Raw genomic sequence first — 112,725 nt, 5'->3', positions numbered from 1 at the left:
TCTCGACTACGGTTCGCAAGTCACCCAGCTGATCGCCCGCCGCGTCCGCGAAGCCGGCGTCTACTCCGAAGTGCACCCTGGCGACGTCGACGACGCCTTCGTGCGCGACCAGATGGCGCAAGGTCTCAAGGGCATCATCCTGTCCGGCAGCCACGCTTCCGCCTACGAAGAAGGCTCCATGCGCGTGCCGCATGCGGTGTTCGAGCTGGGCGTGCCCGTCCTCGGCATCTGTTATGGCATGCAGTCCATGGCGCAGCAACTGGGCGGCGTGGTCAGCTTTTCCGATCATCGCGAATTCGGCTACGCCGAAGTCCGCGCCCACGGCCACACCAAGCTGCTGGAAGGCCTGGAAGACTTCGCCACGGCAGAAGGCCACGGCATGCTCAAGGTCTGGATGAGCCACGGCGACAAGGTCACCGAGCTGCCCCCGGGCTTCAAGCTGATGGCGTCGACGCCGTCCTGCCCGATCGCCGGCATGGCCGACGAAGACCGCAAGTTCTACGCCGTCCAGTTCCACCCCGAAGTCACGCACACCGTCCAGGGCAAGGCCATGCTGGCCCGCTTCGTGAACGAGATCTGCGGCTGCGAAGGCGACTGGAACATGCCCGACTACGTGGCCGAAGCCGTCGCCCGCATCCGCGAGCAGGTCGGCACGGACGAAGTCATCCTGGGCCTGTCGGGCGGCGTGGATTCCTCGGTAGCCGCGGCGCTGATCCACAAGGCCATCGGCGACCAGCTCACCTGCGTGTTCGTCGACCACGGCCTCTTGCGCCTGGACGAAGGCAAGCAGGTCATGCAGACCTTCGCCGAAAACATGGGCGTGAAGATCATCCACGTCGACGCCACCGCCCAGTTCATGGGCAAACTGGCAGGCGTGGCGGATCCGGAAGCCAAGCGCAAGATCATCGGCCGCGAATTCGTCGAAGTGTTCCAGGAACAAGCCGGCAAGCAGCAAAGCGCCAAGTGGCTGGCCCAGGGCACGATCTACCCCGACGTCATCGAATCCGCGGGCGCCAAGACCGGCAAGGCCACCTCCATCAAGTCGCACCACAACGTGGGCGGCCTGCCGGACACGCTGAACCTGCAACTGCTGGAGCCGCTGCGCGAACTGTTCAAGGACGAAGTCCGCGAACTCGGCGTGGCCCTGGGCCTGCCGCCGCAGATGGTCTACCGCCACCCGTTCCCCGGCCCCGGCCTGGGCGTGCGCATCCTGGGCGAAGTGAAGCACGAATATGCCGAACTGCTGCGCCGCGCCGACGCGATCTTCATCGAAGAACTGCGCAACACCAAGGACGAGGCCAGCGGCCTGACCTGGTACGAACTGACCTCGCAAGCGTTCGCCGTGTTCCTGCCGGTGAAGTCGGTGGGGGTGATGGGCGATGGTCGTACTTATGAGTACGTCGTAGCGCTGCGTGCGGTGCAGACGTTTGACTTCATGACGGCTGATTGGGCGCCGCTGCCGCATCCGTTGCTGGCAAGGGTGTCGTCGCGCATCATCAATGAAGTGCGCGGTATCAATCGTGTTGTTTACGACGTGTCGAGCAAGCCGCCTGCGACGATTGAGTGGGAGTGATCCTGCAGTAGTCTTGCGGTGAATGAAAAAGGCGCTTCGGCGCCTTTTTCTTTTTTGGTCGGGAGCGGGTTGGGGAAATGTAGTCTGACACCAACAGGATTCCCGGCCAGCCTGAGCTGTTTTGCGGGGTTGCCGAATGCGGCCCGCATTCAGAAGGCAGCCGCCCGATAAACCTCCTGGCCGCCCACATAGGTCGCCAGCGCGGTCAGGTCTTTTACTTCGGCGGCCGGGATGTTCAGGTAGTCGGCGGAAAGCACCACGAAATCAGCTAGCTTGCCAGCCTCGATGGATCCCTTGATGGCTGCTTCGTCGGTCAGCGTGGCGTTGTTGATCGTCATCAGCCTGAGCACGGCGTCGCGTGACGATACCGCCTCATCCGCGCCATAGACGCCGTCCGAGATCGTGTCGCGCGTCAGGAAATGGTACATGGCCCAAAACGGATTGACCGGAATGACCGGGGAATCGGTGCCGCCCGCCAGCATGAAACCTTGCTCCAGGTAGGTCTTGAGCGGTGTCACGCGCGCGGCGCGTTCGGCGCCCCAGTAGCGCTTGAGCACGGGCGCGGCAAGATAGAGGTGATCCTGAACGGACAAGCGCAGATTCATGGCGCGGATGCGCGGGTACTGGTCCGGGCGGGTGATGAACGCATGTTCGATGGTCCAGCCGGCGTGGGTGAGATCATGCTCCGCGTTGGCTTTCTCGAACCCCTGGAGCGTCTGGTCGACGCCGGCATCGCCCACCGCATGGACGGCGGTACGCCAGCCGGCGCTGTTGATTGCCGCGACGTACTCGTCGAAGACCGCTTGCGGCATGGTCTGCAGGCCGTAGTAGGTGCCGCCTTTGCCCATGGCGCCTTCATACGGGCGCGTCATGCGTCCGCCCTCGAACCCCCCGTCCACGCTGATCTTGATGCCCCATACCTTGACCCATTCGTCACCTTCTCCCTGTTTGATGCCCGCCTCGACAATGCTGGAGCGGAAGTCGGCAAGGCCGGCGGGGCGGAACAGGATGCTGTAGCGCACTGTCGCCTTGCCGCTGTCGCGTAACTGCTGGAACTGCCGGTAGGCAGCGACAGTCGTGCCGGGGATGCGGATACTGGTGAGGCCGTACTCATTGAGCTTTCGTTGCTGTGCTTCCAGAGTGGCGAGGCTAATGGGTGGCGCTGGCGGCAGCGGGGCCAGCCGCTTGGCGTTGCCGGTGAGTTCGCCCGTCAGGCGGCCGGATGCGGCGCGGGGGATCGATCCCCCCGCAGGCACCGGCGTTGCCGTCGTAATGCCATATTTGGCCAGGGCGGTGTTGTTGAGGAAATAGCTGTGGCCCCCGCGCACGAGAATGATCGGAACGCCGGGGGCCGCGGTTTCCAGCTCGTCGGCGGTGGGCAGCCGCTGTTCCTTGAGTTGGGCTTCGTGCCAATCGCTGTTGGAGACCAGCACCTCGCCCGGCGTCGCGGCCTTGGCGGCTTCGGAGACCTTGCCGAGCAACTGCGCCACGGACCGCGTTGCAGACAGGTCGATTCCCGGGCCCCCGCCGACCGCATGCAGATGCGAATCGGCCAGGCCAGGAACCACCGTGCGTCCTTTGAGGTCGACGACACGGGTGGTGGGGCCCGCGTGGGACATGACGCTGTCTGTCGTGCCTACGGCGATAAACTTGCCGTCCTTGACGGCCAGGGCCTGGACCACGGAAGAGCGCGCGTCGACCGTGACCACCTTGCCGTTGATGAAGACCGAGTCGGCGGTTGCCGCAGGAGTGTGCGGGGAGCTTGCGCAGCCGGCAACCGATGCGGCCAGAATGGCTGCTCCCGCGACTTTCTTTGCACAGATTGCATGGGCCATCTTGCTCACGGGCGTCTCCATTCCTGTAGGCATCGATGGCGCAAGTTTCTTACGTCAAATATTTAAGTGTCAAATAAAAAAGTGTGACTGTGGTTGCGGCGGATGGCAAGGGCGCGGGCCAGCCGCCCTCCGGCCTGCCCAGGCTGACAAGTGTCTGCTGTGCGGATAGACGATGTGCATGGGCCGGGCCGCGAATTGCCAGTCCGGCGGCACCGGGACCAGCAAGTCATTCGCGGCAGGGAAGTCATGGCTGCCGGCGGCGCAATTGGCTGGGCGTGGCGCCGTACTTACGCAGGAAGCGGCGGCCGAAGTAGCTGGCGTCCTTGAAGCCGCAGCTGAACGCGATCTCCTGGATCGAGCGGTGACGCTGGTTAAGGTTCAGCAACTGGCATCGGGCGCGTTCCAGGCGTTCGTCTTCTATCCATTTGTGCAGCGTCGTCCCCGTGGCGGCGAATACGCGATGCAGGTAGCGGATGGAGATGCCCACCAACTCGGCGATGCGGCCCGCCGATAGATCCGGATCGGAGAGATGGGCGAGGGCCATGGTCCTGATGCGCCTGATCAGGTGGTCGTGTGATCGGCCCAACGGGACCGCGGATCCATCCTGGGTTTCCGATTCGGCGACCAGGTCGAGCAGCGCGGAGGTGAGCGAATGGCCGATAGGCGGGATCTGGTCGGGCGTCTCCGCTGCCAGGGCCTGCAGCAGGCGGGAGGCCAGCCCGCTGGTGCCGCGCGCGCCGCTGAATACGCGCCCGCACATCGCATCGATGCCGAGGCCGCGCAGCATGAACTCATGCCGGGGAACTCGCATGACCAGGCGCTTGGCCGCACTGTTGGCTTCTATCCGGTATGGCAGGGTGCTGTCCACTATCGTGAAATCGCCCTGCTGCAGCGGCATTTCGCGGTCCAGGTGCTTCATGTGTACCCGGCCGCCGAGATGAACGGCAAGCAGGAAATCAGTCTGCCGGTCGCGTGCGATGTCTGCCGGGCCGCGCTCGATGCTCGCGGAGTCGTAGTCGACGAGCGAGTACTCGAGGAACCCGGCCTTTCCCTGTTTGATCTTTGCATTGAAACCGTCTGTGGCGGCCCGGCGCACCGAAATTTCCGCGACGCGGCATACGGCGCGTTGGAACACTTCGAAGCGCCTGCCCGGCGTGAGAAGTTCGGTGTCGAGTATGGTCTGCATCTTGTTCGATCCATGGGGCCGCAGGCAGCAAGTCCCGCTCGGGTGTCGCCGCAGCGCGGGCGCGTCAGTTGCAGCAGCGGCAATGGGCACGAGCCAGATTAGCGTTTCCACATCTTGCGGTCCAGCGCGTGCAAGCACGTGCCCCTATCCGACCTTGTGCGTACGTATTGGTTCGGCAGCGCGAAATTCGGCTCCACGTGTCCAGTCGCGACGGCGAGTGCACGAAAGTCCGCGAGATCATGCACTTTCTCCAACTTTGTTCCATCCCGGCTTTGCTACCTTGTCCTGATGGGCGCATGAGCCGGCTTGATGCCGGCGCGCGGCCGCGAACCAGGGAGGAAACGGACATGAAATTGATACAGCACATCGACGATGTCGAAACATCGATGCAAGGCATCGCCCATCGGACGATCGCGTCGCATCGAGACGGCTTGACCGGCCTTTCGGTCTGGCATCAGAAGATTGCGGTGGGCATGGCGACGCCGGACCACTGGCATGAATGCTCGGAAGTGATCGTGTGCGAGCAGGGCAGGGGCCGGGTCGAGTCGGATGAGGGCACGCTGCGCTTCTCGGCGGGGATGAGCGTCGCCATTCCTGGCTGTGTGGTTCACCAGATATTCAACGATGGCCAGGACACGCTGGTGATCAGAGGCATACTCGCGGCCTCGCCGGTGGAGGTGTTTCATCCCGACGGGAAACCCTTGCCCTTGCCCTGGATCAGCTGAAGAAGAAATCCTTGGCGGCGTTTTGTTGATGCAGCATCCCGCGGCGGCGAAAGCGCGGACTGATACCGAAACAGGAGAGCAGGGTGAGGATGACATTTGGCGATCGGCTGGTCGACCTTCTACTCGAGGAAAAAGTTGAGATGATTTTTTCCCAAGGGGATCTGAGTATGGTGGAGATCCAGAAATGCGCGCAACAGAAGGGTATCCGGCTCGTTGGCCCGCGTCATGAGCAGGTGGCGGCCTTCATGGCTTCGGGCTATTACTGCATGACAGGCCGCATGCAGGTGGCTATGGGCGCCATGGGGCCGGGCGTTTCCAACATGCTCTCGTCCGCTGTCTGTGCGGCGCAGGAGAACATTCCTCTCCTGCTGATCGGTTCACGCAGGCAATCCGCCACCAATCTTGCGGTGCGCCGCAACAGGTGGCTGTATGCCCCGATGCTCGAAATGTTCCGCGTGCCCTGCAAATTCGTGGCGTCCATCGATACGCCCGGCCATCTGGACGACATCGTCAGGGAAGCATTCCGGCAGGCGTGGGCAGGCACTCCGGGGCCCGTGTATCTGGAATTCGACTATTCCATCCAGGACATGGAATGGGATTTTCCGCCCCCGGAAAGTCCGGCTCGTTATCGCGCGCAGCCTCGGGCCGCTGACGCCGCCAGCATGGATAAGGCTTGCGACCTGATACTGAGCGCTCGCAAACCCATCCTGATGGCCGGACCCGCAGTTGTCAGGAACCGCTTGCACGCCAAATTCCGCAAACTGGCCGATCTGGTCGGGGCGCCGGTGCTGACTTCGCTGGGGGGCACCGGAGCGGTTCCCGAGAGCGATGACAGGTACTTGTTCCAATTCAGCCGGGCGGGCAGAGAGGCGATAGAGAAGTCCGACCTCTTGATCGGGATTGGAACCAATTTCCCTGAAATGGACGGCTACGGGCGTCACGGGCCATTCGCCGCGGGTGCAGGTGCGGACCGCAAGATTTTGGTGCTGGAGACCGATCCCGGAATGGTGGGCGTGAACCGCTGCGCAGATCATGCGGTGGTGGGAGATCTGTCGCTGATTCTGGGGCAGCTTATCGCCGGACTGGAACGGGCAAGGCCGACGCCGGCATGGGCAGAACTATCGCGCTTGCGGGTCGAGTACGTAGCGGAGCGCGAGCGCCTGGCCGCGGCCATTCCCGAATCCGAGCAGATCCATCCGTCCCGGCTCATGCTGGAGGCTCGCAAGGCTGTTCCCGAAGACGCCGTCATCGTGTTGGACGGCGGCCTTACCATCCTGCACAAGATGGCGTTCTTCGAGCAGCGCAGCAGCGAATTTCTCTACACTTCCACTTTTTCACACCTCGGCTCCGGCCTGGGTTATGCGATCGGCGCACAGCTTGCCGCCGGCTCGCGGCGCGTCTGCCTACTGACGGGCGACGGAGCGCTGGGCTTTCATTTGGCGGAGTTCGAAACGCTGGTTCGACACCAGCTTCCCGTGGTGGTCATCGTCAACGACGATCGCGCGCTGGGCGCGGAAATGTCGTCGCACATGCAGCATGTCGGCCATGCCATCGAGGCCACGTTCAGCCCTGTCAGATACGATCAGATCGCGCGCGCCATGGGAGGGCATGGCGAGTACGTCCAGGAAGCGCAGGAGATCGTTCCGGCCGTCCAGCGCGCCTTCTCCGCCGGAAAGCCCGCGTTGGTGCAGGTCGTCACCGACCAGAAAGCCAGCTACATGGACGCTCCCCCCTACGTGGACGCCTTGGCCGGATGGCTGGGGAACGACGCCTTGTCGCCGTCCGGACTTTTCTGATCAAGGGCCCCGACCATGACCACAACCATGGAACACGAACTGTCCGAGGCGTTGGGCAGGCAGAAGAGGTCGTTCATGAACGCGGGCTATCCGGCTCTCGAGGTCCGGCTCGACCGTCTCAGGCGGCTGGCCAACGTGCTGGATCGGAACCGGAAGGAGATCGTGGAAGCGGAGGCCGCCGATTTTGGCGGACGCAGCCGGTTTTTGAGCCATTCCGCGGACATCCTGGGGGGGCTTGAGGTCATCCGCCACACGTCGAGCCAACTCGGCGATTGGATGAAGGCGCAGCCACTGGACGTCGGCGATCCGGATGTCGACGTGCAGCTCAGCTTCGCACCGCTTGGGGTGGTGGGAGCCATGACCCCTTGGAATGGACCGGTCCTCATCAGCTATCTCGCCCTGGTGGGGATACTGGCAGCGGGCAACCGCGCAATGATCAAACTGCCGGAATTGACTCCCGCGACCTCCAGCCTGCTCGCCAGGGAACTGGGCAGGGAGTTCGACGCGGCTGAAGTCCTGGCCGTACAGGGCGGAGCCGACGTCGCAGCGGCCTTCAGCCGTTTGCAGTTCGACCATCTGCTTTTCACGGGGTCGACTGAAACCGGCAGGAAAGTCATGATGGAAGCGGCGAGGAACCTGGTGCCGGTTACCTTGGAGCTGGGAGGAAAATGTCCGGTCTTCATCGGCAGGAGCGCGGACATCGACGTGACTGCCGCGCGTCTGGCGCACGGGAAATTGCTGTTTGCGGGGCAGGTATGCGTAACGCCGGACTATGTGCTGGCGCCGCGGCAGGTGGCGGAGCGCCTGGCCGAAGGGATACTTGCGCACGCACAACAGCTATATCCCTCGATTGCCGGCAATGACGACTACTCCGCCATAATCAGCGACAGGCACTACGCTCGCTTGCAGACCCTGGTGGACGATGCCGTGGCGAAAGGCGCAAGCGCGAGGCAACTGCACGGCGCGCAAGCGCGCCCGGCGGGGACGCGCCAGTTCCCGTTGACGCTGCTATTGGAGACGAGCGCCTCGATGGCGGTCATGCGCGAGGAAATCTTCGGCCCCATTCTGCCTGTCATCGGCTGCGACTCCTTCGAGGAGGCGGCCCGCTATGCCCGGTCGCTGACGCGTCCTCTCGCATCCTACTATTTTGGCGATGACCCGGAGGAAATACGCTGGCTGCGGGAGAATTTCCAGGCCGGGTCGCTCACCCTCAACGACGTCGTGTCCCAGCTTTTTCACGAGCAGATTCCGTTCGGCGGGGTCGGCGCCAGCGGTATGGGCCGATATCGTGGGGTCGCTGGATTCAGGACGTTCAGCAACCTGATGCCCGTCGTCACGCAGAATGCCGCGGAAGCCAAGCTTGAGAAGCACAGGCCGCCGTATCCCGCCGGTTGATGGTCTGGGGCGGAAAGCGGCACCGGGGAATTCGGTGAGCCGCTGCGCACCTCTGGCCCGCGTGCGCCGCCTTGCCGCAACGGTTGCGCTCAAGAAGCGTTATCGGCCTGCCACCAGCGTACGCGTGTGACGCGTCTTTCGCCCTAGATAAGGCAACAAACTGACCAATCCCAGCACAGCCAATGCGGCCCCAACCCAAAGCGGCGAACGCACGCCATAACCCGCCGCGATACCCAGTCCGCCGATCCACGCACCAGCCCCCAGCCCGATATTGATCACCGAAGTATGGACGGTATTGACCAACGCGCCAGGATGCGCAGTCTGCATGACACGCGCAATCATCGCGGGATTCATAGGCACGCCGACCAGGCCGATCACGATCAGCGCGCTCAGGCTGAGAACCTGGCTTTCAGCAAACACGGCGAACAGCGCCAAGGTTGCGCCCAGCACGACCAAGCCGCCAGCCATGATGGGCATGGCGTGTTTGTCCGCATAGCGCCCCACTACCATGTTTCCCAGCACGTTGGCCGCGCCGTAGACGCCCAGCAGCCAGGGAATTGAGGATGCGGCGAAGCCCGCCACTTCGGTCAGGATCGGAGCGAAATAGCTGAAGGCTGCAAACGTCGCGCCGATGATCAAGCCGCTGGTGGCGAAAGCCGCCCACAGGTGCCGGTTTTTGAACTCGGCCAGTTCCGCGGCCAGGCTGGCCGTTGCCGATGCCTTGGCAGACGGCACCAGGATCGTGATCACCCCTGCACACAGCACGGCCAGCGCAACCACCAGCCAAAAGCTGGCGCGCCAGCCCAGGTGCTGATCGACGACCGTGGCGATGGGAACACCCAGCACCGTCGCCAGCATCAAGCCTCCAATCACGATGGACGCCGCCCGGCCGCGCGACTGCATGGCCACGATCTCGGCGCAGATCGCCAGCGACACGCCAAAGCACGCGGAGCCTGCCACCCCCGTGGCGACCCGGGCGAACGCCATGACTTCGTAGCTGGTCGCGGATGCGGCGACCGACTGCGCGATTGCGTAGAAGCCCAGCAGCCAGAGCAGGGCCTTCTTGTTGGGTATGCGCAGCTTGATCAGGCCTACCGTGAGCAAGGGGCCGCCGACGACCATGCCGATGGCATACAGCGAGATGAGGTAGCCGATCTGCGTCACTGAAACGCCGAAGGCCTGCGTCAGCGACGCCATCATGCCCGCCACCATGAACTCGGACGTGGTCAGCGAGAAGATCGTCAATCCCAGGATGTAGACCGCTAGTGGCATGGGGAAACTCCTAAAGTTTATTGGTCAGTACAGAATTGCCCCAAAAGAACCGGCCAGGGGCCGGTGGCTATTTTTGGGGTAGTCGACGACTCGTTGGGTTCAGCAGCGGGACGATGGGAACACGACCTCGCGCGCGTGCGCTGTCATGGGGTAGGGGACTCGGCGTCAACTGTGCGGTTGAGCGGTGCAAAGGCCACCGCCTTGATCTCTACCAGCCCGCCATCGGGGTTCAAATCAGCAACTTCCAGTTCCACAGCGGCAGGATACGGAGCGAAGAAGAACTCATCGCGGACCCGTCCGATTGCGGCCAACTGGCCAGCCTTGTCCAGTTCCAGGCGGTCGCTGCCGAATACATGGAACATCTGCAGCTCGATCACATCTTCCATCTGCGCGTCGCAAGCCAGAAGCAGATGTTCGATCTGTCTGAACACGTCACGCAGTTCATCGCAAAACGCGGTTGCGCTCATTGGCTCGCTTGTTCTATTGCAAGCCACAATGCCGGACAGGTACACAAAGTCGCCTGCGCGACGCGCGGGCGCATAGTGAAACTGCGCAACGTCTGACTCCAGCGTGGCGGGAATCACGACTGCCCCCGTTTTGGTTGCTATGCGCCGGAAATCAATGCTGGAAGGGTGGTTCATACGGGCTCTTTGAGGTTAATAGTGTAATGATCGATAAACAATTGGGCAAAAAAATAGGCCGGAGCCTGCGGTCTGTGGTGATTCAAAGGGGCAATTGTTCTGTTGCTCATAGGCCTGCCAAGGTGCCCTCCAGCACGTCTTGAAGAAACGCCCGATCCGGCATGGATTGCCCCAGGATGCGCAGCCCGTAGTAGCTGGCAAGGAACGCGCGCGTCATTTCCAACGCGAGCCGGTCACCAGACAGTTCGCCATTGCGTTGGCCGACGGCGATAACGTGGCAGATTGTCGCTTCCAGCTTGTTGACATAGCTTCGGTTGATCCGGTCGATGACCGGATCTTTGCTGCTGCGCTCCATGACCGAAAAAAGCGCCATGCAACTACGGCGCCGGCTTGGATCCAGGTCGCCGTCAACGCCCCATTGCAGCAGCGCCCGCAATCTGTCCTTGGCGCTGCCAGGGCCGTTGAGGATCTCCGTTTGCGCCTGGAGTCCCAGCTCCTGATAGCGGCGCAGGGCTTGCTCATAGAGGTTCTGTTTGCTGCCGAATGCATGGTAGAGGCTGCCGCGCCCCAAGCCTGTGCGCTCGCACAGCTCTTGTGTTGAACTGGCTTCGTAGCCGTTCGTCCAGAAAACGTCCATGGCGGCGTCTATGACGACGGTGTCGTCGTACTCCTTGGGCCTTCCACTCATGATCACTGTCCTTTGCCGCTGTTCACGCGTCGGATTATAGGTATTATTTTACTGACTGGTAAACAACTATTTTTCGATGCCCTCGCGGCGAGCAGCAGCACCGCAAGTCCTTGGCCATCTCCTGGCGCCTGCAATTTCGTTCAAGACGGAGCCGTGCGGCACTCGGTAAAAAGCGTCTCCACCAGGGGCAAGGACATCCATCTGAAATGGCTCACTCCAACCTTTCCCGAACTGCCCGATCGCCTTTCGTTCATCTCCCGGTTACCGAGCTGACGAACGCCTTGGTGGCGTTCCTGTTTGCGGCATCGGCGCCGGTGACGATCATCATGAGCGCGGGCGCGAAAGGGGGCCTCAGCCAATCCGACATCGCGTCATGGATCTTCGCGGCCTTCTCCATCAACGGCATCCTGACCGTGGCCATGTCTGCGATCTACCGGCAGCCCCTGGCGTTTTTCTGGACGATTCCTGGCACCGTGCTGGTCGCCAGCGCGCTGCAGCACCTGACTTTCGCCGAGGTCATAGGCGCCTACCTCATCACGGCCATCCTGATCCTTGCCATGGGGCTGACCGGATGGGTCAGGCTTGTGATGGATCGTCTGCCATTGCCTATCATCATGGGCATGGTTGCCGGCGTGTTCCTGAACTTCGGTCTGGACTGGATACGATCGTTTGCTTCGGACCCGTGGCTTGCCGCGGCCATGACGGTGACCTTCTTCGTGCTTTCGGCCTTTCCTGCCGTTCAGAAATGGCTCCCGCCCATGGTCGGCGTGCTGATTGTTGGCATTGTGTCGCTGGTGATTGCGGGCGAGGCTCCGCGCATTGAAGGCGTGACGGTGGCCAATGCGCTGGCGCAGCCCAATCTCTATGTGCCCGTCTTCTCGTGGCCCGCGATTCTCGAATTGGTCGTGCCGCTTACGGTCACCGTGGTGGCGGTCTACACACCACAAGGCGTGTCCCTGCTGAGAAATGCGGGTCATAGCCCGCCCGTCAATGCGATTACCAATGCCTGCGGCATTTTCTCGGCCATTACCGCGCTTTTCGGTTGCGTGTCGACATGCCTGACCGGCCCCTCAAGCGCCATCCTCGCATCGGGCGAATGCAGAAGCCGTCACTGGCTCGCGGGCATCTTCCTGGGGATCCTGGCGATTCTGTTCGGGGCGTTTTCTCCGATCGTGACGCAGGCCATGCTGGCTACGCCTACGACGTTTCTTGCTTCGCTTGCCGGTCTTGCGCTGTTGCGCATCTTGCAGGGCGCCTTCCAAACATCCTTTAGCCAGAAATTCTCGCTGGGGGCGTTGGTCGCATTTCTGGTGACGCTGGGCAGCCCCGCACTGTTCGGTATTGGCGCGCCGTTTTGGGGGATCGTCTTCGGCGTCGTCACAAGCTTGATGCTGGAGCGCCCGGACTGGACCCGCTCTTGAAACGGTTGCGCGGGCGTCGCGCGATCCTGTCCGATGGACTAGTACAACAATGGAGAAACTATGGGCGACATCGACGCGGCTTTGCCAGATGCGAGCACGCTTTATCCTGGCGCCGTCGTGGCGCGCTTCAGCGGGAAATCACCCAGCCGCATTAGCGCGGCCGGGCACGTCGATATGGCGCGTTCAGCTGCGCTGGCGCCTGATGCCATTTTCCGAATCTCGTCCATGACCAAGCCGATCACGGCGGTTGCGCTCATGATACTGATCGAGAAACTCGATATCGAGCTGACCGAGCCAGTGGCCAAGTGGTTGCCCGAACTGGGCAAGCCCAAGGTACTGGTCGATCTGCAGGGTGAACTGGATAGAACGGTGCCCGCGAAGCGCGAGATCACCATCGAGGACATCCTGACGTCCCGGCTTGGCACGGGTATCGTGCCCGCCGTTCCCGGCAGCACCCCGATCCAGCGGGAAATCGCGCGCCAACAACTGGTGGGCTTTGGTCCCCCGCGGCCAGCCTCGGCCATGGGGCCGGATGAGTGGCTTCGCAGGCTCGGCGCCTTGCCGCTATTGGCGCATCCCGGCGACCGGTGGTTTTACTCGGTCGCGTCCAATGTGCAGGGAGTGCTGATCGCCCGGCTCTCGGGCATGGCATTGTCTGAGTTCCTGAGTGCGCGGGTGTTCGAGCCCTTGGATATGAAGGACACCGGCTTTTACGTCAAACCCGGGCAGTTGTCCCGCCTCACGCCCGCCTATTCCAGCGACCTCCAGCTTGCGGATGGTCCGAAAGAGGAGAGCGCTTGGGCGAACCCCCCCGCATTTGAAGGCGGCGAAGGCGGTTTGGTGTCAACGGCGGCCGACTACCTGGCCTTTGTACGCATGCTGCATGCCGAGGGGGAAACGCCCAAAGGCCGGCTGCTGGGCAAGACTTGGGTCAGGCGCATGCTGACCGACCAGCTTACTGCCGGACAGCGCGCCGGCGCAGCCGGGTTTCTCGATGGCCGCGGCTGGGGTTACGGCGTTTCGGTCGACGCAGGGCGGTCCCTCACGGACGGCTTGCAAGGAACCGCGGGCTGGTCAGGAGGACTCGGCACCTCATGGCTCAGCGACCTTTCCCGCGATCGGGCGGTAGTGGTCATGTGCGCGAGGGCGCTTGATGCGCCTGCGGTCTATGCGGATCATCAGGCGCTTCAGCAGGCTGCGCTTCGCTAGGGTCCGCGCTGCATTCCTACCGGCTCCAGCCCCGCCCGAGGGTCGGGCTGGGAAAATGCTTGCGTCACTTTGATTCATGAGGCGTTGACCTCGTCAAAACCGATAGCAACAACGCAGCCGCTGCCAGGGCCGCGGCAATAAAGCCCAGATTGATCGCTCCGACCCATTCGATTCCAAGCCCGCCGATCGATCCGGACAGTGCGATGGCGAGATAGAGGATGGCCTGGTTGAGCGAGATGAGGACGGCTGCGGCATCAGGTTTGAGCGAGATCAGGCGGTGTTGTTGAGGTGTCGTGATGGCAAAGGCTGCGACTCCATAGAACGCGATCATCACGAACGCCGCCAGCAGGCTTTGCGTCGCCAGCGGCAAGACCAGCATGGCGGCAATCAACCAAAGCAGGGCAAGAATCACAACTCTCGGCCCGCCAATACGGTCCGCAAGCATCCCGGCGCCCAGGTTTCCGATGGTCCCCACGATGCCTAGGGTCGTCATCAGCCCCGCCAGATAGAAGCTATTCGCCTGGGTGGCCGATTCAAAGATGATGCCGATATAGGTGTACGGCATATAGACCGCCGTGAAGGCCAAGAGCGTTACGCCGAGCACGGCAAGAATCCGGGGCTCCAACAACAGGCGGAATTGCTGGCGCAGTCCATGGGCAGCGACAACGGCCAGCGTCGCGGGAATGGCGCGGAAGACGCCGATGACGCCGATCGCGGCGAGGCCCGTTGCCAGCCACATGGTCGATCGCCAGCCGAACACCCCGCCGAAGGCAGTACCCAAGGGCGCGCCCAACGCGGTCGCCGCGGTAAAGCCGCTGACCACCAGCGCGATGGCCTTGCCCCGATGCTCTGGCGCGACCATGGCAGCGGCGGTCACGGTGGCTGTCGGAACGAACATGCCCACGCCCAGCGCGGCCACGACCTGCCCAAGCAGGACTTGCAGGTAAGAGGGCGCGAGCGCGGTCCAGGCGCTGCCCAGGAGGTACACGGCCGATGCGGCGACCAGCACTGTCCTGCGTTGCCAGCGCACCGTCGCGGTCGTCAGGATCGGGCCTGCAATCGCGCAGGTCAGCGCGAATATCGTGATCACCTGGCCCGCGACGGAGGGGGAAATTTCAAGCGAGCGACTGAGCAGCGGTAGCAGACCCGCCAGCACGAATTCACCAGTTCCGACGACGAACACGCCGAAGGCGAGCATGGAAACTGCGAGCCACTGGCTTTTTGCCGCTGGACGGGGAACCACGCGTGAGGATGGCAATGTGGAATTGAGCATGATTGGTCCTTTTGGCGCTGCGACGCGGGCGCCGCGCCAAGTTGGCGATTTTTGGGGTGGGCCACACAAAGCCGCCGGCCTGAAAGCGGGGAGGCGCTGGTCGCCTCGTTTCCGCCTCTTGCCAGCGTGTTCATATCGACCCGTAGTTGAGTTCAGGCTTTCTTTAATATATACGACCGTACGTATATATGTCAAAGCCTGTAGCGACAGCGCGAGCCGACGTCCAGCGGCATGGAAGTGCCGCTTAGGGCGCGCTATTTCGGGCTTTTTTGCTGCTCATTGAGCGTTGATATACTCGCCCGGTTGCGATCCGGCCATGCCTCTGAAGGTTTGCGGCAATTCGCCTGAAATGATCGAGCAACCTCCGGAGCATCAGGCGAGATGGCTTGTTGAACCTGCTTGCAAAGCAGGCGCCGCACGAGAAACGAGTGAATTACGTAATGGGAGATATTGGATGCGCTTAAAGGCTCTTGCTCTGTGCTTGATGGCTGGATGGGGTACTGCCGCCGCGGCACAAGACAGCACGCAAACCCTGCAGCAAGCCTTGAGGCAGATACCGCAGGTAGTGCTTGCCTCCCCTGAAGCGATGCAGGTGTTCTTCATGGACGTGCAAGCCTGGCGGGGATTGGAGCAGGCTGGGCCGTCGGCCGATGGCATGCGCAGATTGGGCATCGCGCAATCGATCAGTCCGCTTCAATCCATCGGCTATGGCCTGGACCCGTGGTCCGATAACGCAAGAATCCGCTTTGATGAGCTGTCCTATTTCGCCGGATTTGGTCAGGCACCCGGCAACGTTGCGTATTGGGGGCTGAAGGACAGGCAGGCCGCGGACAACTTGGTGGATCGTCTGAAACAGGCCGGTTTCGCTACGGTGAATGGCGATGTCGCGGGCCTGATCGCCAATGGCGAGGCCAACAAGCCCGACATGACCAAGGCCAACGGACGCGATCCGTGGAGAGGGACGATGGGCAGCGCAAGCTTCGTTCTGCCGCTGGATGCGGCGTTGGTGCAAGCGTCCGCGCCAACGGGAATGAAAATGCTGGGTCAGCCCAAGCCGTCCGTGGCGGACAGTGAAATCGTTGCTGCCTCTCTGACCGGTCTGAAGGAGGCGGTGCCCGCGGCCAACGGCCAGATCGTGCAGGCGGCGATCATATCGCCTGTGCTGGGATTGCAGGCTGCCGACCCGAGCAAGGTCATATCTTCCTCGCCGGACGATATGGAGACCGCGAAGCAGAAGCTCAAAGCCTTGGCCGAATCGAGCGGACGCGGCATCCCGCCTTACTTTGCGGGTGTGATTGCGGACGTGCAGATCAAGAATGCGCCTGCGGTCGTGATTTCGCTGTCCTATGCCGATTGCGCGACCGCCAAGCAGGCCGTGGACGGCGTGGCTGCCGCCTGGAAGCAAAGCATGGCCAACGCGGTGCAGGCCGAGGTTTCGGTGCGTACCGTCCCGGCCGGCAAGCTGTGCGCCGCAGTCGTCAGCGTGACGGCGCCGAAAGCGGAGAATGCCGGCAATCCGATACTGGCGCAGGTCATGAATCGCTACATGCGGCGCGAATTCACGGTCCTGCAGATCGGTTCGTCGCTCTGAACTTCCACCCCCGCCAGGGCCAGTCGTCATGCGCGGCAGACGGCCCAGGCAGAGGGAGGGCAGTTACGGACGCAAGCCGCAGATATCGCGCAACTGCGCGATGTCTGGTTCCACTCCCAGGCCCGCCTCGTTTCCGAGGTTGGCCTTTCCTTCGACGATCCTGCCCAATGCCGGGCTGAGTGCTGCGCGCAGGGGATTCTCGTTGGCATCGATTTCGAGCATGCCGCCGGCTTGTCCCCGTGCCGCCAGGATGTGCGCCGAGGCGAGCTGGCCGACGCCTGCGCCGAGGAAATGCGGGCAGTAGCGCAGTCCTGCCTGGTGGATCCGGTCGATGACGGGCAGGCAACCGGAAATGCCGCCCCATTTGGCCAGATCCGGCTGTACGACATGCAGCGTCTTGCTGTTGATCATCGCGTCGAAGGCATCAGGACCGATGAGGTTCTCTCCCGCCGCGAGCGGGATGCCCGCATTCTCAGCCAGCTGCGCCCATTCCGATAGGGGGCGGTCGGCGCGCAGCGGCTCCTCCAGCCATCCAGGCGTGAACTCACTCAAGCGGCTGGCCATGCGCAGCGCGCCTGCCAGATCCCAGGCCTGGTTGGCGTCCAGCATGAGTTCATTGCCTTGGGGCAGCCGGGCATGAACCGTCCTCAGGTTTGAGAGGTCCCGCTCTTCGCCGAAGCCCACCTTGAGCTTGAACGCGCGATAGCCCTCCGCATGTTTGGCGAGCACCGTGTCCTCGGGACGATCCGGGTTGATGCCGCTTGCGTAGACACGGATCACACCTGAAGCGCCACCCAGGAACTGCCAAAGCGGAACGCCCGCCCGGCGGGACAGCATGTCCCACAGCGCGAGGTCGACCCCAGCAATCACCTGCGAGATGGGGCCCGGCTCGCCGGACTGGATGGCAAGCACCGCGGTGCGCGCGCTCATGTGGGCAAACGCCGCTGCGGCCGACGCGTAGGGCTGGCCGACGACCAGCGGCGCCACTACGGTTTCAAGCAGGCGGGCGCGGTGTTCCGCGCCACAGGCGGGAAAGTTGCACCAGACCTCCCCCCAGCCCACCGCGCCGTCCGCGTCTTCTACCCGCACGAGCAGGGCGGGGCGGTCATACATGGTGCCGAACGAGGTCTGTACCGGACGCTTGACTGGCCAGCGCAGGACGTAGGCCTCGACGCGCGCCAGCGTGAAAGGCCCGACGGCCGGGGACTGTTTGGCATTAGGGTTTGTCATGGCTTTAAGATATTAAGTGCTGGTCTATAGTATGTTTAGCACTTACGGATTGCAACTCAGGTATAACCCTCTATACACACCATGCGCCTTCCGTCCTTCATCTCGCGCCCGCTGCTCATCGCGGCGCCCTGGCTATGCATCCTCGCGCTGTGGTTGGCGGTACGCGCCAGCGGGCTTGTCAGCCCCGCCCTGGTGCCTTCGCCCGCGGCTGTCATCGAAAAGTTCATCGAGCTCTCCAAGGATCGCCTGTGGCTGGACATCTGGATGTCGGCGCGCCGCGTCTTCACCGGAGTCGCGCTGGGCATCCTCGCCGCAGTGCCGGTAGGTTTTTGCCTGGGCTGGTATCGCGGGCTGCGGGTCTTTATCGATCCCGTCATCAACTTCTTCCGCGCGCTTCCGCCGATCGCGCTGATTCCGCTGGTGATCGTCTACTTCGGGATCGGCGAATCGGCCAAGACCGTGATCCTGTTCTACGCCTCGTTCTTTGCCGGCGTCATCGTGATGTATGAAGGAATTGCGCAGATCAGCCCGATCTTCGTGCGCGTTGCCCGCACGCTGGGCGCCAATGACTTGGAAATCTTCGCCAAGGTCATCGTCCCGTTGACCGTGCCGCACATCCTGACGGCCATCCGGGTGGCGCTGGGCGTGGCCTGGGCCACGCTGGTGGCGTCTGAACTTATCGCCGCCCAGCAGGGGCTCGGCGCGCTCATCCAGAACGCGTCGTCGTTTTTCCAGCTGGACGTGATCTATGTCGGGATCATCTGCATCGGCCTCATCGCCATGCTGATGGACCTGGCCCTGAGGGCCGCAAGCCGGCGCCTGGTCGCGTGGCAAGACCGCATCGCCTGAGACCATCCCGGACATCCATGACCATGACCATGAGCACCCAACTGCGCAGCGTGGATACCGCCACGCCGAAGCCGTCCCAGGAACCGAAAGTCAGGATCCGATTCGATAACGTCAGCGTGGATTTTCCTACCGCCACGGGGCCGATGAGGGTGGTGGACGGCGTGACCCTGGACATCCGGGAGGGCGAGTTCGTGTCCATCATCGGCCCGTCGGGCTGCGGCAAGACGACCTTGATGAATATCGTGGGCGGATTCGTACAGCCTAGCGCTGGCGCCGTGACGCTGGATGGGCAGCCCGTCACGGCCCCCGGGCCGGACCGGGGCGTGATTTTCCAGGAATACGGCGTGTTCCCGTGGCTCACGGTCCGCGGCAACATCGAATTTGGCATGAAGCTCGCGGCCAACAAGGTCAGTGCGCGGGAACGCGCCGAGATCTGCCAGCGCTATATGAAGCTGATGGGCCTGACCGACTTCGCCGATCACTTTCCCAAGCACCTGTCCGGCGGCATGCGGCAGCGCCTCGCGATTGCGCGCGCCTACGCCGTCAAACCGCAGTTCCTGCTGATGGATGAGCCCTTTGGCGCGCTGGATGCGCAGACCCGGACCGCCATGCAGGACCTCCTGCTCGAAGTGCTGCAGACCGAAGGCAAGACGGTGATGCTGATCACCCATTCGGTAGAGGAAGCCATCTACCTGTCGTCAAAGATCGTCGTGGTCACTGCCCGGCCTTCAAAAGTCCGGAAGGTGATAGAGGTGCCTTTCGGCTACCCCCGTTCGGAGCGGGTCCACGAGGACCCGCGCTTTGTCGAATTGAGCCGCGAGATCCGGGAACTGGTCATGTTCGAGTATCAAGCCCAGGCCCGCCAATCCGTCCGGCCGACCGATTGAGCCGGCGTCAGCAGCCCCACAGCAAGGAGACTCCATGAAGCTCGATCGCAGAACCCTACTCAAGGCCGGCGTAGCCGCGTCCATCGCAGCAATCGCGGCGCCCGCCATCGGCCAGGCGCGCAAGAAGCTGCGCGTGGGCTACCTGCACACGCCCGCCGTCGACGGACATTTGTGGCTGGGCCTGCAGATGGGCAGCTACGCCAAGCATGGCCTGGAACTGGAGCCCATCGTCTTTACCACGGGCCTCGAGATCTTCCAGGCCATGATAGGCGGCAGTCTCGACGTGCTGGCCACCGGCGCCGTCGTTTCGAACTTCCCCGCCCGCGGGCAGGGCAAGGTCTTTCTTGTGAACGACATCGAGTACGGCACCGCCCAGCTATGGGTGCGCGACGAGTCGATCAAGACCGTGGCCGACCTGAAGGGCAAGCAGATCTCGACCACAACGGGCACGACCGCCCATGTGTTCCTGGACCGGGCCTTGCGCGCGGCCAAGCTCGACCCGGGCAAGGATGTGCAGATCGTCAACCAGCGCATGGCCGATGCCGTGACCTCGTTCGTATCCGGCGCGGTCAGCGCGGTCGCGCTCTGGGTGCCATTCGACACGATCGTCCGGTCCAAGGTGTCCAATGCGCGCATGCTGATCGACGCTTCCGCGTTCTATCCGGAGGCGGCGATCATGGGCGGATGGGCGGCCAGAAACGACTTCTACGAGGCCCAAAAGCCCGCCGTTCTCAGCCTCATCGCCGCCTGGGGCGAGGCCAACGACGCCATTGTGAAAGCCCCGGAATTGGCGATGGAAACGCTGCAAAAGTCTCAATACAAGGACGTGCCGCTTGCCGAGTTCAAGGCGCAGTTCAAGCAGGCCAAGTACTTCTCCACGGCCGAGTGGCGCACCAAATATGAGGATGGTTCCGTGACCCGCTGGCTGCAGCAGGTGACCGACTTCTTCGCGCAGGCGGGGAATATCCCGAATCCGGTTCCCGCCTCGCGCTACTTCGATCCTTCGGCCTATCTGGAGGCGATCAAGACATGAGCATTGCGGCTGGCACGGGCTTTGATTACATCGTCATCGGCGGCGGCTCCGCTGGATGCGTGCTGGCCAATCGGCTCAGCCGCGATCCTGCGGTGCGCGTGCTGCTGCTGGAGGCGGGTGCGGCGGCGCGTAACTTCTGGCTCAAGCTTCCGGTGGGCTATTTCAAGACCATCTACGATCCACGGTTTTCCCGACTGTTCCCGGTCGAGGCCCAGGCCGAGACCGGCAATCGAGCCATCCTGTGGCCGCGCGGGAAAGCGCTGGGCGGTTCAAGCGTCATCAACGGTCTGTTGTATATCCGCGGGCAGCATGAGGACTACGATGATTGGGCTGCTCTCGGCGCGACGGGCTGGGCCTATCGGGACGTACTGCCGTACTTCAAGAAGTCCGAGCGCTACGACGCAGGCGAATCCGAGTACCACGGGGCTTCGGGCGAACTCCGTGTCTCCAACCTGCGCAATCAACATCCTTACACGGCTGCGTGGGTGGAAGCGGCGGTCGAGTCCGGTTGCCGGAGAAATGACGACTTCAACGGCGCGGAATCGGAGGGCGTCGGCCCCTATCAACTGACGCTCGGCAGCCGTTGGCGTTGCGACGCCGCGACCGCCTTCCTGAATCCGGCCCGGTCACGCCCGAATCTGGTGATCGAGACTGGGGCCCACGTTACGCGCATCCTGATCGAAGGCGGCCGGGCGCTAGGCGTGGAGTGGACGCAGGATGGTCAACTGAAACGCGCGATGGCGGACGCCGAGGTGGTGCTTGCCGCCGGCGCGCTGCAATCGCCCCAGGTGCTGCAGCTCTCCGGTGTGGGCGACGCGGCGCTGCTTGCCAGGCATGGCATCGCCGTCGCGGCGCATTCGCCGGAAGTCGGCCGCAACCTGCAGGACCATTACCAGGCGCGCGTGATCGTCAAATTGAAGCAGCGCATGTCGCTCAACGACGCGGTGCGCAATCCGTTTAGCCTCGCTGGGATGGGGGCGCAGTGGCTGTTCCAGGGCAGGGGGCCGCTCACGGTGGGCGCGGGCCAAGTGGGCGGACTGGCGGCGACCGAGCACGCGGTGGGCGGCCGGGCAGACATACTCTTCAATGTCATGCCGCTGTCGGTCGACAAACCCGGCGACCCGCTGCATCGGTTTTCCGGATTCTCCGCGTCGGCCACGCAATGCCGGCCCGATTCGCGCGGAAATGTGGAGATCGTGGGCACGGATCCCTTTGCATCGCCGCGTATCGTTTCGAACTACCTGACCGAGCCGCGCGATGCGAAGGTCCTGGTCGCGGGGTTGCGCATGTTGCGCGATATCTATGCCCAGCCGTCGTTCCGCGAATTGGTGACCGGTGTAGAGTACCTGCCGGGGAACGACGTGACGACTGCCGCCGCATTGGAGCAATTCGCCCGCAACAAGGGCGGAACGGTCTTCCATCCCGCCGGCACCTGCCGCATGGGCGGCGATGCCGGATCGGTGGTCGATGCGCGCTTGCGCGTCCGCGGGATCGAGCGCTTGCGGGTCATCGACGCTTCGGTCATGCCCCGCATGGTGTCGACGAACACGAACGCCGCCGCGATCATGATCGGCGAGAAGGGCGCCGCGCTGATCCTGGAGGACGCGCGCGGCGGAGTCCGGCTACCCACGCGTGATATAGTCGCGGACACTTTGACGCCATGATTCTCGACACCGCCCAAGCCCCTCTCTACGTTCAACTTTCGGATCTGTTCCGACAGCGGATCCTGAAGGGCGTGTGGAAGAACGGTGACAAATTGCCCTCGCTCGACGCGCTGGCCGAAGAGTTCCACGTGGCCAAGGTCACGGTGCGCCAGGCGATCGAAAGGCTCACCCGCGACGGGCTGCTTTCACCGCAGCGGGGGCGCGGTACCTTCGTGACGGGGGAGCCCCAGGACAACCGTTGGTTCCGGGTCGAGACCACGCTCGAGAACCTGTCCAGCGTCTATCGGAATACGCACCCGACCATACTCAATATCGACGAGTCGACGCGCACGCCATTGCTGAACGAGTCCGACGGCGTTGCCGCGGAGAAGTACGTCTTCATGCGGCGTATCCATACGCGCAACGGGCAGCCGTATTGCGTCATCAATATCTACCTGGACGCCGCCATCTTTGCAAAGCACCCCACGCGCTTTCGCAAGGAAACCGTCATCCCCATTTTGATGGGCATGTCCTCGGTGGATATCGTCTCCGCCCGCCAGGTGCTGACTATATCGACAGCGGATGTCGAGGTGGCGCAGCATTTGGGCATCAATGTGAATGCGCCCGTGGCGGAAGTCCGGCGCGTGTTCACCGGGCCGGAGCGACGCGTCATCTACCTGGGTGAGGTGACCTATCGCGGCGATTTCGTGCGCATGGAAATCGATCTGAAGCCGTGACAGGGAAAGAGCGGTCCGCGCGTCTGTGCGGGCAAGCGTTTCCGGGTGTGCCGTCCAGGCGGCAAGCAGTGCGAGGCGGTCGTTAGCGTGCTTGCCTTACTCCACCTCAAAGGCTTGGTACCTGAAGTTGTCAAACTCCCGCTTCGAGTCGGCATTCTTGACATAGAAACCGAGAACGTAGGAGCCTGATGCTTGAGGCGTCCACGTTAGCGTCGACGCTTCGCCATACTCGGACACGGGAGTCCACAAGCCATCCAGGCGCACCTCCATCCTGTAAAGCTTTTGCTTTCCGGTGCCGCCGGCCGCGTCCAGCTCTACAGTCAATGGCTGCCCCACTTTTCCCGCGGACGCAGAGGGCGCGATCTTGATGAACTTGAGCGTTTGATTCATTGCGTCCACCTTGGCCTGCCATTTTTTTTCAAAATGGGCGAGCACCTTGCTTGGCGCTATGGAATCCAGCGCATGCAGCAGATAGACGTGGATGCCTAGGTACTCCGGCGCGACATAGGGCGGAAGCTTCAAGACGATATGCGCGAGGTCGTAGGCCGAGTACCCGTCAATGTCGAACAGCGGCAGGATGCGGTCCAACGTCGCCATTCCGTCGCGGAACGCCTTTGCAGCTTCCGCCTGATTTTTCGATGCGACCTGCGACCAGTCATAGATGCCCAGCAGTGCGAACATGTAGCCATTGAGCGTGTAGTCGATAGGCGTGTTGGGGTACTCCGGAAAGAAGACGTACTTCGACAGGGAAGGGTCGAGATCGGCCATCGTCGTGAAGGAGCCTCCCCGATCGACCGGCGTCAGCAGGTTTTGCATGGTGAGTTCGCCAGCTCGTCGATAGCGCGGATCGTCTTTGAGCTTGAGCGCCCGGGTGAAGACGCTCAGCGCGTTTCCCTGCGCCATGGCGCTCACCCAGCCGTCCTGCAACGTGGTGTGGCGGTGCTGGCGGGAGGGGTAGGGGAAGCCGCCATCCTCACGTTGCAGCTCCAGGAGCTTGTCCACGGCGGCGAAGAATGCTGGTTGCGCCGTTTTGTCGCCGCGTAGATGGCGTCCGTACATCGTCAGGGCATAGTGACTCAGGGCCACGGTGTTCCAATACAGCATGTCGCCGTCGCGGACTTGTGGAAGCCCGCTCTGGTGCATGACGATTTCGCCGTCGTCCTTGAAGTCCCGCCACTCTCCCCAATTCAAATAGTCGCCGAAAGGCTCGTACTGTTGCATGAACGCCTGGTAGGACGTGTCATGGTAGCGCCCAGATGTGCCAGCCAGGCGCTCGTTAAGCTCCTGCACCTCTGCAGGCTTGGGCATGTAAATGGGGCCCCGGTCTCCGATCAGGGTAGACAAGAGGAGGAGAATGGCAGTAGCAAGAATCAGGATGCGCATTTGAGGGGTGACTGGATTCCAGTTTTTTGGGTAGGCGTGAATCCTACTCGGGTTCTTATGGGCGCTTTGAATCGTGGCCGCGGCCTTGCCGGCAAATCCCTTCAATAGCGTTGCGGGCGCGGGTGATGAACGCCTCCACGTCAGTTGGGCAACGAGCCAGATCGTCCTCCGCGCAACCGATGTAAATCGCGCGCGCCTTGTTCAGGACGGGGCGATAGGGTGGTTCCAGCCTTTCCAGCAGCCACGCCGCCGCCTGAGCCTTGGGGGTGATGCCGCCAGTGACAGCCGTGTACCAGATGCGCGCCAGCGCGAGGATGATGTGTTTTTCTTCGTCGGCCCAGTCATCGGGCGTATTCCATTGCGCGACGGTGTCGAGCAGTGCGCGCTTCAGGTCTTCGCTGGGTACGGCCTGGAGCAACTGGCCAGCCTGCGGACCTGCGATAGGGATGCTGTGTTCGCGGACCTTGGTGAGCAGTATGGCCAGGTCGTGGTCCATCATGGGCGGCTCCACGACACCTGCCTCCAGGTCGGCGCGCAGCCATTCGCCGAACTGGAGTTCGCGCCTGGCCGGGTGGCGCCAGGGCACGATGCTTTCATGCGCCAGCACGGTGACTTCCAGCGCGCGCAAGCTGGGCGATGAACCCGGTGGAGCGGATACGGCCAGCAACGCCATGGCCAGGGCGTGGAGTGCGGCGTCACCCGGCGGCTGGGCCACGGTGACGAGCAGGTCGATATCGCTATGGGGTTGCAGCCCGCCGTCCACGGCGGAGCCGAACAGGTGGATGGCGACAAGGTCAGCGCCTAGATGCCGTTCGATGAGGCTTCTGGCTTGCGCGATCTGGGGGACGATTGGAGGAGGGATCAGTAGGGCCATACGTCGATAGTAGCCAAGATTTCGCGCAGCCGGCAGACCGATGGCTGTAGCGGCGAACTGTTCGTTCCCGCAGGCCACGGCTGCGAAGCTGGCGCTGGTACTATGCCGGCGCTAGGCCCGAGTCCCATGATCCCCATGAGCCCAAGACAGGCACTCAGATGATCCGTTTACTGTTCCGAGCAGGCACCCTGGTCGCAGGCGTCCTGATGGCAATGGTCAGCCAGGCGCAATCGCCTGCGCCTGTCCCCAATGTCGGAGGTTGGCGCCAAGTGTCGGATAGCCAGTTCAACCGGCAATTCCATTTCTCGATGCTGCCCGGCGTGGCGGCCATCGGCAGCAACTGGGCGGTCTACGACTCCCGCGCAGGGAAGGTTGTGTGCTGCCTGGTGGTGGAAGGGCCGGAGGTTTCAGAGGAGCAGCTGGGTAGCGTCTACGACATTCCGGGCCCCTGGATCACCGATCTGACCAATGGCTGGAACCTGGACGCGGCGCCTTACCGGCCGCGCGTGCAGTTGCTGCGGGTCGACGGGGAGTTGCGCGACTACGAGTTCGCCGATGTCGGCGACGGGGTCGGCGGGCTGCTGGTGCCCGACTATGCCGATGCGGCCGCAGCACGCACGCTGGAGATCGATGGCCAGCGCTATGCCGTGGAGCGCAAGGATACGGCGCTCGCCGACGATGATGGCGGCGTTTACACATATAGCCTGCGCCCAGCCAATGGCGCCGCGCCGCTGAAGATCGAGGTTCCCATCGGAACCTATTGAGCAAGGGAGGCAGCGATCAGCGCATGAACCAGACCCTGCAAGTCGAGGACGCCCCGCTTACTGACGACGACATCCTGCTGCTGCGCAAATGCAGCCGCGGGAGACTGCTGATGGCCGGGTTCGGCGTCTTCGTGGTGCTGCTGCTGGCGCTTGCCGTGTTGACCTTTGTCGCGCTTGGCCTGTCCGAGTGGCGCACGCTGGACTTCGGCGTGGGCGCGATATTGCTGGCGGCCATCACCGTGATGGGAGCGCTGGCGGTGTTTTTCGGGCGCAAGCTGCTGCGTATGCCGCAGGGCTGGCGCAGCCTCGACCGGGCGCTCAAGGGACGGCTGGCCAAGCAGATCGTTTCAGGCCGGCTGACCTCATTCGGTCCGGGTGGCTCGACGCCGGGCGTGTGCTACGGATTCGGCGAGCAGCGCGTGGAGGCAGCCTTGCCGTTCTGGAACGAGATCACCAGCGACACGCGTAGCGGGCACGGGCCGGTGACGGCCGTGGGCTTGACGGATCTGCCCGTGCGCCTGCACCTGCTGACCCTGCAGCCAGACGCGCCTGCCGTGCTGTTGCGGGCGGAGTACCCCATGAGCGCGGAGTCCCTGGTCGCTGTCGAGGAAATCAGCGATGCGGACCGTGCGGCCGTGCGCAGGGAAGAGTTGGATGCGCGCAAGTTCATGCTGATCTTTGCCCTTGTGCCGCTGGTGGGAGGGCTGTTTTTGCCCCCACTGCTGTTCGTCGCGGCGATCTTTGCGATCCTGGGGATGCTGTTCGGCATGCGCAGTCGCAAACTGCAGCGGGGGCTATACAAACATGGTGTGCGGGGAGTGGTCGAAGAGGCCGTGGTCTATCGGTTGCGCAGCCCCAACTCCTCGATCGTCTCGTTGGTCCACAACTACCGTATCGGCGGCGTGATGTATCGGGTCGAATACCTGGGCGACGTGGTCGAACCGGGCAGGCGCGTCGAGTTCGAATTCCTGGATGGCGGCCTGAAGGGGCAGACTGCACTGTTCTTCCGTGTGGACGGCGAGCCTGCGTAGGCGTCAATGAATCGGCGGGATTGTCATCAGTGGATTCCGCCAAGCAAAAGGAGAGTCGTGTGTCCGTACCCATAGACGTGTCCGGCGAGCCCGCAGGCTCGGTGAGCGAGGCAGGGCATTATCAGGTGAGCCTGACCGCAGCGGGCAGCCATGTCTTCGCACGCGAAGCAGGGCGCGGCAATCTGATCATCGGCCCGGCCAGCATGGGCAAGAAGGCTGATCTGCACGTGGCTGGCGACGAGGCCATCAACTGGGCTGCATTTGAACCGTTCTCCACGCCTGCCGGCTCGCCGTGGCCGCGGCATATCGATTATTACGGCAACGACAGCGGTTTCTTCGGCTGGTCGCAGGATCGTGAAATCGAGCAGTTCAGCTGGGCGCCGGCATACTCAGGCAGGCGCGCCATCGACGCAGGCGCGGCAAGAATCGAGACGCTGCGCATCCGGCTGGACCAGGTGTCGGGGCATCTTGAAGCCAGGTTGCCTCAGGTCCGTGACCTGGAACTGTTTGGCGACCTGACGCGCGTTGCCGTGGCGGGCGAACTGCCCGACATGTTGTTGCTGCGGCCGGCGCTGGGGCGCCGGACTGGCGCGGGGCCTTACGCCTTGCCCGACCTCGGCCCGCTGCAGGAAGTGCGCGCGCTGGCGCTGCACGGCGCGCCGCTGGGGCAGCCCATTTCGCTGCAGGGAATCGATCGCTTTCCGGCGTTGGAGAGTCTGTCGCTCTGGGGCGGCTTCAGCGGCTGGGAGGCGCTTGCCCGCCTGCCGCGCCTGACAAGTCTGGAGATCCGGTTCACGCCCGATCTGGACGGCTTGCCGGAACTGGCCAGTTGGCCCGCGCTGGATAGGTTCATCGCCTACAACGTCGACGAAGCCGCGGGCAAGCGCTTGAAGGCGCAGATGAAGGCGCGGGAGAAGGTCCGCGCATGGGGCGGTTACAACTCCGTCTCCCAACTGCGCAAGCGGGAGTGGTGGCAAAGCGAGTACGGCCGGCCATTCTCGGGCTGGAACAGCCGCATGGCGAAGTCGGCGAATTCGGCCTACGGCACGGCCCGGTCGGCGCTGGAAAGCGCAAGCAATGCCGCCGAGGTGCAAGCCGCAATCTCCGCCTTTACCCGCCACTTCAACGGCATGAAGGGGATCGAGACCGCGGAGCGCGAAGACATAGGCGAGGCGGTGTGGCAGTTCAGCCAGTTTGCTCAGGTCGAACGGCTGGGTATAAGCGAAGCGCAGACGCAGCGCTGGTTCGACGAGGCGAGGGACTACTGAGACTTTGCTTCCCGCCCCGCGCCGCGGCCGGCGGGCGTGGATTGCTTCGCACAGGCTATTCATGGAGGCTACGCGGGCTACTTCATGGATCCGGACGGACATTTGTGGGAAGTGGTCTACAACCCTCAGATGCTGCCTTAGGAATAGTTGCGTATCGCTCTGTTACGGTGGTGCGAGGCCGCTTCCTTTAAGCTGCGCCGGTCTCAATTGTGATGGAGCTGGCGCATGTTCAAGCCCTTGATTTCCGTGGCGTCGATGGTTGCATTGCTGGGGGTGGGCGGCATGGTCCAGGCCCAGGATCTGGTCCTGCCTTCCATTCCCGAAGCGACGGATGCGATCGTCGACATGCTGGCGGACACGGGCATGCCCCGGCCGTCCAAGGTCAAGCTGGGTACCTGCATTCCGGCGGTCGATGCCACGTATCCGGGCCAGGTCGCCTGCACGGTCGCGGTGACCTTGGGGGCCGCGGTCAGCGAGAACCAGATGGACTTCTACAAGCAGGATGGCAAGTGGAAAGCGCAGCCCAGCGTTTCCCAGGATAAGCTGCCGTTTCCTGATCCCAAGCTGGATTGAGAACGACCTCCGGCGTGGCGACGGGCACAGGCACTTCAACCAGGAGAAAGTCATGCCGTTCGTCAGTATCCGCATTACCCGCGATGGCGTTACCGCCGAGCAAAAGGCGCAGGTCATCCGCGAAGTCACCGAGACGCTAGAACGCGTGCTGCACAAGCCGCCCGAGTGGACGCATGTCGTGATCGAGGAAATCGATACGGACAACTGGGGCTTCGGGGGAGTGACGACCACCGAGATGCGGGCGGGCAGGGCGCCGACGCCGGGCGTCAAACCGCAAGGCAGGGGCTAGGAATGCCGGCCCGGGCTGCAAGGCTCTGCCATGCAGGAACCCGGGCGCCGCAAGCGCGTCTGATTACCCTTGCCGGCTCATGATGCTCATGGCTACCGCCTCGGCGATCTTGATGCCGTCCACGCCCGCCGACAGGATGCCGCCGGCATAGCCCGCGCCTTCGCCTGCCGGGAACAAGCCCTCGGTGTTGATGCTCTGCAGGGTTTCGTTGTCGCGCTTGATGCGGATCGGCGATGAAGTGCGGGTTTCGACGCCCGTGAGCACGGCGTCGTGCATGCCGAAACCCTTGATGGTCTTGTCGAACACCGGCAGCGCCTCGCGGATGGCGGTGATGGCGTATTCGGGCAGGGCGGTCGCCAGGTCGGTGAGATGCACGCCCGGCGTGTAAGACGGCTGCACGGAGCCGAATTCGGTCGAGGCCTTGCCCGCGATGAAATCGCCGACCAACTGGCCAGGCGCGCTGTAGTCGCGGCCGCCCAGCTCGAACGCCTGGGATTCCCATTGGCGCTGGAAGTCCACGCCCGCCAGCACATGCTCGGGATAATCGACTTCGGGCGAGATGCCGACCACGATGCCCGCGTTGGCGTTGCGTTCGTTGCGCGAGTACTGGCTCATGCCGTTGGTGACCACGCGGTTGGGTTCGGAGGTGGCGGCCACCACGGTGCCGCCCGGGCACATACAGAAGCTGTACACCGAGCGTCCGTTGTTGGCGTGGTGCACCAGCTTGTAATCCGCCGCGCCCAGGATCGGATGGCCGGCGTTGGGCCCGAAGCGGGCACGGTCGATCAGCGATTGCGGATGCTCGATGCGGAAGCCGATGGAGAACGGCTTGGCCTCCATGAACACGCCCTGATCATGCAGCATCTGGAAGGTGTCGCGCGCGCTGTGGCCGATGGCCAGCACGACGTGGTCGGCCTCGATATGTTCGCCGCCGGCCAGGGTTACGCCGGTGATCCGGCCGTTTTCCCGCTGCACCGTTTCGACCTTGCTGGAAAAGCGGACCTCGCCGCCCAGCTTGGTGATGGTGTCGCGCATGACTTCGACCATGCCGACCAGGCGGAACGTGCCGATGTGCGGCTTGCTCACGTAGAGGATTTCTTCCGGTGCGCCGGCCAGCACGAATTCCTTGAGTACTTTTTCGCCGTAATGCTTGGGGTCCTTGATCTGGCTGTACAGCTTGCCGTCGGAGAAAGTGCCGGCGCCGCCTTCGCCGAACTGCACGTTCGACTCCGGGTTCAGTACCCGCTTGCGCCACAGGCCCCAGGTGTCCTTGGTGCGTTCGCGCACGGCCTTGCCGCGTTCCAGGATGATGGGCTTGAAACCCATCTGCGCCAGGACCAGTCCCGCGAACAGGCCACAGGGTCCGGTGCCGATGACGATGGGGCGCTTGTCCAGGCTGGCGGGCGCCTGGGCGACGAACTTGTATTCGGTATCGGGCGTGGGCTTGACGTTGCGGTCGTCGTGAAAACGCTGGAGCAGCGCTGCCTCGTTTGCAACGTCGATATCCAGCGTGTAGATCAGCAGGATGTTGTGCTTCTTGCGCGCGTCGTAGCTGCGGGAGGCCACGGTGTGGGCGCGCAGGTCGCTGGCCGGAACGCCTAGTTTCTTGAGAATCGCGGCAGGCAATTCCTCGGGCGTGTGATTCAACGGCAGCTTGATTTCAGACAGTCGCAACATGCAGGGATCCAGACAAAACGGGCGAGCACAACGTCGCCAAACGCGGATTGTACTGGACGGTAGGCAGGCGGCGGCCGGCTGCTTGGCGCCGGCTCAGGAGGCGGGCGGGCTGGTACGCGCGTCGCGCCGCAGGGCCTGGGGCGGCATGCCGAAGCCGCGCAGGAAAGCCTCGCGCAGGTGGCGCCGGTCGCGGAAACCGGTCTCCCTGGCCACCACTTCCAGCGGGTGGCGGCTGCTTTCTATCATGAGGCGCGCGGCTTCCAGCCGCAGTCCCTCGATGGCCTTGGCGGGCGACTGGCCGGTTTCGGCCGTGAACACGCGGCTGAACTGGCGCGGGCTCAGGCTGGCGGCCTGGGCCAGATCCTCCACGCTCAGGGGCTGGGCGAGGTTGCGGCGGGCATGCTCCAGCGCTTGCTGGATGCGATCGGATTTGGGCGCAAGCCTGAGCATTTCCGAGTGCTGTGATTGGCCGCCCGAGCGGCGCTGGTGCATGACCAGGCGGTGCGCCACCGAGCGTGCGACATCGGCGCCCAGGTCCTTTTCCACCAGCGCCAGCGCCAGGTCCATTTCCGCCGTCATGCCGGCGGAGGTCCAAGCCGGCCCGTCGGCGATATAGATGCGGTCGGCCTCGACCTGCACGCGCGGGTGGCGCTGCTGCAAGGCGTCGGCCCAATGCCAGTGCGTGGTGGCGCGCCGTCCATCCAGCAGACCGGCGTCGGCCAGCAGGAATGCGCCGGTGCACAGGCCGGCGACGCGGCGCGAGCGAGGCGCGAGTTTTTCGAGCAGCCGGGGGAGTTCGGGCGCCACGGGCCTGGAAAGGGGAGACAGCACGCCGGTCACCAGCCAGGTGTCGGCCTGGCTGCGGGCGGTGAGCGGACGGGCCTGCACCGTCAGGCCCGCCGAAGCGCGCACCGCGCCCTCCAGGGCATAGCTGTCCAGGGCATAAAAGGGTTCGCGCGCCATCACATTGGCGAGTTCGAACACGGCCTGCGTGCCCAGGCCAATGATCTGGAAGCCTTCGGGAAGTATGTAACCGATGCGGTGCATGGGGGCGTCCTTGCAGGTTTATGTCCTGCGTATGTCCTTATTAATGACTATATACGTCATTTACGCCATCCCCGGCAAGCCCCAACATGGATCCCATCGCAATGACCTCCCCAGGAGTCTCACCATGGCACAAACCCAACCCGGCACCGCTCTCGTCACGGGCGCATCCAGCGGCATCGGCGCGCTATACGCGCACAAACTCGCGCAGCAGGGCTATGACCTGATACTGGTCGCCCGCAACCGGGAGCGCCTGAACGCCTTGGCCAGCGACATCAGCACGCGCACCGGCCGCGCCGTGGAGGTGCTGCCCGCGGACCTGGGCGACCGCGCTTCGCTGGCGCGGGTGGAGGCACAACTGCGCCAGGATGCCAGCATCACCTTGCTGGTGAACAACGCGGGCATCGGCACGCATACGCCGCTGCTGCAAAGCGACGTGGAGCAGATGACGCGCATGGTGGAACTGAACGTCACCGCGCCGATGCGGCTGACTTATGCGGCCGTCCCGGGTTTCGTGGCGCGCGGCCGGGGCGCCATCATCAATATCGCTTCCATCGTGGCTCTCGCGCCCGAGGTCTTGAACGGCGTCTACGGCGGCAGCAAGGCTTTCGTGCTCGCGTTCAGCCAGTCGCTGCAGCACGAGTTGGCCGGGACCGGCGTGCAGGTTCAGGCGGTGCTGCCCGGCGCCACGGCCACGGACTTCTGGGCCATCGGCGGCCTGCCGGTGGAAACGCTGGACCAGCGCATCGTGATGCGTGCCGAAGATCTGGTCGATGCCGCCTTGCTGGGCTTCGCGCGGGGCGAGAAGGTCACGATCCCCTCGCTGCATGCTAGCGAGGAATGGGACGCCTTCGAAGCCGCACGCCTGACCATGGCGGGACACCTGTCCAGCAATACCGTTGCGCAGCGCTACGCGGCCGCGGTCTGACCATTCCTTGGGGCTGAAACCATGAAAGCAGTGATTGCCGCCTACGCGCGTTCGCCTTTCCACTTTGCCCGCAAGGGCCGGCTGGCCGATGTGCGGCCCGACACATTAGCCGCGCAGGTGGTGCAGGGCCTGCTGCGGCGCACGGATCTGGATCCCGCGCTGCTGGAGGACGTGATCCTCGGTTGCGCCTATCCGGAGGCCGCCCAAGGCAACAACCTGGCGCGCATCGTCGGCCTGCTTGCCGGCCTGCCGCAGGAGGTGGGCGGCATGACCGTGAACCGCTTCTGCGGTTCGTCGATGCAGGCGGTGCACATCGCGGCGGCGCAGATCGAGGCGGGCATGGGCGAGGCTTTTCTCTGCGTGGGCGTGGAGTCGATGACGATGGTGCCGCAGGGCGGCTTCAATTTTTCGCCCAATCCCGAGCTGCAGGCGACGACCGACGCCTACCTCTCCATGGGCGAGACGGCGGAGAACGTGGCGCAGCGTTGGAATGTCAGCCGCACCGACCAAGAACTGCTGGCGCTGCAATCCCACCGCAAGGCCGCTGCGGCGCGCGAGCAGGGACTGTTGGCCGCCGAGATCGTGCCTATCCGCTTGCCGGACGGCGAGCTGGTCGATGCCGACGGTTGCATCCGCCCGGGTACTTCGCTGGAGGCTTTGGCGGGACTCAAGCCGGCGTTCCGCGCCGATGGCGCGGTCACGGCGGGCACCTCGTCGCCGCTGACCGACGGCGCGGCGGCGGTGTTGGTCGTCAGCGACGACTTTGCGGCGCGCCATGGCCTGGAGGCGCTGGCTCGCATCCGCAGCTTCGCGACCGTGGGCGTGGATCCGGCTGTCATGGGCATAGGCCCGATACCTGCCACGCGCAAGGCGCTGGCGCGCGCGGGACTTGCGGTGGCCGACCTGGACGTGGTGGAGATCAACGAAGCCTTCTCGTCGCAAGCGCTGGCCTGCATCCGCGAGTTGGGCCTGGACATGGACAGTGTGAACATCGACGGCGGCGGCCTGGCCATTGGCCATCCCCTGGGCGCCACGGGCGCGCGCATCACCGGCAAGGCCGCGGCGCTGCTGGCTCGCAGCCAGGGGCGCTATGCGCTGGCCACGCAATGCATAGGCGGCGGGCAGGGCATTGCCACGGTGCTGGAACGGCCCTGAATCTCGATCGACAACCTGACCTCATCGAACCATGAACAACCCGACCTCCCTTGCCCTGGGCCGCGACGCTGCCGCTCCCGTCAGGCTGACCGGCCGCCTGTTGGCCGTGCTCGCCGGGCTGGCCGCTCTGGGGCCGCTGTCCACCAACATCATCCTGCCGGCCTTTCCGCGCATGGCGTCAGAACTCGGCGTGGACACGCGCGACATGGGCCTGGTGCTGTCGAGCTTTTTCCTGGCCTTCGCCATGGGGCAGTTGCTCGCCGGGCCGGTATCGGACCGCTGGGGGCGGCGTGCGCCGGTGCTGGGCGGATTGGCCTTGTTCATCGTCGGCTGCCTGGTCTGCGCCTGGGCGCCGACCCTGCCGCTGCTGGTGGCGGGCAGGGTGATACAAGCCCTGGGCGTATGCGCGGCCGCGGTGCTGTCGCGGGCGATTGCGCGGGACCTGTTCGAAGGCGAAGCGCTGTCGCGCACCCTGGCGCTGACCATGGTGGCCATGGCCGCCGCGCCGGGCTTCTCGCCGCTCTTGGGCAGCGCGATGGAGTATGGGCCGGGCTGGCGCGCCAGCTTCGCGCTGGTCGCGGCCCTGGGGCTGGTCCTGGCGCTGGCCTATGTGGCGGCGGTGGGGGAAACGCACCCGGCCGACCGGCGGGCGGCGGCGACGCCGGCTGCCGTGCTGCGCGGTTATGCGGACCTGGCGCGGGACCGGCGGTTCATTCGCCCGGCGTTGGCCGTGAGCGTGGTTATTGGCGGCCTGTATGCCATTTTCGCGGCCACGCCAGCCATGCTCATGGGGCGCATCGGCCTGAGCGCGCTGCAGCTGGGGTTGTTCTTCGCCTGCACGGTGTTCGTGGTGTTCGCCGCCGGCATGCTGGCGCCGCGCCTGGCCCACCGTTTTGGCGCGGCCGGTGTGGCCCGGGCCGGCTGCGCGGTGGCGCTGGCCGGCGCGCTGACCTTGCTGGCGGGCGGCGAGGATAGCGGCCTGCCGCAGTTCACGGCCGCCGTGGCGCTGTACCTGTTCGGCATGGGGCTGGTCAATCCGCTGGGTACCGCCATGGCGCTGGGACCGTTCAGCCGCCAGGCAGGATTGGCGTCCTCGTTGCTGGGCGGCCTGCAGATGGCTTGCGCGGGCGGCATGACGGCACTGGCCAGCCTGGCGGGCGGCAGTCCGGCGACGACCCTGGGCCTGGTGCTGGCCGTGGCCTCGATGCTGGCGTTGGCGGCGCTGATGGCGCGCCGGCGCCTGGGATAGTATTTTCCTTCTTCGCGACAACCCTCTGCATAGGAACATGCCATGCTGCGCTCCAGTGAAACCATAGATCGCCTCTTCCAACGCCAGCAAGGCACGCTGCCCGACACCTTCGGCGTACGGCCCTTGTCGATCGAAGAGGGGCGCATGTCCATGGAAATGACCGTGGCGCCGTGGATGATGGCGCCCAACGGATACCTGCATGCCGCCAGCCAGGTGATGTTGGCCGACACTTGCGCCGGCTATGCCACCCTGGCGCATCTGCCGGAAGGCGCAAAGGGCTTCACCACGCTGGAGCTGAAATCGAACTTCCTGGGCACCGCCAAGGAAGGCGTGCTGACCGTTGAAGCGGTGGCGGAACACATGGGGCGCACGACCCAGATCTGGTCCGCGACCGTGGTCGACGCAAGCGGCCGCAAGCTGTCGCTATTCCGCTGTTCGCAGATCATTCTCTGGTGAACGCGCGGCCTCGCGAGGGGCCGCAGCGGTAGAACCCGCAAGCCATTCCAGTCCTTTCGTCCGTTTTTCAGACGGATTCCGCCTTGGTTACCGCGAGTGCCCTCGATAAGCTGCAACGTCGGCTTTCAGGGCCAGCGGTCGTGGCCGCAAAGGACACTATTCGCGCCACTGGCATCCCTGAAGCTGTTTATGGTTGTCTATTGACAACCGAATTGAACGTCTTCATACTGGATACCAATGATGGCTCGTCCGTCCCATCCCAAGAAAGAGGTAGAGGCAGCACTCCGCCACGCCGAAGAAAACGGTTGGCGCGTGGAAGTTGGCGGCAGCCACGCCTGGGGCCGGATCTATTGCCCCAGCAATGTTGCGGAATGCCGCTGCGGCGAATTCTGCATCACCAGCGTCTGGAGCACGCCAAAGAATCCTGGCAATCATGCGCGCGCCTTGCGGCGCGTCGTGAACAACTGTACTGCGCGCCGTGACCTGCCCGAGGCAGGCGGTGGCATCTGGGAGTAGCGCGATGGAATACACCTTTACCTTGAAGTACCAGCTTGCCGACGCCGATCACGATATGGATGCGCTGGTCGAACGCCTGGGCGCGGCCGGTTGCGACGATGCCCTGGTCGGCACCGGGCTGCCGGGACGCCTGGCGCTCGAGTTCACCCGAGAAGCCAAAAGCGCGGAAGCCGCGGTGCGCTCGGCGCTGGCAGACGTCAGGCGCGCGGAGCCATCCGCGAAGCTGATCGAGGCCGCGCCCGATCTGGTGGGTTTGACCGACGTGGCCGAAATCGTGGGCGTTTCGCGTCAGAACATGCGCAAGCTCATGCTGGCTTATCCAGACAGCTTTCCGCTGCCGGTCCACGAGGGCAGTACCTCGATCTGGCACCTGGCGGACGTGCTGGCCTGGCTGCAGGCCAAGGGCGACTATCCGCAAGCAGAAAGTGTCATGGACGTGGCGCGCGTGGCCTTGCAGGTCAACGCGGCGAAAGAAGGGCAGCGGCTGACGGCGCCAGTTTTCCGCGAGCTGGACGCCTTGCTGGCCTGAGGACCGCCGCTCGCTCAGGGACCTGCCGGCCATGGTGCACGGCAGTTGCGCGCGGGCAGATTGTCTTGCAGCCATGGTCGGGCGTTGTGCAGATCGTCACGCAGCACGCCGGGGGGAGGCCGGAGCGCCGTGCGCGAATCGGCATGCTTGCGGCATTACATGCGCACGACAAGTTTGCCGGGTGCGCGGCCGCCTTCGATCAGTGCATGAGCCTGCCGCACTTCGTCGAATGCGAAGGTGCGCTCCAGTAGCGACGGCAGGCGTTTGCGGGCGATGTCGTCGGCAATCGAGCGCAACGGCGCCTTGTCCAGCGGCAAGGCGGGCGTACCGAACAATTGGCTCGGAAAAAAGCTGAGCCGCACGGCAGGGGGCAGATCCGCCATCAGGTTGAATTGTTCAAGCAAGGGAGGCCCGCCCAGCAGTCCGACGACCGCGACGGCGCCGAATGGCCGCAAAGCGCTGGCGGTGTCGCGCAAGGTGGCCGCGCCGACGACCTCCAGCGCAGCATCGATGCCATCGGGGAAGTTACGCCGCGCGGTCCCGGCCACCGCGCCAGTGTCGACGATGACCTGGTGCGCGCCGGCGTGCAGCAGACGCGCTTCGTTGCCTGCGGAGCGGGTCGTCGCCACCACCCGCAAGCCGGCGGATTTCGCATAGGACACGGCCGCAAGACCCACGGTCGAGGTCGCGCCGCGCACCAGCAGCGATTGTCCGGACTTGATCGCCAGACTCTTGTCCAGCGCGCCCCAGGCCGTCAAGTATGCCTGCGGCAGGGCGGCAAGCTCTTCCCACGACAGCGTGGTTCCGTCCAGGTCGATCACGTTGGCCAGCGCCACGGTAACCTCTTCGGCATAGCTGCCATGCCGGGTGAACTGCAGGCCGCCCATGGCCGTGGCCACGCGCTGTCCGATGCGGAAGGTGCCGGAAGCGTCTTCGACGATTTCGCCGACCGCCTCGATGCCGGGTACGCGCGGGGCGTCTATCGGCCCCATCTTGCCGGCGCGCAAGTAGGTTTCGGCGCGGTTCAGACCGAAGGCGCGCACGCGGATGCGCACTTCACCGGCTTGCGGCGCGACTGGCGGGATGTCGCGGATCTGAAGCGTTTCCGGGCCGCCGGCTTGCTCAATGACATAGGCTTTCATGGCTTTTCCTTGTTCAGAATCAAGTGTGTGTGGACGGGTCAGGCGTAGGACAGGACGTCGGCAGTGGCTTTACGAGGCTTCTGCGGCCAGTTGCCGGGAGCGGCGTAGCCGACGGTCACGAGCATGACCGGCACTTCGTCGGCTTGCAGGCCAAAAGCCGCGGTAACGCCTTGCGGATCGAACCCGATCATGGGCCCGGAAGCCAGGCCGCGATCCTGCGCAGCCAGCATCAACGTCATGGCGGCGAGCGAGGCCGAGCGTATGGCTTCGTCGCGCTGTAGCGCCGGGTTGTCGCTGTACATGCTGTTCGCGGCGGCGACCCAGCCCGCGTGGGTCGCGTCGTCCAGAATGCCGCGCTCGACCGAGGGCTGGAGCGCGGCGGGCAGCGTGGCATGGGGCGCGAGCGTTCCGCAAACGATGAACGTGACGGCGGCGTCGGCGACCTTTGCCTGACCATAGGCTAGCGGCAGCAGCTTGGCTTTGCCGGCGGCGCTGCGTACCGCCACAAACTTCCAATTCTGGACATTGAAGGCAGAGGGGGCCAGGGTCGCCAGCTGGATGAGCTTATCGATTTCCAGGTCTGATAAAGTGCGGCCAGAGTCATATTTATTGGTGGAAACTCTTGATTTCAATAGTGTTTCTACGGTTTTCATGGCGATCTCCAGTGATCGGATTAGAGGGAACACGCCCTCACTATGCCGATAGCGCAGGTTTGCCGGAATCGCCAAAACCGATAAACTTCCTATCGAAATTGAGAGGAATGAATGGACCTCAACGCGGTCGAGATGTTCGTCGCCGTGGTGCACGCAGGCAGCTTGTCCGCTGCCGCGGCGCACACCGGTGTGCCGTTGCCCACCTTGAGCCGCCGCATCCGCGAACTCGAGAAGCAACTCAGCGTGCAGCTGTTCGAGCGTTCAGTCAGGGGAACGAAGTTGACGGATGCCGGCGCCAGGCTATACGAGCACGCCAGCCGCGGCATCGAGGCCTTGATGGACGCGAAAGAGGCGGTGCTCAATGCGCAGCGCCAACTGGAGGGACTGCTGCGCCTGTCGCTGCCGCCGTCGTTCGATATCTGGTGGGACCTGCTGGCTGCGTTCCAGCAGCGTTATCCGGGCATACGGCTCTTTGTCCACACGACGGAGCGGCGCGTCGACTTGATTGTCGACGGCATCGATGTGGCCCTGCGCGTGGGCGCGATCGAACATGAGTCCATGGTTGCGCGGAAAATCCTGCAATACCGGCACCGGCTGGTCGCCAGTCCCTCCTTGCTCGAACGGCTGGGCTATCCCACTGTGCCGGAAGACCTGCACCGGCTGCCTTGCGCGGCCTGGGCGCGCGCAGGCTACGAGCCGCCGGTATGGCATCTGGGGGGAACGGCGTTCCATCCGCGCCCGATCCTGTCCACGAACGACTACGCCCACTTGCGCCACCGCGCGCTATCCGGCCAGGCCGTGACGGAATTGCCATTGTTCCTTGCCGCCGAAGACCTGCGCGCGGGGCGGCTCGTGGGCGTGCTCGATGGGTACCCCTTGCCGGAACAGGAACTGAATTTGCTGTATCCCTCGCACCGGCATCCTTCGTCCGTTGTGCGGGCGTATCTGGATTTTTGCCGCGAGTATTGGCAGGACGAAGCGCGGGCTCGGTCCTGCCTGCCCGATCAGTCGATGGAATAGGCCTCGCCCGTCAGGCCATAGCGGGTGAAGAACTGCCCGAAAGAGGGCATGGCGGCGATATCCATGGTGTGGCCGGCAGTGTCCATCACCAGGGTCGCCACCGTGGCCGAGCGCCCGCCTGTCAAGGTGCCGCGCGGCGGACGGCAGACGGAATAGGGAGTGGCCCAATCGTCGGCCAGGGCGCGCCGCACGTCAGCCACCGTGATCCGGGGGCCGCAGGCGTCCAGCAACTGGCGCACGCGCCAGGCCCGGTAGTAGGTGTCCACGGCATTCTTCAGGCCAGCTTCACGCAGCTTGCCCAGCGCCACTTCGCTCATGAAGTGGTTGGAGTGGGTCAAGAGGCCGTCCTGCGGCAGCAGCGTAAAGCTCTCGTCGGGCGCGCATTCGAAGTCGATCACCCAGCCGGCCTGGCTGACGATCATGTTGCTGGAGCAGGCCTTGGGCGTGGCGGCGATCAGTTGCATGGCGATGGCGACGTGCTGCTGGCTAAGGACCGCCCGCCGCACGCTGCTCAAGGGCACGCCGGACTGGGTGTAGTCGCGGTCGCTGCTGAGATAGTTGCCGGTCAGGCCGATGCCGGCCGAGTTGAAGCCGTGCCGCGCCAGGCCGCCAGCCTCCACCAGCGTCAGGAAGGTGATGCCGGTTTCCAGGGTGGCGCGCAGCACGATGGTGCTGTCGCAGGCGTCTGGCTCCCAATCCCAGTTGTGGGCATGGATCAGATTGCCCGTGGCGCTGCGCCCGGGCATGACCAGGGCGGCGGTGCATTCGCCTTCGGCGGGATCCAGGTTGCCCATCTTGGCCTGCAGGCGCGCCTTGGCGATGACCTCGGTGCGGGCGTTGATCAGCGCCACGTCGTCGAAGGCGCAACCGGCGCCTTCCGCGATGCCGCGCATCTCTTCGGTGTGCGCGGGGTCGAACTTCTGGATCTGGTCGGCGAACTCCTTGATCAGGGCGGCCTGGGTGGCGGGGGGAGTGCCGATCTTGTCGAGTTCGCCGCGATAGTGCCGGGCGCTGTGGGCGATGCGTTCGGGCACGGCGCGGCCGTATTGCACGCCACGTTCAAAGGGGCTGCCGGAGATCGAGACGAGAGGAAACGGGGCGTATTTCATGGGAGCATCAATTCGGAGTAACGGAGGTTCAGGAGGCGGCGGGGCCGGCCAGGTCCAGTTGCAGGCCGTCGGCGCTGATATGCAGGTCGGCGCCCAGCGCGGCGGACGCGCGCATCAGCAGGTCGCGTTCTTGCGCCACTTCGGACGCGGGCACGAACACGGTCTGGTTGGCGCTGTTGCGCTGCACGAAACGGAACTGCATGGCGGCGGGGCGCTTGTCGCGGATGTCGACGCGGACCGTCATGCCGGTCCATTCGGTATGCGCGTCCGCCTGGTGGGCAACCTGGAAGGAGAAGTTGCCGCTGCCATAGAGGATGGGCTTGCCGCGATGCAGTTCGATCGGCAGGATCATGTGCGGACCGTGTCCCAGCACGATGTCGGCGCCGGCTTCTACGGCCGCATGCGCATACTCGCGCTGGTACTGCAGCACTTCGCGCCGGTAGCCCCAGTGCAGCGAGGCGATGACGATGTCCGCTTGTTGCCGCAGCGCCGCCACGTCGGCGCGGAACTGCGCAAGCGACTCCGGGTCGGCCCAGGTCAGCACTTCGGGCGGCACGCCGGGGCGCGTGCGCGCCGCCTGCATCTCCAGCCGCGGCCGGTAGGCGGTATGCGCGCGGATGATGGCGACGCCGGCATGGTGCGCACTGGCCTCATGATTGTCCGGCCAGTACACGGCGGTGCGCTGCAGGAAACCGTAGCGCACGCCGTCCCTGACTTCGATCAGCGGGGCGCGGGCCTCGCCGGCATTGGCGCCCGCGCCGACGCTGGGCAGCGACGCGCCCCGCAAGGCGGCCAGCGTGGACAGCACCGCCTCGTGGCCGATGTTGACGTTGTTGGCATTGCCGACCGCCTGCAGGCCGCCTTCGCGCAGGGCCTGCGCGTGGCGGGGCGAGGTATAGAAGCCGCGCCGCTCCTGGGCGTGTTCGGGCAGGTCGTACAGGCAGCATTCCAGGTTGGCGAACACCAGGTCCGCTACGCGCAGCGGCTGGCGGACGTGATCGAACAGGCCGCTGGCGTCTGGTACGCCCTTGAGGTTGATGTCGCCCAGCAGGTACAGGGTTTGATTCATGGCGGCGTTCCTATTCGGTCTTCGAGACTTCCCAGAGCAGCGGCGCGCCGAAGATCGACGATTCGAAACCCTGGACGTTCTTGCGGTATGCGCCCGTGCTCAGCGTGTTGAACAAGGGGATGATCGGGACCTGCTCCAGCATCAGGCGGTGCAGCTGGTCCAGCAGGGCTTGGCGCTCGGCGGGCACCGTGGCGTTGGTGGCTTTTTCCAGCAGCGCGCGGGCGCCGGGATCGTCCCACAGCTTGCGCGGCTGGCTGGCCTTGTCGCCAGTGACGGCTTCAAAGCTCAGAGCGGGATCCATGCGGCTGGAGTACGAGAACGACATCATCTGGTAGTTGCCCTTCTGCCACTTGTCCTGCTGGGCGCCCCATTCCAGCACTTCAATGTCGGCGTTGATACCGGCCTGCTGCAGCATGGCCTGGGTGATCACCGCCGCGTCATAGTTCGGCAGATTGCGCTTGTTGGTCGAAATGACGATCTTCTCGCCCTTGTAGCCGGCCTTGGCGAGCAGCGTCTTGGCGCGCGCCAGATCGTAGACATAGCCTTTCTTTTCGGCTTCCCCATAGTAGGGCGACGCCACGGGCACGAGCGAGTTGTTGGGTTCGGCCAGGCCGTAGGTCACGCCTGCGACCAGTTCCTTGTAGTTCAGCGCCGCAGCGATGGCCTGGCGCAGATAGGGATTGGAGAGCAGCTTGTCGCGGGTCTGGATCGTCAGCGTGGAAGGCGCCAGCTGAGGCGAGACGTTCGTGCTGATGGCCTTGTTTTCCGCTAGTTCCGCGACCTCGGAATACGGCACCTTGGACATTACGTCGATGGCGCCGCTGGCCAGGGCGGTTTTTGCCGTCGCCGGGTCGGAGATCACGACAAAGCGCACTTCGTCGACCAGGGGACGCTTGGAGCCCACGTAGCCGTCGGGCTTGCCCGGCCGGTTGGCGTAGTTCTCGAAGCGCGTCAGGCTGACGTATTCGCGGCGGCGCCACTCCGCGAAGCGGAAGGGGCCGGTGCCTATGGGTTTGTCCCAGGTGCCGTCGGGCTTGACCGAGTCGCGGTGGGTGATGGCGGTCATGCCGCAGTCGCTGCGCGCCAGCGAATCAAGGAACAGCGGCGCGGCCCGGTCCAGCTTGAACACGACGGTGGCGGGATCGGTGGCGGCGGCGCCTTCCACCTTCAGGCCGATGCGGCCATCGAAGTCCGTCAGGCAGCGCCAGCCGGTCTTGGGATCCATGTAGCGGTTCCAGCTCCAGACCACGTCGTCGGCGGTCAGGGGCGCGCCATTGTGGAAGGTCACGCCCTGCCGCAGATGAAACGTGTAGGTCTTGCCGTCTTCGGAGACGTCGATTTTCTCCGCCAGCAGGGGAGCGGGCTGACCCTTGGCGTCGTAGCCGACCAGGCCTTCGACGACATGCAGGATTACCCCATCGGTATTGGCGTCGCGGTTGACGCCCGGATCGCTGCTGCGGATGTCCGCGTCCTGGTGGGCACGCAGCACGGTGGCGCCCAGGGCAGGCGCGGCGGCCGTCAGGAGGGCGGCCAGGGCGGTGTACGCATACAGAGGTCGTTTCATGATGGATCCTTGTTGTGAGCGGTTTGCAGCTGGAAGACGTTCAATAGGAAGGGGACGATCCGCGTGCCACCCCGTAGCGGGCGTAGGCGGCGCCCTGCCAAGGCAGGCGCGCCACTTCCAGCACGCCGGCGGCGGGTTCCATGATCAGCGTGGCGGTGGTGCAGGACGCATAGCCCTGGGCGCTGACACGCCCCGGCCGGCAGACGGAAAACGGGGTGGCGTGGGTGTCGGCGAAAGCGGTCTTGAGATCCTGCACGCCGAGCTTGCGGCCCGCGGCGGACAGGCTCTGGCGCACGCGCTGATCGCGGTACAGGCTTTCCGGCGAACTGGCGATGCCTGTCTCCTGCAGCTTGCCGAGCGCGACGGCACTGGTCCAGTGGTTGGCGTGGACCAGCAGGCCGTCCTCGGGATAGACCAGGAAGGTCTCGTCGGGCGCGCATTCCAGGCTCAGCGCCAGGCCCAGTTGGGTGCCCAGGATCAGGTTGCATGAGCAGGCCTTGGGTGTGCCGGTGACGACCTGCAGGGCCAGGGCGTAATGTTCCTGTTCCAGCGCCTTGCGGCGTACCAGAGGCAGAGGCACGCCGTCCTGCAGGTAGTCGCGGCTGGAGGACATGCCGTTGCCGTTCAGGGTCAGTCCAGCGGAGTTCATGCCATAGCGCGCCAGGCCGCCGGCTTCGACGAACGTCAGCACGTCGGGGCCATCGTCGCGCAGCACGCGCAGGATGATGATGGTGTCGGCGCAATCCTGGCGGTTGTCCCAGTTCTGGCCCTGCAGGAAATTGCCGTTGGCGCTGCGCTCCGGCAGGATGGCGGCGCCCGTGCATTCATCGCTTTGCGGCGCGGCGCCGGCGGCCAGATGCGCGCGGCGGGCCTGGGCGACGATCTCAGTGCGGGCGTTAATCATCAGCACGTCTTCGAACGAAACGCCGGCGCCTTCGGCGATGCCGCGCATTTCTTCCAGGTAGTCGGGTTCGAAGTCCTCGATGGCGCGCGAGAAGCGCGCGATAAGCCGTTGCAGGTCGGCGGGCGAGTACCGGAACTGCTGCAGCGCACGGGCGTAGATGTCGGCGCTGCACCGCACTCGCCCGCCTGCCAGGCGCCCATGCTGGAGTCCGCGCTCGTAGGGCGCGCCGGACACTTCAACCAGAGGAAAGAACGCTGCTGCCGTCATGTCTGTTCCTGTGCGTGCGGAGCCGTGGACATCATTGATCGAACCGCCACTTCAGGCGCACGCCGCCGGTGTCGTTGGCTTCCAGGGCGGGAATGGCCGACAGCAGCTTACGCGTGTAGGGATGCTGGGGCGCGTCGAAGATCTGGTCGCGCAGGCCTTGTTCGACGATCTGGCCGTCCTGCATCACAACCACGCGGTCCGCCACCTGCTCGACCACGCCCAGGTCGTGGCTGATGAACAGACAGGAAAAGCCGTGGCGCTGCTGCAACTCGGCAAACAGCTTGAGCACCTGCGCGCGCACTGTGACGTCCAGGGCCGAGACGGGTTCGTCGGCGATCACGAAGGCGGGGCGGCGCACGATGGCGCGGGCGATGGCGACGCGCTGGCGCTGGCCGCCCGACAGCTCGTGCGGGTAGCGCCGGGCGTACTCGGGCCCCAGTCCGACCTCGGTGAGCACGGACTGGACGCGCTCGGCCTTCTGCGCCGCCGTCATGCCGTCCACCTGGCGCAGGCCTTCGGCCGTGAGTTCACCGACCGTCATGCGGGGGTTCAAGGAGGAGTAGGGATCCTGGAACACCATCTGGCAGTTCAGGCGGTAGTCGTTCCAGGCGGCGCCCGTTTGCGCAATGGGCTTGCCGCGGAAGTAGATGCCGCCGTCCGTGGGGGCCAGCAAGCCGGCGATGGCCCGGCCCAGGGTGGTCTTGCCGGAACCCGATCCGCCGACCACCGCCACCACTTCACGCGGCCGGATCTGCAGGTCTATGCCGTGCAGGGCGCGTTTGGCCTGGGTGCGGCCGAACAGCCGCTGACGGCCTGCGTAGTCCACCAGCAGCTGGCGCACGTCGACGATGGGCGCCTCGGGCGGAATGGGGCGTGCAGGGCCGCGCATGGGCATGGCCGCCAGCAATTGCCGCGTATACGGATGCGCGGGGCGGTCCAGGATCTGCTGCGTGGTGCCGGTTTCCACGATTTCGCCGTGGCGCATCACGATCATGCGCTCGGTGTACTTGGCCACCATGGGCAGGTCGTGGCTGATCATCAGCACGGCCGTGTTGCGGGCGCGGGTCAGTTCCAGCATCAGTTCCAGCACGTCGCGCTGCACCACCGCGTCCAGCGCGGTGGTGGGTTCGTCCGCCACCAGCAGGGCCGGTTCCAGCAGCATCACGGCGGCCAGCATCATGCGCTGGCGCATGCCGCCTGAGAATTCATGGGGCCAGGCGTCCAGCGCGGCGGCCGGGTCGCGCAGGCCGACTCGCGCCAGCATGGCCAGTATCAGCTGTTTGCGCGCGGCGGCGGACAGGTCCTTGCGGTGCAGCGCCAGCCCTTCGTCGAGCTGGCGGCCGATCTTCATAGAGGGATTGAGCGAGGTCATCGGCTCCTGGAACACCATGCCGACGCGCGCCCCGCGCAGCTTGCGCAAGGCGGCGGGGCTGGCATCCGTCAGCGACTTGCCTTCGAAAGTGAGCGAGCCCGCCGCGCGCACCAGCGGCGGGGGCGTCAGGCCCAGCAAGGCGCGCGCCGCCTGGGTCTTGCCGCTGCCCGATTCGCCCACGATGCCGACCAGTTCCCCGGGCTTGATGGAGAAGCTGACCCGCTTGACGATTTCCCTGCCGCCCGCGCCCACCGTCAGCGTCAGGCCGTTTACCTCTGCCAGCGTTGCGCCGGTGTCCATGTTCTTGTTCGTCATGTCATTCACCCGTGCGCATGCGCGGATCCAGGCGGTCGCGCACGGCGTCGCCCAGCAGGTTGATGCCCAGCAGCGTGAGCGAAATGCAGATGCCGGGGAAGATGCTCAGATACGTGGCCTGCGCCATGAACGGACGGGCCGAGGCCAGCATGTTGCCCCAGGTCGGCGCGGGTGGCGGCACGCCCAGGCCCAGGAAGGACAGGGCGCTTTCCGCCAGGATCACCCAGCCGAACATGGACGTGGCCAGCACCGTCAGCGGCGCCACGCAGTTCGGCAGCACGTGGCGGAACATGGTGTAGAGCTCGGAATTGCCCAGCACGCGCGAGGATTCGATGAATTCCTTCTCGCGCAGCGACAGCACCGTGCCGCGCACGATCCGCGTCACGGACGGCGTGTAGGCCAGGCCCAGCGCCAGGATGATGCCGTACTTGTTGGCGCCCACCACCGCCAGCAGGCCCAGCGCCAGCAGCAGGCCGGGAAAGGCCAGCAGGGCGTTGTTGAAGGCCATGATGATGCGGTCGGTCCAGCCCCGCACGAAACCGGTCAGCACGCCGATGGCGGTACCCAGCACGACGGAGAACGAGACGGTCAGCAGGCTGATCCAGACGCTGGTCGAGGCGCCGACCATCAGGCGGCTGAGCACGTCGCGGCCGAATTCGTCGGTGCCCAGCCAGAACTGGGCGCCAGGCGGCTTGAGCCGCGACGCGAAGCTGATGCCCAGCGGGTCGCGCGGGGTCCACACGGCGCCGAGCAGGGCGGCGCCCACGACGATCGCGATGATGACCCCGCCTATGGCCGCATTGGCGGGCAGGCGGCGGCGCCGGGGCTTGATGGGATTGATGGCGGTCAGTTGCATGGCGGTTTACTCGGCTCCAACGCGGGGATCGAAGGCGGGATAGAGCAGGTCGACGAAGAGGTTGACCAGCACATAGATGACCGCGACAAACAGCAGGCAACCCTGGATCACCGGGTAGTCGCGGGCGAAGATGGAGTCGACCAGGAGACGGCCCAGGCCGGGTATCGTGAACACGGTTTCCACCACGGCGATGCCGCCCAGCAGATTGCCGAGCACCAGGCCGATCAGGGTCCAGGTGGGGCCGAAGGAGTTCTTGAATACGTGATGGGTCAGCACCGCGCGTTCGCTCAAGCCCTTGGCGCGGGCGTGGGTCACGTAATCCAGGCGCAAGACTTCCAGGGCGCTGGCGCGCGCCATGCGCATCAGCACGCCGATCTCATGCAGGAACAGGGTCAGGATGGGCATGGCCAGGTACAGCAGTCCCGCGACCGCGTCCTCCGACACCGACACGTAGCCCACGACCGGCAGCCATTCCAGCTTCAGCCCCAGCAGCAGCAACAGCAACAGGCCCAGCCAGAAGGTGGGAATGGACACCAGCAGCGTGGCCATGCCGACCAGCGCGATGTCGGCGGCGCGGTTCTGGCGCCAGGCGGCGATGATGCCCGCCGGCACCGCGACCAGGGCGGCGGCGGCCACGGCGGCCAGCACGATGGGCGCGCTGACCAGGAAGCGGTCCCACACCAGGGCCAGCACTGCCTGGCCGGTGGTAATGGATTTCCCCAGGTCGCCATGCAGCAGATTGCCGAACCACAAGGCGAATTGGGCGGGCCAGGATTGGTCCAGGCCCATGCGCTGGCGCAGTTCTTCCAGGCTGGCGGGGTCGGCAAGGTCGCCCAGCAGCAGCTGGGCCGGATCGCCGGGGATCAAGCGGATCAGCACGAAAACGGCGACGGACACGATCAGCAGTGTCGGTATGGCCATTCCGATGCGCGAGAGTGCGAAGCGAAGCATAGGGGGCTCGTAGCTCACGTCCCGGCGCCGGCGGCGCGGCGCGATGGTGACGATACGGTTGACGGGACCGCGTATGCCGGCTCGGCTGCGGGATGGCGTAACTTTGACGTCCTGTCATAAAGAAGTAAAACTAAAATTACTTTGTGATATATAAAGTTCTTCTTACCGATAGGGCGCCCGTCACATGAGCTCGATCCGCTTCTTTCGCACCTTTGTTGCCGTGGCCCGCAGCGGCTCGTTCGCCGCCGCGTCGGAACGGGTGTCGCTGACGCCCGCGGCGGTCAGCCTGCAGATGCGCGCGCTGGAAGACGACCTGGGCGTCAGCCTGTTCGACCGCAGCGGCAAGATCGTGTCCCTGAGCGAAGGCGGACACCGCCTGCTGCCGCGCGCGGAGCAACTGCTGGCGGTGTACGACGATCTGCGCGACGGCCCCGGCGGCGACGAGCTGGTGGGTGCCATCGACGTGGGTTCGGTGGGCACTTCCATGGCATTCCTGGCGCGCGCCGTATTGACCTTGCGGGACTCGCATCCCAAGCTGAACGTGCAGCCCGTGATCAGTTTTTCCGGCGACCTGTCGCTGCGGGTGCGGGCAGGGGAGTTGGATGCGGCGTTGGCGGTCAAGAATGCCCATAAACTGCCTTCCGGCACGCAATGGACCCCGCTCTACACGGAACCCTTCGTGTTCATCGCCAACCGCCAGGCGGCGGGCAAGGCCGACCTCGCCAGCCTGATGGCGCGGCGCCTATTCCTACGGCCTTCGCGCGATACGCATACGGGGGCGCTGATCGATGCCTTCATCCGCAGGAACCATCTCAAGTTCGGCGATTTCCTGGAAATCAATTCACTGCGGACCATGGTCGAACTGGTCCAGCAGGATGTCGGCGTGACCATCGTGCCGCTCACGCGGGCGGCGCACTGGGAGGAAGATCCGCGCCTACGCGTGACCTATTTCGATGACCCGTCCGCGCAACGGACCGTCGGACTGTTCGAGAACGAGGCGCGCAGCCACCTGACCAGCGCGCTCAGGCGCGTCCTGCTTGCCACGATCGAGCAGGACGCCCAGGTCAGGCGGTAATCGCCACTACAATGTCGGATCAATCACCCCACCAGGAGTCATTCGCCATGCGCCATTGATGCCGCCGTCTGCACGACGGCCAGTCTCCACCCACCCCCAAAGAGCAGGGGGAGTTCTTGGCATCCTTGGAACCGCACATGACGAATCCCTATCTCGCGCTGGAAGGCGTGTCCTATGTTCTGCCGGACGGCAGGACGCTTTTCTCCGGTCTCAACGAACAGTTCGACCTGCGGCCTACCGGGCTGGTGGGCCGCAATGGCGTGGGCAAGAGCGTGCTGGCCGGCATTCTTGCCGGTCAGTTGCCGCCGGCCTCCGGCCGCTGCGTGCGTTCGGGCAGCGTGCATTATCTGGCCCAGCAGGCCGCCCCGCGCGTAGCCGGGACCGTCGCGGCGCTGGCGGGCGTGCAGGCCAGGCTCGATGCGCTGGGACGCATCGAAGCGGGCAGCGCCGCCGCCGAGGACTTCGACATTCTCGGCGATCGCTGGGATGTGCGCCTGGCATTGCAGCAGGAACTGGAGCGCTGCGGCCTGGGCCATCTCGACGCCGCGACGCCGGCCGCCACGCTCAGCGGCGGCGAAGCCATGCGCGTCGCCCTGATCGGCGCCTTGCTGTCGGAGGCCGACTTCCTGATCCTGGATGAACCCACCAATCATCTGGACAGGCCAAACCGGCTGGCGTTGATCGAGCAGCTGCAACGCTGGCCGCGCGGCTTGCTGGCGATCAGCCATGACCGGCAACTGCTCGAAGCGATGCAGCGCATCGTGGAATTGTCGGCGTTGGGGCTGCGTGGGTACGGGGGTGACTACAGCTTCTACGCCCAGCGCAAGGAAGAGGAGCGGCGCAACGCGCTGTCGCTGCTGGAGCAGCGCAAGCATGAACGCCAACGCGAGGAACAATCGCTGCGTGCACAGCGCGAGCGCCAGGAGCGGCGGCAGGCGCGCGGCAACCGGCAGGGGCGCGAAGCCAATCAGGCCAAGATTCTGCTGGACCGGCAGAAGGCGCGCAGCGAAACCTCCGCGGGCAAGCTGCGCCGCCAGCATGCGGCGGCAAGCGAGCAGCTCACATTGCGTGTGCGCGAGGCGGCCGAACAGGTCGAGGACCAGGACGCCATCGTGCTGCATGCGCCGCCGGCCGCCATGCCTGCGCAGCGGCGCATTGCTGAACTGGATGGGGTGGAACTGCCCTTTGTCCCGGCCGCCACGCGCCGCATTGACCTGATGCTGGGCGGACAGCAGCGGGTGGGAGTGGTCGGCCCGAACGGTTGCGGCAAGTCGACCTTGCTCAAAGTATTGGCTGGGCAGCTTCAGGCATCGGGCGGGACATGCCGGGTCGCGGTAGAGGCCGTGTATCTGGATCAGGGACTGGCCACGCTGGCGCCGCAGCGCCCGGTGCTGGAGCAGTTGCAGGCGGCCAATCGCGGCGCGTCGGAAGCTGACTTGCGCACGCGCCTTGCCCAGCTTGGCCTGGACGCGCGCAAGATTGCCGTACCCAGCGCCGCGCTCAGCGGAGGAGAACGGCTGAAGGCCGCACTGGCCTGCGCGCTGTATGCGGACCCGCCCGCGCAACTGCTGTTGTTGGACGAGCCCAGCAACCACCTGGATCTGCCGTCGATGCAGGCGTTGGAGGCAATGCTGCGCGCGTACCGGGGCGCCTTGGTCGTGGTGTCTCATGACGACGCGTTCATGGACAGCCTGGGCCTGACGCATCGCCTGCTTGCGGGCAGCGACGGATGGCGCCTGGAGATTATCTGATCGACAGTTCCAGTATGTCGTCGCCGGCTTCATCCCGTTCTCCCGTGGGCGTCCAGCCCAGGTGCCGGTAGAAGCCGTGGGAACGCACAGCGGGATCGCTGGCGCATGCCAGGAACAGGCGTTGGTGTCCCAGGCTTGCCAGATGCCGGACCATCAGCTGCAGCAGCGTCTTGCCCGTGCCCCGGTTCTCGCTTTCGGGCAGCAGGGCCAGGACCACGATTTCGCCGGTGTCGCGGTCGCCGTAGCAGTAGCCTGTCACCCGGCCGTCCGCGCAGGCGACAAAGCCGGGAAGGTCTCCCGCGCGGACGCCGGCGGCCCAGCTGTCCACGGTGATGCCCAATGCGCGCAGTTCCTCGACGGAAAACGCGTTCTCTCTGGTTTGGCCGCGGATCGTCACGCAGGCCGGGACGTCGTCGGCGGTGGCGGGGCGGAATGTCAGTGTGCTCATGCCCGTATATTGACACCCTGTGCGCAATCGTGGCGAGCGGTAACATTCCTCGCGCCGGCGCGGCATTAACATCGACCGCTTCAATCCGCGCACTGCAGGGTGTAGGCATGCTCGAGTCCGTACTCGCGCCATGGGCGCTGACTGGCCGGCTGTGGCTGCGGTTCTGGCCGCAATTGATGGCGCTGGTGCTGGCAGGCACGCTGGCCCGCGATGTGCTGCTGTGGGTGGCGGCGCAGACGGGCTTTGCCAATCATCTGGCCGGCCTGGCGGTACTTACGCTGGTTGCCTTGGCACAGCTGGTCACCACGGTGGCGATGTTGCTGGTGCTGCTGCCCGGCCTCCCGGCCTTGCGCGACGCGCAAGCGGCGGCGCGCGCTGGCGACACCGCGTCCGGCAACGCTGAAGGACGGCTGGGGCGGGCGTTGACCGTGGCCTTGCTGCCGTTCTTCGCCTATTACGCCGCTTGGGGGTTCCTGGGCGACATCGTGCGGCAGTACTCGCGCCTGGCCTATGGGCTGGATCCGCTGGGCGAGCACGGCAATGTGCTGGACGCCCTGGATTCGCGCTGGCTGCTGGTCTCGGTGGCGATTTCCTGGCTGGTGCGCAAGGTGGCGGTGATGGCGCGCGACCGCACGGGCAAGGGCCGCTGGCAATGGCTGGTGGTGCTGTGCGAGACCAATTGGATCCTGATCGGCCTGTACGTCATCAGCCGCTGGAAGGACCAGGCTTGGCAATGGCTGGCCGACCGGCGCGGGCTGGAGGCGCTGCTGCAGTCCCTGATGAATATGCTGACGCCCATTACGAATGCCTGGGCGGCGGGCATGACGCCGGTCGAGGCGCAAGGGCGCGGCGTGGGCGTGGCGCTGGTCAGCCTGTTCTTCTATGCCTTGCTGCCGGTGATATGGCTGGTGATGGCCGCGCTGGTCTACGGCTACGACGTGCGCGATGATGCCGACCTGCGGCGCTATGAACGGCTGCAACGGCTGGGCGATCGCTACCGCGCGGTGCCGCGCTTTCTGCGCGATTTCGTCGAGCATTTCGTGGCCGGCTACCGCAAGCGCTATCTGCCCTTGGCCAGCGGCGTGCGCCTGGCCTTTCACAGCAGCGCGCTGCTGCTGGTGACGCTTATCGTGGGCTATCGGCTGATCGATTGGGGCGCCGCATGGCTGTGGTACGGCGCGACGCGGCTGATCGGCCCGCATGACCTGGATACCTGGCAGGTGCTGGCGCACGGCGTTTCGCTGCTGTTCGGCAGCCCGTTTCGCGATTCGTCCACGGGTCTGTTGATCGAGCCTTTGCGCATCTGCTTTCTTGCCGCCGTGCTGGAATGCGCCTACGCGCCGTGGAAGATGCGCAGTCCGGCGCCTGCGCCGGCAGCCTGATTCAGCCGGGCGGGTCCGGCGGCGCGAAGCGCAGGTAAGCAGGCCGTTCGGCATCGATAGATACAGTGATAGACCAGGGCGCGGCCGCGTCGGCGGGCACCATGAAGGCTTCCATGATTTCCATCTTGGCGCCGGGCGCGGCGCCGCTGTGGGCGGCGGCCACGCAGCCGCGCGCCGTACCGCGGGGCAGGCGCAGCGCCGGCGCGATGGCGGGCAGCCAGGTACGCCCCTGCGCATCGTGCAGCGCGATGCGGCAGCCGCGCCAGCGCGTGGGCAGATCGGTGGATTGCACCTGCACGGAGAAGGCTGCCAGCGCGGCGCGGGAACCGGCTTGCCAGCCGCGGCCGGCCGGCGGTTCCAGCACGGCGAATTGCTGTAATTGCCACTGCGCGCCGCCCAGCGGCGCCTGGGTGCCGGCCGCGACCTCGCGCGGCTGCAGTTCGCGGCCGTCGAGCCAGCGGGCCACGTTGTCGTGGCCGCTCCAGTACAGGGTCAGCAGTAGCAAGGGAGGCAGCAGCCACAAACTGCGGCGGCGCCAGCGGCGTTCGCTCATGGCCGCGTCGTTCATGGCGCGGCCTCTTGGTCGAGATCGTATTGGTCGGCCGCAATCGGCCGGCCAGAGTCGTCCAGCGGCACGCCGTCCAGCGCAATGCGCACCTGCGAGTCCAGGCGCGGGCCATAGCGCGCGGACAGCAGCAGCGTAGCGCCGCGCGCCTGATCGGGCCGGATCTCGAACACCAGCCGCACGGTGCGCGGCAGGCCTGGTTCCACGGCGTGGGGCGGCTGGTTGCGCGCGAGCACGAGACGGTCCGTGTGGCGGTAGGCCAGGCCGTCGGGTCCGAGCCAGGCGGCTTCGCCGACGGTGGCCGACGTGTCGCGCGCGGCCAGGCGCAGCCAGACGATGGCCCAGACGCCGCCCGTCGTGCGCGTCTGCGTAGCGCTCAGGCTCTTGTAGCTCAGCTGCCGAGCGAACTGCACGCGCTCCACGGTGACGTCGAACTGCCTGGCGCTCACGGTCTGTCCCATGGCGCCGCCTGCCGTGATGGGGCCAGTCAGCGCCATGTAGCGGGGCGTGCTGCGCTGCATGGCGTACAGGGCCAGCGCGGCGGCCAGCACCAGCAGCAGCGTGCCCAGCCGCGCGCTCATGGCGCCGACTCCGGCACGCCGTCCCGGGTTATCGGCAATTCGATCCTGCCGACGTTCGCGGGATTGAACCAGCCTGGCGCGCCATACAGATTGTCTACCGGCTTGTAGATCTTGCTATGCACGGCAAGCGCGGTGCGCGCGGGAGCCGCAGCTGCGGGCGGCAGCATCCAGACAAAGGCCATGCGCTCGGGCAGGCCGGGCTGCAGGTAAGGCATTTGCTGCGAATCGCGCAGCCCGACCGCCATGGGCTTGCCTGCAGCCGCTCCCAGCGGCGCATTCCAACGCAGCAGTCCGAGATAGTCGGCGCTCGATTCGGCGGTGCGGTTGGTGAGGTCAGCCTCGACCACCAGCGCCGTGGCGCCGGGCTTGAGCGGCACGCCGTAGACCTTGGGGGTGGAGGCGGTCCAGGCGCGGCGCGGCACCACCTGCCACTGGCCGGTCTGGATCGAGGCATCGGCGCCATATACGGGTTCGGACGCGCGGTTGAGCTTGCCGTAGGCGCCGTACAGCGCGACGCTGGCGGCGGCAAGCAGAGAGCCTATGCCTGCCAGGCTGGCGGCGACACGGGCTCTGAGCGAGTGCAGTACGCGCATCCGGACTCCAGGCGCGCGGACGGCGCGCATCGGGAATTCCAGATCGTAGGCGCGCCGCTCATGCCGGGCTTTGTCCTTATGTTTCCATGCATGTCGCGCAGGGCATTGCTGCGCGCTCAGGCCAAGTTTTGAAACAATTCATGGGTCAACGTCCGGACGTGAATGTTTCAGAACAAGTTCAGCGCCCGGGCCACCCACCAGCCCAGGCCGATCGCGATGCCGATCAGCAGCATCCTGCGCAGGCCGCCGCTCTTGGCCGGCACGGCGCCGGGAGGGAGCCCCGCGTTCACATGGGAGGGAGCAGCTTCGGCCGATGTGCGTGCCTGCGCCGGCGCCGGATCATCGGTTTCGATCACGAACTCCGGTTTGGCCTCGTGCTGCTTCATTCCCTGCGCCAGGTTTTCCACGTCCACGCCGGCGTTGCGCAGCATGTCCCACAGGCCGCCGTCTCCCTGGCCGGCGCGCAGCGCTTCGATGCGCTCGCGTTCGGCACGGGGGACTTCGTCCAGGCTGTCGTACTTGCGGCCATTGACCGTGACCGCGCCGTCCTTGATCTCGACCTTGAAGGACTCACCGTTCTCGATGCCGGCATAGCTCCAGGTTTGGCTCACCGAAGCGCCATCCATTCCGCCGTCCAGCAACTCTTCGATGTTGGCGCGCTGTTCGGGCGTCAGGTCCTTCGTGGTGCTCCAGCTGCGCGTCGTCGTGGTGCTGCGCCAAGTCTTGGTTTTTTCGTTCATGGGTGAATCCGTTGTCATGCGGGTCTAGTGCAAAGCCTCTTACTTTGTCCTTAATGCAAAACTTATTTTCATGTCAAGAAAATCGATCTGATATGGTCTATCGAGCGTATCAGATGGCCTAAAGAGCGCATAATGTGCGCACCCTTTCCCAAGCTCCATGTCGTGGGGATCGGGTCGATTTTCTGTATGCGAAGAGCGTGTTGTCACTAGCTCGGCGGTTCGTGTTCCCAGGTTCATGTTCGGTAGCTAGGACAACTTGGAGTATTCACGGAGATGTCTATGACAGAAGACGCAAAGCCGCGCAGGCGGTTCCTGCAGGCGTTGGCCATCGTGCCGGCGTCGACGTTGGCGGTGGGCGCAATGACCACCGGCTGTACCAACGAGTCGGATGGCGCCGCCGCGCGCGCCGCCAAGCCCTATGAACCCACCTATTTCACCAAGGCCGAATGGGCCTTCGTCGTGGCCGCGGTGGATCATCTGATTCCCGCTGACGAGTACGGTCCCGGCGCCATCGAGGCCGGCGTGCCGGAGTTCATCGACCGGCAGATGGAAACGCCGTTCGGCCACGGCAAGCTCTGGTACATGCAAGGTCCGTTCCACACCGACCAGGTGCCGGAACTGGGCTATCAACTCAGCCAGAACCCCCGCGAGGTCTACCGCCACGGCATCGAGGCCTGTGACGCCTGGTGCGTGAAGACGCACGGCAAGGCTTATGCCGAACTGGACAAGCCGCTGCAGGAACAGATCCTGAAGGATCTGCAGGGCGGCAAGATCAAGTTCGAAAGCGTGCCTGCCACGACGTTCTTCAGTTTCCTGCTTTCCAACACCAAGGAAGGGTTCTTCGCCGATCCCATGTATGGCGGCAACAAGAACATGGTGGGTTGGAAGATGGTGGGTTTCCCGGGCGCGCGCGCGGACTTCATGGACTGGGCCGACCAGCCCAACGCGAAGTATCCCTACGGCCCCGTGTCGATCTCTGGGGAGAAGGGTTAAGCCATGGCGATCAAAAAAGACAAAGTCGATGCGGTGCTGGTCGGGTTCGGCTGGACCGGTGCGATCCTCGGCCAGGAGCTGACCGAGGCAGGGCTGCACGTGCTGGCGCTGGAGCGCGGCGCGATGCAGGACACGCCCAAGGACGCCGAGTATCCCAAGGTCGCCGACGAGCTGGCGTACTCCGTGCGCGGCAAGCTGTTCCAGGACCTGTCGAAGGAAACCGTGACCATCCGCCACGGCGTCGACGACGTGGCCGTGCCGTATCGGCAGAATGGTTCGTTCCTGTTGGGCACGGGCGTGGGCGGGGCGGGCTTCCACTGGAACGGCATGCACTACCGTGTGCTGCCCGAGGAACTGGAGCTGCGCACCCGCTACGAAACGCGCTACGGCAAGAGCTTCATTCCGGAAGGCATGACCATCCAGGATTTCGGCGTGACCTACGATGAGCTGGAACCGTACTTCAGCAAGTTCGAGTACGTGTGCGGCACGTCCGGCAAGGCCGGCAACCTGAACGGCCAGATCGTCGAAGGCGGCAATCCGCTGGAGGGCAAGCGCAGCAAGGAGTTTCCGCTGCCGCCCCTGACCACCACCTACGGCGCCCAGCTGTTCGACAAGGCGGCGCGCGAAGTCGGCTTTCATCCGTATCCGGCGCCCGCGGCCAATGCCTCGGGGCCTTACACCAATCCGTACGGCGTGCGCCTGGGGCCCTGTAATTTCTGCGGTTTCTGCGAGAACTACGGCTGTTATATGTATTCGAAGGCTTCGCCGCAGACCACCATCCTGCCGGTGCTGCTGAAGAAGCCCAACTTCGAATTGCGCACGCAATCGCACGTGATCAAGGTCAACCTGGACTCGACCGGCAAGAAGGCCGTGGGCGTGACCTACATCGACGCGCAAGGCCGCGAGATCGAGCAGCCGGCCGACCTGGTGATACTGTCGGCCTACCAGATGCACAACGTGCGCCTGCTGCTGTTGTCCGGCATCGGCAAGCCTTACGATCCCAAGACCAATGAAGGCGTGGTCGGCAAGAACTACGCCTACCAGATGAACGGCGGCGTCAGCGTGCTGCTGCCCAAGGGCACTCAGCTCAACCCCTTCGTGGGCACGGGCGCGGGCGGCGTGGGCATGGACGACCTGAACGGCGACCAGTTCGACCACGGCCCGCTGGGCTTTCTGGGCGGCGCCAGCATCCGCCACGTGCGCTACGGCGGCCGTCCGATCAAGCAGACCCCCACCATGCCGGGCACGCCGAGCTGGGGCACGGGCTGGAAGGCGGGCGTGCAGGACGCGTACCAGCGCCACATGACCATAGGCATTTCCGGTTCGGTGATGTCGTATCGCGACGCCTACCTGTCGCTGGACCCGACCTATAAGGACAGCTTTGGCCAGCCTCTGCTGCGCATGACCTTCGATTGGCATGACAACGAATTCGACATGCTGGGCTACATGGGCAAGCGCATGGAAGAAGTAGCCAAGGCCATGAAGCCCGAAAAGTACGCCGTGGGGGTGCGCAAGAAGGGCGCGCGCTACGACACCAGGGTGTACCAGAGCACGCACAACACGGGCGGCGCCATCATGGGCACCAACCCCAAGGAAAGCGTGGTCAACAAGTACCTGCAAAGCTGGGACGTGCCCAACCTGTTCGTGATGGGCGCCTGCGCGTTCCCGCAGAACATGGGCTACAACCCCACGGGCCTGGTCGGAGCGCTGGCCTACTGGTCGGCGCAAGCGATTCGCGACCAGTACCTGAAGAACCCCGGCCCGCTGGTCCAGGCTTAAGGAGACGACACAATGATTAAGCAGACCATTGTTGCGGCTCTTTCCGCCCTGGCGGCGAGCGCGGCGTTCGCCGCCGACGGCACGCCTGCCGCCGCCGACGCGCAGATGATCAAGCAGGGCGAATACCTGTCGCGCGCCGGCGACTGCATCGCCTGCCACACGGCCAAGGACGGCAAGCCGTTCGCGGGCGGCCTGGGTATCGATTCGCCGCTGGGCATGATCTACTCCACCAACATCACGCCCGACAAGGACACCGGCATCGGCGGCTATACCTACGAGGACTTCGACCGGGCCGTGCGCCACGGCGTGGCCAAGGACGGGCACTCGCTGTACCCGGCCATGCCGTACACCGCCTACGCCAAGGTCACGCCCGAGGATGTGCAGGCCTTGTACGCCTACTTCATGCACGGCGTGGAGCCGGTCAAGCAGGAGAACAAGGACACCGACATCATCTGGCCCTTGTCGATGCGTTGGCCGCTGGGCGTGTGGCGCTGGATGTTCGCGCCCGACGTGGCCACGGCGCCCGTGACCGCCGACACGCAAGGCGCGGACCGCGCCGCGCTGCTGCGTGGCCAGTACCTGGTCGAAGGCCTGGGCCATTGCAGCACTTGCCACACGCCGCGCGGCATCGCCTTGCAGGAAAAGGCGCTGACCGAGGCGGACGGTTCGGCCTTCCTGTCGGGCGGCGAGGTCGAAGGCTGGCTGGCCAAGAACCTGCGCGGCGACACCACCGACGGCCTGGGCGGCTGGAGCCAGGCGGACATCGTGGCCTTCCTGAAGTCCGGCCGCAACGGCCATTCCGCCGCCTTCGGCGGCATGGCGCAGGTCGTAGGCGACAGTACCCAGCATCTGTCCGACGCCGATTTGAACGCCATCGCGGCCTACCTGAAGAGCCTGCCGCCGGTGAACAAGGATGCGACCAAGCCGCTGGCCTATGACGAGTCCGTGGCACAGGCGCTGCGCACGGGCAAGGACAAGGGCGACGGCGCGATGGCTTTCCTCAACAACTGCGCGGCTTGCCACCGCAGCACGGGTAAGGGCTACACGGAGACCTTCCCGCAGCTGGCGCTCAGCTCCACGGTGAACTCGGCGGATCCTGCCTCCTTGATTCACATCGTGCTCAAGGGCGCGCAGATGCCGGCCACCACGGCGGCGCCGACCGCCTACGCGATGCCGGGCTTCGACTGGCGCATGAGCGACAAGGAGGTCGCCGAGGTGGTGACGTTCGTGCGGTCCAGCTGGGGCAACCAGGCGGCGGCCGTCACCGCGGCCGACGTGGCCAAGGTGCGCAAGGACGTGGGGGCGGCGCCGCAGCCGGCACGCTGATATCCCCGCTCCATCGCGTAGCGTGATGGAAGGCGGCGCCGGCAGGCCACGCGGTTTGCCGGCGCCGTTTCAAATCCAAAGTCCAAGCGCGACGCCTATTCTTGCTGGCGCCTATACAAGATCATTCCGCCGTGGTGCAAGACGCCATCGATGAAATCCCCATCGGCGGTGAAGCCGGTGTCATCCCAATATTCAATGTGGTTGCCGCTTACCTCGTATCGGCCTTGATAGGCGCTTTCGATTTCTCCGCGCGCCTCGTCATAGCGGCCGCTCGGCAGGAGGTTGTGGCGTATCCGGCCATCCTTGGTCACCCACATGCCGGCGTAGGGATGGTTTGCCACTTGTCGGGTGGCGGGAGCGGTGTTGTTAGTCATCTGGGCGGCGCTTTTCTGGAGGGGGGCGGACATTGCGGCGACGATGGCGATGGCCGCGTAAAGCACGGAGGGGCGGATCATGGCTTCGTCCCCCGGAATTCCTGGGCCGTAGCCGCGCGCTGCTGGGCGAAGATTTCGGACAGGGCTTGCGACGCGGTAATCGCGCGAGGAAAGCCGGCAGGCACGGTCACCAGATATATGGCTTCCTTCAGTTCTTCTTCGGCGACTCCAATGTTCAGGGCGTATTGGGCATGGATCTTCATGAAAGCGAATTCACCCATAGCCGCGAACACCGCGACGGCCGCAATCTGGCGGATGCGGGGATCCAGGCCGTCCCGGGACCAGACATCGCCCAATGCATAGCCTTCGGTCGCCTGAGCCAGGAACGGAAACTCGGCGCGCATGCGCTCCAGATTTGGCTGCGTAGCGCCTTTGTTCAGGCTGCGCAGGACCTCCGAGCCCCGCTGCATGCGGCGCTCGGTAGTGTCGTTGACGGCGGGGGTTCCGGTTGCCAAAGCGGATCCTGCCAGCGCCGAAGTCGCCAGGATCATCCCGGCAATGGTTGGCATTCCACGAGCCATGACTGATCTCCTTTTCGAGAGGTTTTTTTGTGTACTCCATGGAGAGATGAACTCCATGAGCAGCACTGTAGGTACTCTTGATTGGCGTGATAAGCTGGCCGCTGCTTTATGGCTTGGGAAGGTTTGTTAACCAATGGACGCTGATTTCAATGCGCTGGCAACGTTTGTGTTCGTGGCTGAAGAGAAGAATTTCCGGGCGGCGGCGGATCGCATCGGCGTCTCGCGTTCGGCAGTAAGTCAAACGATCGCGCGGCTGGAAAGCATGATGGGCGTTGCGCTGGTTCGGCGCACGACGCGCAGCGTCAGTCTGACGGAAGCGGGAGAGCGGTTGTTTGCCGAAGTGGCCCCGGCCTTGGCCGATATGCGAACAGCCTTCGAGGCCACGGTGAACCTCCAGGGACCTCCGCGAGGGCAGCTACGCCTGACGGTATCTTCGATTGCCGAGCGCTTTCTTTCGGGAGCGATGTTGAGCACGTTTTCGCAGGCGAATCCGGAAATCCAGCTCGACGTCACGGTGACTGACGAGGAGTTCGACATCGTGGCCGAAGGCTACGATGCCGGAGTTCGCCTGGGCGAAGTGATCGAGCAGGACATGATTGCGATTCCCATCGTTGGCGACGAACGGCAAATGGTGGTGTGCGCTCCGGCCTTCCGTGATCGGTATGGCATGCCCATGCATCCGCGGGATCTCCCGAGATATCGCTGCATCGGGTGGCGCCCGGCGCCGAAGGCGGTTCCCTATCGCTGGGAGTTTGCAGAGGATGGCAAAGATTTCAGCGTCCAGGTTGAGCCGGAAATCACTACCAACGACATGGCACTGATGATCAAGCTTGCGGTTGCCGGAGCCGGAATCACCTTCGGCATGGAAGAGAGCTTTCGCCCAACCATTGCACGCGGAGAACTGATTTCTTTGCTCGACGAATTCTGTCCGACATTCCCCGGTTTCTATCTCTATTATCCCAGCCGGCGAAATATTCCTCCCAAGCTTCGAGCCTTGATTGAGCACGTGCAGGCGTTTCGCCAAGGTGGATGAACGGGCGTACCGTGTCGGGTCAGCAGCTGGCGAAGGACTCATGGCCGGCGCCGCGTTTTTCATGGGCGATTTGACAAGCCCCGATGCCGGGCGCACGCTACGCTACATGCATAGTTCCGCAACTTCCCTCGCGCTGATTATTACCACCATCAGGTCCATGGTGGGTTAGCGCGCGTCGGTACATCGCTACACAAACCCGCCAGAGGCGGGTTTTTTTTTGGCCCGCCTCCTGCCCGCATTTTTCCCAGGAGAGCACTTCATGATGTCCACTGATCCTTCCCCCTCGGCCACGCCCATGCTGCACTTCCTGTGCGGCAAGATCGGCTCCGGCAAATCCACGCTGGCGCAGCAACTGGCGGCGCAGCCCGGCACCATCCTGCTCAGCGAGGACAGCTGGCTGGCGGCGCTCTATCCGGGAGAAATCGTGGACCTGGCCGACTACGCTCGCTGCGCCAGCCGTCTGCGCAATGCGATGGGCAGCCATGTGGCGGCGCTGGTGCGGGCGGGTTTGTCGGTGGTGCTGGACTTCCCGGCCAACACGCGACGCAGCCGCGAATGGCTGCGCCAAGTGGCGCAAGATGCCGGCTGCGCCCATCGGCTGCATTACCTGGATCTGCCCGACGAGGTCTGCAAGGCCAGGCTGCGCGCCCGCAACGCGTCGGGCACGCATCCCTACACCACCACGGACGAACAGTACGACGCGATCACCGCGTACTTCGTCGAGCCGGACGAAGGCGAAGGGTTCCATCTGCTGCGCCACGGGCAGGACTGAAGCGGCGCACGCCAGCCGGCCGCGCCTGCTATCATTGCTGGATAAATATCCAGTTATCCGGCCCGGCCGATGTTTCCCGCCTACCGCTACTACTATCTGCACAACTTCCAGCGCGCGCTGACGTGGGTGGGCGACCGCTACGCCGACCTGCTGGATGACGCTGAGCGCCGTTTCATGGCGGATTTCCCGGCCTTGCCGCAGGCCTCCCAGGCGCTGATGGTGCGCATGCTGATGCGGCGCGGCCCGTGGTTCCGAGCCGGCCGGCTGATCTATGAAGAGATCGGCGCGGCCGAGGCGGCAGCCCAGCCGCTGTTGGCGCTGGGCTGGCTGGACGCGCGGGCGCCGATGACGCTGGACGAGTTGTTCGGCCTGCACACCAAGCCGGAGCTGAACCGCATGTTTGCGGATGTGCCGGTCAGATCAGCCTCGCGCAAGGGCGATCTGTTGGAGGCCGCGCGCGCGGCCAACGCGGAGGCGCGGCCTTACGCGCAATGGAACCCGGGCGCGGACGAACCAGTCTGGCGTGTGGCCGTGACGGATATCTGCGAGCGCTTCCGCCTGATGTTCTTCGGCAATCTGCATCAGGATTGGTCAGAGTTCGTGCTGGCCGATCTGGGCGTGTTCCAGTACGAGACGGTGCCGTTCGACGCATCTTCCCGCGCCTTCCAGACGCGGGAAGATGTGGATTGTTACCTGGCGCTGCACGCCTGCCGCGTGGCGCTGGACGAAGGGGCCGACGCCGATGCGTTGATGCAGGCCGTGCAGGCCTGCGCCAGCGGCAATCCCTGGCTGGAAAAGCGCCGCGCCAAGGTCCTGCTGCGCATCGGGCAGGCTTGCGAACGGGCGCAGGACTGGGACGCCGCGCAACGCGTATACGAGGCCTGCGCCTATCCCGGCGCGCGCCACCGCCGCATCCGCGTGTATGAGCGCATGGCGCGGCACGGCGACGCGTTGGCCCTGGCGCTGCAGGCGCAGGCCGCGCCCGAAAGCGAAGAGGAAAGCCAGCGCCTGGCGCGCATGTGGCCGCGCCTGTATCGGGGCGCGGGGCAGGGCGTCCCGGTGCGCGAGCCGGGTCCCGCCTTGCTGCGCACCGACCTGACGCTGGCGCGGCCGACGCAGCCGGTCTCGGTGGAGTTCGTCACGCGCGACCATCTGCACCGGGACGACGCACCCGTGCACTACGTGGAAAACGCGCTGATCAATTCGCTGTTCGGGCTGCTGTGCTGGCCGGCCGTATTCGCGCCCTTGCCGGGCGCCTTCTTCCATCCGTTCCAACGTGGTCCTGCTGACCTGGACGCGCCGGATTTCCACCAGCGCCGCGCGGCGCTGTTCGCGCAATGCCTGGCGCAGCTGGACAGGCCGGACTACCGGGACTTGATCCTGCAACGCTACGCCGACAAGTCGGGCCTGCAATCGCCTTTCGTGTTCTGGGGCTCGCTGTCCGAGGACTTGCTGATGCAGGCGCTGGAATGCCTGCCGGCCGCGCATCTGAAGCTGTACTTCGAACGCCTGCTGCGCGACGTCAAGACCAACCGCTCCGGCCTGCCGGACCTGATCCGCTTCTGGCCGTCCGAGCGCCGCTACGAGCTGATCGAGGTCAAGGGTCCGGGCGACAAGCTGCAGGACAACCAGATCCGCTGGCTGCAGTACTGCGTGTCGCACGGCATGCCGGTGCGGGTGTGCCACGTCAGCTGGCGCGAGGACGCGGCATGAGCTATGCGGTGGCGGTGCGCGCGCTGTGCGAATTCACGGCGCGGACAGGGGACCTGGACCTGCGCTTCACGCCCGCGCCCACGGGCCTGGAGGGCATGGCGGGCCACGCGACCGTGACGGGCCGCCGCGGGCCGGCGTACGAGACCGAAGTGGCCCTGTCCGGGCAGCATGAAACCCTGCTGGTGCGCGGCCGCGCCGATGGCTACGACCCCGTGGCCAACCAGCTCGAAGAGATCAAGACCTACCGCGGCCAGCTGGACAGCGTGCGCGACAACCACCGCGCCGTGCATTGGGCGCAGGCCAAGGTATACGGACATCTGCTGTGCCAGGCGCGCGGACTCGGTAGCCTGCGCGTGGCGCTGGTGTATTTCAACGTGGTCACCGAGGAAGAGACGGTGCTGGCGGAAACGCACGAGGCCGCCGCGCTGGAAGCGTTCTTCCGCGAGCAATGCGGACGTTTCCTGGCCTGGGCGGCGACCGAACTGGCGCACCGCCAGTCGCGCGATGCGGCGCTGGAGGCGCTGAAGTTTCCGCACGGCGAATTCCGCGCCGGGCAGCGCGAGCTGGCCGTGGCTGCCTACCGCACGGCACGCGACGGCGGCTGTCTGATGGCCCAGGCGCCCACGGGCATAGGCAAGACTCTGGGCACGATCTTCCCGCTGCTCAAGGCCAGCCCGGGCGCGGGCCTGGACAAGATCTTCTTCCTGGCGGCCAAGAGCCCGGGGCGCGGCCTGGCGTTGGAAGCGCTGGACACCGTCAACGCGCAGCCCGCCGCGCCTGGCCTGCGGGTGCTGGACCTGCAGGCGCGCGACAAGACCTGTGTGCATCGGGACCTGGCCTGCCACGGCGAATCCTGCCCGCTGGCCCAGGGCTTCTACGACCGCTTGCCGCAGGCGCGCGAGGCCGCGCTGGCGCATGCGCGCCTGGATGCCGCCACGGTAGCGGCCGCCGCGCGCGAGCACCAGGTCTGCTCGTACTACCTGTCGCAGGAGCTGATCCGCTGGAGCGACGTGGTGGTGGGCGACTACAACTACTACTACGACGCCACGGCAATGCTGTACGCCATGACGCAGGTCTACCAATGGAAGGTGGCGGTGCTGGTGGACGAGGCCCACAACCTGGTCGACCGGGCGCGTCGCATGTACACGGGCGAGCTCGACCAGGCCTCGCTGGCGGCCGCGCGCTACGCCGCGCCCAAGGCGCTGAAGAAATCCCTGGACGGACTGCAACGCTCCTGGAATGCGCTCAACAAGAAGCAGGCGGAACGCTATCAGGCTTATGACGGGGTGGCGGCCGGGGTGCTGGCCGCGGTGCAGAAGGCGGTGGGCGCGATCATGGAATACATGGCCGAATCGCCGTTGCCGCAGGACGATCCGGTGCTGGCGTTCTACTTCGAGGCCTTGCAGTTCATGCGGCTGGCGGAACAGTTCGGCTCGCATGCGCTGTTCGATGTGACCCGGTCGGAGGCAAGCGCCGCCGGCGCCAAGACCCCGCCTTCTGTGCTGTGCGTGCGCAACGTGATCCCGGCGCCGTATCTGGCGGCACGTTACGCGGCGGCGCACGCCACGGTGCTGTTTTCCGGCACGCTGAGCCCGCAGCAGTTCTACCGTGACACGCTGGGCCTGCCCGCGGCCACGCCCTGGCTCGACGTGGCCGCGCCATTCCAGGCCGAGCAATTGGCGGTGCGCGTGGTGGGCAACGTGTCCACGCGCTATCGCGACCGCGAGCGTTCGCTGGAACCCATCGTCGAGCTGATTGCGCGGCAGTATGCGGAGCGGCCTGGGAACTACCTGGGCTTTCTCAGCAGCTTCGACTATCTGCGCCAGGTGTCGGACCTGATGCGCGAGCGCCATCCCGCCGTGCCGATCTGGCTGCAGACCCCGGGCATGGACGAGGCCGGCCGCGCCGCGTTCCTGGCGCGCTTTACCGAAACCGGGCAGGGCGTGGGCTTCGCGGTGCTGGGCGGCGCTTTCTCGGAAGGGGTGGACTTGCCCGGCAAGCGTTTGATCGGCGCCTTCATCGCCACGCTGGGACTGCCGCAGGTAAATGCCGTGAACGAAAACATGAAGCGCGCCATGGACCAGCGCTATGGCGTGGAGAACGGCTACGACTACACCTACCTGTATCCCGGCATGCAGAAAGTGGTGCAGGCGGCGGGCCGCGTCATCCGCACCGAGCACGACGTGGGCACGGTGCACCTGATCGACGACCGCTATCGCCGCGCCAAGGTGCGCGGCCTGCTGCCAGGTTGGTGGCGGGTGGACTGATCAGGCGGGCGCAGTTCCGTCAGCGGCTGGCGGTGTCTCGATCTGGCGCAAGGGATTGCGCCTGCCTCGCGTATCATCCGGCCTTCGTTTTTCTGACTTCGGATGCATCGATGACCCGTTCCCGTTTCCTGGCTGCTTGCGGCCTGCTCTGCGTCTTGGCGTCCAATCCCGCCTTGGCCCGCGAGCGCGACTTGCCTTACACGGACGCGGACCTGTGGTCCAAGAAAAAGGCGGGCGACCTGATCACGCTATGCAGGAAGGAAACTCCCGCGATCCTCAAGCAGATGGTTGCCGAAGACCAGAGCTCGCCGTTGTACCAGGCGACCGACCTGGACGTTCCCGACGTCTACGACGTGATGCAGGACGTCGGGCCGTTGGTATGGATGATCAGCACCGACTACACCTTCACGGACGCCAGCGGCAGGAAACGCGAGTTTGTCGCGTCCTGCCTGTTCGACAGGAAAGGAAAGTCGGGGTTCGATACGGTGTCCAACGAGCCCTCCTGATCCGCGGGCGTAATATTGTCTGCCTGCGCGGCCGGTGTCCGGCCAGCGCCGCCCAATATGACAAGGCGCCCCGTTTCGAGGTGCGCCATAAAGGAGACAAGCATGTCCATCGCCGCCCCGTTGAATGACATCGTGGCCATGCCCGCCCACGCGCTGTCCGAGGCGATCCGGCAGCGCCAGGTGTCCTGCCGCGAGGTTATGGCCGCCTATTTGGCTCACATCGACCGGGTCAACCCGAAGCTGAACGCCATCGTCGCCCGGCGCGATAGCGACGAACTGCTACGCGAGGCCGATGAGCGCGATGCTCAGCTGGCCGCGGGCCAATGGCTGGGCTTTCTGCATGGCATGCCGCAAGCGCCCAAGGACCTGACCGCGGTGCGCGGCATGGTCACGTCCATGGGCTCGCTGGTCTACAAGGATCAGGTCACGGCGCACGACTCCATCATCATCGAGCGCATGCGTGCGTCCGGCGCCATCTTCATCGGCCGCAGCAACGTGCCGGAGTTCGGCCTGGGCTCGCATACCTATAACCCGGTGTATGGCGTCACCGGCAATCCCTACGATCCGTCCAGGACCGCGGGCGGCAGCAGCGGCGGGGCGGCGGCGGCCCTGGCGGCGCGCATGCTGCCGGTGGCGGACGGCAGTGATTTCGGCGGCTCGCTGCGCAATCCCGCGGCGTTCTGCAACGTCTACGGCATGCGGCCCTCGGCCGGCCGGGTGCCCTATGGGCCGTCGACCGAGGTATTCCTCAAGCAGTTGGCCTACGAAGGGCCGATGGGCCGTTCGCCGCGCGACGTGGCCATGCTGCTGTCCGTGATGGCGGGGCCGGACAAGCGCGTGCCGCTGTCCCTGACCGGCGACCCTGCCCAGTTCGCCCAGCCGCTGGACGCCGACCTGCGCGGCAAGCGCGTGGGCTGGCTGGGCGACTGGAACGGTTACCTGCCGATGGAGGCGGGCATCCTGGAACTGTGCGAACAGGCGCTGGCCGACCTGGCGCAGACCGGCTGCGAGGCGGTCGACTACCAGGTGCCGTTTGCCGGCGAACGCCTGTGGCGGGTCTGGCTGGCCCACCGCCATCTGATGGTGGGCGGACAGCTCCACCCCCTGGTCCACAATCCCGAAACGCGCAAGCTGGTCAAGCCGGCCGTGATATGGGAGGTCGAAGGGCTGGAGGGCATGACGGCGCGGCAGGTCTACCAGGCCACCGAAGAGCGCAGCGCCTGGTACCAGACCGTGCTGCGCATGTTCGAGGACGTGGATTATCTGGCGGTGCCGTCGGCCCAGGTGTTTCCCTTCGATGCGGCGCTGGACTGGCCCAAGGAGATCGCCGGGCGCCCCATGGATACTTATCACCGCTGGATGGAGACCGTCACGCCCTGGACCCTGGCGGGCTGCCCGGTGATCAGCGTGCCGGTGGGGTTCAACGCTGCCGGCCTGCCCATGGGCATGCAACTGATCGGACCGCCCCAGGCCGACCTGGCCGTGCTGCGGTTGGCGCATGCCTACGGACAGGCGCGCGACTGGGTGGAATCCAGGCCACCCGCCACACTGTGGGGCGATACCGCCTGAAAACGGGTCCGGTACGCATTGTTGCGGGAAAAGACAAGCCCTTGTAAGAGGGCTTTGCTTTTTCCCGACGTAAACCGCCATATTTGCCGCAAATTCAGCGTTTTCCGTGGCTGGGGGCCTTTGCCTTTGCAATAATTGTCATCCAACTCACAACATCCCGTAATAAATGGACAGCCTTGTGTCCCCTGTTCTGTTCCAGAATATTTCGGCCCAATCGACGAGTTGATTTTGCATAGAGGTTTCCCGGCATGAAGAATCTGACACTACGCCAGCGCATCCTGGCCAGCTTCCTGGCGATCCTGGCCATCATGGCGTTGATGGTGGTGATGGATTACCGGCGCCTGCTGGTCATCGAGTCGGAAGTCGAGTTGATCAACAACGACGCCGTGCCAGGCATCTACTACAGCACCTCGATCCGCGCCTCCTGGTTCGCCGGTTTCGTGGTGGTGCAGGACGCGTTGAACATGGATACGGAGCAGGAGCGCAACAGCATCCTGGCCGGACTGCCCGAGACGGATAAATTGCTGGCGGACCATACGGAACAGTACCGCCGCACCATCGGGCGCGAAGATGATCGCGGAATGTTCAGCGAGTTCGAGAAGGAACTGCAGGAATACAAGCGCATCCGCGCCAATGTGCTGGCACCGGCCATGCTGGCGGACCCGGCGCGAGCGCAGGCGCTGATCAAGGCGGAACTGCGGCCCGCGTTCTACAAGGGCCGCGACATCCTGGCCAGGATGGTGCTGGAAAACAAGAAGCAGGCCGATGACGCGGCGGCCGCCATCAGGCAGTCGGTGGACAGCGCCGAAGTGCGCATGCTGGTGTCGTTGGCCCTGGCGATCATCGCGGCCATCATCTGCGGCATCATGCTGATGCGCGCCATCGCCAACCCGATGCGGGCCATCGTCAAGACCCTGGAAGCCACCGGCGGGGGCGATCTGACGCGGCGCCTGACGCTGGCACGCAAGGACGAATTCAACGCCATTGAAACCGGCTTCAACGGCATGGTGGACGAGCTGACCGGACTGGTCGGCAAGACGCAGCGCTCGGCAGTGCAGGTGGCCACCTCGGTGACCGAGATCGCCGCCACCTCCAAGCAGCAGCAGGCCACGGCTTCCGAGGTCGCCGCCACCACCACGGAGATCGGCGTCACCTCGCGCGAAATCTCCGCCACCTCGCGCGAGCTGGTGCGCACCATGGCCGAAGTCTCGGGCGCGGCCGAGCAGACCGCGGCCCTGGCGGGCAGCGGCCAGGTGGGCTTGGCGCGCATGGAGGACACCATGCGCAACGTGGTGGGCGCAGCGGGCTCGGTCAACGCCAAGCTGGCGATCCTGAACGAGAAGGCCGGCAACATCACGCAAGTAGTCACTACGATCACGAAAGTGGCTGACCAGACCAACCTGCTGTCGCTGAACGCGGCGATCGAGGCCGAGAAGGCGGGCGAGTACGGCCGCGGTTTCGTGGTGGTGGCCACCGAGATCCGCCGGCTGGCGGACCAGACCGCCGTCGCCACCTACGATATCGAGCAGATGGTGCGCGAGATCCAGTCGTCGGTGTCGGCCGGCGTCATGGGCATGGACAAGTTCTCCGAAGAAGTGCGGCGCGGCATGGCCGACATGCAGCAGGTGGGCGACCAGCTGTCGCAAATCATCCAGCAGGTGCAGACCCTGGCGCCGCGCGTGCAGATGGTCAACGAAGGCATGCAGGCGCAGGCCACCGGCGCCGAGCAGATCAACCAGGCCCTGCAGCAGTTGAGCGACGCCGCGCAGCAGACCGTGGAATCGCTGCGCCAGTCCACGCTGGCGATCGAAGAGTTGACGCTGGTGGCCAACGACCTGCGCAGCGGCGTGTCGCGCTTCAAGGTGTGATGGCTGCCATGGCCGAGTGCACTCTCTCTGCTGCGGCCGGACGCCGGCTGTACCTGCTGTTCCGCATCGGCGGCGACCGCTATGCGCTGGACGCGAGAGACATCGCCGAGGTACTGGGCCTGCGCGAGTTCAAGCAGGTGCCGGGCGCGCCGGCCTGGGTGGCCGGCGTCATGGACCGCCGCGGCGTCGCCATACCCGTCATCGACATGAGCGCGCTGGCGGGCGGGAGCGCGGCGGCCGCCGTGACCAGCACGCGGCTGGCGCTGGTCCGCTACCGGGCGGTCCCCGGCGCGCCGGAGCATCTGCTGGGGCTGATCCTGGAGCAGGCGACCGAAACCGTGCACTACGATCCCGCCGCGTTCCAGTCCGGCGGCCTGGACAATCCGGGCGCGCGCTATCTGGGCGCGGTGCATAGTGATGCCGGCGGCATGGTGCAGGCCGTCAAGGTGGACGATCTGCTGCCTACGACCGTGCGGGCGCTGCTGTTTCCCGCGGATGCCGCGGGCGAGGCGCGGCCATGATGCTGATCGACGATTTCAGCGCCCTGCTCAAGCGGCGCATGGGCCTGGACAGCGGCTCCATCGGCAAGGCCGCCGTGGAGCGCGCGGTACGGCGCAGAATGGGCCTGGCCGGCGTCGCCGACGAACAGGATTATCTGTGGCAGGTGCAGGCGTCGCCCGCCGAGATGCAGCAGCTGATCGAAGCGGTCATCGTGCCGGAGACCTGGTTTTTCCGTTATCCCGAATCGCAGACGGCCATGGCCGCGCTGGCGCGGGCGCGGCTGTATGCCACGGGCGCGGAGAGCCGCGTGCTGCGGGTGCTGAGCGTGCCCTGTTCCAGCGGCGAAGAGCCTTATTCCATCGCCATGGCGCTGCTGGACGCCGGCGTGCCCGCCGAACGTTTCCAGATCGACGCCTTCGACATCAGCGTGCGCATGGTTGAGTTCGCGCAGCGCGCCCTGTATGGCCGCAATTCCTTCCGCGGCGATGATCTGGGTTATCGCGACCGCCATTTTTCCGAGACGGCCGACGGCCATCAGCTGGCCGCCCAGGTGATGGGGCAGGTGCGGTTCCAGCCGGGCAATCTGTTCGATCCCGCTCTGCTGGCCGGCGTGGCGCCCTATGACTTCGTGTTCTGCCGCAACCTGCTCATCTACTTCGACTCCGCCACGCAGGAACGCGCGGTGCAGGTGTTGCGCGGGTTCACGCGCGAAGACGGCGTGCTCTTCGTCGGCCCGGCCGAGACCACGCTGTTGACCGGGCGCAGGCTGCCCGCGGTGCCGATGGCACGCTCGTTCGCTTTCCTGGCCAAGCCGCTGCCGCCGCCCGCCGCGCCCGCTGTAGCGCCGGCGGCGCGCCCCATTGTGCATAGCTGGGCGCCGCCCAGACGGCCTTTGACGCAGGCGCCTGAGCCCGGCCTGCCCCTGGCGCACGCTCCCATACCGGTAGTTCCTGCGGCGCCGCCGGCAGGTCAGGGCGCCGCGCAGGCATCCCTGCGCCATATCGCGGCCCTGGCCGATCAGGGCCGGGTGCAGGACGCCATGGCGCAGTGCCGGGCGCACATTGACAGCCACGGCGCCAGCGCCGAGGCGCTGTATCTGCAAGGCCTGCTGCAGGACGCGGCGGGCGATGCGCGGCAGGCGCAAGCCGCCTACCGCAAGGCGCTCTACCTGGATCCGACCCATCGCGAAGCCTTGCTGCATCTGGCCGCGTTGGTGGCGTCGGACGGCGATCACGAAGCGGCCCGCCGCCTGCAGGCGCGCGCGGCGCGCGGGGAGCTGCGACGTGGATGAGACCTTGGGCGCGCTGTCCGACGTGGACGATTGCTGGAACCGCATCGGCATCCGCGGCGACAAGAGCTGCGGGCAGTTGGCGGACCACGTGCACTGTCGCAACTGTCCGGTGTACGCGGCGGCGGCCAAGCGCATCCTCGACCGCCTGCCGCCGCAGATGGCAGACGCGGCGGGCGACGCGAGGGCGGAGGAAAGCGCTCATTTGTCCTCGCTGCTGGTGTTCCGCGTGCAGGGCGAATGGCTCGGACTGCCGACGCGTGCGTTGGATGAAGTGGCGGGCATCCGCCGCATCCTGAGCCTGCCGCACCGCCGCGATCCGGCGATGCTGGGCGTGGCGAACGTGCGCGGCTCCTTGACCGTATGCGTGTCGCTGGCGCGCCTGCTGGGCCTGGAGGCTCCGGTGGAGGACCCGCGCGAGCGGCCGGCCACGGCGCGTATGCTGTTGCTGGGCGGCGCGGGGCGGGCGGTGGTGGCGCCGGTGGACGAGGTCGAGGGCATCCATGCGGTGGACCTGGACCGGCTGGAATCCTTGCCGGCGACCGTGGAGGGCGCCAGCCTGAAATACTCGCGCGGCATGGCCCGCTGCGGCGGCCGCGCGGTCGGCGTATTGGACGAGACCTTGCTGATGCAAGCTTTGGAACGGAGCCTGGCGTGAATCCGGAACAGATGCGCGACGCCTCGCTCCTGGAATTGTTCCAGCTCGAGACCCGCACCCAGGTGCAGGTGCTGAATAACGGCCTGCTGGCGCTGGAGCACGACCCGACCTCGGCGCCGCAGCTGGAAGCCTGCATGCGCGCGGCGCATTCGCTCAAGGGCGCGGCCCGCATCGTCGACCTGCATCCGGCGGTGCGCATCGCGCACGCCATGGAGGATTGCCTGGTCGAGGCGCGCGAAGGGCGGCTGCGCCTGCAGGCGGCGGACATCGATGCCTTGCTGATGGGCGCGGACCTGTTGCAGCGCGTGGCCACGCCGGGCGCGGAGCTGGGCAGCGAGATCGACGAACTGGTGGCGCGGTTGAGCAATGCGCCCCTTGCGCCGCCTGCAGCGTCGGCCGCGGCGCCGGCCCCCAAGCCTGCGGATTTTCTGCCACCGATCCCGGCCGTGGAAGAGCCGCCGGCCGCGGCGCCGGTGCGGCGCAGTTCCGACATGGGGCTGGGCGAGGGCGAACGCGTGCTGCGCGTGACGGCCGACACGCTCAACAAATTGCTGGGCCTGTCCAGCGAGACGCTGGTGGAGTCGCACTGGATCGGGCCTTTCGGCGCGTCCATGCTGCGCCTGAAGCGCATGCAGGCGGGCGCGGTCCAGGCGTTGGACGGCGTGCGCGCGGCGCTGGCCGGACAGGCGCTGGAGGCGCAGGCGCAAGCCGCGCTGGACGATGCCCTGCGTATCGTCGAGCAATGCCAGCAGGAGCTGTCGCAGCGCACCAGCGAGGTCGATGAATTCGGCTGGCGCATGGGCCACCTGGCCCAACGCCTGTACGACACCGCGCTGGCCTGCCGCATGCGGCCGTTCGGCGACGGGGTGGGCGGCATGGCGCGCATGGTGCGCGACGTGGGCCGCGCGCTGGGCAAGCAGGTGCGCCTGGAACTCGAAGGCGAGTCGACCCAGGTGGATCGCGACATCCTGGAAAAGCTGGATGCGCCGTTGATGCATCTGCTGCGCAACGCGGTCGACCACGGCATCGAAATGCCGCAGGACCGGCTGGCGGCAGGCAAGCCGGCCGAAGGCCGCATCCGGCTGTCGGCGCGCCACGCGGCCGGCATGCTGCTGATCGAGTTGAGCGACGACGGCGCCGGCATATCGCTGGATCGGCTGCGCGTGGAAGTGGTGCAGCGCAAGCTGGCCAGCGCGGAAACCGCGGCTCGGCTGACCGAAGCCGAGCTGTTGGAATTCCTGTTCCTGTCGGGCTTCAGCACGCGCGGCGAGGTCACCGAGATATCGGGGCGCGGCGTGGGGCTGGACGTGGTGCAGACCATGGTGCGCCAGTTGCGCGGCGCGGTGCGCATCCAGCAGCTGACCGGGCAGGGCACCCGCTTCATGCTGGAGATGCCCTTGTCGCTGTCGGTGGTGCGCAGCCTGCTGGTCGAGGTGCAGGATGAGACCTACGCCTTCCCGCTGGCCTACGTCAACCACGCGCTGCAAGTGCGCGCCGAGGACATCGAACAGCTCGAAGGACATCAGCATTTCCGCTTCATGGATCGCCAGATCGGGCTGGTCTCCGCGCGGCAGATCCTGCGCAAGAGCGGTTCGGCGCCGGCCGGGGAAACCGTGTGCGTGGTGCTGGTGGGCGACCACGACCGGCTCTATGGCATCGCCGTGGACCGCTACGTGGGCGAACGCACGCTGGTGGTGCAGCCGCTGGATCCGCGCCTGGGCAAGGTGCAGGATGTAATGGCGGGCGCCCTGATGGACGACGGCACGCCGCTGTTGATCCTGGACGTGGAAGACATGCTGGTGTCGGTGCAGAAGCTGGTGGCAGGCGGACAACTGACCCGGGTGGACGGCGCGGGCGCGGCCGAACAGACGCGGCGGCGCAAGCGCGTGCTGGTGGTGGACGATTCCCTCACCGTGCGCGAGCTGGAGCGCAAGCTGCTCCTGAACCGCGGCTTCGACGTGGCTGTCGCGGTGGACGGCATGGACGGCTGGAACATGTTGCGCAGCGAGGCGTTCGACCTGGTGGTGACCGACGTCGACATGCCGCGCATGGACGGCATCGAGCTGGTGTCGCGCATCAAGGCGGATCCCAAGCTGCAGGGCCTGCCGGTGATGGTGGTGTCGTACAAGGATAGGGAAGAGGACAGGAGGCGCGGGCTGGACGCCGGCGCGGACTATTATCTGGCCAAGGGCAGCTTCCATGACGATGCGCTGCTCGACGCCGTGGAAGACCTGATCGGAAAGGCGCGCACGTGAGAGTCGGAATCGTCAACGATATGCCGATGGCGGTGGAAGTGCTGCGGCGCGCGATCGCGCTGGAGCCGGGGCTGGAGCTCGCCTGGGTCGCGACCAACGGCCAGGAGGCCGTGGACCAATGCGCTCGCGACCGGCCGGACGTGGTGCTGATGGACCTCATCATGCCCATCATGGATGGCGTCGAAGCCACGCGCCGCATCATGGCCGAAACGCCCTGCGCGATCGTGGTGGTTACCGCCGACGTGGCGCGCCATACCTCGCGCGTGTTCGACGCCATGGGCCATGGCGCGCTGGACGCGGCGGATACGCCGGTGATCGGCAGCGGCGACATGCGCACGGCGGCGGCGCCGCTGCTGCGCAAGATCCGCAACGTGGGCTGGCTGATCGGCCGCTACGGCAAGCGGCCTGCGCTTACGCCGGTGGCCCGGCCGATGCAGCAGGCGGACGCCAAGCGCCTGCTGGTCATCGGCGCCTCGGCCGGCGGCCCGCCGGCCCTGGCGCAGTTGCTGAAGGGGATTCCGCCGGGGTTCCCAGCCGGCATCGTGCTGGTGCAGCACGTGGACGCCTCGTTCGCCGCGGGTATGGCGGACTGGCTCAACGAGCAGGCGCCGCTGCCGGTAAGGCTGGTGCGCGAGGGCGAGTGGCCCGAGCCCGGCCAGATACTGCTGGCCGGCACCGGCGACCATCTCCACATGCTGGCGGACGGCACGCTGCGCTACACCGAAACCCCCAAGGAAAGCCTGTACCGGCCTTCCATCGATGTTTTTTTCCATAGCGTGGCGCAGCACTGGCGCGGCATGGCCGTCGGCGTGCTGCTGACGGGCATGGGCCAGGACGGCGCGCGCGGGCTGAAGGCGCTGCGCGAGCGCGGCTATCTGACGATTGCGCAGGACCAGGCCAGCAGCGCCGTCTACGGCATGCCCAAGGCCGCGGCCGCCATGCAGGCGGCCGTGGAAATCAGCCCATTGGACCAAATCGCTCCCCGCTTGATCCAGGCCTTTGCCTGAGCGGACGGACCTCGAAAGAATTCAAGGACTCACTATGCAACCTCCCATTGACAGCTCGGCTTCGGCGAACCTGAATTCGCATGCGGCCATGGTGTTGCTCGTCGACGACCAGGTAATGGTCGGCGAGGCCATCAGGCGCGCATTGGCCACGGAGGGCAATATCGACTTCCACTATTGCTCGGATCCCGAAAAGGCGCTGGCCGTGGCGATCCAGACCCGGCCCACCGTCATCCTGCAGGACCTGGTGCTGCCGGGCGTGGACGGACTGAGCCTGGTGCAGGAGTATCGGGGCCATCCCGTGACGCGCGACATCCCCATCATCGTGCTGTCCACCAAGGAAGACCCGGCAATCAAGAGCGCGGCCTTTGCCGCCGGCGCCAACGACTATCTGGTGAAGCTGCCCGACTCCATCGAACTGGTGGCGCGCATCCGCTACCACTCACGCTCCTACCTGGCGCTGGTGCAGCGCGACGAGGCCTACCAGGCCTTGCGCCAGAGCCAGCAGCAGTTGCTGGAAAGCAATATGGAACTGCGCCGGCTGACCAACTCCGACGGCCTGACCGGCCTGGGCAACCGCCGCTATTTCGACGAATACCTCAACGCCGAATGGCAGCGCGCGCGCCGCGACGGCCGCGAAATCAGCATGCTCATGATCGACGTGGACCACTTCAAGGCCTACAACGACACCTACGGCCACATCGCGGGCGACGAGGCGCTCAAGCGGGTGGCCAACACCATCTTCGCCAGCTGCGACCGGTCCACCGACCTGGCGGCGCGTTTCGGCGGCGAGGAATTCGCACTGGTATTGCCCGGCACGCCGGCGGGCAGCGCGCGGCTGGCCGCCGAGAAGCTGCGGCGCGCCGTGGAAGCCTTGCAGATTCCGCAGAAGGACACCGGCGACGGGCCCTGGCTGACGGTCAGCATCGGCACGGCCACGGCGGTACCCCAGGGCGAACAGCCTTGCACCGACCTGATCCAGGTGGCCGACCGCGGCCTTTATCAAGCCAAGCGCCAGGGCCGCAATCGCGTGGTTCCCGGCGTGATGTAGCGAAGGGGCCGGCGGCCCCCATTACCTCCCCAGGCAAGCGGCAGCCGCCTTACAGGTGCAGCCTGGTCGAGGACTTCACCTCGTGCATCGACAGCGTGCTCAGCAGCTCCTTGACCCCGGGCAGGGTGCGCAGGCGGCTGCGCACGAACTCCGAATAGGCATCGAAGTCGCGCGCCACGATGTGCAGCAGATAGTCGTGCTGGCCGGTGGTGTTGTGGCAGGCCAGGACCTCGGGCATGGCAAGCACGCTGGCCTCGAAGGCCTGGCAGGTCTTCTCCGTGTGGTTCTCCAGCGAGATGCTGACGAAGGCCACCACCCCGATACCCAGCGCGCGGCGGTCCAGCACGGCCTGGTAACCGCGGATGGCGCCGGACGACTCCAGGCGCTTCAGGCGTTTCCAGCAGGGCGAAGCCGACAGCGAGACGCGCTCGGCCAGTTCGGCGTTGCTGAGCCGGCCATCTTCTTGAAGGATTTTCATGATTTTCCAATCGATCGCGTCAAGTTGATGTAACAAGGCAGTGTCTTTCATGAAATCCGGGGAGTAGGAAATATCGTTTCCCATTATCCATTTCTGGCGACGCAAATGGAAAGAATCTTGCCTGCGCCTGCCGCCATACTTCCATGCAGCCCGAGGCGGGGGGCGCTATCGTCTTCGCATGCGTGACGCGCCTGCCCGGCGGCCCGTCCGGGCACCCGGAAACCAGACAGAGAGGCACACCATGAGTTACTCCAGCTATCACAAGAAGGACATCTTCGGCCGCCCGCTGCATGCGGAAACCCAGATGATGTCCTACGGTTTCGACCCCTTTCTATCGGAAGGCGCGGTCAAGCCACCGGTGTTCCTGACGTCCACCTTCGCCTTCCGCTCGGCCGAGGATGGCGCGGCGTTCTTCGACCTGGTCTCGGGCCGCAAGCCCTTGCCGCAGGGCGAGTCGGCGGGGCTGGTGTACAGCCGCTTCAACCATCCCAACCTGGAAATCGTCGAAGATCGCCTGGCGCTGCTGGACGGTTCGGAAGATGCGGCCGTGACCTCCAGCGGCATGTCGGCGATCAGCGCGGTGTTCCTGGCGTTCCTGCGGCCCGGCGACCAGCTGGTGCAGTCGGTGCCGCTGTACGGCGGCACCGAAACCCTGATTTCCAAGATCTTTCCGGAGTGGGGCATAGGCTCGCACCCCATCGGGGACGGCCTGTCGGCCCAGGGCATGCGTGCGGCGCTGGAGGCCGCGGCGGCCCAGGGGCCGGTGCGTCTTTTCTTTGTCGAAACGCCCGCCAATCCGACCAATGCGCTGGTCGATTTCGAGGCCATGAAGAACGAGCTGGACGCCTTCGAAACGCGGCACGGCTACCGTCCCGTGTCGGTGTGCGACAACACGCTGCTGGGTCCGATCTTCCAGAAGCCGGCCGAGCATGGCGTGGACATGTGCGTGTATTCGCTGACCAAGTATGTGGGCGGCCATAGCGATCTGGTCGCGGGCGCCGTCACCGGCAGCAAGGCGCTGGTCAAGAAGGTGCGCGCCATCCGCAGCGCCTTCGGCTCGCAACTGGACCCGCATTCCTGCTGGATGATCACGCGCTCGATGGAGACGGTGGTGCTGCGCATGAAGCAGGCCGCGCGCACGGCGACCAAGGTGGCCCAATGGCTGTCGGGCAATCCGCATGAAAAGGTGCGGATCTTCCATCCCGAGATGATCACCGACCGGGCCTACCAGGAAGTCTACAAGCGCCAGTGCAGCGGGCCGGGCTCGACCTTCGCCTTCGTGCTGGACGGCGGGCGCGCCAAGGCGTTCCGCTTCATCAACGCCTTGCACCTGTTCAAGTCGGCCGTCAGCCTGGGCGGCACCGAATCGCTGATCTGCCATCCGGCGTCCACCACGCATTCCGGCGTGCCGGCGGACGAACGCGATGCGGCCGGCGTGTCCGAAGGGCTGGTCCGCGTGTCCATCGGGCTGGAACACGAGGAAGACCTGATCGCCGACATGGACCACGCCTTCCGCAACTGCTGATGCGTGCCGCAGGCCTGCGGCGCGGGCCTGCCCTCAAGCCGCCATGCGCCGGCGGTTCAAGAGCACGAACCCGGCCGTGACCAGCAGCATCGCCGCCGCGGTGGCGATGACCGCAGCGTAGCCGGTGTCGAAGGCGGTCTTGGCCAGGCGGGTCAGTGCCATGCCCAGGTCCGACGACAGCCCGTCCGCCACGATCAGCGCCTGATCCAGGCTGTCGCGCGCCATATCGGACTGCGGCAGACCTGCCGGCACCGCGAGCGTGTGCGCGTACACGCCGGACAGGATGGATCCCATCAGGGTGACGCCCAGGGCGCCACCCAGCTCATACGAGACCTCTTCGATCGAGGCCGCCATGCCAGCGCGCTCGGGCGTGGCGCTTTGCATGATGGTGCTGGATGCCGCCGTCATGGTGGCGCCTATGCCCGCGCCCAGCACGCACAGGCTGACCATCTGCGGCAGCAGCGCCGCGTCGTAGCTCAACAGATAGCCGGTCATGCCCAGGCCCGAGACCAGCAGCGACACGAACAGCATGGTGGAGCTGTTGACGCGGCCCAGCAGCCAACCCGCCAGCGGACCGGCGATAAAGGCGGCCAGCGACAGCGGCAGGATGAAGAGCGCGGCTTCCAGCGGCGACATGCCCATGACCAGTTGCAGCCGCTGGCTGAACACCAGCTCCATGCCCAGCAGCGCTGCGGCGGCGAATAGCGCGGCCGCCACCGCCGAGCTGAAGCTCAGGTTGCGGAAGATGGCGAAGTCGATCAGCGGATAGGGCCGCGCGCGCTGGCGCCGCACGAACACGGCGAGCATGGCCGCGCCCGCCGCGCACGCCAGGCCGGCATGCAGCCAGGAAGGGTCGGTCTTGCCCAGTTCCTTCAGCGCGTAGGCGCACAGGATCAGGCCGGCCATCACTTGCAGCGAGCCCAGCAGGTCCCAGGGCCGTGAGGCGTCCGGGCGGCTGGCCGGGATATAGCGCCAGGCCAGCGGCAGGGCCAGCAGCACGATGGGCACGTTGATGAGGAACACGGACCCCCACCAGAAATGCTCCAGCAGCACGCCGCCCACGACCGGGCCGACCGCGGCGCCGCCGGAGGCCACCGAGGCCCACACGCCGATGGCAATGGCGCGCTCGCGTTCATCGGCGAAGGTCAGGCGCAGGATGGACAGAGTGGCCGGCATCATCATGGCCGCGCCCACGGCCAGCAGCGCGCGCGCTGCGATCAGCGTGGCGGCGCCGGGCGAATAGGCTGCCGCCAGCGAGGCGATGCCGAACACGACCAGCCCCGCCATGAACAGACGCTTGTGGCCCAGGCGGTCGCCCAGCGTGCCCATGCCCAGCAGCAGGCCGGACACGACCAGCGCATAGATGTTCACGATCCACAGCTTTTCCGACGCGTTGACGTGCAATTCATGCGTCAGCCGGGGCAGGGCGGTATAGAGGACGGTCATGTCGACCACGATCAACAGCAAGGCGCTGGACACGATGGCCAGCACCAGCCAGCGGCCGGGCGCGGCCGTGGCGACAGCGTTCGGTTCAGTCCGCTGCATGGTTCTACTCCTGAAACTGAAACGCCTGCCGCGCCACGTGCGCGGGCGGGGCCGGGATGGCCGGGTCTCAGAGAACGGGATTATCCATCTTGTAATTGGTGGAAAAAAGTTAAGAATCATCTATAAAATAGATGGATAAGGGAGGGATCGAAACGTGCAATGGACACTGGACCAGCTCCGCCATTTCGTCGCCGCAGCCGAATCCGGATCGTTCTCGGCGGCCGCGCGGCGGCTGGGCCGGGCGCAGTCGGCGGTCAGTACGGCGGTGGGTCTGCTGGAAGCTGACCTGGGCCTGGAACTGTTCGACCGGTCGCGGCGCAACGCCACCCTGACCGCCGCCGGCGAGGTCATGCTGCAGGAAGCGCTGGAACTGCTGCGGCAGGCCGGCGCGCTGGAGCAGCGCGCCTTGTCCTTTGCCGGCGGGCGCGAAGCGCGCCTGGCCATCGCGCTGGACGAAGGCCTGCCTTATCTGGTGGCCGACCAGTTGCTCAAGGAACTGGCCGAACGTTATCCGGCGCTGGAACTGACCCAGCTCAACGGCACCGCGACGGAGGTGGCGGACTACGTGGAGCAGGGCCGCGCCAGCCTGGCCTTCCAGTTCGACCGCGGCGATCCCGGCAGCGCCTTCGCGCACCGCCATCTGGGCAATGTGGCGCAAGGCATCTTCGTGGCCCAGGGCCATCCGCTGGCCGCGCTGCCCGAGGTCGGGCGCAACGACCTGGCGCGGCACCGCCAGTTGCTGATGCAGATGGACGGCGTCGATCAGGTGGTGCTGAGCCCTTCGGTCTGGCGGGCCGACAGCAGCTACAACATCGCCGCCATGGTGGCCAATGGCGTGGGCTGGGCCATCCTGCCGCTGAACATCGGTGAATACCAGGGTTTCAGCAATGAACTCGTCAGCGTGCGCTGCGCGGACCTGTTCCTGCCCATGCTGTCGGTGCGCACGCTGTGGCTGCGGGGCGGCAGCCTGAGTGAAACGGAACTATGGCTGCAGCAACGTATGGGCCAGTTGCTGCGGGCGGGGGCGCAGGGGCGGGGCTAGCGGTCAGTCTCGTCGATGCGCCCGCACGACGGGACGCCAGGCGCAGGCCTTCCTGGCTTCAGCTGAGCAGCGCGCTGACCAGGTCGCCGCCAGCCCGGCCGCCATTCTTGAAGTTCAGCGCCGTCTGCACGTGTTCCAGATGGGCGTCCATCAGCGCGCAGGCGCGCTCCGCGTCGCCGGCGCGGGCGGCCTCGATGAAGGCGTGATGCTCCTGCGACGAGCAGCTGGCGTCGTGCGAACTCTGGTACAGCACGGTGATGACGGCGCTGCGCGCGGACAGCTCGCGCAGCATCCCCGTCAGCACGGAATTGCCCACGGTCTCGGCCAGCAGGATGTGGAAGTGCCCGAGCAGCCGGTTGCGCTCCTGCACGTCGCCGCCTGCCAGCGCCTGGCGTTCCGCGGCCAGGTGCGCGTCGATGCGGCGATAGTCGGCCGCCGTGGCCCGCGCCACGAATTCGCGCGCCAGGGCCGCTTCCAGGATGCGCCGCACCGCATAGACTTCGCGCGCCTCGTTCGCGTCCGGCTTGCTCACGAACGCGCCCTTGTCCGGCACGATATGGATCAGCTTGTCCTTGGACAGCATCAGCAGCGCGGCGCGGATCTTGGTCCGGCTGACCTGGTACACCCCCGCCAGCGCCTCCTCGCGCAGCCGCGTGCCCGGCGGCAGCTTGTGCGCGACGATGGCCGCCGAGATTTCCTTGGCGATATCGTCGGCGCTGGGGTCGGGGCGGGGTTCCTGGGACATGGTGGGGTAAGGGGGTGAGGCCTGGCTCGGGCCGGTCAGTCTAGCAAAAGGGCAGGCCCGCCGGGGAACGACGGCCTGCCCATATGGCCTGGAAGACCGTGCCGCCTAGCGCCGCGCCGCCAGCGCGCCCATGGCCTGCCGCATGAACGACAGGGTGGCGTCGTCGGTCCAGGTGCCGGCGGTGAGCTCGGGTTCGCTCATCAGCGCATGGCGGAACTTCGCCTGGGTGGCGGGGTCGTCGCCGGCGTAGCTGCGAAACAGATCCAGCCAGCGCCGGGCCAGCGCCAGCGCTGTAGCGGAGTCGGGCGCCGCGCCCGCGTCGAGCGCGTCGCGCACGTCGGCCATCAGTTCGGGCCATTCGCCGATGCGGTCGTCATAGTGCTGCCGCATGTACCGGGCCTCGTCCGGCGCAAGATACTTTTCATAGATCCGCAGCTTGCTTTCCGAGAAGGCGCGCAGCACGTAGTCGCGCATGGCCGGCGAGATGCCGATGTGCGCCTGCATCGCTGGCTCCCGTTCGTGCATCCGGTTCAGCTTGACCAGCAGGCGCGGGTCGCGATTGGTGTCGCGCAGCAGCTGGGTCATCCAGCGCAAGGCCAGCGCTCGCGGCTGTGCTTGCTCGGGCGGGACGCCGCCGTCCATCTGCGCCTGCACCTCCTGGATCAGCGCGAGCCAGGCGGGGTCGGCATTCTGGTTGCTGCGGTACATGGGCAGGCGGGCCAGTTCGTCGGGGGAGAAATACTTGTCGTACATGGTCATGAGTTCCAGAGTGGTTAGCCAATCGGCCAGTTCCGGTTCCCTGCCTTGTGCCAACTGGCCCTGCAGCTGGGCGAGACGCTCGCGCAGCCGGGAGGCCTGTTGGATCTGGCGATCGAGCATCGCGATCTGCTTGGCGATGATCTCGTCCAAGGGAGTGTCGGGCTGGTCCAGATAAGCGCCGATTTCGGCCAGCGGCAATCCGAAGCGGCGCAGCGCCTGGATTTGATGCAGCCGGGCGATGTCGTCGCGGCCATACAGCCGATAGCCGTTGTCGGCGCGCGCCGAAGGCGTGAGCAAGCCGATCGCGTGATAGTGGTGCAGCGTGCGGACCGTCAGTCCGCTCCGCCTGGCCAGTTCTCCTACTTTCAGTTGCACGACATTCCTCCTGTTGATGGCGCGTAACGGACTCTGGGACATGACGTTACGTGAGGGTCAAGCCTGTTGTCGAACCTTCGCGGCGCCGGCCAGCAGCGCGATCGCGGCGATCGCCAGCGGGATGAACGACACCCACAGCACGGTCGCCCAATCGTAGGCCGCCAGCAGGCCGCCCGACGCGAAGGAGCCGACCGCCATGGTGCCGAAGACGATGAAGTCGTTCAGGGATTGCACCTTGGTTTTCTCCTCGGGCCGATGGCATTCCAGCACCAGCGCCGACGCGCCCACGAAACCGAAATTCCAGCCCAGGCCCAGCAGGATCAAGGTCACCCAGAAATGGGCCACGTCGATCCCGGTAAGGCCGATGGCCGCGGACAGGCCGGTAAGCACCAGGCCGGCCGTGACGATGCGTCCGGCGCCAAAGCGCGTGATGAGCCGGCCGGTGAAGAAGCTGGGGCCGTACATGGCGATGACGTGCCATTGCAGGCCCAGGTTGGCGCTTTCCTGCGTATGGCCGCAGATGTGCATGGCCAGCGGCGCGGCCGTCATCAGGAAGTTCATCAGCATGTAGGTGACCGCGCCGCAGATCACCGCCGTGATGAAGCGCGGCTGGCGCGCGATTAGCGCCAAGGGGCGTCCGCCCGCGACTTCGGCCGCGCTGGGCATGGGCAGGCTTACGCCCAGCAGGACCAGGGCCGAGATCGCCGCGACCGCGGCCTGCACGAGATAGGTCGCCGCGAACATATGGACGGGCCACAGGTACATGGTGTACGTGACCAGTTGCGGGCCGACCACGCCGGCCAGCACGCCGCCGCCCATCACGAAGGACAGGGCGCGGGCGCGCCGCGCGGGGGTCACGCCGTCGGCCGCGGCGAAGCGGAACGACAGCACCACCGCGGCGTAGGCACCGCCGAAGAAGGTGCCCAGGCAGAACAGCCAGAACGAACTGAGCACGATGGCCGCGGCGGCCAGCAGGCCCACCAGCACGCCGCAGGCCGTGCCGGTAAGAAAGGCCGCCCGCCGGCCGTAGCGGCGGGCGATGGCGCCCATGGGGAGGATGCAGGCGGCCATGCCGACCACGAAGATGGAAATCGGCAGGGTCGCCAGCGCCTTGTCCGGCGCCAGCATGTCGCCGACGATCGCGCCGGTGGCGTAGACCACCACGGCGTTGGCGCCGGCCAGCGCCTGGGCGATGGTCAGCCGGGCGATGTTGCCGCGCTGCGCCTCTGGCGTGAGTTCAGCGCTGGGCGCGGCCGATGGCGCCGGTGTTGATGCGGACAAGTGGGTCTCCTCGAGGGTTGCGGTTTTAGTTGGTATCGGTAGTGACTTGCTGTACGGCGTCCATGGTCAGGACCACCCGGAACTTCGCATCGCCGGACTTCAGGCGCTGCAAGGCATCGGGCGCGCGTTCCAGGGCTAGAGTCTCGACCATGGGCAGCGCCTCTGCAAGTACGCTGAAATTCAGCGCTTTTTCAGTTTCCCAGGGCGTGCCGGTCATGGACCCGGCAATGACGCGTTCGCCGCCCACCAGAAAGCCCGGCGCGACCTCAAGCGGAGTGCGGCCCACGCCCAGCAGCATCGTCCGGCCTTGCGGCGCCAGCCCGCGCATGGCCTCGGCGATGGCTTGCGTGTCGGTGACGGTGGCGATCAGCGCCTGCGCGCCGCCCATGGCTTGGAGCCGCTGCGCGGCGTCTTCTTCGTGGGTGTCGATGTAGACGTGCGCGCCCAGGCGCAAGGCGTCAGCGGCTATGTCGCCGCCTCGCCCGATGGCGACGACCTTCAAGCCCATGCGGCGCGCGTATTGCAGCGCCATGTGGCCCAGGCCGCCGATCCCCAGCACGGCGACGAGATCGCCGGCTTGCGCGCCGCATTTCCTCAGCGCGTTGAACGTGGCGATGCCGGCGCAGAGTATCGGGGCGGCGTGCGCGGGGTCCAGTTCGTCGGGGATGGAGACCAGCCCGGTCGCCAGGGCCAGCATCATCTCGGCATAGCCGCCGTCCCGGGTCGCGCCCATCACCGGTTGATTCGAGCACAGATTGAACAGGCCCTTGCGGCATGACGGGCAGGCATTGCAATGACCTCCCAGGCGGCCCACGCCGACGCGCTGGCCTATCGACCAATTGATGTCGGCGCCAGGACCGAGGGCGGTGATGCGGCCGACGACTTCATGTCCTGGGACGCGGGGCCGCTGCAAGGCGGGATTGTCGATGTCTGCGGCGTCGGCGCCGCAGACGCCGCAAGCTTCGACGCGCAGCAGGACTTCTCCGGGCCCGGGTTGGGGCGTGGGCCGTTGCACCAGTTCAAGCTGGCCGGGCGCGGGACTCTGGATCGCGCGATAGGTGGCAGCGGGGGTCTTCATCAGGCGGAGTCTCCGGGGAGAGTGGAGGGGGATGGGGTTGCGGATCCGTGCAGCAACCATCGGACGCCGCTGGCGGCAGCGTCAACCGCGCCAGCCAGATAGCCGGGGAACGCGGCGGACCATTCGCTGGCGATGCCGGCCAGACGGTCCTGCCATGGACCGGCGTCCACGGTTATGTCGGGCGCTGCCGCGTGCGCGCTGTTGTCGATGCCATCGGCGGGCGTGGCGGTCAGAGGATCTTGCGCCCAGTCCTTGAAATGCTCCTGGACCGGCGTCAGCGCTTCGGGGCCGAACAACCGCGCGAGCTGCGCGCGGCAATGGGCCATCAGCTCGTCCTGGCCTGCCGAGCGCCGCGCCGCGGCGGGCACGCCCAGGAATCCGAACAGGGCCGGTCCTTGATCCGTGCTGGCATCGTGGACCTCGGCGAGCGGCCCCCGGGCGCTGCGCGCTGCGCCGGACAGGCCCTGCTCGCGCCAGAATGCCGCACCGTAGATGGCCAGGTACTTGGCGTGCGGCGCCATCCAGGTCGGCGTGTCGCGCCATTGCGCTGCCCATGCGGCCGGCAGCGGCGGATCGAAGGCGATACGGGCGTGCGCCAGGCGCGGCGGGACGGCCAGCAGCACGCGCGAGGCGCGAACAATATGGGTCCGCCCCTCGCGATCATGCGCATGCACGTCGACGGCGTGGCCGGTGGCATGCAGCCGGGTCACGGTATGGCTTAGCTTGATGCGCGCCGGATCGAGGCGCGCGCAGGGCCTCGGCCAGACTGCTCATGCCTGCTGCCAGCCGCATGGAAGCCGGGTAGCTGGGGTAGCCCGGCATGCGCGCGGGCGGTCCCGAACGTTCGACCATCATGGCGCCCGCCTCGTACTGCGGGATGAAGGGCAGGCTGAGATCGCGGACGATGGCGGCTAGTTCGGGTTGGATCGCAGGCCAGAACCAGGTGGGGCCCAGATCGTAGGACCCGGCGCCCAGTATGCGGCCGCCGGGCATGTCTCGTCCCTCCAGTAGCAGGTAGTCGGCGCCATGCCGTTCCAACAGAAAGGCGGCGTACAGACCGCTCAGGCCTGCGCCGATGATGACGGTGTCGGCTTGCGGTGTCATGACAGGCTCCGGCCATTTGGATCCGGCAGATGGCCGGTCTTCAGATAGACGGTCGCGCCCGCAGCGCCAGCCGAAAGCACGGTCTGAGCGCCGCGGGCCAGGCGCAGCCAACTGCCTTGCGGGTACGAGCGGTGCGCATCGGCAATCGACCCCGCCAGCACCAGCGCTTCCGCGCCAGCGGGCGCGGCCTCAAGCAGCGGTGCATCGGCGGGCAGGCGCAGCAGGCGGACCTGCTCGACGGACGAGGAGTAGAGCGGGCAAACCGCGCTGTCGTTCTCGCGCTGCCAGGCGGCGGGATCGCGCGTGTCGACGCGCACGGCGGACTGCTCGTCCGGCGGCATTTGCCGCAACTTGACGAAGAGGGTGGCGCCGTTTCTGCTGGACGGCTCATGGCCGGAGCCGGGCGGGTTGCGCAGATACCAGCCTTCCGGAAAGTCGCCGCCGGCATCGGAGAAGACGCCCGACAGCACCAATATCTCTTCGCCGCCGGGATGCCCGTGCCATGGAAAATGGCTGCCCGGCGCATAGCGCACGATGCTGGTGGCGCGCGCCTGCTCGCCGCCGATGCGGTCCAGCAGCACGCGTTCTACGCCGCTTTGCGGCGATGGCACCCAGGGTTGCTGGTCAGGCGTCACGATGACGTTGAGCGAGAAATCGGCATTGATAAGCATGATGCTGGTAGAAAAGCTGTTTCTGAAGTGATGTGCAAGCTTGCTTGCTCCAGCACCTTTTTTCGATGGCAGAACTGTGGTCGTCAGGGCGTATTCTTGGTCAGTCCGCATTTGCCGGCAAACCAGATAAACTACTTCCTATTAAAAGAAAATCTTTATCGCATGAAGTCGATCGCACACCTCAACGCGTTGCGCGCCTTCGAGGCCAGCGCGCGCCACCAGAGTTTCTCCGCCGCCGCGGCCGAGCTGCACGTCACGCCCGCCGCGGTGGGCCAGTTGGTGCGCACGCTCGAGCAATGGCTGGGCGCGCCCTTGTTCCATCGCGGCGCCAGCGGCAAGGCACGGCTGGTCCCGACGGCGGCGGCCGAACGCGCGCTGCCCGAGATACAGGCGGGGCTGGGCAAACTGGCCCTGGGCCTGGAGCGCCTGAAGGAAGGTTCCCTCAGCGGCATGCTGACCGTGGCGGTAAGTCCGGCGTTCGCCGCCAAATGGCTGCTGCCCCGGATAGAACGCTTCCAGCTGGCCTGGCCCGATACCGATGTGCGCCTGGACACCAACCTCAAGCCCGTCGATTTCGTGGCACAGCAGATCGATATCGGCGTGCGCTACGGCGCCGGTTCATGGCCCGGCCTGGCGGCCGAGAAGCTGATGGACGAGGAGGTCTACCCGGTATGTTCCCCGGAACTGCTGCGGCGCCGGAAATCGCTGAAGCAGCCGGCGGATCTGGCGGGCGAGACACTGATCCACGATCTGTCGATGGACGGGCAGCTGGGATTTCCGACCTGGGCCATGTGGCTGGAAAAAGCCGGCGTGGAAGGGGTGTCCACCGCGCGCGGCATGAAGATCAACAATTCCGCCGCGGTGCTGCAAGCCGCGATCGATGGTCACGGTGTCTCGCTGGCCCGCAGCGTGATGACGCATGACGATCTGGCCGCGGGCCGTCTGGTGCGCTTGTTTCCGCGGATGAAGGTCGCGTCGGCGCTTGCCTATTACGTCATCTATCGGCCGCAGGACCGCGAGTTGCCGAGGCTTGCGGCATTCCGCGACTGGTTGTTCCAGGAGGCCGGCGCCTGCCGCCAAACAGCGCCGCAAGCCTGACGGCAGCTTGCCGAGCGCTGACTTGCGCGCCTACTTGGCTGACCGGGTGAACCGTCGCACCATGAACTCCACGAAGGTGGTGAGCTTGGGCAGGGCCTTGCGGTCCTTGGGATACAGCAGCGTGATCGGCCTGGCGGCGGGCCACGCGGACTGCAGGATCGGCACCAGCCGGCCCGCGCGCACGTCTTCGGCCAGCAGCAGTTCCGGCTGCAGCACGATGCCGAATCCGGCCAGCGCCGCCTGCCGCAGCGCCTGGCCGTTGTTCGACACGAAGCGGCCGGCGGGGTAGGCCGCGCCGCCGCCTTCGTCCGCGTTCAGGCGCCAGCCGGTGCGCCGGTTCCAGTAGGAAAAATCCAGGCATTGATGGCGCGCCAGGTCGCCGGCGGTCTCGGGCGTGCCATGGCGTTCGAGATAGGCCGGCGCCGCGCAGATGATCATCTGATAGCGGCCGATCTTGCGCGCGACCAGGCCGGAATCGGCGGGTTCGCCGATGCGCACCGCCAGGTCGTAGCGCGAGGCCACCACGTCCTCGACCGCATCGCTCAGCGCCAGGTCGACGCTGACGTCGGGGTACTCGGACAGGTACTCGGCGATGGCGGGCGCCAGCGCGAACGAGCCGAAGGTCACGGTGGAGGTGATGCGCAGATGGCCGCGTGGCGCCGAGCGCATGGCCTCGGCGCCTTGTTCCGCGTCGCGGATGTCCGACAGGATCACCTTGCAGCGCGCGAAATAGGCCTGGCCGGCTTCGGTCAGGCTCTGGCGGCGCGTGGTGCGGTTCATCAGCCTCAGGCCCAGGCGCGCTTCCAGGCCCTTGATGTGCTTGGCTGCCATGGCGGGCGACATCTCGTGGCGGGCCGCCGCCGCCGTCAGGCTGCCCTGTTCGACCACCGCCACGAAGACTTCCATGCTGAGCAAGCGGTCCATGGATTACGCACCCTGAGTGTGAAGTGAACCCACCATTCTAGGATTTTTCCGGGACGCGCCCTTGGCCAGAATGCATGCAGGCGCTGGCGGTACCGCGGGCGCACCCCACAACATGTATCGGAGTCCTCCATGAAAATCATCCTGATCGGCGCCACCGGCACCGTCGGCCGCGCGGTCGCCCAAGAGCTGGGCCAACGCCACGACATCATCGCCGTCGGCAAATCCCGTGGCGAACATCAAGTCGACGTAACCCGGAGCGACAGCATCCGCGCCCTGTTCGAGCGCGTGGGCACGGTCGACGCCATTGTCTCCACCACGGGCAGCCTGCACTTCGGCCCGCTGGCGGAAATGACGGCGGAGCAGTTCAAGATCGGCCTGCACGACAAGCTGCTGGGCCAGGTGGACCTGGCGCTGATCGGCCAGCATTACATCAACGAGGGCGGTTCCATCACGCTCACCAGCGGCATCGTCAGCGATGAGCCCATCCGCTACGGCGCCAACGCCTCCGCGGTGAACATGGCGATCGACGGCTTTGTGCGCGGCGCCGCCGTGGAGCTGCGCGGCATCCGCATCAATTCGGTCAGCCCCACGGTCCTGACGGAATCGCTGGACAGCTACGGCCCGTACTTCCCGGGCTTTGAATCCGCGCCTGCCAGCCGGGTCGCGTCGGCCTATAGCCGCAGCGTGGAAGGCGTGCAGACGGGGCGGGTGTTCCGGGTGTGGTGAGGTCTCCGGTACTTTCGATGCGGCAATAGCGGTTCGTATTGTCAGGGTCATGCCGAAAGAAAGCCCGCAGCGGATGGACCGCTGCGGGCTTGGTTATGGCGCTGGCCGGTTACCCGGCCCACGCGACGAGGCTTACCAGAGCACCTTCAAGCCGATCGAGCCCTGCGCGCCGCTCTTGACGCGGCTGTCGCCGCTGTTGGCCCAGAGCTTGCCCACGTCGCCGTAGAGGCTGGTGTTCTTGGTCAACTGCACCATGGCGCCGACCGCCAGTTCGGTCGAGGTATAGCCGCCCTTGGCGCGGATGTCGGTGGTGCCGGCCGGCGCGCTGAAGCTGGCCACGTCGGTGGTGTTGCTGGCCTTGTACAGATTGACGCGCGCAAAGGGCTGCAGCACGGTGCCGCCGATGCTGTAGCTGCCCTTGACGCGGGCGCCCAGGCGCAGAGTCCAGTCGTCGTCCGCATCGTTCTTCACCTTGGCCAGGCTAATCGTAGTGTCGTCCAGGTCGAGCTTACGGTAGATGATCTGAGCTTGCGGCTCGAGCTGCCAGCTGCTGCCCAGGTCGATCGGCTTGCCCACTTCGAGCGAGGCCAGCCAGCCGTGGCCCTTGGTGGTGGCGCCGGCGCCGGTGTCGGCCGTGCGCAGGCTGCTGCGGTAGTCGGCGCCCTGGATCACGGCGTCGGCGTACAGGCCCGAGTCGTGCTGCCAGGTGCCGTACAGGCCCACGTAGCGGCCGCGCAGGTTGTTGTAGCCAGCGTACTTGCGCTCCATGCCGCTGGAGAAGCCGCGCACGCCCATGTCGCCGTCCAGTTGGCCGACGTACAGGCCGGCCCTGAGGTTACGGCTGGTGTACACGTCCACGCCGGCTTGGAAGCCGGTCAGGTGGCCGCTGCTCTCGGGGTTGACCGTGCCTTGCTGCGTGATTGTGGGGGCCGTGCGCAGCACCCGGGCCCAGGCGCGGTGGCTGGGATCCTGGTCGATGGCGCCTTGGGCGGCGTCGTCGCCCATGCGCTTGCGCATGTCGCCCAGCATCGCCATGTCCGCCTGGCGCAGTTGCGCGGGCAGGGAGGACAGCAGCGGCACTTCTTCACGGTAGGCGGGCGTCGGAGTCACGCCGGGGCCGGGGGGCACCTGGGTGTTGGTCGAGTGCAGCGCGGCGCCTTGTGCCGTCTGGGTCAGGCGGTACTCGTAGGCGCCGGCATCGATGTGATTGCCCGCCAGGGTGAAGCTGCCGGGTTGCAGGCTGGCGCCGTTCTCGGTGGCGATGACCTGGATGCCTTGGCTGCCGGTCTGCGCGCCCAGGCCGCCGGCATTGGTGATCTGCACCGTGGTGTTGCCGCTGGCGATGGCGGTCGTGCCGCTGAGCAGCAGCTTGTCGGTGGCGCTGCCGTCCGCGCCCAGCACGGTGGACACGCCCAGCTTGCCGTTGTTGCCGACATAAGGTCCAGTGACCTTGAGCACCGCGCCCGGCGCGCTGCCGGCGAGATTGATCGCGCCGCTGTTGTTCAGGCTGGCCACGGTCTGGCTGTAGCCGGCCAGGTCCAGCACCGCACCGCTGGCCACGGTGTGGGCCGAGGCGCTGCTGAACGTGTTGGCCGCGCCGGCCTTGAGCGTGCCTTGCGCGACGTCGGTCGCGCCGGTGTAGGTATTGCCCGCGCTGGTCAGGGTCAGCGCGCCGGTTCCCTGTTTGGTGAGGAAGCCGCCGCCCGTGATGGCGCCGGCCCAGGTGGCCGTGTTGGCGCCGGTGTCGATGACCGGGTCATTCGTGCCCGTCATGGCCAGGTTGTTGGCGATGGTCATGCCGTTGGCGATCAGGCTGATGACGGTGCCGTCGTCCATGGCCAGCGTGCCCGTACCCAGGCCTTGCGCATGGCCCAGGGCGATGCTGCCTTGCTTGAGCTGCACGCCGCCCGTGAAGGCGCTGCCGCCGGTCAGTGCGAGTGCGCCAGCGCCGGTTTTGACCAGGTCGCCGCTGCCCACGACGATGCCCATGTAGGTGGACGCACTGCCCGCCGCGATGTCCGCGGTCAAGCGTCCGCCGCCCAGCGCCACGGTGCCGCCGCCGCTCAGGCTGCTGGCCAGCAACGCGTTGCCGTTGAGGTCCAGCACGGCGCCCGTCAGCACTTGATAGCCGGTGCCTTGGACAAATGCCGTGGTGGAGCCCGCGCGCAGCGTGCCGTCCGCGACCAGCGTGCCGCCGGTATAGCTGTTGGCGCCGGTCAGGGTCTGCGTGCCCGAGCCCTGCTTGACCAGGGTGCCCGTGCCGCTGACCGAGCCGCTGAAGATGCCGTCGGCCGAGCCGCCCGCCAACAGCGAATTGGCTCCCATCTTGATGTTGCCAGCGCCCGCCAGGGTGCCGAACACCTGCGCGCCTTGGCCTGCCGACAGGTCGAAGGTGGCGCCGCTGGCGACGGTCACGACGCCGGTGGCGGCGAGGCTGCTGCCTGCGCCCAACGCTACCGTGCCGCTGTTGACGTAGGTGCCGCCGGTGTAGCTGTTGGTGCCGTTGAGCGTCAGCGTGCTGGCGCCGTTCTTGGTCAGGCTGCCCGCGCCCGAGATGTTGCCGTTGAGCGTCAGGTCGTGGCTGCCTTGCACGGCGAGGCCGGCGGTCAGGGCAATGTTGTTCGCCAGCGCCAGCGCCTGGGTGTTGTCCAGCGTGGCTGCGCCGCCTACCGTCAGCGTGCCGGAACCGAGCGCAGCGCCGTTGCCGACGATCAGGCCGCCCGCGTTCAGGAGGGTGCCGCCGACGTAGCTGTTGACGCCGCTGAGGGTCAGGTTGGCCGCGCCGTTCTTGATCAGGCCGCCGGCGCCGCCGACGGTGCCGTTCAGGTCCATGGCGTTGGAACCGGCGATCGTCAGCGCGCCGTTCAGCGCGATCTTGTTGCGCACGGTGACTGCCGTGTTGCTGTCCAGCGTGGTGCCGTTGGCAGCGGTCAGCAGACCGTTGCCCAACGCCTTGTCGTTGCCCAGCACCAGCGTGCCGCCGTTGAGCGCCGTGCCGCCGGTGTAGCCGTTGGACGCGTTGAGCACCAGGGTGCCGGCGTCAACCTTGGCCAGCGTGCCGCTGCCAACGAGCGGGGCGTTGATGGTCGCGGTCACGCCGGGATCGACGCGCACCGCGGCATAGCCCTGACCGCCGTTGACCAGGTTGAGCGAACCCAGCGAGCCGGGATTCAGAACATAGCCATCGGTCATGAACTGCATGCCCGTCGTGCTTTGCGCGCCGGCGACGGTGACCGTCCCCGCAGCGCCCAGGAAGACCGCGAACTTGCCGGCCCAGGACCGGTTCCCGTTGCCGTCGACGCCGGTCCAGTTGGCGTTGGCGCCGTCCCAGGTGCCGCTGCCGCCTTCGATCACGCCGTTGCCGGTGGTTTGCGCGCCGTCCCAGAACTGCACGGTGACGTTGGGCGCGGCGACCAGCAGGTTGACCTGCTTGGCGATGGCGGTCTGCAAGGTCAGGTCGGCCGCTTGCACGCTGCCGGGAATATTGCCGAAGCGCATGCCGTTGTCGTACAGGTCGCCGCCATAGTTCATGAGCCGGTACACGCCGGTGCCGAAGCCGCCGATGTCGCTGACATTGAGCGTGCCGCCCAGGGTCAGGTCGCCGGCTACGTTCACCAAGGCAGCGCCGCCGCCGAGGGCGGGGGCGCCCAGGCTGGCATTCAGCGTGGAGTTGCCGTAGAGCTTCAGGCTGCCGACCGACAGGGTGTTGCCGCCCACTGCGTTAAGGCTGGCGCCGCCCATGACCGTCACGTCGCCGGCGATGCTGCCGGCTCCGCCCAGGCTGGCGCCGTTGTTGACGTATATCTCTGTGCTGGCCAGCGAGCCGTCGACCCGCAGGCTGCCGGCGTCGACGGAGGTCATGCCCGTGAGGCCGTTGACGCCGGAAAGGGTTAGCGATCCCGTGCCGAGCTTGGTCAACCTACCCATACCGTTGAGCTGGCCGCCGAAGTTGCTGTTGGCCCCGTTGGCGCCGATGGTCAGGTTGTTCCCATTCGAGACCGTCACGGTGCCATTGCCGTTCAGGCTGGCCAGACGAGCCAGATTGGTGATGAACAGATTGGCGCCGGCTGCCACGTTCGCGGTGGCATTCTGGCCCAGCGCGTTGTTGCCCGCGGTGGTCAGGCTACCGTCTTGCAGATCGATCATGCCGCTGAAGGTGTTGGCGCTGCTGGTAAGCGAGAGGTCGTCCGTGCCGAACTTGCGCAGCGTGCCGTTGCCGTTGAGCTGTCCATCCAGGATCAGGCTGTTGTTGCCCGCCACCGTGAGCGCGCCATCGACGTTGACGGTATTGCCCAGGCGCATCGGGCCGGCGGTATCCAGTTGCGTGTTGCCCGTGACAGTCAGCATGCCGGTGCCCAGCGCCGCGGCATTGCCCAGGCTCAAGTTGCCGTCATTGACCGTGGTGCCGCCGCTATGGCGGTTATCGCCATTGAGGGTGAGTCGGCCGGCGCCGTTCTTGACCAGCTCGGTGGAACCGTTGATCACCCCGTTCAGGGTGAAATCATTGCTGCCGTCCAGCGCCAGGGAGGCGCTCAGTTGCACGTTGTTGGCCAGGGTCACCGCGCGGCTGGCTTCCAGGGTTCCCGCGTTGCGCACGGTCAGCGTGCCCTCGCCGAGCGCGGCATCGTGGCCCACGGCCAGGTTGCCGCCGGTCAGGTCGACACCGCCCTGGAAAGAGTTGGCGCCGTTCAAGGTCAGCTTGCCCGTGCCGCGCTTGGTCAGGCCGCCTGTGCCGTTGACCAGGCCGCTCAAAGTGAGGTCCTGGTTGCCGACGAGGTTCAGGTCGCCAGCCAGGTTGACCGTGTTGTTCAGGCTCAATGCCACGCTGTTGTCCAGCTGCGTGCCGGAGAAGGTGTTCAAGATGCTGTTACCCAGCGGATTGCCGGAGGCCAGCACCAGCCTGCCGGCGCTCAGCGCCATCGTGCCGCCAAAGGCGTTGTTGCCGCCCAGGGTCAGGGTGCCGCTGCCGTTCTTGTTCAGGCCGCCGCTGTTGCCGGCGATGTCGCCGTTCAGGGTCAGGTCATGGATGCCGCCCAGGTTCAACTGGCCTTCGACAACGATCCCGTTGGTCAGCGTAAGCACCTTGTTGTTGCCCAGCGTGGTGCCACCTGTAGCGGTCAGGGTCGCCGTGCCCAGCGCGTTGTTGCTGCCGGCCACGAGCGTGCCGCCTGCCAGCAAGGTGCCGCCCTGATAGCCATTGTTGCCATTGAGCACCAGCGTGCCCTGGTCCAGCTTCTGCAGGGTGCCGGTGCCATTGATGTCCACGTTGATCGCCGCAGTGACGCCCGGATCGACCCGCACGGCGAACTTGCCGCCATCGCGGTTGACCGCATTGAGCCTGCCGCCGGCGCCTGTCACCAGGTTGTAGCCATCGGTCATGAACTGCATGCCGTTGACGGTATGTTCGCCCTGCACCAGCACGACGCCGGTGTTGCCTTGGAAGACGGCGAACTGGCTGGTCCAGTTGCTATTGATCGTGCCGTCGAAATTGGTCCAATTGGTGGCGCCGGCGCTCCATACGCCGGTGCCGCCTTCGACAACACCGTTGGGCACCACCATGTTGCCGTCCCAGAACAGGGTGCGCTGGTTCGGCGAGCTGACCAGCAGATTGACCTCATTGCCTGTCGCGGTCTGCAGATTCAGTTCGCCTACGGTCCATGTGCCCGGCAAGGTGCCGTAGGCGAGGACGTTGTTGGTCAGGGTGCCGCCGTACGTGAACAGGCGGTACACGCCATCCCCGAGGCCGCCGGCGTCGGTGATGTTCAGGGTGCCGTCCAGGGTCAGAGAACCGCCGACGGTGAAGAGCGACGTACCTCCCGTGATGGGAGTACCCAGCGTCACATCGATGTTGGAGGTCTGCGACAGGACGAGACTGCCGAGGTTCAGCGTGCTGCCGCTGGCGCCCGCCAGGTGACCGCCGTTGGCGATGTTCGCCTGGCCGCTGACTGTGCCGCTGCCGGTCAGGGTCGCGCCGTTGCCCACCGCCACGCCGGCGCCATTGAATACACCGGTGACCTGCAGGGTCCCGCCGCTGACCTGGCTGAAGCCGACCATGTCGCTGCTGCCGGCAAGTTCCAGCGTGCCGGTGCCGACCTTGTTCAGTGTGCCTAGGCCGACGAATTGACCGGCGTACACGCTGTCGAGGTTGTTGCCGCCTAGGTTTAGCCTGCCCGGGCCGACGTTCGTGATGCCTGCACCGGTCAGGGAGCCTATGCTGGTGTTGCCGGGCAGGTTCAGGGTGGTGCCCGTGGCCAGGTTGACGGAGGAAGGGGACCCCAAAGAGGTGTTGGTGTTGAAAGTGACGACACCTTGGGCGATATCGAAACTGCCGCCGTAGGAACTATTGGCATGAAATATCAATGCATCCGCACCGGTCTTGGTCAGCTTGCCGGTGCCGCTCAAAGGGCCGGCCAGCAGCAGCGATTGCGGCGTGTCCACGGTCAGGTCGCCATGGACGCTGATGGGGATCGTCAGGGCGGCGCCCTGTAGGGAATTCTTGAGGGTGGCGGTGCCGCTGGTGACCAGCATCCCAGTTCCCAGCCCGCTACCGTGTTTGAGCTCCAAGGTGCCGCCGCTGAGGGCGACACCACCGGAGGAGGTGTTGACGCCGCCCAGGCTGAGCGTGCCGTTGCCGGATTTCACCAATTGGCCGGGGCCAGAAATCGAGCCATTCAGGCTCAGGTCATTGTCGCCGGTCACCGCCAGGTTGGCGTTCAGTGCGATGGGGTTGACCAGGGAGGTAGCCTGGTTGGCCGTCAGGGTCGAGTTGCCGCCAACGGTCAGGGCGCCGCCGCCCAAGGCTTGATTGTTGCCCACCGTCAAGGTGCCGGCGTTCAGCGTGACGCCTCCCAGGTAGCTATTGGTCCCGTTCAGGGTAAGGTTGGCCGCGCCGTTCTTGATCAGCCAGCCTGGGCCGCCAACCGTACCGTTCAAGGTGAGGTCGGCGCTTCCGCCTATCTCCAATCCACCTATCACCAATTGCACGTTGTTATTCAGGGCCACCTGCCTGTTGGCATCGAGCACGGTGCTGGGGAAGGCGAGCAGGTCTCCAGTACCCAGAGCCGTATTGCTACCTACCACCAGACGGCCTGCGCTGAGATGTGTCGCGCCGCTGTAGCTGTTGTCGCCGTTCAGCACCAGCGTGCCCGAGTCGGACTTGATCAACGAACCGCTGCCGCCGATCGCCACGCCCAAGGTGGCGGTCACGGCTGGGTTGACCGTGATAACCATGCCGCCGCTGGTGTTCAGCTGGCCATTGGCGCCGCCCACGAGCCTGTAGCCATCGGTGCGGAATGTCATGCCGCTGACGCTGTGCTGGCCGCCGACCGCCACGGTGCCAGTTGCGCCTTCGAACACCGCGTCGCCGCCGGTCCAGGCTTGGTTGTCCGACCCGTCGCTGGAGGTCCAGTTGGTATTGGCGTAATCCCAGATCCCCGAGGCGCCATCCACCGTGCCGTTCGCGACGGAATGACTGCCATCCCAATGCAGCGGCGGATTCCCACCCGCGGCTTGCGCGCCCGTGGCGACCAGTGCAATGCCCACTGCGCCCGTCAGTTGCGCGGCGCTACGGCGCAGGCGCCGGGCAGGGCTGCTGCTTTTTGCCGGCCCGCGGGCGATTTCACTGACGGCCTGCCACACGCCGGCGGCGGCGTTGAAGACTACTCGATAGACGTGATTCATTGATCTCTTCTATGCCGACACCAAAGCCGGGCCGGCAGGATTGGACGTTGATTGATTTAAATGAAACTAAATGCGTCTTGGTGGTAGGTCGCTCAGCGGGCCAAGGGCAGCAACAGGCGAGGCAACCGTTACAAAATTCGAAATGTTTTGCTGAAAATTAACATTTATTTACGCTGCGTAATGTACGGCAAAAATGCGGATTCCCACATCGTCAATGGGGAAAAATTTGAGTTCAGTTCACATTTGCTGCGTTGACGCCACGCCCAGGCGGCGATGGCCGAGCGCCGTGTTCCTGCGTACACTCCCGGCCATGCTACGAATCGACAATCTCGGCAAGCGCTACGGCGACCATCTCGTCTTCCAGGGGCTGACCCATACCTTCAGGCCCGGATGCGTGGCGCTGTGCGAGGAAGACAGCACCGGCAAGTCCACGCTGCTGGGCATCATCGCGGGCGCGATCGCGCCGGATTCGGGGGATGTCTGGATCGACGGGCATTCCTTGGCCCAGGCGCCGGCGCAAGCGCGGGCCCGCCTGGCCTATGTGCCCGACAATTGCATGGCGCAGCCCGCGCAGACGGGGCGCGGATTGCTGGAACAGGTCGCGGCAGAGAAGAACGTGCCGCTGGCCGACAGCGTGCTGGACCTGGCCTTCCGGCTGGGGCTGGAGCCGCATCTGGACAAGCGCTTCGAGCAGATGTCGACAGGCACGCGGCGCAAGGTCTACCTGACGGCCGCGGCCCTGGGCGACCCGGCTGTCATCATTGCGGACGGGGCCAGCAACGGGCTGGACGCGCAGGCGCGCGGGGTGCTGGCCGAACAATTCAAGATCTGGGCGCAGGATCGGGTGGTGCTGTTCGCCAGCCACGATCCCGAGCTGGTGGAAGCCTGCGGCGCCAGATCAGTCGAGGTTGCGGCGCTGCGCTGAAGGCGGCGCCGCCCTGATTACTTCGCCATCAAGCCCAGGTACTCGATCAGGACTTTTTCCTTGACGTGGGTGGCCTGCGCCCATTCCTTGTAATCCTGGCTGTTGCGGTAGGCGGGCTGCTGATTCAGCTGCTTCATGACGTCCATGCTGGCGGGGTCGAACAGCGCCTTCTTGAAGGCGTCGTGCAGCGTCTTGACTACCGCGGGGTCCATGCCCTTCGGGCCGGTCAGCCCGTAGGGCGAGGTGGACACGACCTTGTAGCCCAACTCCTGTGCGGTGGGCACGTCGGGCCAGCGGGTAGTGCGCGTTTCGCCAAAGGTGACCAGCAGGCGCATCTTGCCGGAATCCACGAACTGGTCCCAGCCGGTGCCGTCGCTTTGCGCCATGAGATGGCCGCCCAGCAGGGCCTGCTGCATGTCGGCGTTGCCCTTGAACGGCACGTGGTTCAGCTTGACCTTGGCGTTGATGGCGACTTCTTCGATCAGCAGATGCGGCAACGAGCCGGTGCCGGGGGAGCCGTAGTCGATGGAGCCGGGCGCCTTGCGCGCCGCTTCGATGTACTCATTGAAGGTCTTGTACGGAGAATCGGCGCGGACGGTGAAGCCGAAGGTGTAGCCGGACAGGCCCAGGATGAAGGTGAAATCGTTGATGGGGTCCCAGCTGCTCTTCTGGATATAGGGCATGCGCAGCATGGCCTGGGTGTACAGGCTGATGGTGTAGCCGTCGGGCTTGGCGGTCTTGGCCATGGTGGCGGGGCCGAGGGTGCCGGCGGCGCCGGGCCGGTTTTCCACGATGACGGGCTGCCCCAGGTATTTGGCGGCGTCCTGCGCCACGATCCGCAGGTGGCGATCGGTGGAACCGCCGGCCGGGAAGGGCACGATCAGCGTGATGGGCTTGGACGGGTAGGCGCCTTGCGCGCCGGCGGCGAAAGGCAGGGCGGCGCCGGCGATCGAGAGCAGTGCGGCGCCGAGGCAGGCGCGCCGCAGGGGCTGCTGGGGCATGGGTTTGTCTCCTTGGGGTGTTGTTGTACGCGGGCAGGGAATTGCCGAGTCGTGCAGGGCGACCTTGACCGGCAATCGGGTCCACGCGCGTCGGCCTGGACTGCGATATCGGGTTGTTCGTCGGCTTTTACGCGAAACAGCGCGCCATCGTTGTGCAGGCCGGCTTCCTGCGTCAATCAAGATTAAATTGATCTCCCTGAGGTCGGCCGTGTGCCAAGTCACAACGGCCGACTGCCAAGTGGCGTCCGGGAGTCTTCTTGAAATGGAGAGTTCGGCTTCCTGGCCGCCAGTTCAATCCTTCGCCATCAATCCCAGGTACTCGATCAGGCCTTTTTCCTTGACGTAGGTGGCCTGCGCCCATTCCTTGTAGTCCTGGCTGTTGCGGTAGGCGGGCTCCTGGTTCAGCTGCTTCATGACGTCCATGCTCGCCGGGTCGAACAGCGCCTTCTTGAAGGCGTCATGCAAGGTCTTCACCACCGCGGGGTCCATGCCCTTGGGGCCGGCCAGGCCGTAGGGCGAGGTGGAGACCACCTTGTAGCCCAGCTCCTGGGCCGTGGGCACGTCGGGCCAGCGCGTGGTGCGCTTTTCGCCGAAGGTGACCAGCAGGCGCATCTTGCCCGAGTCCACGAACTGGTCCCATCCGGTCGCATCGCTTTGTGCCATGACGTGGCCGCCCAGCAGGGCTTGCTGCATGTCGGCGTTGCCCTTGAAGGGCACATGGTTCAGTTTCACCTTGGCATTGATGGCGACCTCCTCGATCAGCAGGTGCGGCGAGGAACCGATGCCGGTGGAGCCGTAGTCGATGGTGCCGGGCGCCTTGCGCGCCGCCTCGATGTACTCGTTGAAGGTCTGGTACGGGGAATCGGAGCGGACGGTGAAGCCGAAGGTATAGCCCGACAGGCCCAGGATGAAACTGAAGTCGTTGATGGGATCCCAGCTGCTCTTCTGCATGTAGGGCATGCGTAGCATGGCCAGGGTGTACAGAGTGACGGTGTAGCCGTCGGGCTTGGCGGTCTTGGCCATGGTGGCGGGGCCCAGGGTGCCGCCGGCGCCGGGCCGGTTTTCCACGATGACGGGCTGCCCCAGGTATTTGGAGGCGTCCTGCGCCACGATGCGCAGGTGGCGGTCGGTGGAACCGCCGGCCGGGAAGGGCACGATCAGCGTGATCGGCTTGGACGGGTAGGCGCCTTGCGCTGCAGCGGTGAAAGGCAGGGCGGCGCCGGCCATAGCGAGCAGCGCGGCGCCGAGGCAAGCGCGCCGCAGGGGCTTGTGGGTCATGGGTTTGTCTCCTGGGGTGTTGTTGTGTGGGGAACTGCTCAGCCGCGCAGGGCGACTTTTACCGGCAGCCGGGCCAGCGCGTCGCGCAGGCTGGCTTTCAGAGGTTCAGGCGCCCGGGTGTCCGCAAGCACAGAGACCTCGGGTTGCGCGTTGGCCTCTACGCGGAACAGCGTGCCGTCGTCGATCAGGCCAGCGTCCTGCAGGGTGCGCGCCACCACGGCCTGGGCCGATACGGCGGTGGCCAGGCGGCGCAGATCGGGCTTGTAGATCTTGCCCACATTGGTCATGGGCATGCTGTCCAGCACGATGACGCGCTTGGGCCGCGCCGGGCTCTCGTCCACGTGTTCGGCGGCGTAGGCCAGCAGTTCTGCTTCCTGTACCTGCGCGCCCTCGGCCAGCGTGACGAAGGCGATGGGCAGTTCGCCGGCATAGGCGTCGGGAGCGCCGACCGCGGCGCAGAGCTGCACAGCGGGATGCGAGGCGAGCGCGTCCTCGATGGTCTTGGGATCGATGTTGTGGCCGCTGCGGATGATCAGGTCCTTGGCGCGGCCTTGCAGGTGCAGGCGGCCGGCGTCATCCATATAGCCCACGTCGCCGCTGATCAGCCAGCCGTCTTCGGTAAAGGCGCGCGCCGTGTCCTCGGGGTCAAGAAAGCCGGGAATGACGTTGGGCGCCTTGAACAGCACCATGCCGGCCTTGCCAGCGGGCAAGTCGCGCGCGGGCGTGCCGGCCGGCATGTCCAGGCCGACGATGCGGACCTGCACATAGGGCAGCGGAAAGCCGACGCAGCCTACCGGGAACTCGCAGCCGGGCGGCGAGATGGTCGAGATGCCCGCCATTTCCGTCATGCCCAGGCTTTCGTTGACGTGCAGCCCGAACAGGCGCTTGAAGCGGGCCGCCAGTTCGGCGGGCAGGGGCGCGGCGCCGGTGCGGCAATAGCGCAGCGAGGAGATGTCGGCGCCGGCCAGCGGCACTTCGGCCAGTGCCGCGAGGATGGTGGGCACGCCTTGCAACGAGGTGGCGCGGTGGTGCTCGACCAGGCGCCAGTAGTTGCGCAGCACGTCGCGGTTGCGCAGCAGCAAGGTGGTGGGAATAACGGTTTCCACGCCCGCCGACAGGGCGGCGAGCGATGCCGGCAGTACGCCCGCCACATGGAACAGCGGATAGCCGTTGATGACCACGTCGTCCGGTCCGGCGTTCTGCAATTGCACCGCGGCCCAGGCGCTGAAGACCTGGTTGGCATGCGTGTGGATGGCCAGCTTGGGCGCGCCGGTGGTGCCGCCGGTATGGAAGTACGCGGCCACGTCGCCCGCCTGGATCGCGCGGCCGCTGACCAGGCGGTCGGCCGGTTGCGTGGCGCGCGCGGCGTTGAAATCCAGCGCATGGTCGGGCAGCGCGGGGCGGGCCGGGGACGGCTCGTCCAGCGGCGCCACGCGCAGCAGCGTGTGCAGCGTCGGCACGCGTTCTCGCAGGCGCAGCGCCTTGGACCAGGAACCGCATTCCACGTCGGACCCGTAGGCGATCAGGACCTTGGCGCGCGCCGTGGTCATGAGGGACACGAGCTTGTCTTCGGCCAGCAGGGGATTCAAGGGCTGGACGATGCCGGCAGCCTCGCCGCCCCACAGCGCCAGGTGGTACTCCAGGCAGCCGGGCAGCAGGATGCCGACGGCGTCGTCCGGGCCCACGCCCAGCTCATGCAGCAGGTTGGCGGTCTGGTGGATGCCGGCGAGCAGTTCGCGGTAGCTCCAGCGCAGCGGCGCGTCGCCGGGGTCGGCGCTGCGCAGAAAGGTCAGCGCGGTCTTGTCGCCGAAGGCCGCGGCCGAATTGCGGAAGATTTCATAGGTGCTTTGCACCGTGAGCGTCTCGGCCAGCGGCCGGGCTTGCAGACGCTGCACGTCCGCGGCGCTGCGCACGGCGAAGGGCGCGGCGAAGGGCGGCGAAAGGGGCGGGGCGGCTTGGACCTGGGTCATTGCGGGGGCCTCCTTTCAAGCCTGCCCAAGCGCAATGTAGCGCCGCAGGTGATGGTCTTCGTCGCCCAACTGGTGATCGATCATGACCAGGCGCTTGGCGTAATGCGCCAGCGGCAGCTCCCAGGTCATGCCGATGCCGCCGTGCAACTGGATGCTCTCTTCGGCTACCAGGGTGCCGATGCGGCCGATGGTGTATTTGGCGGCGGACAGCGCGCGCTCGCGGGTGGCGCGGTCGGGGTGGTCGAGCGCGGCCGCGGCGTTGATCACGGCCGAGCGCGCCTGTTCGATCTCCAGCAGCACGTCGGCCATGCGGTGCTGCAAGGCCTGGAAGCTGCCGAGGGGGGCGCCGAACTGGCGACGCGTGCGCAGGTATTCCAGGGTGGCGTCGCGGGCGCAGTCCATCGCGCCCACGGCTTCTGCGCACAGGGCCAGGATGCCGCGGCCCGCGGCGCGCTCCAGCAGCGGGTAGCCGGCGCCGGCCTCGCCCAGCAGCGCCTCCGGGGCAAGCTGCACCCCATAGAAAACGAGTTCCGCCGCGCGCCCGCCGTCGATCAGGCCATAGCCGCGCGCCGTCAGGCCGGGCGTGCCGGCGCTGACCAGGAACAGGCTGATGCCGGCCTCGTCGTCCGGGCCGCCCGCGCTGCGGGCCGGGACCAGGAACAGGTCGGCGTGTTCGCCCGCCGTGACCACCGCTTTCGCGCCGTTGAGCACCCAGCCGTCCTGGTTGCGTTCGGCGCGGGTTTCGACATGCGCCAGTTCGTAGCCGGAGTCGGGTTCGGCGTGGGCCAGCGCGGCGGTGATGGTGCCGGCGATCAGGCCTTCGAGCGCCTCGCGCTGCGCCGGCGTGCCAGCGGCGGCGATGGCGCTGCCGACCATCAACGCGTCCAGCAGGGGTTCGACGGCCAGGCCGCGGCCCAGGGCCTCGAACACCACGGAGATGTCGAAGCCGGTTCCGCCCAGCCCGCCATCCGCTTCGGCAAACAGCGCGCCGACGGCGCCCAGTTCGGCATAGCGCTGCCACAGTTCCAGGCTGTAGCCGCGCTCTGAACGGGCATTGCGGTCGCGCGTGGCGAAGTCGTTCTGTTCGGCGACAAAGCGGCGCAGCATGTCGGAGAGCATGCGCCGGTCTTCGGTGTGTTCAAAGTTCATGGCCGGCCCTTACAGTCCGAGGATCATCTTGGAGATGATGTTCTTCTGGATTTCATTGGAGCCGCCGAAGATCGACAGCTTGCGGTTGTTGAAGTACTGCGCGGCGGCGCTCTCGGCGCCCTCAGGGCCGATGGGCGGCGCGCCGTAGCCGTCGTGCAGGGCCTCGGGCACGAAGGGGCGGGCGTAGGGACCCATGGCGCGGCGGTTCAGCGCGCTGATCTCCTGGCGGATCTGGGTGCCGCGTATCTTCAGCATGGAGCTTTCGGCGCCGGGCGCGCCGCCGCCGGCCACGGCCGCGACCACGCGCAGGTTGGTGGTGCGCATATTGGCCAGCTCGATCTCGACGCGCGCCAGGCGCGCGGCGAAGTCCGGGTCCTCGGCCAGCGGCCGGCCGTTCTTGCGCTGGCGTTGGGCCACGGTCTTCAGGCGCGCCAGCGCCGCGGTCGATTGGCCGACGCCGGCGATGTTGGTGCGTTCATAGGTCAGCAGGTATTTGGCGCAGGTCCAGCCGCGGTTTTCCTCGCCCACCAGATTGGTGGCCGGCACCCGCACATCGGACAAGAACACCTCGTTGACTTCGTGTTCGCCGTCCAGCGTGATGATGGGGCGCACTTCCACGCCGGGGCTGGCCATGTCGATCAGCAGGAAGCTGATGCCTTCCTGGCGCCGGCCTTCCTGCGAGGTGCGCACCAGGCAGAAGATCATGTTGGCGTACTGGCCCAGCGTGGTCCAGGTCTTCTGGCCGTTGACGATGTAGCTGTCGCCATCGCGCACCGCCGTGGTCTTGACCGAGGCCAGATCGGAGCCCGCGCCGGGTTCGGAGTAGCCCTGGCACCACCAGTCGCTGCCGTCGAGGATGCGCGGCAGCCAGTGGCGCCGTTGCGCCTCGGTGCCGTACTTGATCAGCACCGGGCCCAGCATGCTGAGGCCGAAGGGCACGATGCGCGGCGCGCCGGCCAGCGCACATTCGTTTTCGAAGATGTATTTCTGCACGGCGCTCCAGCCGGTGCCGCCGTACTCCACCGGCCAGTGGCTGGCGAGCCAGCCCTGGCGGTTGAGGATGGCGTGCCACTCGACCATGTCGGCGCGCGTCAGCAGCTTGCCTTGTACGACCTTGGCGGAAAGGCGTTCGGGCAGGTGGCTGGCAAGAAAGGTCCGCACTTCATCGCGGAAGGCATTTTCTGCGGGGGTGAATTCCAGGTCCATGGGGGATCCTCAGTAGATTTCGAACAGGCCGGCCGCGCCCATGCCGCCGCCCACGCACATGGTGACGACGGCATAGCGGGCGCCGCGGCGGCGGCCTTCGATGAGCACGTGGCCGGCCAGGCGGGCGCCGGTGACGCCGAAGGGGTGGCCCAGGGCAATGGCGCCGCCGTCGACATTCAAGCGGTCCATGGGGATGCCGAGCTTTTCCTGGCAATACAAGGCTTGCGAGGCGAAGGCTTCGTTCAATTCCCAGAGGTCGATGTCCTGCACCTTGAGGCCGTGGCGCGCCAACAGCTTGGGCACGGCGTAGACCGGGCCTATGCCCATCTCGTCGGGTTCGCAGCCGGCGATCGCCAGTCCGCGGAATGCGCCCAGCGGCTTGATGCCGGCGCGTTGGGCTTCGGCGGCTTCCATCAGCACGCAGGCGGCGGCGCCGTCCGACAACTGCGAGGCATTGCCCGCCGTGACGAACTGGCCGGCGCCGCGCACGGGGGCCAGCGAGGCCAGGGCTTCATAGGTGGTGCCGGGGCGGTTGCAGGTGTCGCGGTCCACGGTCACTTCGCGTTCACTGACGGCGCCGGTGGCGCGGTCGGTGACGGACATGATGGTGGTGACGGGGATGATCTCCTCCACATACCGGCCCGCGGCCTGGGCGGCCTCGGTGCGCGCCTGGCTTTGCGCGGCGAAATGGTCCTGGGCTTCGCGGCTGATGCCGTAGCGGGCCGCCACGATGTCGGCGGTTTCTATCATGGGCAGGTAGAGTTCGGGCTTGTGGTCCACGATCCACGGATCCATGCCGCTGACGCCGTCGTCGCGGCTGCGGATTTGCGACACCAGCTCCACGCCGCCCGCGATCATGGCGGGGGCGCCGTCCATGACGATGCGGCTGGCGGCCGAAGCGATGGCCTGCAGGCCCGAGGCGCAATAGCGGTTGACGGTGGCGCCGCCCACGCTGACCGGCAGGCCGGCGCGGATCACGGCCTGGCGGCCGATGTTGCGGCCGGTGGCGCCTTCCGGGTAGCCGCAGCCGATGAAGGCGTCCTCGATCAGGGCGGGATCGATGCCGGCGCGGTCGACGGCGGCGCGCACGGCATGCGCGGCCAGGGTGGGGCCGGCGATCAGGTTGAATTCGCCACGCCCCGCTTTGGTGATGGGGGTGCGGGCGGTGGAGACGATGACGGCTTCGCGCATGGCGTGTTCCTGTCTGGTATCGGGGTCAGGCGGATGGATTCAGGGTGGCGAAATTGCGGCCGGATTCGGCCAGTTGCACCAGCAGCGGCGAGGGTTTCCAGAAGGCGGGATCCTCCTGCGCATAGCCGCGGATATCGGCCAGTACACGGTTCAGCCCCACGCTGTCGGCGTAGTGCATCGGGCCGCCGCGATAGCGCGGAAAGCCGTAGCCGGACAGGAACACCACGTCGATGTCGGAAGGACGCTGGGCGATGCCCTGATGCAGCACATTGGCCGCTTCGTTGATCATGGCGGCCAGGTAGCGGCGCTGGATGTCTTCTTGCGTGTAGGCGTGCGGCGTGACGCCGGCGCGCGCGCGTTCGGCGTCGATGAGGGCGAGCACTTCGGGATCTTGTTCGCCCTGGCGCGCGCCGTCGGGGTAGAGGTAAAAGCCGCGGCCCGTCTTCTGGCCGAACCAGCCGCGTTCGCACAGCCGGTCGGGAATCTGCACATAGCGCAGCGCGGGGTCGCGCGTGGGCGCGCGGCGCTTGCGCGTGGCCCAGCCTATGTCGCCACCAGCCAGGTCCGCCATCTGGTAGGGCCCCATGGGGTAGCCGAAGGCGCGCACGGCGGCGTCGATCTCGTAGGGCGAGGCGCCGTCCTCCATCATCATGTCGGCCGCCTGGCGGTGCACGGCCAGGATGCGGTTGCCGATGAAGCCATCGCACACGCCGGCACGCACCGGGATCTTGCGCAGTCGTCGCGCCAGTTCGAAGCCGGTAGCCACGGTGTCGGGCGCGGTGTGGTCGCCCACCACGACTTCCAGCAGCTTCATGATGTTGGCCGGCGAAAAGAAATGCAGGCCCAGCACGTCGGCGGGCCCGCGCGTGGCGGCGGCGATGAGGTTGACGTCCAGGTACGAGGTATTGGTGGCCAGCACCGCGCCGGGCTTGGCGACGCGGTCCAGCTGCGCGAACACGGTCTGCTTGACCGCCATGTCCTCGAACACGGCCTCGATGATGAGGTCGGCGTCGTCCAGCGCCTCGTAGCGGGTCGAGCCGGTGTAGCGCGCCATGCGGGCGTCGCGCTCGTCGGCGCCGATCCGGCCTTTCTTGACCAGCAGCTCGTAGACCTGCGCGACGCGACCGCGGCCGCGTTCCAGCGCGGCCTCATCCTGCTCGACCATGGTCACGGGAAAGCCGGCGTCCAGCGCCGACACGGCAATGCCCGCGCCCATGGTGCCGCCGCCGACGATGCCGATGCGTTCCAACCGCCGCGGCCGGGCGGGCTCTTGCCCCGGCATCTTGGCCGTGTCGCGCTCCGCGAAGAAGGCGTGCACCAGTCCCGCGCGCTGCGGGCTGTCCAGGCATTGCAGGAACAGGGCGCGTTCGGTGCGCAGGCCTTCCTCGAAAGGCTGCTCGATGGCGGCGCGCACGGCCTCGACGATCTTGGCGGGCGAGTACAGCCCGCGGGTGGTTCGGGCGACGCGTTCGGCGGCGGCGTCGACCTGGGCCAGCGCGGCGACGCGGTCTTCCAGCGCCCCGGCATCGCGGGTGCGACGCGGGCCGGCGCCCAGCGCCAACAGTTGCCGGGTGTAGGCCAGGCCCGCGTCGAGCGGATCGGCTTCGTCGGACAACGCGTCCACCAGGCCCGCTTCCCGGGCCGATCCGGCGGTCAGGTGTTTGCCGCTCAGCATCAGGTCCAACGCCGCCTGCGCGCCCATCAGGCGCGGAGCACGCTGGGTGCCGCCGGCGCCGGGCAAGAGGCCCAGGTTCACCTCGGGCAGGCCCAGCCTGGCGCCCGCCAGCGCGACGCGGTAGTGCGCAGCCAGCGCCACTTCCAGTCCGCCGCCCAGCGCCGCGCCATGCAGCGCGGCCACCACCGGTTTGGCGCTGGCCTCGATCTGGTTGCAGACCTCGGGCAGGATGGGCGGTTGCGGCGGCTTGCCGAATTCGCGGATGTCGGCGCCAGCGATGAAGTTCTTGCCCGCGCCCAGGAGCAGGATGGCGCGCACCTGCGGGTCGGCCTGGGCGTCGCGGATGGCCGCGGCCAGATCGGCGCGCACGGCGGCGCTCAGGGCATTGACGGGGGGATGGTCGATGGTGACGACGAGGATGTCGTCATAGCGGCGCGTGTTGGCTGCGCCGGTGCTTGCGCTGTCTGTCATGGACAGTGTCTCCGATGAGGTCTGCCGTGGCGGCGGCGCCAGGGGCGGCCGCCAGGACTCAGCCTGGTGGGCCAGGAACGGCCCGTCTTTTCTGGCCTCATTCTTTCGCAGTAAAGAAGTCTTGACAATGGCATCGATAATTGACATTGAAGTCAAAAAAATTTGACAATTGGCGGGTGCATCACCCTGGCGAGGAGGCCCTGGATGGACACCAAATCCCTGACATTGCTGGTGGAAATACTGGACGCGGGCAATCTCAGCGAGGCCGCGCGCCGCCTGAAGATGACGCGCGCCAATGTCAGCTACCACCTGAATCAGCTGGAGCGCTCGGTCGGCATGCAGCTAGTGCGCCGCACCACCCGGCATGTGGAGCCCACGGAAATCGGACTGAAGCTGTATCAGCATGGCCGCAGCATCCAGGACGAACTCGCGGCGGCGCGCGAATCCGTCGAGACTCTGGGCAAGACGCCGCAGGGCAAGGTCAGGCTGAGCGTGCCCAGCGGCTACGGGCAGTTCGTGATGACGCCCTGGCTGCTGGAGTTCAAGCGGACCTATCCGGACATCGTGCTGGACGTGCTGTTCGAGAATAGTGTGGACGACCTGCTGCGCGATGAGGTCGACATCGCGATACGCATCATGTCCGAACCGCCGCAGAACCTGGTGGCGCGCGAGCTGGGCCAGGTCCGCTACGTGGCCTGCGCGTCCCGGGCCTATGCCGCCGCCCGCGGCCTGCCGCAGCATCCGGAAGAGCTGGCGCGCACGCCCACCATCAGCGCCGCGGTCATCGGACGGCCCTTGCGGCTTTCCGCCTACTACGGCGGCCAGCCGCGGCAGCACGTGATACTGGAGCCGACCGTGATCTCGCGTAACTACGCTTTCCTGCGCGATGCGACCTTGGCGGGGTTGGGCGTGGGCGTGGTGCCGGACTACGTGGTCCATGACGACATTGCGCGCGGCGATCTGGTGGCCGCGCTGCCGCAATGGCGGCTGAGCATTTTTGGACGCGGCATGTACATGCTGTACATGCCCAACCGGCACCATCCGCGGGCGATCTCGATGATCATCGAATTCATCCTGGAACGGGCCCAGGCCGCCCACGAAGGCAGACCGGGACTGCTGGGCGCGGCGGGTTGATGCCTGCTTCGTCGCGGTGTGAACAGGCCCCTGGGCTTGCGGCTTTCCTGACTGGGCGTTCAGCTTGGCGGGAATAAAATCCGTGTTTCTTTCGGCGTATGGCCTGCACGCGGCCTGCAAACGGCCGCAGGGCCGCGCCCATTTTTCCCAGGCCCGTCCATGTCCTCCTCCGACATCCAATTGCTTCTTACCGCGCTGGCCAGCGTGCTGGTGCTGGTTGCGCTGATCGTCTCGCGCATCCGCATGCATCCGTTGCTGGCGCTGCTCATCGTCTCCATCGGCGTGGGGTTCGCCACCGGCATGGAGCCGGTGGCCATCGTCAAGAATCTGAGCAACGGCGCGGGCAAGACCTTGGGCGCGGTGGGCGTGGTGATCGCGCTGGGCGCGATGCTGGGCAAGATCCTGGCGGATTCGGGCACGACCGAACGCCTGGCCAACGCCATCCTGCGCCATACCTCTGCCCGCATGATTCCCTGGGCCATGACCCTGGTGGCGTTCGTCATCGGCATTCCGATGTTCTTCGAGGTGGGTCTGGTGGTGATGCTGCCGCTGATCTTCAGCGTGGCCCGCAAGCTGGAAAGCCAGGAGCGCTTCAAGGGGTCGGCCTATGTGTACGTGGGCGTGCCGGTGATAGCGGCCCTGGCGGCGATGCACGGCATGGTGCCGCCGCACCCCGGCCCGCTGACGGCCATCGCCACGCTCAAGACCACGGTGGGGCCGACCATGATCTATGGCTTCATCGCGGCGCTGCCGGCCATGGTGTTCGGCGGTCCCTTGTATGGCGCCTTCATTGCGCCACGGATGACGACGCGCCCGGACGAGGCGCTGCTTGAACAGTTCACCACGGCCCGCCAGGAAACCGCCGGCCGCGGCGCGCCCAGCGTGGGCCTGGGTGTGCTGGCGGCCTTGCTGCCCGCCTTGCTGATGCTGGTGCACGCGGGCGCCGAGATGCTGCTGCCCAAGGATTCCGGCGCCATGCATGTGGCGGCTTTCCTGGGCGACCCGCTGGTCGCGATGCTGCTGGGCGTGCTGTTCGCCGCTGTCACCCTGGTGCTGATGCGGGGCGGCGACGCGGAAAAGCTGCGCGATGGCTTGGGCAAGAGCCTCAAGCCGATCGCCGGCATCATGCTGATCATCGCGGGCGGCGGGGCGTTCCAGCAGGTGCTCACCAGCGCCCACGTGGGCGATGCCATCGTGCACCTGACCCATCAGTTCGCGCTGCCGCCGTTGGTGCTGGGCTGGCTGATCGCCATGCTGCTGTCGGTGTCCACGGGTTCGGCAACGGTCGGCATCGTGGGCGCGGCGGGCCTGCTGGCGCCGCTGGCGGGCGCCGATCCCAGCCTGAACCTGCCGCTGCTGGCGCTGGCCATCGGCTGCGGTTCGCTGTTCTTCAATTACGCCAATCACGCGGGCTTCTGGATGGTGAAGGAGTCCTTCGGCATGACCATGGGCGAAGCCACCAAGACAATTTCGGTGGTGCAGTCCATCGTGTCGGTGGTGGGACTGGTCATGGTCCTGCTGTTCAACCTGTTGCCGCCTCTGGGCTGACGTCCGGGGGCTGCGGGGGCCGCTACGTTATGCTGGGTCTGTCCAAGCCGGAGACCCCATGACAGAGACGCCCCGTTCCGCCGCCACGCATTCCGCGCTGGCTTCCGAGGCGCGCCGCGCCCAGTTGCGGCGCATGAAGATCGCCGCATTGGCCTTGCTGGTGGCGATGGTCTGCGGCTTCATCACTAGCCACGTGATGGGCGGGCAGGGCGCATGGGCCTGGGTGCGGGCGTTCTGCGAGGCGGCCACGGTGGGCGCGCTGGCCGACTGGTTCGCGGTGGTGGCGCTGTTCCGCCGGCCGATGGGCCTGCCGATTCCGCACACTGCCATCATTCCCAGCAATAAGGACCGCATCGGCGACAACCTGGCGGTGTTCGTGCGCGACCACTTCCTGGATCCGGACACCTTGATGGAGAAGTTGCGGGTGTTCGATCCGGCCGCGCGCCTGAGCCGCTGGCTGGGGCGTCCGCGGCAGGCGCGCGCTTTGAGCGAAGGGGCGCGCAATGTGGCCTTGCAGACGCTGGATCTGCTGGATGACCGGGCGGTGCGGGGGGTGATCCAGGAGTTCGTGGTGAAGAATCTGCGGCGTTGGGATGCGGCGGATACGGCGGGCGAGGTGCTGGGTCTGCTGACGCGAGACGGGCGGCATCAGGAGCTGCTGGACGCGGCGCTGGAGCGGCTGGGCGGCTATCTGGGCGATGAAGAAGTGAAGGCGCGGGCTTCGAATCTGCTGGTGAAGTTCGCCAAGAAGGAGTGGCCGCGCATCATTGCGGCGGTGGACGTGGTCAAGTCGGTGGACGGGATTGCGGACAATCTGGCGGACCGGCTGGCGCGGGCGCTGGTGGAGGAGTTGCGGGACGTGCTGTCCGAGCCTGGGCATCCGGTGCGGCGGGACTATGAGGCCTGGGTGCAGGATTACATCCGGCGGTTGAAGGATGATCCGGCCTTGGCGGCGCAGGTGGAGGCGCTGAAGCAGCGGGCGATCGATCATCCGAAGGTGCAGGAATATGTGCAGGGACTTTGGGACGATATCCATGCGGCGCTGCGGAGAGATCTGTCGTCCGAGGATTCGGCGCTGGCGCGGCATCTGGAGAGCGCTTTGCTGGCCTTGGGGCGCAAGCTGGGGGAGGACCCGGGGTTGCGGGAGGCGATCAACAATCACGTGCTGGGCGGGGCGCGGCGCTTGACGGGGCGCTTGCGCAGCGGGGTTACGGAGCATATTTCACGCACGGTGAAGAATTGGGACGAGCGGCATCTGGTGGACGAGCTTGAGCTCAGCGTGGGGCGGGATCTGCAGTACATCCGGTTCAATGGCACCTTGGTGGGCGGATTGATAGGCGTGGCGCTGCATGCGGTGGTGTTAATGGTTCGAGGGTGATGCGGTTGCCTTGTGAGATGGTTGCTGCTTCCAGTGCTTCGTAGGCCGCCCGTCGGCGCGGGCGCCTGGGTGGCGAGCGCCCACGATTGCGGTCCGGAGCGTTCGCTCCGGACTGCCCCGTCGTCATCTTCGTCCAGGCCTTCGGCCTTCCCT

96 protein-coding genes and 1 pseudogene (1 of these 97 only partly in view) are annotated in these 112,725 nt (G+C 66.1%); 52 read left to right on the top strand and 45 right to left on the bottom strand.

Translation table 11 applies throughout. The annotated features are described in order from the left end of the window. Nucleotides 1-1,573, top strand: partial view of a glutamine-hydrolyzing GMP synthase gene (gene guaA / locus AC3WOB_RS29995; protein ID WP_492277051.1) — the 3' portion only. Its footprint begins 20 nt before the window's first position; the window shows 1,573 of its 1,593 coding nt (coding positions 21-1,593); the start codon falls outside the window, past its left edge; the stop codon is at nt 1,571-1,573. Between the two features lie 149 nt (nt 1,574-1,722). On the opposite strand, the gene AC3WOB_RS29990 is transcribed toward guaA, so the two are convergent. Together AC3WOB_RS29990 and AC3WOB_RS29985 are read right to left on the bottom strand one after the other, a co-directional pair. Then, nucleotides 1,723-3,408 carry an amidohydrolase gene (locus tag AC3WOB_RS29990; protein ID WP_492277073.1) on the bottom strand — a complete coding sequence of 562 codons (1,686 nt, stop codon included), beginning with the start codon at nt 3,406-3,408 and terminating at the stop codon, nt 1,723-1,725. 244 nt (nt 3,409-3,652) lie between these two features. Then, the gene (locus tag AC3WOB_RS29985) at nt 3,653-4,594 is read right to left on the bottom strand and encodes a helix-turn-helix domain-containing protein (protein ID WP_492277050.1); all 942 of its coding nucleotides are present in this window, start codon (nt 4,592-4,594) and stop codon (nt 3,653-3,655) included. A 347-nt stretch (nt 4,595-4,941) separates the two neighbouring features. Between AC3WOB_RS29985 and AC3WOB_RS29980 the strand changes: the two genes are divergently transcribed. The 3 genes from AC3WOB_RS29980 (at nt 4,942) to AC3WOB_RS29970 (ending at nt 8,510) form a co-directional block, all read left to right on the top strand. Further along, entirely contained in the window at nt 4,942-5,319 is a 378-nt protein-coding gene (locus AC3WOB_RS29980) for a cupin domain-containing protein (RefSeq protein WP_492277049.1), read from the top strand. A gap of 89 nt (nt 5,320-5,408) precedes the next feature. Continuing rightward, nucleotides 5,409-7,115: a thiamine pyrophosphate-binding protein gene (locus AC3WOB_RS29975; protein ID WP_492277048.1), complete on the top strand. Its 1,707-nt coding sequence runs from the start codon at nt 5,409-5,411 to the stop codon at nt 7,113-7,115. Nucleotides 7,116-7,142: 27 nt separating this feature from the next. Then, nucleotides 7,143-8,510 (top strand): aldehyde dehydrogenase family protein, encoded by a 1,368-nt coding sequence (locus AC3WOB_RS29970; RefSeq protein WP_492277047.1) that lies wholly within the window; start codon nt 7,143-7,145, stop codon nt 8,508-8,510. Between the two features lie 99 nt (nt 8,511-8,609). Here AC3WOB_RS29970 and AC3WOB_RS29965 read toward each other — a convergent pair whose 3' ends face one another. The 3 genes from AC3WOB_RS29965 to AC3WOB_RS29955 all read right to left on the bottom strand — a co-directional run bounded on the left by AC3WOB_RS29965 (nt 8,610) and on the right by AC3WOB_RS29955 (nt 11,111). Beyond that, nucleotides 8,610-9,782 (bottom strand): MFS transporter, encoded by a 1,173-nt coding sequence (locus AC3WOB_RS29965; protein WP_492277046.1) that lies wholly within the window; start codon nt 9,780-9,782, stop codon nt 8,610-8,612. 143 nt (nt 9,783-9,925) lie between these two features. Next, nucleotides 9,926-10,423 (bottom strand): Rid family hydrolase, encoded by a 498-nt coding sequence (locus tag AC3WOB_RS29960; protein WP_492277045.1) that lies wholly within the window; start codon nt 10,421-10,423, stop codon nt 9,926-9,928. A 106-nt stretch (nt 10,424-10,529) separates the two neighbouring features. Beyond that, a complete protein-coding gene (locus tag AC3WOB_RS29955) occupies nt 10,530-11,111 on the bottom strand; it encodes a TetR/AcrR family transcriptional regulator (RefSeq protein ID WP_492277044.1) in 582 nt (193 codons plus the stop codon). A gap of 206 nt (nt 11,112-11,317) precedes the next feature. On the opposite strand from AC3WOB_RS29955, the gene AC3WOB_RS29950 reads away from it, so the two are divergent. Continuing rightward, nucleotides 11,318-12,532, top strand: coding sequence for a benzoate/H(+) symporter BenE family transporter (locus AC3WOB_RS29950; RefSeq protein WP_492277043.1), 1,215 nt, complete (start codon nt 11,318-11,320; stop codon nt 12,530-12,532). A 60-nt stretch (nt 12,533-12,592) separates the two neighbouring features. Beyond that, a complete protein-coding gene (locus AC3WOB_RS29945; RefSeq protein WP_492277042.1) occupies nt 12,593-13,741 on the top strand; it encodes a serine hydrolase domain-containing protein in 1,149 nt (382 codons plus the stop codon). Nucleotides 13,742-13,805: 64 nt separating this feature from the next. Here AC3WOB_RS29945 and AC3WOB_RS29940 read toward each other — a convergent pair whose 3' ends face one another. Beyond that, nucleotides 13,806-15,014 (bottom strand): MFS transporter, encoded by a 1,209-nt coding sequence (locus AC3WOB_RS29940; RefSeq protein WP_492277041.1) that lies wholly within the window; start codon nt 15,012-15,014, stop codon nt 13,806-13,808. A gap of 601 nt (nt 15,015-15,615) precedes the next feature. Here AC3WOB_RS29940 and AC3WOB_RS29935 point away from each other — a divergent pair. Next, complete coding sequence (locus AC3WOB_RS29935; protein WP_492277040.1) at nt 15,616-16,605, top strand: hypothetical protein; 990 nt, start codon at nt 15,616-15,618, stop codon at nt 16,603-16,605. Between the two features lie 63 nt (nt 16,606-16,668). Here AC3WOB_RS29935 and AC3WOB_RS29930 read toward each other — a convergent pair whose 3' ends face one another. After that, nucleotides 16,669-17,835, bottom strand: a complete 1,167-nt coding sequence (locus AC3WOB_RS29930) for a mandelate racemase/muconate lactonizing enzyme family protein (RefSeq protein WP_492277039.1) — start codon at nt 17,833-17,835, stop codon at nt 16,669-16,671. A gap of 81 nt (nt 17,836-17,916) precedes the next feature. Between AC3WOB_RS29930 and AC3WOB_RS29925 the strand changes: the two genes are divergently transcribed. The 5 genes from AC3WOB_RS29925 to AC3WOB_RS29905 are packed head-to-tail and all read left to right on the top strand — an operon-like array spanning nt 17,917 to nt 22,984. Then, nucleotides 17,917-18,684, top strand: a complete 768-nt coding sequence (locus tag AC3WOB_RS29925; RefSeq protein ID WP_332016001.1) for an ABC transporter permease — start codon at nt 17,917-17,919, stop codon at nt 18,682-18,684. Between the two features lie 29 nt (nt 18,685-18,713). After that, on the top strand, nt 18,714-19,571 hold the full coding sequence (locus AC3WOB_RS29920; RefSeq protein ID WP_492277038.1) for an ABC transporter ATP-binding protein: 858 nt from the start codon (nt 18,714-18,716) through the stop codon (nt 19,569-19,571). A 34-nt stretch (nt 19,572-19,605) separates the two neighbouring features. After that, on the top strand, nt 19,606-20,604 hold the full coding sequence (locus tag AC3WOB_RS29915) for an ABC transporter substrate-binding protein (protein ID WP_492277037.1): 999 nt from the start codon (nt 19,606-19,608) through the stop codon (nt 20,602-20,604). Next, nucleotides 20,601-22,268, top strand: a complete 1,668-nt coding sequence (locus AC3WOB_RS29910) for a GMC family oxidoreductase (protein ID WP_492277036.1) — start codon at nt 20,601-20,603, stop codon at nt 22,266-22,268. The genes AC3WOB_RS29915 and AC3WOB_RS29910 overlap by 4 nt, the downstream gene beginning before the upstream one ends. Further along, on the top strand, nt 22,265-22,984 hold the full coding sequence (locus AC3WOB_RS29905) for a GntR family transcriptional regulator (RefSeq protein WP_492277035.1): 720 nt from the start codon (nt 22,265-22,267) through the stop codon (nt 22,982-22,984). Before AC3WOB_RS29910 ends, AC3WOB_RS29905 begins: the two co-directional genes overlap by 4 nt. Nucleotides 22,985-23,080: 96 nt before the next feature. Here the strand turns inward: AC3WOB_RS29905 and AC3WOB_RS29900 are convergent, their stop codons facing one another. Together AC3WOB_RS29900 and AC3WOB_RS29895 are read right to left on the bottom strand one after the other, a co-directional pair. Then, nucleotides 23,081-24,367, bottom strand: coding sequence for a D-glucuronyl C5-epimerase family protein (locus AC3WOB_RS29900; protein WP_492277034.1), 1,287 nt, complete (start codon nt 24,365-24,367; stop codon nt 23,081-23,083). Nucleotides 24,368-24,422: 55 nt separating this feature from the next. Then, complete coding sequence (locus tag AC3WOB_RS29895; RefSeq protein WP_492277033.1) at nt 24,423-25,241, bottom strand: aminoglycoside adenylyltransferase family protein; 819 nt, start codon at nt 25,239-25,241, stop codon at nt 24,423-24,425. 158 nt (nt 25,242-25,399) lie between these two features. Here AC3WOB_RS29895 and AC3WOB_RS29890 point away from each other — a divergent pair, with 158 nt between their 5' ends. From AC3WOB_RS29890 to AC3WOB_RS29865, 6 genes and pseudogenes are all read left to right on the top strand, one after another. Then, nucleotides 25,400-26,005, top strand: a complete 606-nt coding sequence (locus AC3WOB_RS29890; RefSeq protein ID WP_492277032.1) for a hypothetical protein — start codon at nt 25,400-25,402, stop codon at nt 26,003-26,005. Between the two features lie 23 nt (nt 26,006-26,028). Continuing rightward, a complete protein-coding gene (locus AC3WOB_RS29885) occupies nt 26,029-27,036 on the top strand; it encodes a hypothetical protein (RefSeq protein ID WP_492277031.1) in 1,008 nt (335 codons plus the stop codon). A 59-nt stretch (nt 27,037-27,095) separates the two neighbouring features. Continuing rightward, nucleotides 27,096-28,304, top strand: a complete 1,209-nt coding sequence (locus AC3WOB_RS29880) for a hypothetical protein (RefSeq protein WP_492277030.1) — start codon at nt 27,096-27,098, stop codon at nt 28,302-28,304. Nucleotides 28,305-28,364: 60 nt separating this feature from the next. Further along, nucleotides 28,365-28,445: pseudogene (locus AC3WOB_RS29875) on the top strand (VOC family protein); the annotation flags it as partial. 84 nt (nt 28,446-28,529) lie between these two features. Continuing rightward, nucleotides 28,530-28,877: a hypothetical protein gene (locus AC3WOB_RS29870; protein WP_492277029.1), complete on the top strand. Its 348-nt coding sequence runs from the start codon at nt 28,530-28,532 to the stop codon at nt 28,875-28,877. Between the two features lie 52 nt (nt 28,878-28,929). Beyond that, entirely contained in the window at nt 28,930-29,166 is a 237-nt protein-coding gene (locus tag AC3WOB_RS29865) for a tautomerase family protein (RefSeq protein WP_207464147.1), read from the top strand. A gap of 63 nt (nt 29,167-29,229) precedes the next feature. On the opposite strand, the gene AC3WOB_RS29860 is transcribed toward AC3WOB_RS29865, so the two are convergent. Further along, nucleotides 29,230-30,843, bottom strand: a complete 1,614-nt coding sequence (locus AC3WOB_RS29860; protein ID WP_013394349.1) for an NAD(P)/FAD-dependent oxidoreductase — start codon at nt 30,841-30,843, stop codon at nt 29,230-29,232. Nucleotides 30,844-30,936: 93 nt separating this feature from the next. Then, nucleotides 30,937-31,890, bottom strand: coding sequence for a GlxA family transcriptional regulator (locus tag AC3WOB_RS29855; RefSeq protein ID WP_492277028.1), 954 nt, complete (start codon nt 31,888-31,890; stop codon nt 30,937-30,939). A gap of 124 nt (nt 31,891-32,014) precedes the next feature. Between AC3WOB_RS29855 and AC3WOB_RS29850 the strand changes: the two genes are divergently transcribed. The 6 genes from AC3WOB_RS29850 to AC3WOB_RS29825 all read left to right on the top strand — a co-directional run bounded on the left by AC3WOB_RS29850 (nt 32,015) and on the right by AC3WOB_RS29825 (nt 36,720). Beyond that, nucleotides 32,015-32,815, top strand: coding sequence for an SDR family NAD(P)-dependent oxidoreductase (locus AC3WOB_RS29850; protein WP_492277027.1), 801 nt, complete (start codon nt 32,015-32,017; stop codon nt 32,813-32,815). Between the two features lie 21 nt (nt 32,816-32,836). Continuing rightward, complete coding sequence (locus AC3WOB_RS29845; RefSeq protein ID WP_492277026.1) at nt 32,837-33,970, top strand: thiolase family protein; 1,134 nt, start codon at nt 32,837-32,839, stop codon at nt 33,968-33,970. 31 nt (nt 33,971-34,001) lie between these two features. Next, a complete protein-coding gene (locus tag AC3WOB_RS29840; protein WP_492277025.1) occupies nt 34,002-35,219 on the top strand; it encodes a multidrug effflux MFS transporter in 1,218 nt (405 codons plus the stop codon). Nucleotides 35,220-35,261: 42 nt separating this feature from the next. Next, the gene (locus AC3WOB_RS29835; RefSeq protein ID WP_013394344.1) at nt 35,262-35,675 is read left to right on the top strand and encodes a PaaI family thioesterase; all 414 of its coding nucleotides are present in this window, start codon (nt 35,262-35,264) and stop codon (nt 35,673-35,675) included. Between the two features lie 240 nt (nt 35,676-35,915). Beyond that, the gene (locus tag AC3WOB_RS29830) at nt 35,916-36,191 is read left to right on the top strand and encodes a hypothetical protein (RefSeq protein WP_492277024.1); all 276 of its coding nucleotides are present in this window, start codon (nt 35,916-35,918) and stop codon (nt 36,189-36,191) included. Between the two features lie 4 nt (nt 36,192-36,195). Beyond that, nucleotides 36,196-36,720 (top strand): helix-turn-helix transcriptional regulator, encoded by a 525-nt coding sequence (locus AC3WOB_RS29825; RefSeq protein WP_013394342.1) that lies wholly within the window; start codon nt 36,196-36,198, stop codon nt 36,718-36,720. Between the two features lie 155 nt (nt 36,721-36,875). On the opposite strand, the gene AC3WOB_RS29820 is transcribed toward AC3WOB_RS29825, so the two are convergent. Together AC3WOB_RS29820 and AC3WOB_RS29815 are read right to left on the bottom strand one after the other, a co-directional pair. Beyond that, on the bottom strand, nt 36,876-37,862 hold the full coding sequence (locus tag AC3WOB_RS29820; RefSeq protein ID WP_492277023.1) for a zinc-binding dehydrogenase: 987 nt from the start codon (nt 37,860-37,862) through the stop codon (nt 36,876-36,878). Nucleotides 37,863-37,900: 38 nt separating this feature from the next. Beyond that, a complete protein-coding gene (locus AC3WOB_RS29815) occupies nt 37,901-38,515 on the bottom strand; it encodes a nitroreductase family protein (protein WP_492277022.1) in 615 nt (204 codons plus the stop codon). 111 nt (nt 38,516-38,626) lie between these two features. Between AC3WOB_RS29815 and AC3WOB_RS29810 the strand changes: the two genes are divergently transcribed. Continuing rightward, a complete protein-coding gene (locus AC3WOB_RS29810; protein ID WP_492277021.1) occupies nt 38,627-39,535 on the top strand; it encodes a LysR family transcriptional regulator in 909 nt (302 codons plus the stop codon). Here AC3WOB_RS29810 and AC3WOB_RS29805 read toward each other — a convergent pair. Genes AC3WOB_RS29805 through AC3WOB_RS29775 form a run of 7 tightly spaced genes read right to left on the bottom strand, consistent with a single transcriptional unit; the run spans nt 39,520 to nt 47,942 of the window. Next, complete coding sequence (locus AC3WOB_RS29805; protein WP_013394338.1) at nt 39,520-40,644, bottom strand: C45 family autoproteolytic acyltransferase/hydrolase; 1,125 nt, start codon at nt 40,642-40,644, stop codon at nt 39,520-39,522. The genes AC3WOB_RS29810 and AC3WOB_RS29805 overlap by 16 nt on opposite strands. Nucleotides 40,645-40,672: 28 nt before the next feature. Further along, nucleotides 40,673-41,713 (bottom strand): CapA family protein, encoded by a 1,041-nt coding sequence (locus tag AC3WOB_RS29800; RefSeq protein ID WP_492277020.1) that lies wholly within the window; start codon nt 41,711-41,713, stop codon nt 40,673-40,675. 10 nt (nt 41,714-41,723) lie between these two features. Then, complete coding sequence (locus AC3WOB_RS29795; protein ID WP_492277019.1) at nt 41,724-43,277, bottom strand: ABC transporter substrate-binding protein; 1,554 nt, start codon at nt 43,275-43,277, stop codon at nt 41,724-41,726. Nucleotides 43,278-43,317: 40 nt separating this feature from the next. Beyond that, the gene (locus tag AC3WOB_RS29790) at nt 43,318-44,448 is read right to left on the bottom strand and encodes a C45 family autoproteolytic acyltransferase/hydrolase (protein WP_492277018.1); all 1,131 of its coding nucleotides are present in this window, start codon (nt 44,446-44,448) and stop codon (nt 43,318-43,320) included. Nucleotides 44,449-44,479: 31 nt separating this feature from the next. Continuing rightward, nucleotides 44,480-46,135: an ABC transporter ATP-binding protein gene (locus AC3WOB_RS29785; protein WP_492277017.1), complete on the bottom strand. Its 1,656-nt coding sequence runs from the start codon at nt 46,133-46,135 to the stop codon at nt 44,480-44,482. Nucleotide 46,136: 1 nt separating this feature from the next. Then, nucleotides 46,137-46,991, bottom strand: coding sequence for an ABC transporter permease (locus AC3WOB_RS29780; protein WP_013394333.1), 855 nt, complete (start codon nt 46,989-46,991; stop codon nt 46,137-46,139). A 6-nt stretch (nt 46,992-46,997) separates the two neighbouring features. Next, nucleotides 46,998-47,942: an ABC transporter permease gene (locus AC3WOB_RS29775; protein ID WP_013394332.1), complete on the bottom strand. Its 945-nt coding sequence runs from the start codon at nt 47,940-47,942 to the stop codon at nt 46,998-47,000. A 184-nt stretch (nt 47,943-48,126) separates the two neighbouring features. Between AC3WOB_RS29775 and AC3WOB_RS29770 the strand changes: the two genes are divergently transcribed. Together AC3WOB_RS29770 and AC3WOB_RS29765 are read left to right on the top strand one after the other, a co-directional pair. Then, on the top strand, nt 48,127-49,017 hold the full coding sequence (locus AC3WOB_RS29770) for a LysR family transcriptional regulator (RefSeq protein WP_492277016.1): 891 nt from the start codon (nt 48,127-48,129) through the stop codon (nt 49,015-49,017). 137 nt (nt 49,018-49,154) lie between these two features. After that, nucleotides 49,155-50,768, top strand: coding sequence for an ABC-F family ATP-binding cassette domain-containing protein (locus AC3WOB_RS29765; protein WP_492277015.1), 1,614 nt, complete (start codon nt 49,155-49,157; stop codon nt 50,766-50,768). On the opposite strand, the gene AC3WOB_RS29760 is transcribed toward AC3WOB_RS29765, so the two are convergent. After that, nucleotides 50,761-51,216 carry a GNAT family N-acetyltransferase gene (locus tag AC3WOB_RS29760; RefSeq protein WP_492277014.1) on the bottom strand — a complete coding sequence of 152 codons (456 nt, stop codon included), beginning with the start codon at nt 51,214-51,216 and terminating at the stop codon, nt 50,761-50,763. The genes AC3WOB_RS29765 and AC3WOB_RS29760 overlap by 8 nt on opposite strands. Before the next feature lie 107 nt (nt 51,217-51,323). On the opposite strand from AC3WOB_RS29760, the gene AC3WOB_RS29755 reads away from it, so the two are divergent. Further along, nucleotides 51,324-52,598, top strand: a complete 1,275-nt coding sequence (locus tag AC3WOB_RS29755; protein ID WP_492277013.1) for a hypothetical protein — start codon at nt 51,324-51,326, stop codon at nt 52,596-52,598. A gap of 1 nt (nt 52,599) precedes the next feature. Here AC3WOB_RS29755 and AC3WOB_RS29750 read toward each other — a convergent pair whose 3' ends face one another. From AC3WOB_RS29750 to AC3WOB_RS29735, 4 genes are all read right to left on the bottom strand, one after another. Further along, entirely contained in the window at nt 52,600-53,166 is a 567-nt protein-coding gene (locus tag AC3WOB_RS29750; RefSeq protein ID WP_492277012.1) for a hypothetical protein, read from the bottom strand. Continuing rightward, nucleotides 53,163-53,744: a hypothetical protein gene (locus AC3WOB_RS29745; protein WP_492277011.1), complete on the bottom strand. Its 582-nt coding sequence runs from the start codon at nt 53,742-53,744 to the stop codon at nt 53,163-53,165. Before AC3WOB_RS29745 ends, AC3WOB_RS29750 begins: the two co-directional genes overlap by 4 nt. After that, nucleotides 53,741-54,337: a hypothetical protein gene (locus tag AC3WOB_RS29740; protein ID WP_492277010.1), complete on the bottom strand. Its 597-nt coding sequence runs from the start codon at nt 54,335-54,337 to the stop codon at nt 53,741-53,743. The genes AC3WOB_RS29745 and AC3WOB_RS29740 overlap by 4 nt, the downstream gene beginning before the upstream one ends. A 167-nt stretch (nt 54,338-54,504) precedes the next feature. Continuing rightward, nucleotides 54,505-55,077: a hypothetical protein gene (locus AC3WOB_RS29735; protein ID WP_492277009.1), complete on the bottom strand. Its 573-nt coding sequence runs from the start codon at nt 55,075-55,077 to the stop codon at nt 54,505-54,507. Nucleotides 55,078-55,356: 279 nt separating this feature from the next. On the opposite strand from AC3WOB_RS29735, the gene AC3WOB_RS29730 reads away from it, so the two are divergent. The 3 genes from AC3WOB_RS29730 to AC3WOB_RS29720 are packed head-to-tail and all read left to right on the top strand — an operon-like array spanning nt 55,357 to nt 59,175. Then, nucleotides 55,357-56,070 (top strand): gluconate 2-dehydrogenase subunit 3 family protein, encoded by a 714-nt coding sequence (locus AC3WOB_RS29730; protein WP_492277008.1) that lies wholly within the window; start codon nt 55,357-55,359, stop codon nt 56,068-56,070. Nucleotides 56,071-56,073: 3 nt separating this feature from the next. Next, entirely contained in the window at nt 56,074-57,849 is a 1,776-nt protein-coding gene (locus AC3WOB_RS29725; protein ID WP_492277007.1) for a GMC family oxidoreductase, read from the top strand. Nucleotides 57,850-57,861: 12 nt separating this feature from the next. Next, nucleotides 57,862-59,175 (top strand): c-type cytochrome, encoded by a 1,314-nt coding sequence (locus AC3WOB_RS29720; protein WP_492277006.1) that lies wholly within the window; start codon nt 57,862-57,864, stop codon nt 59,173-59,175. A gap of 95 nt (nt 59,176-59,270) precedes the next feature. Here AC3WOB_RS29720 and AC3WOB_RS29715 read toward each other — a convergent pair whose 3' ends face one another. Beyond that, nucleotides 59,271-59,630: an Atu4866 domain-containing protein gene (locus AC3WOB_RS29715; protein WP_492277005.1), complete on the bottom strand. Its 360-nt coding sequence runs from the start codon at nt 59,628-59,630 to the stop codon at nt 59,271-59,273. Continuing rightward, on the bottom strand, nt 59,627-60,187 hold the full coding sequence (locus AC3WOB_RS29710) for a carboxymuconolactone decarboxylase family protein (protein ID WP_492277004.1): 561 nt from the start codon (nt 60,185-60,187) through the stop codon (nt 59,627-59,629). The genes AC3WOB_RS29715 and AC3WOB_RS29710 overlap by 4 nt, the downstream gene beginning before the upstream one ends. A 76-nt stretch (nt 60,188-60,263) precedes the next feature. Between AC3WOB_RS29710 and AC3WOB_RS29705 the strand changes: the two genes are divergently transcribed. From AC3WOB_RS29705 to AC3WOB_RS29645, 13 genes are all read left to right on the top strand, one after another. Further along, a complete protein-coding gene (locus AC3WOB_RS29705; protein WP_013394318.1) occupies nt 60,264-61,163 on the top strand; it encodes a LysR family transcriptional regulator in 900 nt (299 codons plus the stop codon). 259 nt (nt 61,164-61,422) lie between these two features. Beyond that, on the top strand, nt 61,423-61,935 hold the full coding sequence (locus AC3WOB_RS29700) for a P-loop nucleotide/nucleoside kinase family protein (RefSeq protein WP_013394317.1): 513 nt from the start codon (nt 61,423-61,425) through the stop codon (nt 61,933-61,935). 69 nt (nt 61,936-62,004) lie between these two features. Then, a complete protein-coding gene (locus AC3WOB_RS29695; protein WP_492277003.1) occupies nt 62,005-63,648 on the top strand; it encodes a VRR-NUC domain-containing protein in 1,644 nt (547 codons plus the stop codon). Continuing rightward, nucleotides 63,645-65,915 (top strand): ATP-dependent DNA helicase, encoded by a 2,271-nt coding sequence (locus AC3WOB_RS29690; RefSeq protein WP_492277002.1) that lies wholly within the window; start codon nt 63,645-63,647, stop codon nt 65,913-65,915. The genes AC3WOB_RS29695 and AC3WOB_RS29690 overlap by 4 nt, the downstream gene beginning before the upstream one ends. 110 nt (nt 65,916-66,025) lie before the next feature. After that, entirely contained in the window at nt 66,026-66,421 is a 396-nt protein-coding gene (locus AC3WOB_RS29685) for a hypothetical protein (RefSeq protein WP_013394314.1), read from the top strand. Nucleotides 66,422-66,523: 102 nt separating this feature from the next. Continuing rightward, nucleotides 66,524-67,990: an amidase gene (locus AC3WOB_RS29680; protein ID WP_492277001.1), complete on the top strand. Its 1,467-nt coding sequence runs from the start codon at nt 66,524-66,526 to the stop codon at nt 67,988-67,990. 248 nt (nt 67,991-68,238) lie between these two features. Next, complete coding sequence (locus AC3WOB_RS29675; RefSeq protein WP_492277000.1) at nt 68,239-69,858, top strand: methyl-accepting chemotaxis protein; 1,620 nt, start codon at nt 68,239-68,241, stop codon at nt 69,856-69,858. Continuing rightward, complete coding sequence (locus AC3WOB_RS29670; RefSeq protein WP_492276999.1) at nt 69,858-70,379, top strand: chemotaxis protein CheW; 522 nt, start codon at nt 69,858-69,860, stop codon at nt 70,377-70,379. The genes AC3WOB_RS29675 and AC3WOB_RS29670 overlap by 1 nt, the downstream gene beginning before the upstream one ends. After that, nucleotides 70,376-71,650: a CheR family methyltransferase gene (locus AC3WOB_RS29665; RefSeq protein ID WP_492276998.1), complete on the top strand. Its 1,275-nt coding sequence runs from the start codon at nt 70,376-70,378 to the stop codon at nt 71,648-71,650. The genes AC3WOB_RS29670 and AC3WOB_RS29665 overlap by 4 nt, the downstream gene beginning before the upstream one ends. Continuing rightward, nucleotides 71,643-72,305: a chemotaxis protein CheW gene (locus AC3WOB_RS29660; RefSeq protein ID WP_492276997.1), complete on the top strand. Its 663-nt coding sequence runs from the start codon at nt 71,643-71,645 to the stop codon at nt 72,303-72,305. Before AC3WOB_RS29665 ends, AC3WOB_RS29660 begins: the two co-directional genes overlap by 8 nt. Beyond that, on the top strand, nt 72,302-74,560 hold the full coding sequence (locus AC3WOB_RS29655) for a hybrid sensor histidine kinase/response regulator (protein ID WP_492276996.1): 2,259 nt from the start codon (nt 72,302-72,304) through the stop codon (nt 74,558-74,560). The genes AC3WOB_RS29660 and AC3WOB_RS29655 overlap by 4 nt, the downstream gene beginning before the upstream one ends. After that, a complete protein-coding gene (locus tag AC3WOB_RS29650; RefSeq protein ID WP_041653914.1) occupies nt 74,557-75,567 on the top strand; it encodes a chemotaxis response regulator protein-glutamate methylesterase in 1,011 nt (336 codons plus the stop codon). Before AC3WOB_RS29655 ends, AC3WOB_RS29650 begins: the two co-directional genes overlap by 4 nt. A gap of 34 nt (nt 75,568-75,601) precedes the next feature. Beyond that, nucleotides 75,602-76,615, top strand: a complete 1,014-nt coding sequence (locus AC3WOB_RS29645) for a response regulator (protein WP_013394306.1) — start codon at nt 75,602-75,604, stop codon at nt 76,613-76,615. 49 nt (nt 76,616-76,664) lie between these two features. Here the strand turns inward: AC3WOB_RS29645 and AC3WOB_RS29640 are convergent, their stop codons facing one another. Further along, nucleotides 76,665-77,144, bottom strand: coding sequence for an Lrp/AsnC family transcriptional regulator (locus AC3WOB_RS29640; protein WP_080551142.1), 480 nt, complete (start codon nt 77,142-77,144; stop codon nt 76,665-76,667). A gap of 190 nt (nt 77,145-77,334) precedes the next feature. On the opposite strand from AC3WOB_RS29640, the gene AC3WOB_RS29635 reads away from it, so the two are divergent. Beyond that, a complete protein-coding gene (locus AC3WOB_RS29635) occupies nt 77,335-78,618 on the top strand; it encodes a cystathionine gamma-synthase family protein (RefSeq protein WP_492276995.1) in 1,284 nt (427 codons plus the stop codon). A 33-nt stretch (nt 78,619-78,651) separates the two neighbouring features. On the opposite strand, the gene AC3WOB_RS29630 is transcribed toward AC3WOB_RS29635, so the two are convergent. Continuing rightward, the gene (locus AC3WOB_RS29630) at nt 78,652-80,163 is read right to left on the bottom strand and encodes an MFS transporter (protein ID WP_492276994.1); all 1,512 of its coding nucleotides are present in this window, start codon (nt 80,161-80,163) and stop codon (nt 78,652-78,654) included. A 154-nt stretch (nt 80,164-80,317) separates the two neighbouring features. On the opposite strand from AC3WOB_RS29630, the gene AC3WOB_RS29625 reads away from it, so the two are divergent. Next, a complete protein-coding gene (locus tag AC3WOB_RS29625; RefSeq protein WP_492276993.1) occupies nt 80,318-81,205 on the top strand; it encodes a LysR family transcriptional regulator in 888 nt (295 codons plus the stop codon). Between the two features lie 58 nt (nt 81,206-81,263). Here AC3WOB_RS29625 and AC3WOB_RS29620 read toward each other — a convergent pair whose 3' ends face one another. From AC3WOB_RS29620 to AC3WOB_RS29590, 7 genes are all read right to left on the bottom strand, one after another. Further along, nucleotides 81,264-81,950 carry a GntR family transcriptional regulator gene (locus AC3WOB_RS29620; protein WP_492276992.1) on the bottom strand — a complete coding sequence of 229 codons (687 nt, stop codon included), beginning with the start codon at nt 81,948-81,950 and terminating at the stop codon, nt 81,264-81,266. Nucleotides 81,951-82,055: 105 nt separating this feature from the next. After that, a complete protein-coding gene (locus AC3WOB_RS29615; protein WP_013394300.1) occupies nt 82,056-83,084 on the bottom strand; it encodes a MerR family transcriptional regulator in 1,029 nt (342 codons plus the stop codon). Nucleotides 83,085-83,141: 57 nt separating this feature from the next. After that, the gene (locus AC3WOB_RS29610; protein WP_013394299.1) at nt 83,142-84,365 is read right to left on the bottom strand and encodes an MFS transporter; all 1,224 of its coding nucleotides are present in this window, start codon (nt 84,363-84,365) and stop codon (nt 83,142-83,144) included. A 25-nt stretch (nt 84,366-84,390) separates the two neighbouring features. Then, nucleotides 84,391-85,443, bottom strand: coding sequence for an alcohol dehydrogenase catalytic domain-containing protein (locus AC3WOB_RS29605; protein ID WP_492276991.1), 1,053 nt, complete (start codon nt 85,441-85,443; stop codon nt 84,391-84,393). Beyond that, nucleotides 85,443-86,153, bottom strand: coding sequence for an FAD-dependent oxidoreductase (locus AC3WOB_RS29600; protein ID WP_492276990.1), 711 nt, complete (start codon nt 86,151-86,153; stop codon nt 85,443-85,445). The genes AC3WOB_RS29605 and AC3WOB_RS29600 overlap by 1 nt, the downstream gene beginning before the upstream one ends. Further along, entirely contained in the window at nt 86,104-86,547 is a 444-nt protein-coding gene (locus AC3WOB_RS29595; protein ID WP_492276989.1) for an NAD(P)-binding protein, read from the bottom strand. The genes AC3WOB_RS29600 and AC3WOB_RS29595 overlap by 50 nt, the downstream gene beginning before the upstream one ends. Beyond that, entirely contained in the window at nt 86,544-87,218 is a 675-nt protein-coding gene (locus AC3WOB_RS29590) for a cupin domain-containing protein (RefSeq protein ID WP_492276988.1), read from the bottom strand. The genes AC3WOB_RS29595 and AC3WOB_RS29590 overlap by 4 nt, the downstream gene beginning before the upstream one ends. A gap of 162 nt (nt 87,219-87,380) precedes the next feature. Between AC3WOB_RS29590 and gcvA the strand changes: the two genes are divergently transcribed. Next, nucleotides 87,381-88,316, top strand: coding sequence for a transcriptional regulator GcvA (gene gcvA / locus AC3WOB_RS29585; protein WP_492276987.1), 936 nt, complete (start codon nt 87,381-87,383; stop codon nt 88,314-88,316). A gap of 30 nt (nt 88,317-88,346) precedes the next feature. On the opposite strand, the gene AC3WOB_RS29580 is transcribed toward gcvA, so the two are convergent. Continuing rightward, nucleotides 88,347-89,240 (bottom strand): LysR family transcriptional regulator, encoded by an 894-nt coding sequence (locus AC3WOB_RS29580; RefSeq protein WP_492276986.1) that lies wholly within the window; start codon nt 89,238-89,240, stop codon nt 88,347-88,349. 129 nt (nt 89,241-89,369) lie between these two features. Between AC3WOB_RS29580 and AC3WOB_RS29575 the strand changes: the two genes are divergently transcribed. Then, on the top strand, nt 89,370-89,966 hold the full coding sequence (locus AC3WOB_RS29575; protein WP_492276985.1) for a short chain dehydrogenase: 597 nt from the start codon (nt 89,370-89,372) through the stop codon (nt 89,964-89,966). A 132-nt stretch (nt 89,967-90,098) separates the two neighbouring features. Here AC3WOB_RS29575 and AC3WOB_RS29570 read toward each other — a convergent pair whose 3' ends face one another. Then, the gene (locus AC3WOB_RS29570) at nt 90,099-97,646 is read right to left on the bottom strand and encodes an autotransporter-associated beta strand repeat-containing protein (RefSeq protein WP_492276984.1); all 7,548 of its coding nucleotides are present in this window, start codon (nt 97,644-97,646) and stop codon (nt 90,099-90,101) included. Between the two features lie 310 nt (nt 97,647-97,956). On the opposite strand from AC3WOB_RS29570, the gene AC3WOB_RS29565 reads away from it, so the two are divergent. Continuing rightward, a complete protein-coding gene (locus AC3WOB_RS29565; RefSeq protein WP_013394291.1) occupies nt 97,957-98,571 on the top strand; it encodes an ABC transporter ATP-binding protein in 615 nt (204 codons plus the stop codon). Between the two features lie 17 nt (nt 98,572-98,588). On the opposite strand, the gene AC3WOB_RS29560 is transcribed toward AC3WOB_RS29565, so the two are convergent. The 7 genes from AC3WOB_RS29560 to AC3WOB_RS29530 form a co-directional block, all read right to left on the bottom strand. Next, nucleotides 98,589-99,572 carry a tripartite tricarboxylate transporter substrate binding protein gene (locus AC3WOB_RS29560; protein WP_013394290.1) on the bottom strand — a complete coding sequence of 328 codons (984 nt, stop codon included), beginning with the start codon at nt 99,570-99,572 and terminating at the stop codon, nt 98,589-98,591. Nucleotides 99,573-99,863: 291 nt separating this feature from the next. Next, a complete protein-coding gene (locus tag AC3WOB_RS29555; RefSeq protein ID WP_492276983.1) occupies nt 99,864-100,850 on the bottom strand; it encodes a tripartite tricarboxylate transporter substrate binding protein in 987 nt (328 codons plus the stop codon). A gap of 38 nt (nt 100,851-100,888) precedes the next feature. Then, nucleotides 100,889-102,820, bottom strand: a complete 1,932-nt coding sequence (locus AC3WOB_RS29550) for an acyl-CoA synthetase (protein WP_492276982.1) — start codon at nt 102,818-102,820, stop codon at nt 100,889-100,891. Between the two features lie 15 nt (nt 102,821-102,835). Further along, entirely contained in the window at nt 102,836-103,969 is a 1,134-nt protein-coding gene (locus AC3WOB_RS29545; RefSeq protein ID WP_492276981.1) for an acyl-CoA dehydrogenase family protein, read from the bottom strand. A gap of 9 nt (nt 103,970-103,978) precedes the next feature. After that, entirely contained in the window at nt 103,979-105,175 is a 1,197-nt protein-coding gene (locus tag AC3WOB_RS29540; RefSeq protein ID WP_492276980.1) for an acyl-CoA dehydrogenase family protein, read from the bottom strand. 9 nt (nt 105,176-105,184) lie between these two features. After that, nucleotides 105,185-106,366 (bottom strand): acetyl-CoA C-acyltransferase, encoded by a 1,182-nt coding sequence (locus AC3WOB_RS29535; protein WP_013394285.1) that lies wholly within the window; start codon nt 106,364-106,366, stop codon nt 105,185-105,187. A gap of 25 nt (nt 106,367-106,391) precedes the next feature. After that, nucleotides 106,392-108,512: a 3-hydroxyacyl-CoA dehydrogenase NAD-binding domain-containing protein gene (locus AC3WOB_RS29530; RefSeq protein WP_013394284.1), complete on the bottom strand. Its 2,121-nt coding sequence runs from the start codon at nt 108,510-108,512 to the stop codon at nt 106,392-106,394. A gap of 204 nt (nt 108,513-108,716) precedes the next feature. Here AC3WOB_RS29530 and AC3WOB_RS29525 point away from each other — a divergent pair, with 204 nt between their 5' ends. The 3 genes from AC3WOB_RS29525 (at nt 108,717) to AC3WOB_RS29515 (ending at nt 112,572) form a co-directional block, all read left to right on the top strand. Continuing rightward, entirely contained in the window at nt 108,717-109,646 is a 930-nt protein-coding gene (locus AC3WOB_RS29525; protein WP_013394283.1) for a LysR family transcriptional regulator, read from the top strand. A gap of 159 nt (nt 109,647-109,805) precedes the next feature. Further along, the gene (locus tag AC3WOB_RS29520) at nt 109,806-111,194 is read left to right on the top strand and encodes a GntP family permease (protein WP_013394282.1); all 1,389 of its coding nucleotides are present in this window, start codon (nt 109,806-109,808) and stop codon (nt 111,192-111,194) included. A 58-nt stretch (nt 111,195-111,252) separates the two neighbouring features. Beyond that, nucleotides 111,253-112,572, top strand: a complete 1,320-nt coding sequence (locus AC3WOB_RS29515) for a DUF445 domain-containing protein (protein WP_013394281.1) — start codon at nt 111,253-111,255, stop codon at nt 112,570-112,572. Nucleotides 112,573-112,725: the final 153 nt, after the last annotated feature.

The sequence above is a fragment of the Achromobacter sp. FW305-C-30-7 genome, assembly GCF_058783105.1.
The sequence above is the reverse complement of the archived record's forward strand: the minus strand, read 5'-3'. Positions and strand labels throughout refer to the sequence as shown.

What these genes read in the sequence shown, in the direction of transcription:
- AC3WOB_RS29990 (WP_492277073.1), bottom strand. Translation starts at nt 3,408, where the DNA reads ATGGCCCATGCAATCTGTGCAAAGAAAGTCGCGGGAGCAGCCATTCTG.
- AC3WOB_RS29985 (WP_492277050.1), bottom strand. Translation starts at nt 4,594, where the DNA reads ATGCAGACCATACTCGACACCGAACTTCTCACGCCGGGCAGGCGCTTC.
- AC3WOB_RS29980 (WP_492277049.1), top strand. Translation starts at nt 4,942, where the DNA reads ATGAAATTGATACAGCACATCGACGATGTCGAAACATCGATGCAAGGC.
- AC3WOB_RS29975 (WP_492277048.1), top strand. Translation starts at nt 5,409, where the DNA reads ATGACATTTGGCGATCGGCTGGTCGACCTTCTACTCGAGGAAAAAGTT.
- AC3WOB_RS29970 (WP_492277047.1), top strand. Translation starts at nt 7,143, where the DNA reads ATGGAACACGAACTGTCCGAGGCGTTGGGCAGGCAGAAGAGGTCGTTC.
- AC3WOB_RS29965 (WP_492277046.1), bottom strand. Translation starts at nt 9,782, where the DNA reads ATGCCACTAGCGGTCTACATCCTGGGATTGACGATCTTCTCGCTGACC.
- AC3WOB_RS29960 (WP_492277045.1), bottom strand. Translation starts at nt 10,423, where the DNA reads ATGAACCACCCTTCCAGCATTGATTTCCGGCGCATAGCAACCAAAACG.
- AC3WOB_RS29955 (WP_492277044.1), bottom strand. Translation starts at nt 11,111, where the DNA reads ATGAGTGGAAGGCCCAAGGAGTACGACGACACCGTCGTCATAGACGCC.
- AC3WOB_RS29950 (WP_492277043.1), top strand. Translation starts at nt 11,318, where the DNA reads ATGGCTCACTCCAACCTTTCCCGAACTGCCCGATCGCCTTTCGTTCAT.
- AC3WOB_RS29945 (WP_492277042.1), top strand. Translation starts at nt 12,593, where the DNA reads ATGGGCGACATCGACGCGGCTTTGCCAGATGCGAGCACGCTTTATCCT.
- AC3WOB_RS29940 (WP_492277041.1), bottom strand. Translation starts at nt 15,014, where the DNA reads ATGCTCAATTCCACATTGCCATCCTCACGCGTGGTTCCCCGTCCAGCG.
- AC3WOB_RS29935 (WP_492277040.1), top strand. Translation starts at nt 15,616, where the DNA reads ATGGACGTGCAAGCCTGGCGGGGATTGGAGCAGGCTGGGCCGTCGGCC.
- AC3WOB_RS29930 (WP_492277039.1), bottom strand. Translation starts at nt 17,835, where the DNA reads ATGACAAACCCTAATGCCAAACAGTCCCCGGCCGTCGGGCCTTTCACG.
- AC3WOB_RS29925 (WP_332016001.1), top strand. Translation starts at nt 17,917, where the DNA reads ATGCGCCTTCCGTCCTTCATCTCGCGCCCGCTGCTCATCGCGGCGCCC.
- AC3WOB_RS29920 (WP_492277038.1), top strand. Translation starts at nt 18,714, where the DNA reads ATGAGCACCCAACTGCGCAGCGTGGATACCGCCACGCCGAAGCCGTCC.
- AC3WOB_RS29915 (WP_492277037.1), top strand. Translation starts at nt 19,606, where the DNA reads ATGAAGCTCGATCGCAGAACCCTACTCAAGGCCGGCGTAGCCGCGTCC.
- AC3WOB_RS29910 (WP_492277036.1), top strand. Translation starts at nt 20,601, where the DNA reads ATGAGCATTGCGGCTGGCACGGGCTTTGATTACATCGTCATCGGCGGC.
- AC3WOB_RS29905 (WP_492277035.1), top strand. Translation starts at nt 22,265, where the DNA reads ATGATTCTCGACACCGCCCAAGCCCCTCTCTACGTTCAACTTTCGGAT.
- AC3WOB_RS29900 (WP_492277034.1), bottom strand. Translation starts at nt 24,367, where the DNA reads ATGCGCATCCTGATTCTTGCTACTGCCATTCTCCTCCTCTTGTCTACC.
- AC3WOB_RS29895 (WP_492277033.1), bottom strand. Translation starts at nt 25,241, where the DNA reads ATGGCCCTACTGATCCCTCCTCCAATCGTCCCCCAGATCGCGCAAGCC.
- AC3WOB_RS29890 (WP_492277032.1), top strand. Translation starts at nt 25,400, where the DNA reads ATGATCCGTTTACTGTTCCGAGCAGGCACCCTGGTCGCAGGCGTCCTG.
- AC3WOB_RS29885 (WP_492277031.1), top strand. Translation starts at nt 26,029, where the DNA reads ATGAACCAGACCCTGCAAGTCGAGGACGCCCCGCTTACTGACGACGAC.
- AC3WOB_RS29870 (WP_492277029.1), top strand. Translation starts at nt 28,530, where the DNA reads ATGTTCAAGCCCTTGATTTCCGTGGCGTCGATGGTTGCATTGCTGGGG.
- AC3WOB_RS29865 (WP_207464147.1), top strand. Translation starts at nt 28,930, where the DNA reads ATGCCGTTCGTCAGTATCCGCATTACCCGCGATGGCGTTACCGCCGAG.
- AC3WOB_RS29860 (WP_013394349.1), bottom strand. Translation starts at nt 30,843, where the DNA reads ATGTTGCGACTGTCTGAAATCAAGCTGCCGTTGAATCACACGCCCGAG.
- AC3WOB_RS29855 (WP_492277028.1), bottom strand. Translation starts at nt 31,890, where the DNA reads ATGCACCGCATCGGTTACATACTTCCCGAAGGCTTCCAGATCATTGGC.
- AC3WOB_RS29850 (WP_492277027.1), top strand. Translation starts at nt 32,015, where the DNA reads ATGGCACAAACCCAACCCGGCACCGCTCTCGTCACGGGCGCATCCAGC.
- AC3WOB_RS29845 (WP_492277026.1), top strand. Translation starts at nt 32,837, where the DNA reads ATGAAAGCAGTGATTGCCGCCTACGCGCGTTCGCCTTTCCACTTTGCC.
- AC3WOB_RS29840 (WP_492277025.1), top strand. Translation starts at nt 34,002, where the DNA reads ATGAACAACCCGACCTCCCTTGCCCTGGGCCGCGACGCTGCCGCTCCC.
- AC3WOB_RS29835 (WP_013394344.1), top strand. Translation starts at nt 35,262, where the DNA reads ATGCTGCGCTCCAGTGAAACCATAGATCGCCTCTTCCAACGCCAGCAA.
- AC3WOB_RS29830 (WP_492277024.1), top strand. Translation starts at nt 35,916, where the DNA reads ATGGCTCGTCCGTCCCATCCCAAGAAAGAGGTAGAGGCAGCACTCCGC.
- AC3WOB_RS29825 (WP_013394342.1), top strand. Translation starts at nt 36,196, where the DNA reads ATGGAATACACCTTTACCTTGAAGTACCAGCTTGCCGACGCCGATCAC.
- AC3WOB_RS29820 (WP_492277023.1), bottom strand. Translation starts at nt 37,862, where the DNA reads ATGAAAGCCTATGTCATTGAGCAAGCCGGCGGCCCGGAAACGCTTCAG.
- AC3WOB_RS29815 (WP_492277022.1), bottom strand. Translation starts at nt 38,515, where the DNA reads ATGAAAACCGTAGAAACACTATTGAAATCAAGAGTTTCCACCAATAAA.
- AC3WOB_RS29810 (WP_492277021.1), top strand. Translation starts at nt 38,627, where the DNA reads ATGGACCTCAACGCGGTCGAGATGTTCGTCGCCGTGGTGCACGCAGGC.
- AC3WOB_RS29805 (WP_013394338.1), bottom strand. Translation starts at nt 40,644, where the DNA reads ATGAAATACGCCCCGTTTCCTCTCGTCTCGATCTCCGGCAGCCCCTTT.
- AC3WOB_RS29800 (WP_492277020.1), bottom strand. Translation starts at nt 41,713, where the DNA reads ATGAATCAAACCCTGTACCTGCTGGGCGACATCAACCTCAAGGGCGTA.
- AC3WOB_RS29795 (WP_492277019.1), bottom strand. Translation starts at nt 43,277, where the DNA reads ATGAAACGACCTCTGTATGCGTACACCGCCCTGGCCGCCCTCCTGACG.
- AC3WOB_RS29790 (WP_492277018.1), bottom strand. Translation starts at nt 44,448, where the DNA reads ATGACGGCAGCAGCGTTCTTTCCTCTGGTTGAAGTGTCCGGCGCGCCC.
- AC3WOB_RS29785 (WP_492277017.1), bottom strand. Translation starts at nt 46,135, where the DNA reads ATGACGAACAAGAACATGGACACCGGCGCAACGCTGGCAGAGGTAAAC.
- AC3WOB_RS29780 (WP_013394333.1), bottom strand. Translation starts at nt 46,991, where the DNA reads ATGCAACTGACCGCCATCAATCCCATCAAGCCCCGGCGCCGCCGCCTG.
- AC3WOB_RS29775 (WP_013394332.1), bottom strand. Translation starts at nt 47,942, where the DNA reads ATGCTTCGCTTCGCACTCTCGCGCATCGGAATGGCCATACCGACACTG.
- AC3WOB_RS29770 (WP_492277016.1), top strand. Translation starts at nt 48,127, where the DNA reads ATGAGCTCGATCCGCTTCTTTCGCACCTTTGTTGCCGTGGCCCGCAGC.
- AC3WOB_RS29765 (WP_492277015.1), top strand. Translation starts at nt 49,155, where the DNA reads ATGACGAATCCCTATCTCGCGCTGGAAGGCGTGTCCTATGTTCTGCCG.
- AC3WOB_RS29760 (WP_492277014.1), bottom strand. Translation starts at nt 51,216, where the DNA reads ATGAGCACACTGACATTCCGCCCCGCCACCGCCGACGACGTCCCGGCC.
- AC3WOB_RS29755 (WP_492277013.1), top strand. Translation starts at nt 51,324, where the DNA reads ATGCTCGAGTCCGTACTCGCGCCATGGGCGCTGACTGGCCGGCTGTGG.
- AC3WOB_RS29750 (WP_492277012.1), bottom strand. Translation starts at nt 53,166, where the DNA reads ATGAACGACGCGGCCATGAGCGAACGCCGCTGGCGCCGCCGCAGTTTG.
- AC3WOB_RS29745 (WP_492277011.1), bottom strand. Translation starts at nt 53,744, where the DNA reads ATGAGCGCGCGGCTGGGCACGCTGCTGCTGGTGCTGGCCGCCGCGCTG.
- AC3WOB_RS29740 (WP_492277010.1), bottom strand. Translation starts at nt 54,337, where the DNA reads ATGCGCGTACTGCACTCGCTCAGAGCCCGTGTCGCCGCCAGCCTGGCA.
- AC3WOB_RS29735 (WP_492277009.1), bottom strand. Translation starts at nt 55,077, where the DNA reads ATGAACGAAAAAACCAAGACTTGGCGCAGCACCACGACGACGCGCAGC.
- AC3WOB_RS29730 (WP_492277008.1), top strand. Translation starts at nt 55,357, where the DNA reads ATGACAGAAGACGCAAAGCCGCGCAGGCGGTTCCTGCAGGCGTTGGCC.
- AC3WOB_RS29725 (WP_492277007.1), top strand. Translation starts at nt 56,074, where the DNA reads ATGGCGATCAAAAAAGACAAAGTCGATGCGGTGCTGGTCGGGTTCGGC.
- AC3WOB_RS29720 (WP_492277006.1), top strand. Translation starts at nt 57,862, where the DNA reads ATGATTAAGCAGACCATTGTTGCGGCTCTTTCCGCCCTGGCGGCGAGC.
- AC3WOB_RS29715 (WP_492277005.1), bottom strand. Translation starts at nt 59,630, where the DNA reads ATGATCCGCCCCTCCGTGCTTTACGCGGCCATCGCCATCGTCGCCGCA.
- AC3WOB_RS29710 (WP_492277004.1), bottom strand. Translation starts at nt 60,187, where the DNA reads ATGGAGTTCATCTCTCCATGGAGTACACAAAAAAACCTCTCGAAAAGG.
- AC3WOB_RS29705 (WP_013394318.1), top strand. Translation starts at nt 60,264, where the DNA reads ATGGACGCTGATTTCAATGCGCTGGCAACGTTTGTGTTCGTGGCTGAA.
- AC3WOB_RS29700 (WP_013394317.1), top strand. Translation starts at nt 61,423, where the DNA reads ATGATGTCCACTGATCCTTCCCCCTCGGCCACGCCCATGCTGCACTTC.
- AC3WOB_RS29695 (WP_492277003.1), top strand. Translation starts at nt 62,005, where the DNA reads ATGTTTCCCGCCTACCGCTACTACTATCTGCACAACTTCCAGCGCGCG.
- AC3WOB_RS29690 (WP_492277002.1), top strand. Translation starts at nt 63,645, where the DNA reads ATGAGCTATGCGGTGGCGGTGCGCGCGCTGTGCGAATTCACGGCGCGG.
- AC3WOB_RS29685 (WP_013394314.1), top strand. Translation starts at nt 66,026, where the DNA reads ATGACCCGTTCCCGTTTCCTGGCTGCTTGCGGCCTGCTCTGCGTCTTG.
- AC3WOB_RS29680 (WP_492277001.1), top strand. Translation starts at nt 66,524, where the DNA reads ATGTCCATCGCCGCCCCGTTGAATGACATCGTGGCCATGCCCGCCCAC.
- AC3WOB_RS29675 (WP_492277000.1), top strand. Translation starts at nt 68,239, where the DNA reads ATGAAGAATCTGACACTACGCCAGCGCATCCTGGCCAGCTTCCTGGCG.
- AC3WOB_RS29670 (WP_492276999.1), top strand. Translation starts at nt 69,858, where the DNA reads ATGGCTGCCATGGCCGAGTGCACTCTCTCTGCTGCGGCCGGACGCCGG.
- AC3WOB_RS29665 (WP_492276998.1), top strand. Translation starts at nt 70,376, where the DNA reads ATGATGCTGATCGACGATTTCAGCGCCCTGCTCAAGCGGCGCATGGGC.
- AC3WOB_RS29645 (WP_013394306.1), top strand. Translation starts at nt 75,602, where the DNA reads ATGCAACCTCCCATTGACAGCTCGGCTTCGGCGAACCTGAATTCGCAT.
- AC3WOB_RS29640 (WP_080551142.1), bottom strand. Translation starts at nt 77,144, where the DNA reads ATGAAAGACACTGCCTTGTTACATCAACTTGACGCGATCGATTGGAAA.
- AC3WOB_RS29635 (WP_492276995.1), top strand. Translation starts at nt 77,335, where the DNA reads ATGAGTTACTCCAGCTATCACAAGAAGGACATCTTCGGCCGCCCGCTG.
- AC3WOB_RS29630 (WP_492276994.1), bottom strand. Translation starts at nt 80,163, where the DNA reads ATGCAGCGGACTGAACCGAACGCTGTCGCCACGGCCGCGCCCGGCCGC.
- AC3WOB_RS29620 (WP_492276992.1), bottom strand. Translation starts at nt 81,950, where the DNA reads ATGTCCCAGGAACCCCGCCCCGACCCCAGCGCCGACGATATCGCCAAG.
- AC3WOB_RS29605 (WP_492276991.1), bottom strand. Translation starts at nt 85,443, where the DNA reads ATGAAGACCCCCGCTGCCACCTATCGCGCGATCCAGAGTCCCGCGCCC.
- AC3WOB_RS29595 (WP_492276989.1), bottom strand. Translation starts at nt 86,547, where the DNA reads ATGACACCGCAAGCCGACACCGTCATCATCGGCGCAGGCCTGAGCGGT.
- AC3WOB_RS29590 (WP_492276988.1), bottom strand. Translation starts at nt 87,218, where the DNA reads ATGCTTATCAATGCCGATTTCTCGCTCAACGTCATCGTGACGCCTGAC.
- gcvA (WP_492276987.1), top strand. Translation starts at nt 87,381, where the DNA reads ATGAAGTCGATCGCACACCTCAACGCGTTGCGCGCCTTCGAGGCCAGC.
- AC3WOB_RS29580 (WP_492276986.1), bottom strand. Translation starts at nt 89,240, where the DNA reads ATGGACCGCTTGCTCAGCATGGAAGTCTTCGTGGCGGTGGTCGAACAG.
- AC3WOB_RS29575 (WP_492276985.1), top strand. Translation starts at nt 89,370, where the DNA reads ATGAAAATCATCCTGATCGGCGCCACCGGCACCGTCGGCCGCGCGGTC.
- AC3WOB_RS29570 (WP_492276984.1), bottom strand. Translation starts at nt 97,646, where the DNA reads ATGAATCACGTCTATCGAGTAGTCTTCAACGCCGCCGCCGGCGTGTGG.
- AC3WOB_RS29565 (WP_013394291.1), top strand. Translation starts at nt 97,957, where the DNA reads ATGCTACGAATCGACAATCTCGGCAAGCGCTACGGCGACCATCTCGTC.
- AC3WOB_RS29560 (WP_013394290.1), bottom strand. Translation starts at nt 99,572, where the DNA reads ATGCCCCAGCAGCCCCTGCGGCGCGCCTGCCTCGGCGCCGCACTGCTC.
- AC3WOB_RS29555 (WP_492276983.1), bottom strand. Translation starts at nt 100,850, where the DNA reads ATGACCCACAAGCCCCTGCGGCGCGCTTGCCTCGGCGCCGCGCTGCTC.
- AC3WOB_RS29550 (WP_492276982.1), bottom strand. Translation starts at nt 102,820, where the DNA reads ATGACCCAGGTCCAAGCCGCCCCGCCCCTTTCGCCGCCCTTCGCCGCG.
- AC3WOB_RS29545 (WP_492276981.1), bottom strand. Translation starts at nt 103,969, where the DNA reads ATGAACTTTGAACACACCGAAGACCGGCGCATGCTCTCCGACATGCTG.
- AC3WOB_RS29540 (WP_492276980.1), bottom strand. Translation starts at nt 105,175, where the DNA reads ATGGACCTGGAATTCACCCCCGCAGAAAATGCCTTCCGCGATGAAGTG.
- AC3WOB_RS29535 (WP_013394285.1), bottom strand. Translation starts at nt 106,366, where the DNA reads ATGCGCGAAGCCGTCATCGTCTCCACCGCCCGCACCCCCATCACCAAA.
- AC3WOB_RS29530 (WP_013394284.1), bottom strand. Translation starts at nt 108,512, where the DNA reads ATGACAGACAGCGCAAGCACCGGCGCAGCCAACACGCGCCGCTATGAC.
- AC3WOB_RS29525 (WP_013394283.1), top strand. Translation starts at nt 108,717, where the DNA reads ATGGACACCAAATCCCTGACATTGCTGGTGGAAATACTGGACGCGGGC.
- AC3WOB_RS29520 (WP_013394282.1), top strand. Translation starts at nt 109,806, where the DNA reads ATGTCCTCCTCCGACATCCAATTGCTTCTTACCGCGCTGGCCAGCGTG.
- AC3WOB_RS29515 (WP_013394281.1), top strand. Translation starts at nt 111,253, where the DNA reads ATGACAGAGACGCCCCGTTCCGCCGCCACGCATTCCGCGCTGGCTTCC.